Below are 115,343 nucleotides of genomic sequence, written 5' to 3' on the forward strand. Positions count from 1 at the left end.
GGTCCTGACGGGATTTGCTGTGTCTGATGTGCGGCTGGCGCCGCGGGCGCGGCCTGCGGGGGCAGCGAAAAGGCCCGCACCTAAGGTGCGGGCCTAGTGGCAGACGTACGGCGGTCCTGACGGGATTTGCTGTGTCTGATGTGCGGCTGGCGCCGCGGGCGCGGCCTGCGGGGGCAGCGAAAAGGCCCGCACCTAAGGTGCGGGCCTGGTGGCAGACGTACGGCGGTCCTGACGGGATTTGAACCCGCGGCCTCCACCTTGACAGGGTGGCGAGCACTCCAAACTGCTCCACAGGACCTGGTGTCACAGCCTGTTGGGCTCGGCTGCGAGACAGACTGTACAGCAGGTCAGGGGGTGGGGTCGAACTCGTTGCCGGGGGGCGGCCGGGCGGTGCGGGGCGGTCAGGCCCAGGCGTCGTCGAGGGCCTTGAAGACGCGTTTGTCGGAGACCGGGAACGCCGTGCCCAGCGCGTGCGCGAAGTAGCTGACGCGCAGCTCCTCGATCATCCAGCGGATGTCCCGCACCGCGGCCGGCACCGGCCGCCCGGCCGGCTGGGCGGCCAGCAGCTCGCCGTACTCGGCCTGGATCTCCCGGACCTTCTCCATCCGCGTGGTGTCCCGCTGGACCCCCGTCGGCATCTGCTGGAGGCGGCGGTCGACGCCGACCAGATACCGCATCAGGTCGGGCAGCCGCTTGAGCCCCGCCTCGGTCACGAAACCGGCGTGCACCAGGCCCGCGAGCTGCTCCCGTACGTCCTGGAGGTTGGCGACCAGCGCGAGGCTCGTGGTGTCCTTCAGGCGCCGCTCGCAGGACTGCCAGGCGGCCAGCACCTGCTGGACCCGCTGGACGCTGCGTGAGGTCAGCTCGACCAGATCGGCGCGGACCGCGTCGTACAGCTTGCGGAAGGACTCCTCGTCCCACGCGGGCCCGCCGTGGTCGGCGATCAGCCGGTCGGCGGCGGCGGTCGCGCAGTCCTCGAAGAGCGCCTGCACGCTGCCGTGCGGATTGCGCGAGAGCGCCAGCTTCTGCTGGTTGGACAGCTTGTCCGCGGCGAACTTCGCCGGATTCACCGGCACGTTGAGCAGGATCAGCCGCCGCGTGCCCCGCCACATCGCCGCGGCCTGCTCCGGCTCGGTGTCGAAGAGCCGTACGGCCACGGTGGCGCCCTCGTCGACGAGCGCGGGGAACGCCTTGACGGGCTGGCCCGCGCGCCGCGCCTCGAAGGTGCGCGGCAGCGCGCCGATCGTCCAGTCGGTGAGCCCGGTGCGCTGCTGGACCGAGGCCAGCGCGGGGTCCGAGGCCGACTCGAAGGCCCTGGTGATCGCCTCCCGCGTCTTCGGCTTCAGCCGCAGCCGCAGCGCGTCCAGGTCCTTGTCCTCGGCGAGCTTGCGGCGCCGCTCGTCCACCACCCGGAAGGTGATCTTCAGATGCTCGGGCACCTTGCCGAGGTCGAAGTCCTCCCCGGTGACCGGCACCCCGACCATCTTCTGCAACTCCCGCGCCAGCACGGACGGCAGGGGGTCGGGCCCGGCGACCGCGCGCTCCAGGAACTTCTTGGCGTAGTTCGGCGCGGGGACGTAATGGCGGCGGATCGCCTTGGGCAGCGAGCGGATCAGCTCGGTGACGACCTCCTCGCGCAGGCCCGGGATCTGCCAGTCGAAGCCGTCGGCCGAGACCTGGTTGAGGACCTGGAGCGGGATGTGGACGGTGACGCCGTCGGCGTCGGCGCCCGGTTCGAACTGGTACGTGACGCGGAATTTGAGTGCGCCCTGCCGCCAGGAGTCCGGGTAGTCGTCCTTGGTGACGGCCTCCGCGTTCTCGTTGATCAGCATGGAGTGCTCGAAGTTCAGCAACTCCGGCTCTTCGCGCCGCTTCTGCTTCCACCAGGAGTCGAAGTGGGCGCCGGAGACGACGTCCTCGGGCAGCCGCGCGTCGTAGAAGTCGAAGAGCGTCTCGTCGTCCACGAGGATGTCGCGGCGCCGGGCGCGGTGCTCCAACTCCTCGACCTCGCCGAGGAGTTTGCGGTTGTCGTGGAAGAACTGGTGGTGGGTGCGCCAGTCGCCCTCGACCAGCGCGTTGCGGATGAACAGCTCGCGGGAGACCTCGGGGTCGATCCGGCCGTAGGTGACCTTGCGCTGGGCGACCAGCGGGACGCCGTAGAGGGTGACGCGCTCGTACGCCATCACGGCCGCCTGGTCCTTCTCCCAGTGCGGCTCGCTGTAGGTGCGCTTGATCAGGTGCTGGGCCAGCGGCTCCACCCACTCCGGCTCGATCCGCGCGTTGACCCGTGCCCACAGCCGGGAGGTCTCCACCAACTCGGCCGACATGATCCAGCGCGGCGGCTTCTTGAACAGCGCCGAGCCGGGGAAGACGGCGAATTTCGCGCTGCGGGCGCCCAAGTACTCGTTCTTGTCGGTGTCTTTGAGCCCCAGGTGCGACAACAGGCCCGCCAGCAGCGACTGGTGGACCCGTACCGGATCGGCCGCGTCGTCCTCGGACTTGGGCTCGGTGACCGTGATGCCCAGGGACTTGGCGACCGTACGGAGCTGGCTGTAGATGTCCTGCCACTCGCGGATGCGCAGGTAGTTCAGGAACTCCGAGCGGCACATGCGGCGGAAGGCCGACGAGGACAGGTCCTTCTGCCGGTCGCGGACGTAGCCCCACAAGTTGAGGAAGGACAGGAAGTCGCTGGTCTCGTCGCGGAAGCGGGCGTGCTGCTGGTCGGCCTGCGTCTGCTTGTCCGCGGGGCGTTCGCGCGGGTCCTGGATGGACAGCGCCGCCGCGATCACCATGACCTCGCGCGCGCACCCGTTGCGGTCGGCCTCCAGCACCATACGGGCGAGCCGCGGGTCCACCGGGAGCTGCGAGAGCTTGCGGCCCAGCGGAGTCAGCCGCTTGCGCGGGTCCTTCTCCTTGGGGTCCAACGCGCCCAGCTCTTCGAGGAGTTGGACACCGTCCTTGATGTTCCGGCTGTCCGGCGGGTCGATGAAGGGGAAGCGCGCGATGTCGCCGAGCCCGGCCGCCGTCATCTGGAGGATGACCGAGGCCAGGTTGGTGCGCAGGATCTCGGCGTCGGTGAACTCCGGCCGGGACAGGAAGTCGTCCTCGTCGTACAGCCGGATGCAGACGCCGTCCGACGTACGGCCGCAGCGGCCCTTGCGCTGGTTGGCGCTGGCCTGGCTGATCCGCTCGATCGGCAGCCGCTGCACCTTGGTGCGGTGGCTGTAGCGGGAGATCCGGGCGGTGCCGGGGTCGATCACGTACCGGATGCCGGGGACGGTCAGCGACGTCTCGGCGACGTTCGTGGCCAGCACGACGCGGCGCCCGCTGTGCTGCTGGAACACGCGGTGCTGCTCGGCCGACGACAGCCGCGCGTACAGCGGCAGCACCTCGGTCGAGCGGAGGTTCTTCTTGGTCAGCGCGTCCGCGGTGTCGCGGATCTCGCGCTCGCCGGAGAGGAAGACCAGGATGTCGCCCGGACCCTCGGCCTGGAGTTCGTCGACCGCGTCGCAGATCGCGGTGATCTGGTCGCGGTCGTCGGCCCCCTCGTCACCGTCCGCGCCCTCGTCGGCCAGCGGCCGGTAGCGGACCTCCACCGGATACGTACGGCCGCTGACCTCGACCACCGGCGCGTCCCCGAAGTGCCGGGAGAAGCGCTGCGGGTCGATCGTCGCCGAGGTGATGATCACCTTCAGATCGGGGCGGCGCGGCAGGAGTTGGGCCAGGTAGCCGAGGATGAAGTCGATGTTGAGGCTGCGCTCGTGCGCCTCGTCGATGATGATCGTGTCGTACGCGCGCAGCTCGCGGTCGGTCTGGATCTCGGCGAGCATGATGCCGTCGGTCATCAGCTTGACCAGCGTGGAGTCGCCGACCTGGTCGGTGAAGCGGACCTTCCAGCCGACCGCCTCCCCGAGCGGTGTCGCCAGCTCCTCCGCCACGCGCTCGGCGACGGTACGGGCCGCGATCCGGCGCGGCTGGGTGTGGCCGATCAGACCGCGCACCCCGCGGCCCAGCTCCAGGCAGATCTTCGGGATCTGCGTCGTCTTGCCCGAGCCGGTCTCGCCCGCGACGATCACCACCTGGTGGTCGCGGATCGCCGCCAGGATGTCGTCCTTCTTCTGGCTGACCGGCAGCGCCTCGGGATAGCTGATCCTCGGCACGGCGGCGCGGCGGGCCGCCAGCCGCGCCTCGCCCTTGTCCATCTCGGCGGCGATCTCGGCCAGCACGGCGGCCCGCGCCTCCGGCTTGCGGATACGGCGGGCGCCGTCGAGTCGGCGGCCGAGCCGCTGCTCGTCGCGCAAAGTCAGCGACGGCAGCCGTTCGGCGAGATCAGCGGAGGTGGGTTGGGTAGACATACGCGGTCCAGGATCGCATCTGCGGCGGGCGCGCGGCGAACGCATTTCCCCGCGGCGGTACGCACGGTGACGGTGGGGCACATGGCGCACGGGAACGACGTAGGCCCCGTCCGGAGACGGGGCCTACGTCGTGCGGTGGCTGGGGCCGGGGTCGAACCGGCGACCTACCGCTTTTCAGGCGGTCGCTCGTACCAACTGAGCTACCCAGCCGCAGCGGTCCTGACGGGATTTGAACCCGCGGCCTCCACCTTGACAGGGTGGCGAGCACTCCAAACTGCTCCACAGGACCAAGCTTGTGCGGGATAATTCTCGCACAGGATCTCGGGTGCTCCGTACCGCTTGTCCGCCGCTGATTCAGGACCAGAAAGTGACCGCAGGATCACGCTGGGACAGGGGCACGTCGCTGGATCAGCGTAGCAGACCTCCGCGGTGGTCCCTTTCGGCCTGCGGGCGGAGCCGGGGCGCCGGGTGAAGGGGCGAGGGCGAGGCCGTCAGACCGTCTCGTCCCGGAACACCGCGCGCACGATCCGGCCGATGCCGTCACGGCCCGGCGCCACTTCCCACTCGTCGCACACCGCGTCCACCAGCAGCAGCCCGCGGCCGTTGACCTCATGGGTGCCGCTGTCGCGCATGACCGGTCCCTCGCCGACGTTTCCGTGGTCCTCGACCTCGATACGGACCCGTACGCCGTCCCGCCGGACGGAACAGATGACGGTCGGGCTCGTCGTATGGCGCACGGCATTGGTGACGAGTTCACTCACCAACAGAGCGGCCGTATCGCAGGCGTCCAGCCCGCATCCGCGCGCGGTCAGATATGCGCGCGCACGGCGCCGGGCCTCGGAAACCGACGCGCCGCATGCCAGCAGTTCGAAAGTGCAGCCGTCGGCACGGGGGCGGGGCGTACGGGAAGCGGAGCCAATGCCGGGAGTAGTCAGCCGGGAACTCACGGTATCGGTGGTAGGTGAACCCACAGCGGAGATTCCTCTCCATCGCGTGTGCGTGAACGTGGTCACCTGGCCACTATGCGCCCCGACGCGCTCAGCGGGCAAGGTTAATCTTGATAATTTCACCGAGAAGGCAATCGAGGTGTGGATATCACTGAGGGGGTGGCACACTTCTCCCATGGACTCGGTGAGAGGAGCCGGGGCGTGACCGCTGCGCAGTCGTCGGGCGGCTCGACCGTTCGGCTGATGGTGCTCGGCAGACGATTGCGCGACCTGCGGGTCGCCGCCGGGAAGTCGTTCGAGGACGCCGCCGTGGTCCTCGACGTGGCTCCTCTGACGATCCGACGCATGGAGCTGGCCAAGGGCAAGTGGAAGCTCCCCTACGTCAAGACGCTGTTGGAGGAGTACGGCGTCCCGGGCGACGAGGCCAGGACCTTCCTCGCCCTCGTCCGCGAGGCCAACCAGCCCGGCTGGTGGCACCGTTACCGGGACGCCCTGCCCACCTGGTTCAGCGGCTACGTCAGCCTGGAGGAAGAGGCCAGCCTCATCCGGGCCTACGAACCCCACTACGTCCCCGGCCTGCTCCAGACCGAGGAATACGCGCTGACCGTGCTGCGGGCCGGCCTCCACGACGCGGAGGAGAAGGCCGCCCAGGAGGTCGAGCGCCGGGTCGCCGTCCGCAAACAGCGGCAGCAACTGCTCACCTCCGCGAATCCGCCCGAATTGTGGGTGGTCATGGACGAGACCGTGTTCCGCCGTCCCATGGTGCCCGCCGAGATCATGCGGGCCCAGATCGACCGCCTCATCGAAGCGGCCGAACAGCCGAACATCAAGCTTCAGGTGATGCCTTTCGGCATCTGCGCGCACGAGGGCATGTACGGGTCGTTCCACATCTTCCGATTCCCGCACGAGGAGATCTCCGACATCGTCTATGTCGAGAATCTCGTCGGTGCCGTGTATCTCGACGAGTACGACGATGTCACGACGTTCCAGGAAGCCCTGGACCGTATGTGCGCCCACGCCCTGCCAGTACAACGCACCGGAGAATTCCTCGGTGCCATTCGCAAGGAGCTCTAGGCCAGTGAATCGCATACACAACGCTGTTCTCACGCTGGGAGCGGAAGGCTGGCACAAGCCGTGGAGCGGGAGCAACGGCGGCAGTTGCGTGGAGGTCCGCAGGCTTCCCGACGGCCGTTACGCGGTCCGCCAGTCCACTGATCCGGAAGGTCCCGCGCTGATCTTCACGCAGATCGAACTCGACGTCTTCTCCCAGGGCTGGGAGGCTGGACAGGCCAGCCTCCCGGTTTCCTGACGCTCATCACTTACTTAACGCAGGCGTACTCAGGAGGAACAGCGGATGCCCGACGACATGGCCTGGACGCGGCGGCCTGCGAACTACGAGCCGCCCGAGATCGACACGAGCGTCGCGCACTCGGCACGCGTGTACGACTACATTCTCGGCGGCAAGGACAACTACCCGCTGGACCGCGAGGCCGCCGAGCAGATGCTGAGCGGCTGGCCCAGTCTGCGGATATCGATGCGTGAGAACCGTAAATTCATGCACCGGGCCGTCCGCTTCATGGCGGAGCAGGGCATCGACCAGTTCCTGGACATCGGCACCGGCATTCCGACCTCGCCGAATCTCCACGAGGTCGCGCAGGGCGTCACCCCGAGCGCCCGCGTGGTCTACATGGACAACGACCCGATCGTGCTGGCCCACGCGGGCGCCCGGCTGACCAGCACGCCCGAGGGCCGTACCGCCTACATCCACGCGGACATGAAGGACCCGGCGGCGATCCTGGGCTCGGCCGAGCTGGCCGAGACCCTGGACCTGTCCCGGCCGGTCGCCCTGTCGATCATCGCCGTGCTCCAGTTCGTCACGGACGACCAGAAGGCGTACGACCTGGTCAAGCAGTACGTGGACATCCTGCCGTCCGGCAGCTACCTGGCGATCTCCACGGTCACCACCGACTCCAGCCCGAAGCCCATCGGGGGTGTCGTCGCCGAGTACACCAAGCGCGGCATGCCCGCCCGCAACCGGACCCACGCCGAGGTGCTGCCCTTCTTCGCGGGCCTCGATCTGGTCGAGCCCGGTGTCACCCTCGTCCACAACTGGCGCCCCGACCCGGCCGCCGAGGGCACGGTCGACGACTCGCAGGTCGCGATGTACGGGGGAGTGGCGTACAAGCCGTAACGGCTCGTACGTCCTTGGCTCGTACGTCCTCGGCCGGTGCAGGTTCCCGCGCCGATTCGTTCCCGCGCCGATACGTTCCGCGCAGATGTGTCCCGCCCGGCCGCTCAGGGAGCGGCCGGGGGGACGGTGACGCCGACGGCCACCGATGAGGTGCCGCGGCCCCGGCGGGGCAAGGTTTCCCGCCACCAAAGACGGCGCTCCCGACGATAACCACAGGTCGGCGAGGCGCGCGGGCGTGGCCGGAAAATGCGGTCCACCCTCTTGACGTGACGCGTGGCAAGGTCCACAGTGCTCGTTAATGCGCATTACTAATGCGCATTAACGAAGGAGGAGCACAGGTGGACGAACCCAGGAAGCGATCCCGGCCGGGCCGGGCGCCCTCGCCGACCGGGCGCACGTCACGGCCGCGCCAGGCGGAGGTCGCGCGGCTCGCGGGCGTCTCGCAGGCCACGGTCTCGCTGGTGCTCGGCGGCAAGCGGGAGGGTGTCGCGATCTCGGAGGAGACCCGGCGCAAGGTGCTCGACGCCGCGCGCAGCCTCGGATACGTCCCCGACCCGGCCGCCCGCAGGCTGGCCGCCGCCCGCAACGACCTGCTGGGCGTCTTCAGCTTCACCGCGACCTTCCCCACCGACGTGCAGCACTCGTACTACCCGTTCCTGGTGGGCGTCGAGCAGGAGGCCGCCGCGCGCGGCTACGACCTGGTGCTCTTCACCGGCTCCAGTTCCGGCGGCGCGGGGGCCGCCGGACCCGAGGCGCTGAGCCGGGTCCGGCTGGCGGACGGCTGTCTCTTCCTCGGCCGTCACGCGCCCGCGCAGGAGCTGAGCCGCCTGGTCGGCGACGGCTTCCCCGTGGTCCACATCGGCCGCAGGGACGAGTTGGAGGGCCTGCCCTGGGTCGGCGCCGACTACGTCAACGCCACCCGTGAGGTCGTGGCCCGGCTCGCGGCCCTCGGCCACCGCCGGATCGTGCTCGTACGCGAGGACGACGAGGCGCCCGCGTCGACCGACCGTGAACACGGCTTCCTCAAGGGCCTGGAGGCGGCCGGGCTGCCCGGCGGCCCCGCGGCCGTCTTCCGCTCGGCGGCGCCCGAGCGCGAGCTGACGCCCGAGCGGCTGCGCGGCTGGCTCGCCGAGGGCGTCACCGCGTTCGTCGCCGAGGAGACCGACACCGGCAGCGCGTGGCGGGCCCTGCGCGGCGCCGCCCGCGCCGCCGGGATCGAGGCCCCGCGCGACGCCTCGCTCGCCCTGCTCGGCAGCCCGCCGCCCGACCTCGCGGGCGAGCCGGTGCCCACCGGATTCGACATCCCCCGGCCGGAGTTGGGCGCCGCGGCCGTCCGCATGCTGGCCGCCCTCGTGGCGGGCGAGGACATCGCGGCGGCCACCGAGCCGCTGGTGGCCTGCCCCTTCCGGCCGGGCGCCAGCGCGGGACCGCCTCCGGCGCGGCCCCAGGACCCACGGCCATGACCCCCACCCGGCCGGCCCGCCCGCCGCGACCCCACGTGCCAGTGGCCCGGAGCCTTTGCGGCCCACGCGCCCAGCGGCCGGGCGTCCGTGGCCCGGTCGCCGTCAGCCCATGTGCCGGTGGCCCGGCGTCCAGGGGCCCGGTGCCCGGCGTCCGTGGCCCGGTCGCCGTCAGCCCATGTGCCGGTGGCCCGGCGTCCAGGGGCCCGGCGTCCAGGGGCCCGGCGCCCGGCGTCCGCGGCCCGGTTGTCATGGGCCCTGGTGTCGATGGCTCAGCCGCGGGCGTCACGCCCAAGGTTCGGAGCTTCGCGGCCCGTGGTCCGGTGCTCGGCGGCCCGCTCGCCGCGAGCCCACGCGCCGGGGGCCCGGGGCCTTTGCGGCCGGAGCCCTTAACGCTCAAGGGCCCCGCGGCCGGTCGGCGTCAGGCCACGTGGCCGTAGGGCGTCCTCGGCTAACCGGGCGCCGGAGGGTCCGGGCCATCGCCCGGCGGCGTCACCCGGGGCACCGGGCAGAACCGTCATCCGACGCACCGCGCAATCTTTCGACAGCACCGCCGCAGGCGGTACGCACCACCTCAAGGAGACTCGTGAAACCCGGACCGGACATTCTCATCGTCGGCGGCGGCCTCGGCGGCGTGGCGGCGGCACTCGCCGCGTGCCGCGCCGGGCGCGGCGTCGTACTGACCGAGGAGACCGACTGGATCGGCGGCCAGCTCACCTCGCAGGCCGTCCCGCCGGACGAGCACCCGTGGGTGGAACAGTTCGGCACCACCGCCTCGTACCGCCACCTGCGGGAATCCATCAGGTCGTACTACCGCCAGTGGTACCCGATGCGCTCGGAGGCGCTGGCCCTCACCGAGCTGAACCCCGGTGCCGGGCGGGTCAGCAAGCTCTGCCACGAGCCGCGCGTCGGCCTCGCCGTGCTGGAGTCGATGCTCGCGCCGCACCTCGCGTCCGGCCGCCTCACGCTGCTGACCGAGCACCGCCCGGTCGCGGCGGCGGCCGAGGACGACACCGTACGGTCCGTCACGGTGGAGAGCCTGCGCGACGGCAGCCGCCGCACCATCGCGGCGCGGTACGTGATCGACGCGACCGAGACCGGCGAACTGCTGGAGCTGGCCGGTGTCGAACACGCCGTCGGCGCCGAGTCGCGCGACGAATTCGGCGAGCCGCACGCCCCGGAGACCGCCGACCCGCTCAACCAGCAGGGCATCACGGTGTGCTTCGCGCTCTCGCACCACGAGGGCGAGGACCACACCATCGACAAGCCCGCCGACTACGAGTTCTGGCGGGACTACCGCCCCGACTTCTGGCCGGGCCCGCTGCTCGGCTTCCTCGCCCCCGACCCGCGCACGCTCGAAGCGGTGCCGCGCACCTTCGTCCCCAACCCCGACCTCGACCCGCTCGACGTCAACGCCGACCAGTCGGAGGACGCGGGCGACAAGGAGCTGTGGGGCTTCCGCCGCATTCTGGCCCGCCAGTTGCACCGGCCCGGCGCCTTCGACTCCGACATCACGCTCGTCAACTGGCCGCTCAACGACTACTGGCTCAAGCCGCTGATCGGCGCGGGCCCCGAGACCTCGGCCCAAGCCGTGGCCGAGGCGCGGCAGTTGTCGCTGTCCGTCCTGTACTGGCTCCAGACCGAGGCGCCGCGCGCCGACGGCGGCAAGGGCTTCCCCGGCCTCAGGCTCCGCCCCGACATCACCGGCACCGCGGACGGCCTGGCCAAGGCGCCGTACGTCCGCGAGTCCCGCCGGATCAAGGCCGTCACCACCATCACCGAGCAGGACCTCGCGATCGACCTCGTCGGCCCGCACGGCGGCACCAAATACCGCGACTCGGTCGGCGTCGGCGGCTACCGCATCGACCTGCACCCGTCCACCGGAGGTGACAACTACATAGACATCGGCTCCGTGCCGTTCGAGATCCCGCTCGGCGCGCTCATCCCGCGCAGGGTCCGCAATCTGCTGCCCGCGGGCAAGAACATCGGCACCACCCACATCACCAACGGCTGCTACCGGCTGCACCCGGTGGAGTGGAACATCGGCGAGGTCGCCGGTGCCCTCGCCGCCCACTGCCTCGCCGAAGGCGTGGAACCGCACCGGGTCCAGGCCGAGGAGAAACGGTTCGACGCGTTCGCCGCCGTGCTCGACCGCGCCGGTGTCCAGCGCCACTGGCCCGACGTGCGCGGCTACTGAGCAGGACCTGCCGCCCCAAGGGAGAACGGCCGGACGGAAGCAGCTCCACCTGCCCCGCCCGGCCCACCGCCCGCGTATTCGCCAACACTGCACAAGGAGGTGCCCAGACCATGACCACCCACCGTATCCGCGTCGGCATCGACGTGGGCGGGACCTTCACCGACGCCGTGGCCGTAGACGCCGCGACCCTCGAACTCCGGGGGCAGGTGAAAGTGCCCACCAGCCACCACCACGAGGACGGCGTAGCCCACGGCATCGTCGAAGCACTCGACCGCCTGCTGGAGCAGACCGGGAACGCCCCTGAGGACGTCGCCTTCCTGGCCCACGGTACGACCCAGGCTACCAACGCCCTCCTGGAGGGTGACGTCGCCACCGTCGGCCTGATCGGCATCGGTACGGGTCCGGGGGCCGCGCTCACCCGCCGGCTCGCGTCCTTCCGCAACCTCGAACTCACCCCGGGCAAGCGGCTCCCGCTGCACTACGCCCATGTCGCCGACCCCGAGGACACGGCCGAGGTGCGCAGGGCCGTCGACGAGGTCGTACGGGAAGGCGCCGAAGTCCTCGTCGCCAGCCAGCCGTTCAGCGTCGACCGCCCCGAGGGCGAGGAGGCCGTGCTCGAAGCGGCCCGCGGCAAGGGCCTGCCGATGACGGCGGCCCACGCGATCACCTCGCTGTACGGGCTCCAGAAGCGGACCCGTACCGCCGTGGTCAACGCCGCGATCCTGCCGCGCATGCTCGCCACCGCCGACCTGGTCGACGCGGCCATCACCAAGGCGGGCGTCACGTCCCCGCTCATGGTGATGCGCTGCGACGGCGGCGTGATGTCCCTGGACGAGATGCGGCGCAGGCCGCTGCTGACCGTCCTGTCGGGACCCGCGGCCGGCGTGGCGGGCGCGCTGATGCAGGAGCGGATCAGCGAGGGCCTGTTCCTGGAGACCGGCGGCACCTCGACCGACATCAGCGTCGTACGGCGCGGCAAGGTCGCCGTCCGGCACGCCACGATCCTCGGCAAGACGTCCTATCTGTCCGCGCTCGACGTGCGGACGGTCGGCGTCGGCGGCGGGTCCATGGTCAGGATCAGCGGCGGGACGGCCGGGACCGGCGGCACCGGGGGGAAGGTCACCGCGGTCGGACCGCGCAGCGCCCACATCGCGGGCCTGCCGTACGCCTGCTTCGCCGACCCCGACGACCTGCGCGACGCCACGCTCGCCACCGTCAGCCCGCTCGCCGACGACCCCGCCGACTACGCGGTCCTCGACGCCGCGGGCGGCCGGTTCGCGATCACCATGACCTGCGCGGCCAACGCGCTCGGCCGGGTCCCCGAGGGCGACTTCGCCCGCTCGGACCAGGAGACGGCCAAGGCCGCGCTGGCGCCGCTGGCCGCCGCGCTCGGCGTGGACGTCGCCACCGCCGCGACCCAGGTGCTCGACGCCGGTACGGTCCAGGTGAAGGCCGTGGTCGACACTCTGATCTCCGAGTACCGCCTGGACAAGGACAACGCCGTCCTGGTCGGCGGGGGCGGCGGCGCCGCGTCCGTGACACCGCACCTGGCCGTCCTCTGCGAGCGCGAGGGAAGGATCGCCGCCCACAGCGAGGTCATCAGCCCGATCGGGGTCGCCCTCGCGCTGGTCCGCGAGCAGATCGAGCGGATCATCCCGGGCGCCGGACAGGAACAGATCCTGGCCGTACGCGCCGAGGCGGAACGCGCGGTCGTCGCCCAGGGCGCGGCGGCCGACGGCGTCGAGGTCGAGGTCACCGTCGACCCGCAGACCAGCACCGTACGCGCGGTCGCCACCGGCGCCACCGAACTGCGTACCCAGGACCGGGCCCACCGCGCCGACGACGGGGAACGGCTGCGCGCCGCCGCCGCCAGCCTCAAGGCCGACCCCGCCGAGGTGCGGGTCCTCGCGGGCACGCCCTCGCACACCGTGTACGGCACGGAGTTGCGCCGCCGGTACCGCGCCACCCGCCACCCCGTGCGGGTCGTGGACGCCGACGGAGTCGTCCGGCTGCACTCGCCCGACGCCCGCGTCGAGACCACCACGGCGGGCGCCGCGCCCCAAGTCCTCGCCACGCTCGTGGACGAGGTCACCTCGTACGGCGACGGCGGGGTCCGCGCGCCCGCGCTGCGGCTGCTCATCGGGTCCCGGATCTCCGACCTGTCCGGCGTCGTGGAACCGCAGTCGCTGCTCGCGCTGGCCCGCAGCGAACTGAGCGGCCGCGCCGCCGACGAGCCGGTGGTGGCCGTTGTGGAGGCACGGACATGACGGCATCCGTCCTGACCCGTACGCCCGACCTGGCCGCGCTGCGCCGCCTCGCCGACCTGGACGACGTCGAGTTCGGCGTGCGGCTGCTCGCGGGCACCCCGACCCACGAGGGCCGCGACCCCGCGCTGCTGCGTCAATGGGCCCGCGCGGCGGCCGAGTTCGGTGCCGCGCTCGCACCCGTCGCCTGCGCGGCGGACGTCGTGGAGAGCGACGGCGGCCTGGAGATGGGGCTGTTGGCGCGCTACACCTCGCGGCCCGACGCCATCGAGCTGTTCACCGACACGATCGCGGCGGCCGACAGCCTCGCGGAGCGGCTCGGGTGGCGCGACTGGTACCCGGCCGGTTCCGTCCGCGCCGCGGCCGTCGCCCACGAGGCCGCGCACGCGCGGCTCCACCACGGCCCGGCCAAGGCCGAGTTGAGGCGCGCGCTCGGCCATGTCGTGCTGCGGCTCGGCAGCCGCCGCTGGTACGGGCACGTCGCCGGCGCCGACGAGATCGCGGCGCACGCGTACGCCCGTACGGTCTGCGGTCTCGGCCGCAGTCCGCTGCTGCTGACGGCGGCGCTCGCCGAGTGGGTGACCGCGTCGCCGGGCCCTTCATCGGGGTCGCGGACCCCGAGGACAGGCGCTCCAGTGGCGACGACCGCGCAGGCACATCCCCAGGAAGCACGTACCCCGCAAGCACATCCCCAGGAAGCACGTACCCCGCAAGCACGTACCCCGCGGAGACGCACACCGCACGGAAGAGAGAAGTGACGCCATGGGTGTCGTCATTCTGCTGATCATGGCGGCGGGTGTCGCCGCGATGCTCACCCGCAAGCTCCCCACGGCCTTCGCACTCGTCCTGCTGGCCGTCGCCATCGCCCTGGTCTCCGGGGCGCCGCTGACCGGCAAGAACAGCGTGCTGGACACGGTGCTCCAGGAGGGCGCCCCGGCGCTGGCCGCCACCATGATCGCGATCCTGCTCGGGTCGTGGCTCGGCAAGTTGCTGGACGAGACGGGCATCGCGGGCACCCTCGTCCGCAAGATCGTCGAATTCGGCGGCGACCGGCCCGTGGTGGTCGCGCTCGGCGTACTGGCCGTCTCCACGCTGGTCGGCACGGTCACCGGCTCGGCGCCCGCCGCGATGCTCGCGGGCATCATCGGCATCCCCGCGATGATCGCCGTCGGCATCCCCAAAGCCACCGCCGCGGGCACGATCCTGATGGGCATCGCCGCCGGCATGCCGTTCGAACTGCCCGTCTGGCAGTTCTTCTCCACGGCGCTCGAACTGCCCGTGCACACCGTGCGCGGCTTCATGATCAAGCTGTTCCCGTTCGCGCTGGTCGCCGCGGTCCTCTTCGTCCTGATCGAGAACCGCCGCAAGGGCGTCGAGCACTCCTGGTCCCTCAAGTCGGTGGCCGAGCGGCCCGGGCCGAACTCCGGCACGCGCCGCAAGCAGCTCGGCGACGCGCCCTGGTACGCGCTGTTCACCCCCGCCGTGCCGCTGATCCTCGCGCTCGGCTTCGACATCGCGATCATCCCGTCGCTGCTGGCGGGCGTGCTCTACGCCCTGGTCACCACCACCCGGCCGCGCGAGATGAACAAGCGGCTGCTGCGTACGCTCTACGCCGGATTCGAGGTCGCGGCACCGCCGATCACACTCTTCATATCCATCGGCATCCTGCTGGCCGCGGTGAAACTGCCCGGCGCGGTCGACGCGCTCGAACCGCTGGTGAAGGCCGTCAGCCCGCAGAACGCCGTGCTGTTCGTCCTGGTCTTCACCGTGCTCGTGCCGCTGTGCCTCTACCGCGGGCCGCTGAACGTGTTCGGTCTCGGCGCGGGCATCGCCGGGGTCCTGATCGCCGCGGGCGTGTACCCGGCGATCGCCGTCCTCGGCCTGACCACCTCGTACAACCAGGTCTTCGGCGTCGCCGACCCGACCAGTACGCAGACGGTCTGGGCCGCTCAGTACGCGGGCGTCACCCCGCAGACGGTGATGGTCCGCACGCTGCCGTACGTCTGGTGCGTCGCGCTCGGCGGCTTCTGCGTCACGGCCGTGCAGTACCTCTGAGCGGCTCGTCCGCGTCCCTTCGCACTTCCCGCACTTCTGCCCTTTCCGACATCCCTCCGGAACGGAGTTCCCCATGTCAGAGCAGCAGAACCCGCAGAGTCCGCAGAGCCCGAGCCGTCGCGTCATCCTGCGCGGGGCCGTCGCCACCTCCGCCGCCCTCGCCGTGGGCACGGCGGGCACGGCGACGGCCTCGGCCGCCACCCCCGGCGGATTCCCCGACTACCGTTACGTCAAGACCCTTCTGACGCCGTCTCAGCTCAAGTACAACCCGACCGGCGAGATCATCTTCCCGTGCATACGCGGCACGGTCGGTCGCCTCACCGCGCCGCTCGGCCGCTACTACCTCTACTACGCGCCGCACGACGCCCCCGGCGGCATCTGCCTCGCCTACGGCGACCACATCGAGGGGCCGTTCACGGAGTACGCGGGCAACCCGGTCGTCTCCCACACGTGGTCGCCCCACTACTCGGTCAGCCATGTCTCGTCGCCGCACGTCATATGGGTCGAGGGCGCCAAGGAGATGTGGCTCTACTTCCACGGCGAGAACACCACGACCCGGCTCGCCCGGTCCAAGGACGGCATCCACTTCACGTACGACAAGGTGGTCCTGTCGACCTCGATGCTGCCGTCCGGCACCACCGAGACCTCCTACGCCCGGGTCTTCGCCCACGAACTCCCCGCGAAGAACGCCCACTTCGTCATGTTGTTCATGCTGAACAACACCACCAACCACCGCGACATCGGCTGGGGCTGGTCGGCGGACGCCCGCAACTGGACCTTCTCCCAGACGCCCCTCATCCGCCACACCGACGTCGGCGCGGGCGACGTCGGCGGCCCCCACCTGCTCACCCGCGACGGCAGCGCGTACGTCACCTACAACAAGGACAAGGCGCACGGCGGCGACCTGATGATCACCGAGGTCGGCAACGACTTCAGCCTCCGCAAGCACCTCGGCGTCTTCTTCAACTCCTCCGACGGAGCCCCCGACAACGGCCGCAGCGCCGCCCCCAGCTTCGGCACCGAGAACGGCGTCCCCTACATGGTCTACGAGTCCGGCGAACGCCTGGCCGGCAAAATCGCCGTAGCCCGCGGCTGACCCCCGCCCCTCACCCGCCCCCTCCCCGAACGAAGTCCGGCCCCGACGCATTTCGCGCCGGGGCCGGACTCGCCCAGTCACCGCCCAGCATCGTGGCCGCGGCAGATGGCTGATTCGCGTGAGCATCGTGGACGCTCTGATATCGCGTCCGTACGCTGGGTGGTCAACTCGGGGAACGTGCAGGGGGCGAGGTATGGACAGTACGTGGGATGCGGATCCGCAGGCGCGGCTGGCCCGGCGGATCGGGAGGGCGCCGTCCGAGCTGGGCACCACGGGGGGCCGAGACGGATGTCCCGACATCTGGGAGCTCGACAACGGGGATTTCGCGGTGATCGGCCGCGATCTCACGTCGGTCTACGCCGAGGGGCTGCCCGAGGACGCGGTCATCGGTGGCGGTGAACGACTTGTCGTCATTCCCCGCGCCACGCTGCTGGCCGCCAAGACACACATCCCGGATGAGTGACCTGCTGGGTGCCTCGCACGGCGTGCGGCTGGGGCTGGAGGCCTACCGGGCGGACTTCCGGCGCAGGGATTTCGCTGTTGACGGCTGTGATTCCTGGAAGTTGGAGCGTCGCCAGGATTTCCGCGAGCCGGGTGATCCGAGCTGGAACGCCTTCACCGAGGGAGACTGGCAGGGGGCGCTGCGGCTGATCGAGGCCCAGCGTGAAGAACTGCTCGACCTGTCCCGCCTGGCCGCGCGCCATGGCTGCCGCCTGCTGCGTGTCCGTGCGGTGGAGTTCCCGCTCACCGCTTACCTGCGATGGGAGTTGAACCTCCTGCGTGTGCGGGCGGAGTGCGGTGAGCTGATCCGCGTCGTCATCGGACCCGAGCACCTCGCGGAGTATGAGCACGAGGGCCCGGTTCCCGAATTGGTCACGCTCAACGACGACACGGTGTACGAGATCCTTTACGACGCCGACGGCGTGCTGGAAGGGGCTGTGCGGTACCTCGATCGGGGAACGAGGGATCGTGTCGCGGCGCGGGTCGAAGGGCTGTACGCGTCGGGGGAGGACATCGGCACGTTCTTCGCCCGCGAGGTCGCCGATCGCACGCCACCGACGGGTGTCTGAGCCGCGAGAGGAGGTCAACTCCTCTCTGTCGGGCTCTGCCCGTGACGTGGTGCAGGGTCGTGACATCCACGGCGGGATACATTTCCACGCCCCGGCAACTGACCGCGTTTCGCTTCCGGTTCCGCAACAACTCCCGTTGGCCGGGGCGGGTTTCGTCGACCGGCACAGCGAGCGTCAAGCGCTCGACCGGCTGCTCGAGGACCGTCCTGCCGACGCGGGGGTGATCCTGGTGACCGGCACCGCGGGTGTCGGCAAGACATCGCTGGTGCTGCACTGGTCGCACGCGGTCCGCGACCGGTTTCCTGACGGTCAGTTGTACGCCGACCTGCATGGCTACGACCGGCGGGCCCCGGTCACGTACGAGCGGGTCCTTGAGGGTTTCCTGCGTACGCTCGGTGCCCCCGCGGATGTCCTTCACGCCGACGGCGAGCAGATGGCCGGGGCCTTCCGCTCGCGGCTGGCTGGCCGCAGGCTGCTGATCGTCCTCGACAACGCCGCCGGCGCGGCCCAGGTCAGGCCCTTGCTTCCGGCCACTCCCGGGTGTCTGGTCATCGTGACGAGCAGGCACCGTCTGCCCGGTCTGAGCATCCGGGAGGGAGCACGGCGCATCACCTTGGACGTGCTCGACCGGGACGGCTCCGTCGCCTTGCTGCGCAGCGTCACCTCGGGCTACCGGGACGGGGACGATCCCGCCCACATGGCGGAGCTCGCCTTCCTCTGCGCGCGCCTGCCGTTGGCGCTCAGGATCGCCGCCGAACGGGCGACGAGGCGGCCGTTGACACACCTGGGGGAGCTGATCCGTGAACTGCGTGACGAGTCCGGCCGGTGGGAAGTTCTGTCAGCAGACGATGACCAGGAGTCCGAGGCGGTGCGTTCGGTGTTCACGTGGTCCTATCGGGCGCTGCCATCGGATGCCGCCCGGCTGTTCAGGCTGCTCGGACTGGTTCCAGGACCGGACGTCAGCGATGCGGCCGCGGCGGCTCTGGCAGGGATCGATGTCCGCACCGCGAGGCGTCTCCTCGATGTCCTCGCCGCCGCGCACATGGCAGAGCAGACCGCGTCCGACCGCTTCCGCCTGCACGACCTGCTGCGTGCCTACGCCGCCGACCAGGCACGGCTGGAAGAGACCCCACAGGAGCGCGAGGACGCGCTGCGCAGAGTGCTGATCTGGTACTTGCACACCGCCGACGCGGTCCAGGCCCGTATCGCACCGCAGGAGCCTCGTGTGGAGTTGGTACCGGCCGACGGAGGCCCGCCCACGCCGGCGTTCACCGACGAAGCGCAGGCGATGCGCTGGTACGCGGCGGAGCGGGACAACCTGGTGGCCGCGGTGCGAGCCGCCGCGAGCGGCGGATCGGACCGGATCGCATGGCAGTTGGCGGTGGTTCTGCGCGCCGTATACATGACCACCAATCCGTTCCAGGATTGGCTGGCCACTTCCCGGACCGGTCTGGAGGCCGCGCGCCGGGACGGCGACCGCCGTGCCGAAGCCGAACTGGAGGAGAGCCTGGGCATGGCGTATGCCCAGTCCCAGAGCCTGGCCGCCGCGGCCGAGCACTACGGGGCGGCGCTGACCCTGCGCCGGGCCCTGAAGGACACCCTCGGTGAGGCACTGACACTCAACGGTCTCGGACTGCTCGAACTACGCCGCCGCAACCTGGCGCAGGCACGGGAGGCGTTCGAGAACAGCATGGGACTGTTCGCCGCGCGGAACGACGGATTCTGGGAGTCCCGCGTGGCGGTCAATCTCGCTCAGGTGGACATGGAACTCGGTCACCCCGACCGTGCTCTCGGGCCTCTACGTCGAGGAATCGAGGTGTTCCGGACGTACCGCGACCGCCGCGCCGAGGGAAACGGCCTCAGACTCCTCGCCGCTGCGGAATTGGAGAGCGGAGACGCGGATACGGCGTTGGCACACGCGCAGCAGGCAGTGGCCATCGCCGCCGAGATCCACAGCACGGCCGCGGAGGCGTACTGGCTTCTGGTTTTGGGCGACGCTCAACGTGCCACCGGTCGCCTCACCGGAGCGCTGGTCTCCTACCGTCGCGCCGCCGCGCTCCAGGAACCGTTGGGCGACCGCGCTCGTCAAGCCGCCGCATGGGACGGTCTCGGGCAGGCGCTGCTGCAACTCGGCCGTGCGCAGGAAGCCGTCGACTGCCACCGTCGGTCCGCGAGCGTCTATCGAGACCTTCGGCAGACATGGGAGACGGCGCAGACGCTGACACATCTGGCGGTAGCCCTGGACGATGCCGACTCCCGGCAGGAGGCCGCCGACGCCCGAGCCGAGGCACTCGATCTGCTCACGGCGTTCGCCGACCCGCGAGCGCTGCGGCTACGCGACGAAATCACCCAGCGGTGACTCGGCGGTGCAAGAGGCTAAAATGCGGCCTGACCTGCGGCAAAGATCAACTGTGGTGCCCCCAACGGGATTCGAACCCGTGCTACCGCCTTGAAAGGGCGGCGTCCTGGGCCACTAGACGATGAGGGCTGGATGGCCGACCGTGGGCGCCGAGGCGCACGTCGGGGACGGGTGCAGCATATGGGATGGGCCGGGGGTTCGCCAAAACGCTTTTCGCGGCGGGGTGGCGGACAATGGGCAGCGTGCTGGAGATGACGCGTGAGGAGTTCGAAGAGCTGGTCGGGGAGGCGCTCGACCGGATTCCCGGCGAGCTGACCCGGCTGATGGACAACGTGGCGGTCTTCGTGGAGGACGAGCCCGCGCCGGGGGAGCCGGACCTGCTCGGGCTGTACGAGGGGACGCCGCTGACCGAGCGCGGCGAGTGGTACGCCGGGGTGCTGCCGGACCGGATCACCGTCTACCGGGGCCCGACGCTGCGGATGTGCGCCACCCGCGAGGAGGTCGTCGCCGAGACGGAGGTGACCGTCGTGCACGAGATCGCCCACCACTTCGGCATCGACGACGAGCGGCTGCACGCCCTGGGGTACGGGTGACGGTTTCGGGGGCCCTTTCGCGCTGACGGCCGCGGGCGGCGGCCCGGCTGCACGCCACGGGTGACGCCAGGGACGCGGGGCGTGTCCTGGCGGGAGGCGCGGCGTTGGACACGGCGATCCGACCGCCGACCGGTGCGTACGGACGTGCGGCGGTACGACGACCGTACGAACGTACGCGTCCGCCTGTACCGAGCCCGAGGTGCGTACACGTGCTCCCTGCCCCAGACCGCCCCCGCGACCCCCGCCGCGACCGGGCCCGAGCCGTCCGTACGGGGCTGCGGTCCGCCGTCCTCGTCACGCTGGTGGCCGCCGGGGTCGCGGCGTGCGTGAGCGCGGGGAGCGAGTCCGACCCCAAGGCGCCGAAGCACGCGCCCGGCGTGAGCGCGGGGACCGTCGCGGACGGTTCGCGGGTCCCGCAGGGCGCGGGCGACCCGCACCGCGGCGGCGGCCCGATGTCCCCGTCCCCGTCCGTCACCGGTACGGCCTCGCCCGGCGACACACGGGCCCCCGCGGCGGCCCGGACGGGCGGCGCGGGCGGCGGCCCGGCAGGACCCGGCGGCGTACCGACCGCGTCCGGCGGCACCTCGGCGCCGCAGCCGACCGCCCAGCCCTCGCCGACGGCCTCCCAGCCGACCGGCCAGCCGACGACGGACGCGCCGACCGCGCAGCCGACCACCGACCCGCCGACCGCCAGCCCCAGCTCCGACCCCAGCGGGTCGCCCGACCCGAGCGCCGAACGGCGCGGGGATCGCCGCGACCGCTGACCGCATCGAGGCGGTATCGCCGCTGGTCAGCGCCCGGTCCGGAAGGCGATTGGCAAAGGCGCCGACAGATGCGTATGCTGGTAGATCGTTTGATCCCACTGCCTGGCGCCTGATCCGATGTGCGCCGCGTGGCGCGTTCCTTTTCTCCTGTGGCTGACCGCATCGAGGCGGTTGTAAGCAACCTACGGAGCTGGCACGTGCCGTAAGTCTCCGAGAGGTTTAGCTTCAGCATGTCCATTGACAGTGCCGACCGTTCCGTCATGCCCGAGAACGACGAGATCCTCGCCGTAGCGGACGTGGTGGACATCACCACCGCCGACACCGCAGAGAACACCGACATCACCGACATCACCGGCGCCGACGACGCGTCCGACGTCCTCGACGCCGACGTCACCGACATCACCGACGTCCTCGACGCGGACACCGAGGCCGACGCCGAGGACGACACCGACGCCGAGCCCACCGTGACCTTCGCCGACCTCGGCCTCGCCGACGGCATCGTCCGCAAGCTCGCGCAGAACGGCGTCACCACCCCCTTCCCGATCCAGGTCGCGACCATCCCGGACGCGCTGGCGGGCCGGGACATCCTGGGCCGCGGCCGTACCGGCTCCGGCAAGACGCTCTCCTTCGGCCTGCCGCTGCTGACCCTGCTGTCCGGTGGCCACACCGAGCGCAAGCGCCCCCGCGGCGTCATCCTCACCCCGACCCGCGAGCTGGCCATGCAGGTGGCCGACGCGCTCCAGCCGTACGGCGACGTCCTCGGCCTGAAGATGAAGGTCGTCTGCGGCGGCACGTCCATGCAGAACCAGATCTACGCGCTGGAGCGCGGCGTCGACGTCCTCGTCGCCACCCCCGGCCGGCTGCGCGACCTGATCAACCGCGGCTCCGCCGTGCTCGACCAGGTGCAGATCGCGGTCCTCGACGAGGCCGACCAGATGGCCGACATGGGCTTCCTGCCCGAGGTCACCGAGATCCTCGACCTCATCCCGGCGGGCGGCCAGCGCCTGCTGTTCTCCGCGACGCTGGAGAACGAGATCGACAGCCTCGTCCGGCGCTACCTGGTCGACCCGGTCACCCACGAGGTGGACGCCGCCCAGGGCGCCGTCACCACCATGAGCCACCACGTGCTCGTCGTGAAGCCGAAGGACAAGGCGCCGGTCACCGCCGCCATCGCCGCCCGCAAGGGCCGCACGATCATCTTCGTCCGCACCCAGATGGGCGCCGACCGCGTCGCCGAGCAGCTCATCGAGGCCGGTGTCCGGGCCGACGCGCTGCACGGCGGCATGACCCAGGGCGCCCGCACCCGCACCCTTGAGGACTTCAAGGCCGGTCAGGTCAACGTCCTGGTCGCCACCGACGTCGCCGCCCGCGGCATCCACGTCGACGGCATCGGCCTGGTGCTCAACGTCGACCCGGCCGCCGACCACAAGGACTACCTGCACCGCTCGGGCCGTACCGCCCGCGCGGGCGAGTCCGGCACGGTCGTCTCGCTCGCCCTGCCGCACCAGCGCAAGCAGATCTTCCGGCTGATGGAGGACGCGGGCGTCGACGCCTCGCGCCACATCATCGGCGGCGCGGGCGTCTTCGACGAGGACGTCGCCAAGATCACCGGTGCGCGCTCGCTGACCGACGTCCAGGCCGACGCCGTACAGAACGCCGCTCTCCAGGCGGAGCGCGAAGTCGCCGACGTCACGCGTCAGTTGGAGCGGCTCCAGCGGCGCGCGACCGAACTGCGCGAGGAGGCCGACCGCCTCACCGCCCGTTCGGCCCGCGAGCGCGGCGAGGACCCGGAGGAGGCGGTGGCCGCCAAGGCCGCCGAACTCGCCGCCGAGGCCGCCGCGTTGGCCGCCGCCGCCCCGGCCCCCGTGCCGGAGCAGCGCGAGGACCGCCGCGACGACCGCGGCAACTTCGACCGCCGCAACGACCGTTCGTCCTACGGCAACCGTGACGAGCGCCGTGACTCCCGTCCGTCGTACGGCAACCGTGACGACCGCCGTGACTCCCGTCCGTCGTACGGCAACCGTGACGACCGCCGTGACAGCCGCCCCTCGTACGGCAACCGTGACGACCGCCGTGACAGCCGCCCCTCGTACGGCAACCGTGACGACCGCCGTGACTCCCGTCCGTCCTACGGCAACCGTGACGACCGCCGCGGCGACGACCGTCGTGACTCGCGCCCCTCGTACGGCGAGCGCAGCGGCCGTCCGTCCACCCCGTACACCAGCCGCGACAGCCGCGACTCCCGTCCCGCGTACGGCAACCGCGACGACCGCCGTCCCGCGTACAACAGCCGCGACGACCGCGACCGCCCCTTCAACCGCGACCGCCGCGACAGCAGCCGTCCGTCCACGTCGTCCTCGTACGACCGCCGCGACAGCCGCCCCTCCTACGGCGACCGTGACTCCCGTCCCTCGTACGGCAACCGTGACGACCGCCGCGCCCCCGGTGCCGCCCCGGCCGCCGGCTCCTCCTACGACCGCAAGCCCCGCTGGAAGCGCAACGGCTGACCGCTGACCGCTCAGCCGCAGAACGGGCCCGCCCGGTGTGCCATGTGCACACCGGGCGGGCCCGTCCGCGTAGCCGCGGATCGGCTCGGGCTGGAACACGTACAACGTCCTCGTCGGCCCCGGTGACCTGAATCGGGACGGTCGCGCGGATCTGCTGGCGCGGGACGCGGCGGGCGTGCTGTGGCGGTACGCGGCGGCGGCGAACGGGCAGTTCGGCGCGCGGGTGCGGGTCGGGACGGGGTGGAACGGGTACGGGCGGCTCTTCTGAGGGCGTGTGCATGTCATGCCCTGGGCGCGGGAAGCCTGGGGCATGACACCTGAGGACGTCCCCCACACCGCCTCTTCCGTATCCCCCGATTCCGCTCCCGTTTCCTCCTCCGTGTCGGACGAGGAGCGGCTCGCGCAGCTCGGCTACACGCAGAATCTGGCGCGCCGGATGTCGGCGTTCTCGAACTACGCGGTCTCGTTCACGATCATCTCGGTGCTGTCCGGCTGTCTGACGCTGTACCTGTTCGGAATGAACACCGGCGGGCCGGCCCTGATCACCTGGGGCTGGGTCGGGGTCGGCCTGATGACGCTGGTCGTCGGGCTGGCGATGGCCGAGATCTGTTCGGCGTACCCGACGTCCGCGGGCCTGTACTTCTGGGCGCACCGGCTGGCCCCGGAGCGCAGCGCCGCCGCGTGGGCGTGGTTCACCGGCTGGTTCAACGTCCTCGGCCAGGTCGCCGTCACCGCGGGCATCGACTTCGGGGCGGCGTCGTTCCTGGGCGCGTATCTGAACCTCCAGTTCGACTTCCGCGTCAGCCCCGGCCGGACGATCCTGCTCTACGCCGCGATCCTGCTCCTGCACGGCCTGCTCAACACCTTCGGCGTACGGATCGTCGCCGTCCTGAACAACGTCAGTGTGTGGTGGCATGTGCTCGGCGTCGGCCTGATCGTCGGCGCGCTCGCCTTCGTGCCCGACCACCACCGGTCGGCGAGCTTCGTGTTCACGCACTACGTGAACAACACCGGCTTCGGCAGCGGCATTTACGTGGTGCTGATCGGCCTGCTGATGGCGCAGTACACCTTCACCGGGTACGACGCCTCCGCGCACATGACCGAGGAGACGCACGACGCCGCCACCGCCGGTCCGCGCGGCATCGTCCGTTCCATCTGGACGTCCTGGATCGCGGGCTTCGTGCTGCTGCTCGGCTTCACCTTCGCGATCCAGTCGTACGACGCCGAGTTGGGCTCGCCGACCGGTGCGCCGCCCGCGCAGATCCTGCTCGACGCGCTCGGCGCGACCAGCGGCAAACTCCTGCTGCTCGTCGTCATCGGCGCCCAGCTCTTCTGCGGCATGGCGTCCGTGACCGCCAACAGCCGTATGATCTACGCCTTTTCACGCGACGGCGCGCTGCCCTACTCGCGCGTCTGGCGCACCGTCAGCCCGCGCACCCGTACCCCTGTCGCCGCCGTCTGGCTCGCCGCGGCCGGCGCGCTCTGCCTCGGCCTGCCGTACCTCATCAACGCCACCGCCTACGCCGCCGTCACCTCGATCGCCGTGATCGGCCTCTACATCGCCTACGTCATCCCCACCCTGCTCCGCCTCCGCAAAGGCCCCGCCTTCGAGCCCGGCCCCTGGCACCTCGGCCGCTGGTCCCGCCCCATCGGCGTCGTCGCCGTCGCCTGGGTCGCCCTCATCACCGTCCTCTTCATGCTCCCCCAGCTCTCTCCCATCACCTGGAAGACCTTCAACTACGCCCCCATCGCCGTCCTCGTCGTCCTCGGCTTCGCCACCACCTGGTGGCTCGTCTCCGCCCGCCACTGGTTCCTCCGCCGCCCCACGGACACCCCTCAGCCCTAACCGGTTCGGCCTCCCCCGCAGGTCCCAGCTATGCTGCGGGGAGCGGGCCCTTAGCTCAATTGGCAGAGCAGTGGACTTTTAATCCATTGGTTGTGGGTTCAAGTCCCACAGGGCCTACGGGGTCCGGCTCCTTCGGGAGCCGCTGACCTGCGGGTTTGGTGCCCCGGTCGTCGGAAGACGGCCGGGGCGCAGCCGTGCCAGGGGGCGTGCGTGAGCGATGCGTGAGCGGGTGGGCGACACCCAGGGTTTGGACGAGCTGAAGGGCGCCGTGGGCCTTCCAACGACTCGACGCTGCTGCTGGGCAACGGTGCCGTCGACCTCCAGCCGGTCGGGGGACTGCATAGTTGCCGTATGGCTGTGGAGATAATGGTGTTGACCGAAGCCCACGAGGCGGGCCTGCGCGCGCTCGTCGTCGGTGAGAACTGGAGACAGTTCGAGGTGGACTTCTTCGAGGCCCGGCACCGCCCGTGGGAGAGGATCTACGTTGCCGTCCTCGATTCGGCGGTCGTGGGCTTCATCGAGGGCACTTTCAGCGACTCAGGCGAGTTTGACTCGGGCGAGCTCCCCCCTCCCCGCGCAAGGATCATGAATTTGCTGGTCGACTCGTTGAGCCGGCGTGAGGGGGTCGGTACGGCGTTGATGCACCAGATCACCAAAGACGCAGTCGCCTCTACCCTACAGGCGGTCGTTCTGTACGCCGACCCGCGGGATTCAGCCGGTCGGATGGCGTTCTTCGCTAGATGCGGATTTCGGAGGCTACGGGGCACAGAGATGCTTGGCGCCGAACTGGGAACCGTTGTTGAGCGCACGACTTAGAACGTGGCGCATGCGTTGAGTCGGTCATGGGTGGGGTGTTTAACTGGATAATCGGGCCAGGCTGTTGAAGAACGCAAGGGCATTGAATCTGAAGGAAACGGACCACAAGAAGCACTTAACAGACGCTGCTCGCGCCGAACATCTACGTGCCGCTAGGTGGGTGCGTACGCAGAGGATCTAGGCGTTCGAGCCGATCATTTCCTGGTCGACGGGATCATTCATGGAGGCTTGGCCCTAACCCACGAGCCACCGTTGCGTCCTCGGGCGCACCGTGGAGTTTGCGGTGGTACGCGAGTGCCTCCCGGTCAATCTGGTGTTCCGGTATCTCGCAGAGCGTTCCGAGTACTGTGCTGTCCTCCCTGCTGACGACCGTGAGGTCGTCGTTGATGACCAACATTCCTGCGTCCATAAGCACATGGCAGTTGGCGCACAAACACAGGAGATTCTCGATAGCGTCTGGGCCTCCGTGAGGTCCCCCTAGCGCGTTGATGTGCGCTGCCTCGGCGTAAGCGCGGCCACCCCGTAGTTGAAGACGGACTCCGCAGACCTGGCAGGTGAAGTCGTGGATTTGTTTGACGAAATCGGCAACGGCTGTGCTGCGGACGATACGCTGGATTGAAAGGGGTGATCGGGTACCGATGACCGACATAGCATCGTCGCGCGGTGGAAGGGCTGCACCCTGCTCGCCAGGCGTGCGCCGAACGAGGCGGAATTGCCACACACGTCGATCCGGCCCCTGTGCAGACCAATAGTCGTCAACTGTGTAGAGCCCGTCGTAGCGATAAGTTTGGGCACCGGAGGTGTCTGCGACGTGACGCACGACACGGACGGGAGCGCGAGTTGATGCACTCGTCGCCAAAGCGGCATTGCCGCGGGTTAGTTGCTGATCGCCCAGCGTCCCTTCGCCGGTGTAGATGATGACGTCACCGTGGTCCTCGTCATTGGCCGGCTCTCCACTGAGGAGGACCGACTCGGCGCCAAGCCTTGCACTACCGGCAATGGCGGCCATCAACTGCCGGTGGACGCCAGCCCGGACTAGGGCTCTGCGATCGTCGAACCGACGCCCCGGCAGGATCCCCGGCACTGCACCGAACCCAGCGAGCGAAGACTGTGCGTCTGCGGTTGGACTCGCCTGCCCCCCCGGCAAGGCTGTCGCCAACTCCCGAACTCTGGCGCGTTCCTGCTTGCGCGCCGTGCGCGCCCGGAAGAGGGCTTCGTGGAGTCTATCCGCGCGGGGAGCCTCGCGTACGGCCTGCCCCTTTGCCTCTTTACCGGCCACGGACATGGTGGCGAGTCCGATGAGGACCTGGTCGAGTCGTTCCGGAGTCGGGAAGGTCCGCCCGTCAAGGTAGGAGTCCAGGGTGCGGGCACTCACCTCACAGCAGCGGGCCACCGCTTCGGTGGCCATACCGCCGCACTCATCCCAGAACGCACGCAACTCCGCAGTGAAGTCGGCCTCTTCCGGTGTGTGGCGCGGGGTGGCAACGCCGGTCAGGCGCGTTTCCTCCGCGATGGCCTCTTCGGCCGCGCGTCGGCGCTCTCGCCACCAGCCACGTTCCGCAGCAGTGCCACCTGTCCATGTGTCGACGATAAGGTCCAGCGTCTGCACACTCGGCAGGCGGGTACCGTTTAGGGCCGCGTAGACCGCAGTCCTCGACGCACCACGCGTGACTGCCGCGTCGACTGTTCCGTCAGTCCTTTCCCGGAGCTCGCGAAGGGCTCGCGCAAAGGTAGGCAGGGCCCCGTCACCCCTTACAGGAAGAGTTCGGGCCACATTTTCACCGTGATGTACATCACACATCCCTCCTGTATGCGAGTGACCTGAATCACAATCACCCTGTCTGTAGTGCCTCTGAGCTGCTGTGGTTCGAATGTATCTCAGTCCCGCGATGTTTTCTGCGGATACGCGGGTCCTGGAAGGTCTGCAATCGTTGCGTCAACGGCTGAGCTGGCTGCTCCCAACGAGCGACGGCTCCCTGCGTCAACAGGAAGCCGTCTCTGCGCGTAGTCCCCATCTATAGGTACGGAGAACCACATGTCTGAGGGTACGGGGAATGCTCTGCATGGCGAAGCGGGCCAGGGCCGGGGCGGAGTCTCGGGTGCGGAGCATGTGCGGCGCTCGACCCGCTGGCTGGCTCCCGCCGGTTTGGCGATGACGAGCGCAGGCTCCCTTGCTGCCGGACTCCGGGGCAACATGACCATTGCCGTGATGTCGGTCGCCCCGAGCCTGATCTTGGGCTCGTTCTTCTTCTTCGGGGTGGTCTGCCCGGCGGTCTGGTCTCGGAAGCCTCAGCGCCAGAAGGCTGCCCACGACGTGATGATCTCCCTCCTTGATCTTGCTCCGCGACGGAGCGCGGGTCGACGCCGGGGTCGGGTCGGTTAATCCATAGGGTCTCGTCAGTGGGCATTGGGAGAGGTGAGATCAGAAGCATCTGTTCTTCTATATGCGACACGGGTATTTTGTGACGTTTGGTCCGAGTTGTATGTCGACCTTTACCGGGGCGGTGATGCGGTGTCAGTCGCTGCCTTGGCGCCTGACGTCACTGCACGCGGAACGAGATTCGCCGCCTTCTCGGCGACCTCTCGGTCCAGCTCGGGGAGGAGGCTGGTGTACGTGTCCGAGGTCAGGGCGATCGTGGAGTGGCGCAGCACCTCCTTCACCGTGTGGATGTCGCCGCCGCCCGCGTGGGTGAGGGTCGCGGCGACGTGGCGGAGGTCGCGGAAGGTGATTGGAGGGAGGCCGGTCGTTGCGTGGATGCGGCGGAAGGTCTCGGAGACCGTCTCGGGGTGGAGCCAGGAGCCGTCTTCGCGGGTGAAAACCTTGCCGGTGTCGTTCCAGGCCGTGCCCCACTTCTTGCGGTCCTTCTTCTGGCGCTTCCGGTGGGCGCGGAGGGCGGCGATCGTCAGACTGTCCAGGGCGATGGTGTTGGCGCTGCCGTCCGTCTTCGGCTCGGCCTCGTACGGATCCCACCCGTCGACCACGATCTCCTTGGCCGGGGTGATGAGGCCGGCCTTGAGGTCTACGTTGCTCCAGTCCTGGCCCACGGCCTCGCCGCGACGCAGACCGCGGAAGCCGACGAGGTGGAAGAGCGCGTACAGCCGGTCGTCCTGGGCGGCGTCGAGGAAGACGCCGAACTGCTGCGGTGTCCAGACCATGACCGGGCCGGGTACCTCGCCGGTCTGCCGCCACCGCCGGACGCGCTCGTCCGTCCAGAGCAGGGGTTTCGGCCTGCGGCCTGACGCGAGTTCGAGGTGGGAGGCCGGGTCGAAGGTGATGAGCTGCTGTGCGATGGCGGAGTTGAGCGCGGCGCGCAGGGTGCGGCGTATCGCCTGCTGCGTCGCGGGACCGGTCATCTTGCGGAAAGGCGGCATCTCGGCGAGCTTCGTCCGCTCCGCCGCCAGCCGTGCCCGTTCGGCGGCAACGGGCCGACCCGGCGCGCTCGGCTTGCAGCGCGCGATCTGTGCCCGGCGCGCCTCGTTCTCGGCCGCGATGACCTCGTTGGTGTCAGCGATGCCGTCGAACATCTCCACGAGGTGGCCGACGTTGAGCCGGTCGAGCCGTACGCGCCCGATGCGGGGCTTGAGGTGGACGTTGACGTGCGAGGCGTAGCCGTTGAGGGTCGTCCTCCGGCGCTTCTTGGACGCGAACCAGAGGTCCAGCCACTCCCCGACCGTCGTGCCGCCGCGGAGGTCGAGCCCGGAGCGGAGGCGTCGGCGGATCTCCTCGACGTTGGGCAGCGGCGCTTTCTCCTCGACCAGACGTTCCAGCAGGGCCGCGACGCGCTCGACGCTGTCCGGGTCGTCGGTGTCGGCGAGGCCGAGGAGAGTGCGGACGTGGTCCAGGTCAGCCTGGGCCGCCTTGAGGCTGTCGTACCCGGCGCGGCTGAAGGAGCGGCGGGTGCCGTCCTCGCGGGGTGGGAGTTCCTGGCGTACGGAGTAGGACCCGTGCTTGCGGCTCGCGAGCTTGGGGCAGTTGCTGCCGAGCGGCCGACCGGTGTCAGCGTCGCGGCAGTAGCAACGGCGGTGCGTCGAGCCCTTCATGGTGCTTCCCCCAGCAGGTTCAGAAACCGTCAGCCGGGGCGTCCTTCCAGACGATCTTGCCCTCGGCATCCATTGACCAGGTCCGTTGCGGTGCGGCTCTGCGCTCGCGCAGTTGGGGGCTGGGGCCGTCGTGGCCGTACGACTCGCCGGTGAACCACTGGAGCGCGTCGAAGGTGTCGGTCAGTTCCTCGTCGGGGAGCGCCTGTACGCGGTCCACGAGGCCGACGGGATAGATCAGGCAGATCGGCGCCACGTGCAGGGCCTTGGCGAGCACCATGACCTCGACCAGGGGGAGTTGGGCACGACGGCCGGATTCCATGTTGGCGATGACGTTGCGCGGGATGGCGTACCCGAGATCGGCGCAGGCGCGGGCCAGGTCTTCGCCGCTCATGCCCAGCTTTTTCCGAAGTCGGCGGACCTCGGCTGCCACCGTCGCCACGACCTGGTCGGCCCACTCGGGGGCGTTGTCTTCATTCTGCCCAGCATCAGCACTGCGTTGTGTCATGGCGACACAGTAGCTTGGTGCACCCTCCTGACCTGGGCTTGGAGCCGGATGCGAGACCGCGTTCGCCGAGAGCTGTATCTGGAGGAGGCGGCTATGCGTGAGAGCCATACGACCCGGCCGGTGGTCAGGGGCATGGCCAAGGACGAACTGCTGGCGCTGCCGGCGGCGGTGGACCTGGGGACGGCGAACCGGGCTCTCGGGCTGGGGCGGAGCAAGGGCTGTGAGTTGGCCAAGTGCGGCCAGTACCCGTGCCGCGTTCTGCGGTTGGGCAATTCGTACCGGGTGGTGACGGCCGAGCTGCAGGCCCTGCTCGGGCTCGCGGCGTGATGTGCATGGCCCCGGTACGTGCGCACGTTGGGCGCCGCCGAAGATCCCGTGGACTGCGGCAGACGTTCGTCGTACTGTCCGTGGTCGCTCGCGCGGCGCCAACCGCCGAGAACGAACGAGCCCCCGACGCGCCAACGCCGGAGGCTCACAACTCCCCTGTACGCCAGAAACGTTCAACCCAGGTGGGGCGGGCCGGCCAGCCTGCATCCACCGGTCGAGGAGCTACACATGCAGCCTATGACAGCTGCTGTCCGGGACGCACCCCCTGCGGCGGCCTGGCCGCCGGTCACCGTACCCGGTCAGCCGGACCGTACGACGCGGCAGCCGCTCGCTGGATTGACCGCCGAGCCGGAGCCGTCCGGCGACCGGTCGGCTGTGGTGACCGGGCCTCTTCCGGTCACCAACCGGCTGACTGGAACGCCCGGTCGCCTGACCGCGGTCACTGACCGGGAGCCGGTCACCCCGGTCGGTCAGCTGACGGGTCCGGTCGATCCACCGCCGAGGAGTGCGCTCTCGGAGGGCGCTGACCTGCTGACCGAGCTGCGGTCAGCCATTGCCCGGTACGTGGTCATGCCGAGCGGTGAGGCCCTGGACGCGGTCACCTTGTGGGTCGCGGCCACTCATCTGCAACCGGCGTGGCAGCACGCGCCGCGCCTGGCGGTGGTCGGCCCGGCGAAGCGGTGCGGGAAGTCGCGGCTGCTGGACGTGCTGCACGACACCGTCCATGACCCCTTCATCACGGTCAACTCGACCCCGGCGGCGATCTTCCGGTCGATCACCGAGCAGCCGCCGACACTGCTGGTGGACGAGGCGGACACCATCTTCGGCAGCGTCAAGGTCGCGGAGAAGAACGAGGAGATGCGCGGGCTCCTCAACTCCGGTCACCAGCGCAACCGTCCCACTACCCGGGTCGTCGGGCCGGAGCACAAGCCGACCAAATTCCGCACCTTCGCCATGGCGGCGCTGGCCGGGATCGGCGACCTGCCTGACACGATCATGGACCGCGCCGTGGTGATCCGGATGCGCAGGCGCGGGCCGGGGGAGAAGGTGCTGCCCTTCCGCTCCCGCCGTGACACCCCACAGCTGCACAATTTGCGGGACCGGTTGGCTGGGTGGCTCGTGCCGCTGACCGACGTGGCGGCGTCTATGGAGCCGGTGATGCCGGTCGAGGACCGGGCGGCGGACACCTGGGAGCCGCTGGTGGCGGTCGCCGACCTCGTCGGAGGCGGGTGGCCGCAGCGCGCCCGGCAGGCGTGCCGCGTGCTGACGGCGCAAGAGGAAGGCAACGATCAGGAGGCCGCGCTGGCGATCCGCATCCTGGCCGACATTCGCGCGGTGTTCGCCGCGTGCGGCGACCCGGCGCTGCTGTCGACCGAGCAGCTGCTTGCCGCCCTGCACGCCGACAGCGAGGCTCCCTGGCGCGAGCACGGCCCCCACGGCCTGACCGCACGTGGCCTGTAACTGCTGCTGAAGGACTTCGGCATCGGCGCAACCAACCGCCGCTTTCCCGACCGCAGCCAGCGCCGGGGCTTTGCCCGCCACCAGTTCGCCGACGCCTGGGCTCGCTACTGCCCTCGGCAGGAGGTGGCTCCAGGCGGCGAGCGCTGACCCGCATGCACCCGCCCCACCCGTCCCCGTGCAGGTCAGCACGGGGACGGGTCGTTTCCCCGCAACGGGTCGACCCGCATCAAGATTCCACCCGTACCTGCGCCGACCAGGAACGCAACGGGTGGGACGGGTCGCGCGGTCTCCGGTGCGGAAACGACCCGGGACGCGGCTATGTGAAGTGTGAACGGTCACGCATTCCCACGTCCGGTCGCGAAATTCCCCCGGTTCCCGAGACGGCGCTCCTTATCCTGCTCTCCTGATCCTGCCGCCCTGACCGCGCGTGCAGCCGAGGCTCGTCAGCATCAGAGAAGGGGAAGCGCTGTGTCGAGCCTCGGGGAAGTCCGTGCGGCACTCGGTGAGCTGGAGGGGCGTCCCTTCACTGCCATCGGCCGAGCTGCAACGCTCGTCTGGCTTACCTTCGGTGGCGAGGTGCCATGGGTCAATGGTCGGGGCGATGAGATGGTGCGCGAGCTAGCTGTTCACCTGCAATGCCGGTGGCGGCTCGTCCGCGGCGCCGCGGTGTTGGTCGAGGAGGGCGATCTCTATGTTCCGGGAGCGTGCGCCCCGGCTGAGTTCGCTGCCGGGAACGAGATTGGCACCGCGCGGTTCGACGACCGTGTCGAGGGCGTCACGCGGCTTCTCGCCGCAGAAGCGCCGGTGGTCGACGCCGTGAGTATCGGCGACGAGTTCGACCTTCGTCTGACGCTGTCGTCCGGCATGACCTTGGAGGTGTTCCCGGCAGGGCGTGAAGGACGGGAAGACTGGCGTTTCCTCGGCTCAGGGGGAGGCGGCCAGCACTACGTTGTGGAGAACGGCTCGGTGTTCACCGTCTGAGACTGCTCGGCTCAACCGGACACGCATCGCCTCCGCCGTCCGCATGGGGATAAGTGACCGTTGGGTGGGGAATCACGTGACGCTCAACTCGTCAAAGCTGGGGAGTTGCGTGGTCGTCGACAAGAAGAGCCGGGACGAGGCAGCGTCGGGGCAGGCCATCTGCGGCGCAGCAAGTTGTGGGGTAAGTACTCCTTGCGCCCCGGCGGAGCAAGTTGTCGCGCGCGACGGTCCTACGGCCCGACTTGCGCATGTGCCCCGCCGGGGGACGGGGACACGAGTACCGAGCGAGGGTGCCCGGGTCCTGGGGGAGACGATGCGGCCTCTGCCTGTCCGCGTGTTAGCCGCGGACCGCAGGCGCAAGGGATCCGTCCAGCGTGATGCCGATGCTCTCCCGGGACTTGACTCTCGTCAGCGTCGTCCGCGGTTACGGGCTCGTGTTGAGGGCGCGTGCCAGGGCCGTCGCCTGCTCTGCCATCGCCCGCTTCCACGGCGCTTCGTCCTGCTCGGCGATCTCCCTCCACAGGGATGCGGTCGCCGTACCGAAGGCCGCGAGTGCTTCGGGTGCTGCGTCGCGCCATGACGGGAAGTGGTTGGCGAATTCGATCGCGGCCTCGGCCAGGTGGCCGGCGTGCATGAGGCGCAGCGCGAGGGCGCCCGGGTCGATCCATGCCGCGCCGCGCGTCGGCCATGCCCAGTCGATGAGCCGCGCCCGCCCGCTGGCGATCAGGACGTTGTCCGGGGCGAAGTCCGTGTGCAGCAGCGCGTCACCGTCAAAGTGCTGCAACGTGCCAGGCGACGCGTACTGCGCCCACCGATCGACGGCCTGCTTGATGTCGATGTCAGCCGGTGCGGTGATCCGTTGCAGTTCGGCGAGTGCCGCTTCCACGAGGGGAAGGTCCGGGGAGCCGGGGGTGTAGTCGGCGTGGCGGCCGTTGACCACCTCGTAGCCGAGGAGGCTCCAGCCGCCTGCTTCCAGGTGCCAGTACAGGCGTGGGCAGGAGGCGGGCAGGTGCGCGGCCACCGCCGCCTCGCGGCGCTGAGCGCCCACCTGGGAGTGGTCGGTCGGGATGCCCTTCACGAAGACGGGGCCGCTGTCCGTGTCGAGGACGGAGGCGATTCCGGAGTTCATGCCGCCGAACGCGGTCACCACTTGGTGCACAGCGCCGGTCTTGTCGCCGACGGCCTGGCGGACGTCGGCGGGAAGCTGCTCGAAGGGGATACGGGACATGGACACGACGCGCGGTTCCTTGGCTGCTGGGGGATGGGGGTGCCGCCCCGGCCAGGGTACGGCCGGGGCGGCACTGGTCACGCCCGCTGAGGGTTAGTACGGCTGGTCGTCGCCTGCCGAGCAGGAGCACTCGGCTCCCTCGGCCGCCTCGTCCAGGTCGGCGATGACCTGGAACTCGTCGTCCCCGATCGGAACGACGGCCAGCGGTACCGGCAAGACGCCCCTCGGTTCGGCAGGCGGTCGCAGGCCGATGGCGACCATCACCGGTTCGCGCGGCGGGGCCGGTGCTGCGGTGGGTGGAGTCATGATCCGTAACCTCCGTGTTGGCAGTAGAGATCTCTGCGGTCCCCCGCCTCCTGGTAGAGCTTGGCCAGCGGGCGACACGTACGGCACGTGCCCGCGATCGTGCAGCCGGAGCAGCCACCGGTGCGGAGCTGGAGGGACTCGGCGATCGCGCCGAGCCGGGGGAGGGCTTCGACGCCCTCGGTGATGAGGTTCACGCTCGGGTCGCGGCCGACCTTGCAGATCGACGCGATGCCGTGCGGGTCGACGTGGAAGAACGTGTGGCCGGCGTTGCAGCCGGTGAAGACGCTCCGGGGCCGCAGGTGGTCGTACGCCTGGGTCGCCAGAGGATTCGCTTCCCCGTCGATCGTGGGCGACATGCTCGTGTAGACCTGGCGCGGGAAGCCGTATGCCTCGGCCAGCCCGACCATGGCGTCGACTTCGTGGGCGTTGTCGTCCGAGACGATCACGTTGAGCCGGATCGGTAGCTTGTCCTCGCGGGCGGCGTCCAGGCCCTCCACGAACCGGCCGAAGGCCCCGCGGTTCCGCGTGACCGCGTCGTACGTCTCGGCCGTCGCCCCGTACAGGCTCACGGTCAGGCGGTACGGGCGGAGGCGGGCGAACAGCTCCCGGATCGGCCGCTTACGCAGCGAGCTGCCGTTCGAGGAGACCTGGACCATCATGCCGAGTTGGTGGGCGTACTCGTACGCCGCGCCGAACTCGCGGTCGATCAGCGCCTCTCCGCCTGTGATCTGCAACCACAGGACCCCGGCGTCCCGCATCACACGGAGGAGTCGCTGCTTGCCGTCCCAGTCCAGGCCGGCGAAGCGCTTTTCCCCGAGGTAGCAGAACTCGCAGTCGTAGTCACAGCCGAGGTTGATCTCCCACGACGCTTTGGCGTAGCCGTATCGGGACCGCTCCCGGACAAGAAGAACGTCACGAAGTCCGGTCTGCGGAAGCTCCGTGCCCCACGCCCGCGCGGCCGCGTTGACCAGCCAGGCCGGGACCTTCTGATCGTTGGCGGTAGCGCCCCGCAGCTCTTCGTAACGGACTTCGGGGATGCGTACGCCTGCGGCTTGACCGGGCTGAACAAGCAGGTGCTGGCCTAGGAACGGACTGGCGACGAGGAGTGGCGCCGGACTGTACGACGTCTCTCTGTCTCTGGTGACGAGCGGGTGTGCGGTCACGACGACCTCCACGAGTAGGCGAGCGGTTAATCCGGCTGGTGGGTGGCCCAGTCCTCGAGGGCGGCGACGAGCGCGGGGCGGACCTTCGACTCGAGAAAGTCGGCGTGGGCGTGCAGCTTCGCGGCGACATCGGCGAGGCCGTGCGGGTCCAGGCCGAGGATCCAGCGCCCCACGCAGACCTGGAGGTTGACGACCGGCACACGGAGGCTGGGATCCGGGTCGTAGGGGTTGCAGTCGATGCTCCCCTCGAAGACCGCGTCCTCCTCCACCGCTCCCCAGACATCCGGGGCGGTGATGGGCATCATCGGGCCTTCGAAGAGGTTCCGGTGGTTGATGCCGGCCAGCCGTACCGGCAGCCGGTCCAGGGGCACATTGGCCTCGGTCGGGTCGTCCTCCGCCCAGGCGGGTAGGTATCCGGACGTCGCCGATCCGCTGTCGGTGGTGATCGTCCACCTCCCCGGGGTGCTCCAGGGAGGAGGCGTCCCGTCGGACGGCCCGAGTTCGAACCAGACGACCTTCCCCGCCGGATCGGGTGTGCTTCCCCAAGCGGTGGCCAGGGACTCGACCATGAGCAGGCCGCGTCCGCCCTCCGCCTCCGGCGAGCAGTGGCGTCGGTGCGGGCGGGTAGGGCTCACATCGGTGACCTCGACCCGGACCCGCAAGCCGGTCCAGCGCACGGCCACCGCGCAGGAGGAATCGGTGTACCGGACGGCATTCGTGATCAGCTCGGTGGACAGCAACTCCAGGTCGTCCAAGGTGTCGTCGGACACCGGAACATCCCAGTCCCGCACTAACGCGACGATCTTCCGCCGGGCTTCGGGCACCGCCTCGGACTCGGCTTCGACGCGGAATCCGAATGTAGGAGGGCAGGTATCCGAGATGGTGTCGGACATTGCTGGGGACCTTTCGAGACGCTGGATGCCGTGCCATGCCGCTGACTTGGGCGCAGTACGGGGCTTGTCGTTTCCTCCGGAGGCCAGCTCCTGGAGGGAATCTCAGACTGCTCCAGGGACCCGTTCTGGGATAAGGCCAGCGTGGACACCCATGGTGGGTAAACTCGCAGTAAGTGATCCCGTGTGACGATGAGCGATCACACTCCCGCACCAGGGGGCGCCGGGCATGATCGAACCCACAGCAGCGATCGGCCTGCCCGCTCGTCTGCTGGCAGATCCCGAGATGATCGCGGCCTGCGCCGCGCGGGACTTCACCAAGATCTTCGGCTTGGCGAAAGCAAGGGGCGGTATTCACGTCTCCCGCATCGCCCGCCAATGTGAGCTGACACCGAGCAGGGTCGGCGAGGTCATTTCCGGTCGCCGGACCATCACGAACATGAACGTGATCGAACGCATAGCGGACGGCCTACGCGTTCCCGGTCACATGCTCGGCCTCGCGCCGCGGGACTGGGAGGAACGAACTCCGGCCCCCGCTCCGCCCGTGCGCGGATTCGCCGAGGAGACCCCTGGAGTGAGCTTCCTCCCAGGACAGCCAGAGGATCTGGACGGCATTCTCGCCATCGCGGCGGCCACGAAAGTAACGCCGAGCACGCTTCGGTCCCTCCAGACCTCGATCGAGGACTATTGGCGGCGGGACGACGAGCACGGTGGCGAGGCCCTACGGCCGGCTGTGATTGCGCAACTCAGGTACGTCATGGGCTTACTGGCCGACAGTACGGATCCGAACTACCGGCGCAGTCTGCACGGCATCGCTGCGGAACTCGCCCGGCTGGCCGGTTGGACGCTTTTCGACGCACGGCAGTACAGCACAGCGAGGGCGTACTTCACCCAGTCCCTGCGCCTGGCCCGCGCGATCGACGACCGGGCCTTCGTCGCCAACGTCCTCGCCTGTCTGAGCCTCCAAGCCACTTATCAGGACCGGGCCGAGGAAGCTGTCACACTGGCACGGACTGCCCAGGACGTTGCTCGCCACGACGGCGGCACTCCGAGACTGATGGCGATGCTGTACGTCCGCGAAGCGTTCGGCCACGCCAGCGCACGTGACCGACCAGCGACCCATGCAGCCATCGTTGAGGCGCAGTTGCAGTTCGGGCGGGTCGGATTCGCAGACGACGACCCACCGTGGGTGAATTACTTCGACCGCACCAAACTCACCGTGGACATCGGCATCGCGCTCGGGCAGCTCGGGGATGCGGGTGCCGCCGAGCCGTTGATCGCGGAAGCGCTGCGCGATGAGCCGGAGACGAACCTGCGTGGCCGGGCCTTCCATTCCTTCTGGCTGGCGAGGACCCAGCTGCAACGCGGCCAGGTGGAGGAGGCATGCCGAGCGGCGAATGACGCCCTGAACCTGTCCACGACCGTCGACTCGCCCCGTGTGACCTCACACTTGCGGGACTTCCGTCACCTGCTCACACCATTCCGCACGTTCCAGCCAGTCGCGGAACTGGACGCCAGGCTGGCGGAGACAGCAGGCTGATCAGAGTCCGGCCTCGTCCAGCAGCAGGTAGAGAACTCCCACGAGCGTTCCGCTGCTGACGATTTCACGCCGGTCGATCATGCTGCGCAACTCGGACAGCGGGATCCATTCAAGCCGGTCGGACTCGTTGAGTTCGGTCGGCGGACCGGCGTACTCGACCGCGTCGGCGCGGAAGACGAAGTGTTCCGAGTCGGTGATCCCGTTGGCCGGCTGGGCGTAGATCAGCGGCGTCATCTCGCTGGTACGCCAACCGGTCTCCTCCATCACCTCGCGGGCGGCAGCCTCGGCCGGGGTCTCGCTGGCCTCGACCAGACCCATAGGCAGTTCCCACGCCCATGAGTCCGTGATGAAGCGGTGGCGCCACATCATCAGCACCTGCTTCTCACTGTTCACTACGGCTGCCACTGCCAGGTGTCGCAGCTTGAGCACGTGATGCTCCCACCGCCGCCCGTCCGGCTGTTCGACATCGACCAACCACACGTTCACCCAGGGGTTCTCGTAGATCGGACGTTCCCCGTGGATCTTCCACTGCATCGCCGCGGCCCCTCTCGATCTGCCTCAGCATCTCAGATCCGGGACTGCTGGGCCGCCGTTCAGGGCGACTTCACGTCATACTGACGACTAGCTGGCGAAGCCACGGGGCAGCGATGGAACGAGGCCAGCCGCACGGCCGAATGCGTGAGCGATGCGTGAGCGGATGTGCCAGCACCCGGCACCTCCTGCCGGACAAGTCGGCAACCTGCTGGCGTCTGACCTGCGGCTTTCGGACGGCCGCCCACCGCTCACCACCGTTCGGCACCCTCTGACCAGGACTTTTAATCCATTGGTTGTGGGTTCAAGTCCCACACGGCCTACGGGGTCAGGTCTCGTGACGAGGCGCTGACCTGCGAATTCACGGTGCTCCGGCTGCTTCGAGCGGCCGGGGCACTGTCGCGTGGGAGCCTGAGTGCCAGCGTCGTCGCATGCTCCGCCATCGTCCTATTCCACGGCGTGGCGTCCTGCTCGGCGATCTCCCGCCACAGGATCGCGGTCGCCGTCCCGCGCATTTGCGGGACTTCCGTGACCTGCTCATGCCGTTCCGCACGTTCCGGCCAGTCGCGGAACTGGACGCCCGGCTGGCGGAGACAGCAGGCTGATCAGAGTCCGGCCTCGTCCAGCAGCAGGTAGAGGACTCCCACGAGCGTTCCGCTGCTGACGATTTCGCGGCGGTCGATCATGCCGCGCAACTCGGACAGCGGGATCCATTCAAGCCGGTCGGACTCGTTGAGTTCGGTCGGCGGACCGGCGTACTCGACCGCGTCGGCGCGGAAGACGAAGTGCTCCGAGTCGGTGATTCCGTTGGCCGGCTGGGCATAGATGAGCGGTTTCATCTCGCTGGTGCGCCAACCGGTCTCCTCCATGACCTCGCGGGCGGCGGCCTCGGCGGGGGTCTCGTCGGCCTCGACCAGGCCCATAGGCAGTTCCCAGGCCCAGGAGTCCGTGATGAAGCGATGGCGCCACATCATCAGGACCCGCTTCTCGCTGTTCACCACGGCTGCCACTGCCAGGTGTCGCAGCTTGAGCACATGGTGCTCCCACCGCCGCCCGTCCGGCTGCTCGACATCGACCAACCACACGTTCACCCACGGGTTCTCGTAGATCGGACGTTCCCCGTGGATCTTCCACTGGCCAACCCCCGAGGCTCGTACGCTGGCCGCATGACGCGCTTGATCGTGGCAGCCGGCGGCGGGGGCGACGCGGTCGCCGCCGCGGTGGTGGACGCCGCCCTCTACGGAGGTGACGAGCCTGCCGTGATCCTCACGTACGCGTGGGACCGTCTGATCGTCGATCCCGTGCCGGGGCCCCGCAGGGCGGCGGATTTCAGGGGCCTTCGGCGGCTTACGCACAGCGTCCGGGCGGTTCCCGCCGACGCCAGGCCCGTCGCGCCCGCCGGTTCCACGCTGCCGCGGCTCGCGGCGGAGCTGACCTACACGTTCGCTCTCTTGGACCCCCATCACGGCGCCGAAGGCATGACACGTCAACTGGACGAGCTGATCGCGGAGTTCTCCCCTTCGACCGTCGATCTCCTGGATGTCGGGGGCGACATCCTCGCGCGCGGTGACGAGCCCGGGTTGAAGAGTCCGCTCGGGGACGCGCTCTCTCTCGCAGCCTGCGCTCGGGCCGACGTGCCGATCCGCCTGTTGGTGGCCGGACCCGGTCTCGACGGGGAGATCCCGGCCGATGTCCTGCGCGACCGCCTGGGCTCCCGCGTTCATACGCTTACGGCCGAGCAGGTCGAGCCCGTCAGCGCCGTGCTGGAGTGGCACCCCTCCGAGGCCACCGCGATGCTGGCCGCCACAGCCCGAGGCATTCGCGGCCTCTGCGAAATCCGGGACTCCGGACTCCCCGTCCCGCTCACCGACGAGGGACCGGCCGTCCACGAGGCCGACTTGGGGGAGGCGGCCGAGCGCAACGCACTGGCTCGCGCGGTCCGCACCACCACGAGCCTGGCTGAAGCCGAGCGGCACAGCCGCGAGGTCTGCGGCTTCTCGGAGATCGACTACGAGCGCGCCAAGGCCCAACGGCTCTCCGACCGGACGTCCGTGGCATTCGACGATGCCGCCGTCCTGGCCCGCGTCGCCCACATCGCGGCAGCGGCCCGGGCCCAGGGCATCACTCATACGACCTTCCGCCGCCTCACCGAAGCCCTCGGACTGCCCGGCACCCAACGCCGCGACCTGCGCGCGCTCCTGATCTCCACCCGCCCGGAGAACTACACGCCACCCCTGTGGCACTTCGGAGGGGAGGGGTAAGCAACAGTCGCCGACCTCACTCGCGCGCCCTGCGGAGGATCGCCCCCATGAAGCCGAGCCCCGCCGACCCCGAAGCCTGGAACGCCTATCTCGCCGAGGGCAACGCTACGCAGGCCCGTAAACGGGTCTCCGCCGACGTTCTCCTGCGCGATGAGGAAGGCCGGGTCCTGCTCGTGAAGCCCACCTACAAGCCGGGTTGGGACCTCCCGGGCGGGATGGCCGAGGCGAACGAAGCCCCGGATGATGCGGCACGCCGTGAGCTGAGGGAGGAACTGGGCCTCGACGTCACGCTCCACGGCCTTCTCGTCGTCGACTGGGTTCCCCCGCACGGCCCTTGGGACGATCACCTCGCCTTCATCTTCGACGGCGGCACGCTCGGTCGCGAGGAAGCGGCTTTCCTGCGGCCACATGACGACGAACTCGCCGAAGCTCGACTGGTCGCACCGGATCAGGCGGCAGGCATGCTCCGGCGCCGCCTGCGCAAGCGCTTCCTGGCGGCTCTCGCCCCCCGCGCCGACTCTGCGTCGTGCTTTCTGCGCGGAGACGCGGCCGCAGGTGAAGAAGACGAATGATCACGCTGACCTCAGCCTTCGCGGGCCGCTCCGGCGGGCCACACGACGCCGATCACTCGGCCGTCCTCGGTGAAGGGCGGGGCTCGGGGCCTCGGAGCCTTGAGGTCTCGCGCCTCGGGGGTTACGAGAAGAGGATGGGGCCGCGGTGGAGGATGTGGGGGACGTCGCCCCAGGGGCCGGGGGAGAGGGCGCCGCCGGTGACCTGGGAGACGGCGCGCAGGGTGGCGGTGGTCAGGGGGAGGTAGTCGTCCTCGTCGCCCGGGTCGGCGGTGGAGGCGCCCAGGGGTCGACCAGTTCACTCATGGGACGTCACGCGTGCGAGGTGAAAAATACGAGGTCACGCATGCGACTTCCCCCACGCGGCCCGCGCTCACCGCAGCGTGAAGACGGCCACGTCGTAGCGCTCGTCGACCGGGGCCGGCTTGTCGTACGGCTCGCGGTCCGCCGCCGCGGCCAGCCGGTCGAGGCCGGAGGAGAACTGAGTCGGCGTCAACAGGGCGAATTTCGACTGGGGTTGGGTCGTCATACGGGCGTGGTAGTCGCGCAGGCTGCGGGTCACGGGCTGGACGAAGGAGCGGATCTGGCGCAAGTCGAAGCCGGCGGCGGTGAATTCGGCCGTGACGTCGTCCTCGGCGGGAAAGCGGAGGGCGTCGGTGGCGCGCAGGGGAGGCCAGTAGTCGTAGACGACGGCGTCCAGGCGCTCCTTGAACGTGGTGCGGACGACGACCGAGCCGCCGGGGCGCAGGACGCGGGCGAGTTCGCGGGCGGCGGCGGTGCGGTCGGGGAAGTGGTGGATCACCCGGGAGAGCAGGGCGAGGTCGAAGGCGTCGTCGGCGGCGGGCAACGCTTCGGCGGTGCCGTGCGCGTACCGCACCGACGGGTGCGGGTGGTGCCGCCGGGCCTCGGCCAGCATGGCCTCGGAGGCGTCCACGCCCAGGACGCTCGCGCCGTCGATCCACCGGGCCATCGCCGCCGCGAACATCCCTGTCCCCGAACCGACTTCGAGCACGTCGGGCGCCGGGCGGTCGACGTAGGAGCCGATCAGGCCGACCCACGCGCGCAGGGCGTCATCGGGCATCTCGTTGCCCGACTCGTAGGAGCGGGCGAGCCGTTCGTCGTCGTAAGCACGCTTCATGCGGAACCGTCCTCAGGGTTGGCGGCCAGCGGCGTCGTACGTGGCCTGGCTCCGTTCGATCGCCGGATTGTTGTCGACCGCCCACTCGGCCAGGGCCACGGCGGGGGCGATGAGCGTGCGGCCCCGGGGGGTCAGCTCGTACTCGACGCGGGGCGGGACCTCGGCGTAGACGGTGCGGGAGACCAGCCCGTCGCGTTCGAGGTGGCGCAGGGTGCGGGTGAGCATGCGCTGGGAGATGCCGGGGACGCGCTGCTGGAGTTCGGTGAAGCGCAGGCGTTCGCCGTCGAGGGTGGCGACGACCAGCAGCGTCCACTTGTCGCCGACACGGTCGAGGATGCCCCGGATCGCACGGCCGCCGTCGCCGCGGATGAGGCAGGAGTGGCGGTACTTCGACATCGGCGCCCTCCGTCGAGTGATCACACAGCACACGCCCGGAGCACACAGCCCGTCGTACAACAGCCGGCACCGCGGCCGGTCCGTGTGCGTAAGGCACATCCATGTGCCTTTTGTAAGCGCCTCCATAGTCACCGATCGTGTGCTTACTTACAAGTCGTAACCATGACGGAGGACGCACCATGGAGACCGCCTACTGGATCCTGGCCGGACTGCTCGCGGTCTTCCACCTCTACGCGGGCGGCAAGAAGACCACGCAGAGCAAGGAGCGGCTCGCGCCCATGATGGGCTGGGTCGACACCGTCCCGATGCCCGCGGTCCGCGCTATCGGCGCCGTCGAGATCCTGGGCGCCGCAGGGCTCCTGCTCCCGCCGCTCACCGGCGTCGCCCCCGTCCTCGCGCTGGTCGCCGCGCTCGGCTTCCTCGTCCTCCAGGTGCTGGCCACCGCCCTCCACCTCTCCCGCGGCGAGGCCAAGGTCACCGGCCTCAACATCGCCCTCATCGCCCTCGCGGCCGTCACCGCCTGGCTCGCCACCACCTGGTGAGCGACGGCGCGCCGCCGTCCCGGCCGGTGATGTTGGCGAGTTGAAGCGGGTGGGAAATGTGGGCGTCACAGTCCGGGGTTAAGGTGCGCTCACACATGATCGGGGAAAGGCGCGCGGCCTTGGGGTTCCAGGGCCGTCGGCGGCTTGCGCCCGCATGGTCGGACGGCGGGCTCTGGGGGGTTCGCACGGAGGGCGAAGGAGTATCGCGATAGCACTTCGGATATGGCTCAGCAGCGCGGGGGTGGCCACGACCCAGGTGATGGGGATGCTGCGCGACAACCCGGACGCGGTGGACGTACGGATCTACGGGACCAATGTGCTGCGGGACGCGCCGGCGCTCGCGGCGTGCGATGTGGGGGAGTCGGAGCCGCGGTACGTCGGTGACGACGAATACGCCGCCTTCGCGGTCGAATTCTGCCGGCGGCACGCGATCGACGTGCTCATCCCGCCCAGACGGCTGGCGGCGCTCGCCGGGCGGGCGGAGGAATTCGCGGCGGTCGGCACGCGGCTGATGTGCTCACCGCCCGAGGCGGTCGACGTGCTGACGAGCAAGGGCCGTACGTACGAGGCCGCGCGGGCGGCCGGGGTGCCGGTGCCGCCGTGGCGCGTGGTGTCGGACGCCGAGGGGTTCAGGGCGGCGGTCGGGGAGTTGGGGGAGACCGGGGAGCGGATGTGCGTCAAACCCGCCGGTGAGTTCTCGGCGTTCGGCTTCCGCATCCTGGAGGACCGGCCGCTGCGGCTGAAGGACCTGCTGGCCGCGCCCGTACCCCTGGCGTCGGTGGCCTCGGTGGCGGGCGCGCTGAAGCGGGCGGCGGACGAGGGCGAGGCCGTACCCGAGTTCCTGGTGATGCCGTATCTGGACGGGCCCGAGGTCAGCGTGGACTGCCTGTCGGCTCCGGGCGGCGCCATGCTCACCGGCATCGCCCGCTCCAAGCAGGGGCGTTACCGGCTGCTGCTGGACGATCCCGCGCTCGTCGCCATCGCGCGGCGGCTGGTCGGGCACTTCCGGCTCGCGTATCTGTCCAACGTCCAACTCCGGTACCGCAGGGGCCGACCGGTGCTCCTTGAGGCCAACCCCCGTGCCTCCGCGGGCATTTTTCAGACCGCCTTCACCGGGGTGAACCTGCCGTGGTCGGCGGTACGGCTGCTGCTGCGCGGTGACGCGGGCGCGCTTCCGGCGCCACGGCTCGGCGGCCGGATCGCGATCACGGAGAGCGCGACGGAGATGGCGGCGGCCATCCAACTCCCGGAGCCCGCACCGCTTCTGGAGCCCGCGGCGCTTCTCGAACCCCCGGCGCCGCTCCCCGAGCCCGTACGCGTCCTCACCGGCATCGACGGCGCCCGCAGCGCCGCCCTGCGCACCGCCGCACGGGACGTCGTCCCGCCGGCACCGCTCCTCGGAGAGACGGCCACAGCGGCGAGCTGAGCCCCCTCCAGGGGCCGCGCGAGGCCCGGCGCCCAAGGCCCGGCGCCCAAGGCCCGGCGCCCAAGGCTCCGCGTAGAAGATCCCCCCAAGGCCCCGCGCAAAAGGTCCCGCCCAAGCTCCCGCCCAAGGCCCCCGGGCCCCGACCCCGCCTCAGTCGATCGCCCCGCCCGACCCGTCCGACCGCCACAGCACACCGGGTGCCGTCTCCTTCGGCTCCTCGTACCACCCTTCCGGCCGCTGCGGCCGGGGAATCTCGCCGCCCTGCCGCAGCATCCGCCCGTCGCGTACGTGCCGCCCGAGCAGGGCGCCGCCGAAGACGACGAAGCCGACGCCGACCAGCCAGGTGACGACGGTGAGCACGGTCCCGACGGGGCCGTACGTGACGGCGTTGGAGACGATCATCGGGGCGAAGAAGAGGTGCGAGAAGAGCCGGAGGCCCGCGAGGCCGAGCATGGTGAACACGGCGCCGGGCAGGGCGGTACGGACGTCCACGCCGCCGCCGAGCAGGAAGCGCTGGCCCCAGGCGAAGAAGACGACGCCGAGGACGAAGGTCAGGACGATGCGTACGCCGCCGCGCAGCAGCCCGCTGCCCATGAGCGCGGCGCTCTGCGACTCGCAGAACAGATAGGCGGTGAGCACCGCGAGCCACACCGCGCGCCGCACGTCGCGGTGCCAGGGCCCGGACGGCAGGTCCCAGATCTTGCGGTAGCCGGTCTCGACGCTCGCCACGAAGGTGAGGCCGAAGTAGGCGAGCGAGGCCAGGCTCCACGCGCTGGTGGCGCTCAGGATGTTGCGCGGCGCCGCGAACAGGCTGCGGACGCTGTGCGAACCGTCCGCGTTCAGGCCCATGCCGTCGACGACCCACTGGGCGAAGCCGGGCCGGTTCTCCCACGGCGTCGCGGCGGCGACCACGACCAGCAGCGGCATCAGCGTGACGAAGCCGAGCGCGGCGAAGCCCATCGAACGGTGCATCAACTCTATGTGGGTGGCCTGCTTCCACAGCCGTCCCGGCGCGGACCGCTTCCAGGCAGCCGTCAGTCCAGCCATGGCCATGGTGTCACCTTCCCCCGCAGCATCACCGCTTGTGGATACCTGGCGGAGGACCCCGCGCGCAACTCGGGCCCCACAAAGCGCCGTTACGGGACACCGAATCGGGACAAGTGGCAGGGCGGGCCGGGGGGGCGGGGCCGCCGGGTGCTACTCCGGGACCGCGTCCGCCGCCACCGCGTCGTCGATGGCCTGCTGCACCTTCGACACCAGGGTGTCCGTGTCCAGCGCCGGATTCGCGGTGGCCAGCGCCTGCGCGAGGGTGTTGACGGTGGCGGTGAGCGCGGTCAGGCGCGTGATCAGCGTCTTGACGTCGGCGTTGGTGCCGCGCAGATAGCTGTACGCGTCGTGCGGGTCGGCCTTGCCGTTGAGCTGGCCCTTGTAGGCCCACAGGTCCTTGGGATCGGGCATGTCGTCCTCCGGGGTGCCGCTCGCCCACGCGCGCAGGGCGGCGGGGGAGAGGTAGGCGAGATTGCGGTCGATGGGGGTGCTGGTGAACTGCCAGAACAGCGGGCGCAGTCCGGACGGCGACGGCTGCGCGCGCTTCTCCGCGTCGGCGTACGACATGGCGCCCGCCGGATACGCCGGGTACCAGAGGAAGGCCGAATTGGCGGGCAGGTGCTTGGCCGCGATGTCGTCGGCGGAGGTGTAGACGCCGACGCGCTGTCCGGGGAACGCCTTCTGCACGGCGGAGATCCACGCGGAGGCGTACGCGCGGATCTGGGCGGCGGTACGGCCCGAGTAGTTGGCGCCGTCCGAACGGCGCTCCAGGTCCAGGACGTGCAGGAAGCCTTTTCTTGCATGGGACTTCACGGCGGCGACGTAATTGGCCGCCTCCGTGGCCGCGTTCTGATTCGGCCAGCCGAAGTGGTAGGCGCCCGGCACGAGTCCGGCGCCGATGATGCCCGCGATGTGCGTGGCGAATGCGCTGTCCTTGGTGTGCTCGCCCTCGCTCGCTTTGGCGAAGGCGAAGGTGATGCCGCTCCTGGCCAGGGACTTCCAGTCCTGATTGCCCTGGTACGACGAGACGTCGAGACCGCGAGACGTCGGCATGAGCCCTCCGGGTGGTCGTGGCGGGGCAGGCGTACAGTCCACCGTCACTCGCGGTGTCCGCGCAAGCGGAACGGGAAATACCGCTCCACCAGAGGGCGTACGGCGCCAGGGCTCGCGCCGGGCGCACTCCGCCGGTGACATCGCTCACCGACCGTCACACCGGACGCCTCACGTCACGCCCTGCCTCATGCGTCACAGGTGCGCGCCCGTCAGCCGCCCGGCCGCTCCAACAGCCCGCGCGCCGTGGCCAGTCCGTACGCCGACAGCGTGTAACCGTCCGAGATCGCGCCGTCCACCAGCATGGCGTGGAACGCCTCGGGGGTCAGCGCCAGCCTCCGGGCGATGCCCTCCTCCAGTGCGCCCTCGTCCGGCTCCTCGCTGAAGTCCTCCGCGTCGACGCGCGCGAGGTACAACTGGTCGGCGATCGCGCTGAGTCCGGAGTCGGAGGCGAAGGCGCCGAGGTGCACGACCTCGCGCACCTCGCAGCCCAGCTCCTCGCGGGCCTCGCGCCGCGCGGTCGCCTCGCCGCCCTCGCCCGCGTCGCCGAAGCCGCGCGGGATCTCCCAGTGCCAGGCGCGGGTGGCGTGCCGGAAGTGGTGCAGCAGGACGATCCGCCCGTCGCTGAGCACCGGCAGCGCGGCGGCCCCGCCGATCGCGGTGTCGCCCACCGCGCGGATGTACGTACCGAGACGGCCGCTCCTGAACCGGACCGCGTCGCGCACCAGCCGCAGATACGGATCCCGGTAGACCACGCCGATGTCCCCGACGTCCTCCGACAGGCCGAAGGCGACCGCCAACTCGGCCGTCTGCCGGGTCACTTCGTCCTGGTCCGCGCTGTCGAGCAGGATCTCGACGGCCGCGCCGGGTGGATTCTCGAACAACTCGGGCCGCAGGGCGCGCAGTTCGTCGTACGCCGCCAGCCGGGCGCGGCGCCGCTCCCGGACCCGGTCGGCCTCCCGGGCGGCGTCGGCTTTGTCGTCGTCGGCGGCGGCGGACCCCTCCGCGCCGGTGGAACCGCTGCCCGGCGTCTCGTCCTCGGCGATGCCCATCCCCGTCTCCTGCCCCGTCGTCGGTGGTCGTCGGCCTGCCGGCCGTCGCCCGGCCCGATCATAGATTCACAAGTACAGCGCCAGCGGCAGGCGTTCGACGCGCGCGGCGAGCCCGTCGTACGTCTCGATGTCCTGCCGGTAGTGCCGGTGCAGGGCCTCGACCACGTCGAAGACGCCGGTGCCGGCCGGTCCGGGGCCCAGCACACGACGGCTCTCGCGGAGCAGGGCGCGCACGGTGGCGACCATCGTGGTGTCGAGCACCTTCCACAGCGGGACGCCGATCGCGCCCGCGCCGCTGACCATCAGCGACCGCATGAAGCCCAGCACGTCGCCGCCGTCCGAGCGCATGCCCTGGCCCGCGAGACACGCGCCGAGCACGGTCAGCTTGTTGCGCGGCAGGCTCAGGTGCAGGGCGAGGTCGAACTGCGTGAGGACGTCCTCCTGGCCGAGGTTGAGCAGCGGCCCCGCGCCCTCGGCGGTGTCCACGTACGTGCCGTGCCCGGCGTAGACGAAGAACTCGGGCTTGCACTCCACGAGCGCCGCCACCCCCGACCAGTCGGCCGGGTGCCGCTGCGCGGCGCCGGGGGCCGTCGTGGGGTCGGGGAAGCCGCCGAAGACGTCACCGGCCAGCACGATGTGGTCCGGCGGCCAGCCGGTGCCGACGACCTCGCGGCCCGTCGCGTGCGCGTCGGTCACCAGCAGCGCCGCCAGGTCGTCGTCCCGCTCCGCCAACTGCCGCTTGAGCAGGTGCCGTCCACGGGTCACGAAGGCCGCGACGCTCACCGAGTGCGACAGCGGTACGCGCGCCGCCAGCGGCCGGGCGTCGCCGCGCTCGGTCGCGACATGCAGCGGCATCGCGAAGAGGTCGTCGGTCGGGACGATCGTGAGGTGCGTCAACGGGCCGCCGCGCGTGGCGTGTTCCCAGACCGGCGCGATCAGCAGGTCCCAGATCCGGTGGCAGGTCTCGGCGCCGGGCGCGCCCGCCTCCAGGTCGGCGGTCACCTCCCGCGCCAGCGCGGTCACGTCGTCGTACGGGACGGCGGGCAGCAGCGTCAGCAGGCCGTCGCGGCACACCATGACCCCGAGCCGGTCCGCGACGGCGGCACCCGCCTCGCCGTCGCGGCGCACCCCGTCCGGCGCCACGTAGCTGAAGTACCGCACCACACAGGACCCTTGGTGGTTGAGGGTGTACTGCACGAGCTGGTGGGCGATGTCCTCGTCGTGCGTGACCGAAGTGAGCGGGTGCTGGAGAAACCACTCCTCGTACTCCTGCTCGCGCCGCACGATCAGCGTCCGCAGCCGCTCCGCCTCCTCGTCCGCCAGGGTGCCGGGAGCCGCGCGCCGCCCCGTGCCCGGCGACGGCTCCGCCCCGGACCCGCCTACCTCGGCGCCCGCCTGACGGGCCGTCGGCGGCGCGAGCAGCGGCGGCCGCGAGGAGCCGAGCAGGTCGAGCAGTTCGCGCCCCGAGGACTCCTCGACCAGCGACAGGATCTGCTCCAGATTCTCCCGCGACCCGTCGCCCGTCTCGACCCGCGCCGCGATGGCCTGGAGATACGCGGGCCGCATGTGCCGCGCGTAGGCCCGCTTGTAGACCGGCAGCGCGACCGCGCCGCGTACGGTCCTGGCCATCGTCAGACGGCGGTCAAGGACATCGGCGGGACGGCTGTCCTCCGGGAGCTGCCCCGCCACCCGCGCGTAGCCGCGCACCGTGTACGCGTAGAAGTCGACGTCCATCCCGGTCTGCCGGCCGATACCGCTGTCGTCCTGCTCCAACTCGTCCAGCAGCGCGGCCAGTTCGGCCAGCCCCTCGGGGCCGCCCCTTCTGATCGCGAGATTCTGCCGGGCGATCCGGGCGCCGCGCGCCCAGGGCTGGTCGAGCAGGTCCTCGTAGTACGCGACGGCGTTCGCGGGGTCGCACTGCGCGCTCAGATTCGCCGACTGGGCGACCCGGTAGGAGTCGCCGAGGGCCCGACTGACGACCAGCGACTCGCCGATGACCTCCAGCGCCCGGCCCGCGTCGCCGTCCTGCCGTACCGCCGTCGCCAGATTGTGCAGGGCGTTCGCGTAGCCGCGCAGGAACTCCCGGTGCCGGGGCGGCGCGTCGGGCGAGGTGGGCAGCGCGATCCCGAACTCCGCCAGACCGGCGCGGACATCGGCGCACAGCGCCTCCAGCTCCGGTACCAGACCGTGCGCGTCGGTGCCTCCCGGGCGGTCGCGCGCGGTCTGGCTGCGCTCCTCGAAGGCGGCGCGCGCCTGATTGCTCCGCAGGTCGGGCAGCACCCACCACAGCCCGGCCGCCGCAGCCGTGCGCACGGCCGTACCGAAGGCGATCCGGGCCGGGGTGAAGTCGCCCAGGCGGTATCGGATACGGCCGACGCCGTCGTACCAGCGGGCCACCGCGTAGGAGGCGAACTCGTCCGGCGCCTGCTCCAGGCGCGCCAGGAGCCCCTCCGCGTCGGCCCTGGACGCGTCGATGAGCTGGAGGCCGGTCAGCGGCTCGTACGCCATGTCCGCCCGGACGATCTCGCACCAGTACGCGCCGACGCGCCGCGCGGTCGTCCGGGTGCCGCCGCCGGGGGCCGGGCTGTGCGCGTCCGCGAGCCGCAGCATGCCGACGGCGTCGGACTGGCGCATGGGGATGTCGAAGTCGACGTCGAAGCGGGTGATCAGGTCCTCGACGTCCAGCGTCTCGACGAAGGCGCGGATGGCGGAGGAGGCGGATCGACCGCCGGGGGCGGGGGCGGGGCGGGACGCCGGGCCTAAGGCGCCTTCTGGGGAGGGTGACGCGGATGTCATGGGAAACCTCAGTGCCGTCGGGTGAGCCAGCGGGATGCGCCGTACGCGATCAGCCCCGACACCACGGCGCAGGGCAGTGTCACGGCGACGGGGAGCGGACCGAGGCCGAGGTGGCGGCGGACCAGGACGGTCACCAGCCAGCACAGGGACGCGCCGACCAGCCCGGCCGCCCAACTGACCAGCCACGCGTAGGAGGTGGTCGCCCTGACCCCCGCCCAGCGCAGCACGGTCAGCGGCAGCGCCAGGGCGAGCGCGGTGAGGACGGCGATGGTGGGGGACTGGAGGAAGCGGGAGAGCGGTACGTGGTACGAGAACGACTGGACGGCGGCGAGCGCGGTGGCCGCCGCGCCCAGCACCGAGCCCTGGATGAGCGTCAGCTTCCCGCGCCGGTCGTCGAAGGCGCGGTCCACGATGGTGGTCGCCAACGCCCGTGCCGCCTCGGCGCGTTCGCGCGTCGTCTCCAGATACACCTGGTCGCTCTCGGCCTGCGCGATCAGCGCCTCGGCCGCCGCGAGGTCGGCCTCGGGCCAGGACGCGCCGGGGCCCCGGCGGTGGACGACGGGCGCGTGGATACGCATGTTGGCGGCGGCGATGGCGACCGTACGGCTCAACTGCCGCAGCCCGGTGATCGTCCACGTCATGCCCTGTGCGCCGAGCTGCGTGCCGTCCAGCAGCGCCGCCGCCCGCAGCACCCGGCCGAGCGCGATCGGCTGCCCGGCGGCCGCGGGCTCCAACTCCCGCAGCAACTCGCGGGTATGACGTTCACTCACGTCCACCCGTACGTGCACCGGCTCGTCGGCCGCGTACTGCCGTGCCTCGTACCGCACTTTCGAGGCGTGCAGCAGATAGCGGGTCAGCGGCCGCAGGCCGCTCTCGCCGTCCACGGCCCACGCCCAGGCGTCCAACTCGGCCTCCAGCGCGGCCGGGGCGAGCACGTAGAGGTGGGAGACGGCGTCGTGCGCCGGGTCCTCGTCGGGCCGCCACACGTCGAAGCCGTGGTCGGTACGGTCGAAGCCGCGCCACCAGGCGCCGTCGCCGGAGCCCGCGGCCGTGCTGCCCGAACCCGTACCGCCGGAGCCCGTCCCGCTGACCGACCCCGTACCGCTGACGGAACCCGGTCCCGGCACCGGCGGACCGTATCGGCGTATCTCCTCGCACACCGTCTGGTCGTTCACGCCGACGGTGCGCCGGCGCAATGCCTCGAAGACGCGGAATTCGCCGAGGATTTCGTCCGGCGGGGGCCCGGCACCCGGCCGTCCGGTGCTCGCGACCGCCGTGTTCCATTCGGTCAGCAGGTCATTCCACTGTTCGAGGCCGGAATGGGTGTCATTCGGGGCGAGCAGCGCGATCAGGCCAACGGTGTCGTGTTCCGCGAAGACGAAGGCGGAGTGAACGGAGGTCGCGCTGCCGCGTTCGCCCGCCGCGAGGATTTCCAGGTCCTTCGTATGGCCGGGAATGGCCGGTAAGCGGGCCGCGTGAAACGGAAGTCCGGTAATCGGCGATGTCATGCCGAGCGCTTGGCACGCCTGCCAGAGATCGTTGAGATAGGCGTGTGCGGATTCGTCGTCGGCGGGGGCGGTGGGGGCGAAACAGGCGATGAGCAGAGCCGGTTTGACGATGCCGCGCATCAGGTGGCGGGTCCGGTCGCCGAGGGGCCGCCGCCCGTCGAAGGCCCGGCCGCCGGGCCCCGGTCCTCGCTGCTCAGGTCCAACGTGAGCCGCCGCACCAGGATGTTGCGCTGCTCGCGCTGCCGCTGCGGGATGAAGGACTTCACCGGGCCGGGACGCGCCAGCGCGCGCCGCGACTCCTCCAGCCTCTGGAGCGCGCCGAGCGCGTCGCGCACGCCCTCCTCGCTCCCGTCCGCCAGCGCCGTACTCAACGCGTCCAGCGCGGCCCCCACCGCACGCCATTCCTCCGAGGTCAGCAGCCAGTCCTCAATGGCCTCGACCCGCCCGAGAACGCTCCGCACACTGAGCCGGTCCGTCATGGCCCTCCCCCTGCCCCGAGAATGCGAAAGCCCCCCGGCACGCGCATCCGTTTCGGCGGAAGCGTATACCGGAGGGCCGACGGCGCACCCGGGAAATACCCGGAAGGATCTCTCCGCGGATCTCGGTACGGATCTCTGTACGCCGATCGCTACGGGATCAGTGCCGCGACGCCAACGCGCGATTGAGGTCGAGGACATTGACGTGCTTCTGGCCGAGAAAGCCCAGCTCGCGCCCCGACACATGGTGCGCGACCAGCTCGCGTACCGCGTCCGCGGAGAGCCCGCGGGCCTTGGCGACCCGGTTCACCTGCTCGTACGCGTACGCGGGCGAGATGTCCGGGTCCAGGCCGGAGCCGGAGGCGGTCACCGCGTCGACCGGGACCGAGGCCGGGTCGACACCGTCGAAGGCGGCGACGTCCTTGCGGCGCTGCTCGATCGTCTTGACCAGGTCCGGGTCGTTGGGGCCGAGGTTGGACGCGCCCGAGGCCAGCGGGTCGTAGCCGCCGGCCGACGGGCGCGGCTGGAACCACTTGGGGTCCGGGCGGGCCGCCTCGTCGGCGTCGTCGGGGTTCTTCTTCGGCAGGTCGAAGCTCTGCCCGATCTGCCGGGACCCGACGACATGGCCGTTCTGCGTGACCTCGGAGCCGTTCGCCTTGCCGCTGAAGGCGACTTGGGCGACGCCCGTGACGGCCAGCGGGTAGACGATCCCCGCGATCACGGTCATCAGCAGCAGGACGCGGAGCGCCGAGAGGTGCCTGCGGACCGCGCTGGAGTGGAACGTGAACATCGTGTCGCACCTTCCTTTCGTGAAGAGGTGTCGCTCGCCCGGAGGCGGCGGTCAGCGCAGTCCGGGGATGAACTGGACGATCAGGTCGATGAGTTTGATGCCGATGAACGGCAGGGCCAGGCCGCCGAGTCCGTAGACCCAGATGTTGCGGCTCAGCAGGGCGGCGGCGGACGACGGCCGGTAGCGGACACCGCGCAGCGCGAGCGGGATCAGCGCGACGATGATCAGCGCGTTGAAGATGATCGCGGAGGCGATGGCCGTCTGCGGGCTGTGCAGGCCCATGACGTTGAGCTTGTCCAGGCCCGGATAGGCGACGGTGAACATCGCGGGGATGATCGCGAAGTACTTCGCCACGTCGTTGGCGATCGAGAAGGTCGTCAACGCGCCACGGGTGATGAGCAGTTGCTTGCCGATCTCGACGATCTCGATCAGCTTGGTCGGGTTGGAGTCCAGGTCCACCATGTTCCCGGCCTCCTTGGCGGCCGAGGTGCCGGTGTTCATGGCCACGCCGACGTCGGCCTGCGCGAGCGCGGGCGCGTCGTTCGTACCGTCGCCGGTCATCGCGACGAGCTTGCCGCCCGCCTGCTCCCGCTTGATGAGCGCCATCTTGTCCTCGGGGGTGGCCTCGGCGAGGAAGTCGTCCACGCCCGCCTCCTCCGCGATGGCCTTGGCCGTCATCGGGTTGTCGCCGGTGATCATCACCGTCCGGATGCCCATCGTCCGCAGCTCCGCGAAGCGTTCGCGCATCCCGGCCTTGACGACGTCCTTGAGGTGGATCACGCCGAGCACGGTCGCGGTCGTCCCGCCGTCGCGGCGCACGATCTCGCCGACGACCAGCGGTGTGCCGCCGCTCGCCGAGATGCCGTCCACGATCTCGCCGACCTCGGGGCTCGGCTGTCCGCCCGCGTCGCGGATCCACCTGATGACGGCGGAGGCCGCGCCCTTGCGCAGCGACCGCTGGCCGCCGTCCTCGACGAGGTCGACGCCGCTCATCCGGGTCTGCGCCGTGAACGGCACGAACTCCGCGTGCGGCAGCTCCCCTTCGGCCCGCGCGCGCAGCGCGTACCGCTCCTTGGCGAGCACCACGACGGACCGTCCCTCGGGCGTCTCGTCCGACAGCGACGAGAGCTGCGCCGCGTCGGCCAGCCGGCCGATGTCGGCGCCGCCCAGCGGCAGGAACTCGGCGGCCTGCCGGTCGCCGAGGGTGATGGTGCCGGTCTTGTCGAGCAGCAGGGTGTTGACGTCGCCCGCGGCCTCGACGGCCCTGCCCGACATGGCCAGCACATTGCGCTGCACCAGCCGGTCCATGCCCGCGATGCCGATCGCGGACAGCAGCGCCCCGATGGTGGTCGGGATGAGCGCCACGACCAGCGCGACGAGGATCACGATGGACTGCTCGGCGCCCGCGTAGATCGCCATCGGCTGGAGCGTGACGACGGCCAGCAGGAACACGACGGTCAGCGAGGCCAGCAGGATGTTCAGCGCGATCTCGTTCGGTGTCTTCTGCCGTGACGCGCCCTCGACCAGGGCGATCATCCGGTCGATGAACGTCTCGCCCGGCTTGGAGGTGATCTTGACGACGATACGGTCGGACAGCACGCGGGTGCCGCCCGTCACGGCCGACCGGTCACCGCCCGACTCCCGGATGACGGGAGCCGATTCACCGGTGATCGCGGACTCGTCCACCGACGCGATGCCCTCGACGACGTCACCGTCGCCGGGGATGATCTGCCCGGCCTCGACCACCACGTGGTCGCCGAGCCGGAGTTCGGCGGCGGGCACGGGCTCCTCGGCGACCGCCCCCGCGGACCCCGGGGCGGAAGTGCCCTGCCCGTGACTCCAGTTGACCAGCCGACGCGCCACCGTCTCGGTCTTCGTACGCCGCAGCGTCTCCGCCTGCGCCTTGCCGCGGCCCTCGGCGACGGCCTCCGCCAGATTGGCGAAGACGGCGGTCAGCCAGAGCCACGCGGTGATCACCCAGGCGAAGATGCTCGGGTCCTTGATCGCGGAGAGCGTGGTCAGCACCGCGCCCGCCTCGACCACGAACATGACCGGGTTCCTGGCCATGACGCGCGGGTCGAGCTTGCGGCACGCGTCGGGCAGCGAGATCAGCAACTGCTTGGGATCGAGCAGCCCGCCGGAGATCCGGTGCGACGGCTGCGCCGCCGCGGCGCCGCGGCCCCCCGAGGGGGACGGCGGCCTGTCAGTGGTGACGGACATCAGTGCAGACCTTCCGCGAGCGGGCCCAGCGAGAGTGCGGGGAAGTAGGTGAGGCCGACGACCACGATGATCACGGCCGTGAGCAGGCCGACGAACTGCGGCCGATGGGTGGGCAGCGTGCCCGCGGTGACGGGCACCGGCTGCTGTCCGGCCAGCGAACCGGCCAGCGCCAGCACGAAGATCATCGGCAGGAAGCGGCCGAAGAGCATCGCCAGACCGAGGGCGGTGTTGTACCACTCGGTGTTGACGCTGAGGCCCGCGAACGCCGAGCCGTTGTTGTTGGCGGCCGAGGTGAAGGCGTACAGCACCTCGGAGAAGCCGTGCGGACCGGAGTTGAGCATCGCGGCGCGCTCGCCGGGCAGCGCCATCGCCGTACCGGTGCCGATCAGGACGACCGCGGGCGTGGCCAGGATGTACAGCGACGCGAATTTCATCTCGCGCGCGCCGAGCTTCTTGCCCAGGTACTCCGGGGTGCGGCCGACCATCAGCCCGGCCACGAACACCGCGATCACCGCGAGGATCAGGATGCCGTAGAGACCGGATCCGGTACCGCCGGGCGCGATCTCGCCGAGCATCATGTTGAAGATCGTCATGCCGCCGCCGCCCGGCGAGAACGAGTCGTGGAAGGAGTTGACGGCGCCGGTCGAGGTGAGCGTGGTCGAGGCCGCGAAGAGCGTCGACGCCCAGATCCCGAACCGCTGTTCCTTGCCCTCCATCATCCCGCCCGCCGCGTGACCGGCCGAACTGCTCACGCTGTGCAGCTCGTTGACGGTGATGAGCGCCACCGACGCGGCCCAGATCAGACCCATCACGGCGAGGATCGCGTACCCCTGGCGGTGGTCGCCGATCATCTTGCCGAAGGTGCGCGGCAGCGAGAAGGAGATCACCAACAGCAGGTAGATCTCCAGGATGTTGGAGATCCCGTTGGGGTTCTCGAAGGGGTGGGCGGAGTTGGCGTTGTAGAACCCGCCGCCGTTGGTGCCCAGTTCCTTGATGACCTCCTGCGAGGCCACAGGACCGCCGGTGATCGACTGCTTGTCGCCGATCAGCGTGGTGATCTCGTGGACGCCGTGCAGATTCTGCACCGCACCCGCCGCGACCAGCACGATCGCGAAGACGAACGCCATCGGCACCAGCAGCCGTACGACGATCCGCGTCAGATCCACCCAGAAGTTGCCGACCCGGTCCGTCCTGCGGCGCGTGAAGCCGCGGATGAGGGCGGCGACCACGGCGATGCCGACGGCGGCCGACACGAAGTTCTGCACCGCCAGACCCGTCATCTGGACCAGGTGACCCATCGTCACCTCACCCGAGTACGACTGCCAGTTGGTGTTGGTCACGAACGAGGCGGCCGTGTTGAACGCCTGGTCGGCCTTGACCGGCGCGAAGCCCAGCGACAGCAACAGGTGGTTCTGAAGCCGCTGGAAGGCGTAGAGGAAGAGCACGGACACCACGGAGAACGCCAGCACACCCCGCAGATACGCCGACCACTTCTGGTCCGCGTCGCCGTCGACGCCGCCGAGCCGGTAGATGCCGCGCTCGACGCGCAGGTGCTTGGTGGTGGTGAGGATGCGGGCGATGTAGTCGCCCAGCGGGCGGTAGGACAGCGCCAGTGCCGCGATCAGGACGGTGATCTGGAGCCAGCCCGCGAGAGTGTCGTTCACTAGAACTTCTCCGGGAAGATCAGGGCCAGCACGAGGTAGACGAGCAGGCAGGCAGCCACGACGAGGCCGACGACGTTCTCGGCGCTCACAGCTTCTCGACCCCCTTGACCACCAGGGCGAGCACGGCGAACACCGCGACCGTCACGAGGACGAAGACAACATCGGACATGGGCGAGAACCCCGGATCGTGTGGAGAGGTGAACGGAAGGACATCGCTCATGAGACGGCCTGACGGGGGCCCGTCCGGCGCTGTTAACGCTTCCCTGGCGCGGCGGACGGCCACGTTGACACCGTCTTGACGGCGCAGGCCGTGTCCTACCGGGGTGTACGGCCGCGCCGCAGGTCAGCGGGGCGGCGCGCGAACGAATACGGCAGCCGGGTGAGCGGCGGGGGCCAGCGTCCGGGGGCCCGGTGCCGGGGGCGCGGGGTCGCGGGGGCCCGGCGTCAGGGTTGCGGGGTCGCGGCAGCACGGCGTCAGGGTTGCGGGGTCGCGGCGGGTCGGCGTCAGGGCCGCGTCAAGACCGCGGGCGGGGGCGTCAGGGACACGTCAGCGGTCGGTACGGGGCCGCCGGGCGCCCGTAGCGTCGGAGACATGGGATACGGCGAGGCGGTCGAGACGGTGCGGTCGGGGGCTTCCCCGGTGTCGGCCGGGCACGCGCCCGCGACCGGGCACGGGTACGGGCCCGCGGCCGGGTACGGATCCGGGTACGGATCCGGGCACGGTTCGGCGTACGGACGCCCGCACCCGCGCGGCGCCGCGCACGTATCAGCGCACGTATCCGCGTACGGGCGGCTGCCCGGTCATGTGCGCGTCCATCGGCCCGCGACGGCGTACGACCACGGGTGGCGCGCCGGATTCCGGGTCGCCCTCGGGGTGGCGAGCGGCCTGCTCGCGGCGCTGACGGCGGCGGACTGGGCGCTGGGCACGCTCGACCCCGTGCGGGCCGCGTTCTGGACCGCGCTGGCCGCCGCCGTCTTCGGGGCCCTGTGTCCGCCCCTGGTCACCGCGGGTGACGGCTGGCTCCGGGTGCGGGGCGTGCTGCGCGGCCACCGCGTCCGTACCGACCGCCTGGTCCGTATCCACCTCTTCCCCGGCCGCACCCCCCGGCTCGTCCTCATCGACGCCGACGGCGGGCGCGCCGCCTTCGACCCGCGCGTGCTCGCGGCCAACCCCGGCCTGTGGCGCCTGCTGGAGGCGGGCGGGCGGCGGTCGTACGGCAGGGGGCTGCTGGTCGCGGGGCTGCCGGTGCTGGACGCACTGGCGGCCGAGGCCGCAGGGGGCGCGAGGCGGGAGCCGGGTCCCGAATCGGGTCCCGAATCGGGTCCGGAATCGGGTGTGGAATCGGGGCGGGAGCCGGGTCCGGGGTCGGGCGGCGGGCCCGGCCGGTCGGGTCGCGGCTGATCCGGGGTGCGGACCCGGGGCAGGCGGGGCAGGCTGGTGTCATGGACACTCCGCCGATCACCGTGCACCCGCCGGGCCCCGGCGGCGGGCGGCGGGTCACCATCCGCGGCACCGACGTGGGCCGCGCCCACCGCATAGCCGACCTCGTCGAATTCCTCCGCCGCGCCGGTCTGGACGACATAGAGGTCGAGGAGACCGACCTGATCCAGTGGGTCGGCGGCGACGCGGACACCTGGTCGTAGCCGATACGAGGCCGTCGGCCGTACGACCCACGGCGCACGTGTCGGTGCGGGTAGGTTCGGACCCGGCGTAACGCCCAACGGGGGCGTCGGCGACATCCTGGAGGACCGGGCCGGTGTCAGAGCGAGTCGAGCGCAATCAGTTAATCATTGACCAATTCCGCGCCAACGGAGGGCAGTTGGGCGGTGGAGGTCTCCCTCTGCTGCTCCTCACCACCACCGGCGCCCGTACCGGCCGCCGCCTCACCTCCCCGATGGCCTACGCCACGGACGGCCCGGACCTCGTCGTCTTCGCCGCCAACGGGGGCCGTCCCACTCACCCCAACTGGTTCTACAACCTCCGCGCCGACCCCGCCGCCCACGTCGAGGTCGGCACCGAGTCCTTCGACGTCACGGCCACCATCACCGAGGGCGCGGAACGCGACCGGCTCTGGGCGCAGCAGGTGCGCGCCGCGCCGTTCTTCGCGGACTTCCAGCAGCGTGCGGGGCGCACGATTCCGGTCATCACGCTGAGCCGCTGAGCCGCTGAGCCGCTGAGCCGCTGAGCCGCTGAGTCGCTAGGGCGCTGAGCCGCTGACCCGCTGGGGTTTGGGCCCGCGCCGCCGAGGCCCGACGTGCGTCCTTCGGGGTGTTCCGTGATCGCCGCCGCAGCGTGTCAGTTCCGGCGGTGGCTCGTTGACCAGGGCGTGGCCCCGCGAATATGCGGTGGGCATGGTCGGTGTCAGCGGCAGGACCCGGTCCGGACCAAGGAGGAACGGGATGGGCGCAGAGGTGCGGGACATGGTCGGCGGCGTGGGCGAGCTGGGCGCGCGGGCCGCCGTGCTGGGCGCGGTCGCGGGAGCGGCGCTGCTTCCGGCCGGTGTCGCGCACGCGAGCGTTCTCGGGGTCGGCGACGCGGTGTTCGGCAAGGCCTGCCTCCACCAGGACCACGGCGTGCGGACGGCGGGCGCGACGGTCGCGGGCAGCGGGTTGGGCCGCGGCAACCAGACCGGCCCGCCGCTCAGCCTGCCGCGCAACCACTGCGGCGGCAGCGGGATCGTCTGCACCGCCGTCTTCGTGTCGTCCGTCTGACCCGGGCGGGAGCGGCGGAGCGGCGAGCGGCGGCCGGTCGGATGACGGCAACGGCGGGTACAACGATGGTTACGGTGGCGGGCGTTGGTACGAGCGCTGCTCCGGGTGTCGGTACGGGTGTGGCCACGAGCGCCGCGCCGGCGGCCAGGCGCCGACCGCCACGTACTCCGGCGTGACCGCCACACCGCCGACCGCGTACCCCCGCGCCCTGCGTGGCCGTCCCGGATGCCCGGGCGGCCGAGCGCCCCTCGCACCGCATGTCCGCGCGCCCCGCGCGCGGCTCGCCACGTACGCCGGTGCGGTCCGCGTACCGGTGGGCCTCACACGTATGTCGCGTACCCGCGACCGGGCCCCGTGACCGTAAGCCCAGGGGCCCCGTACCCCCCAGGCCGCTCATCAACGGCCCCAAGACCGCCCGCCCCGACTTCCTCGGAGAGTTACATGTCCGCAGCCCACTTGATCGTCGTGTCTTTGCCGGGCAGTAGGACGCCGGTGGTGGCCGGGATCACCGGCGCGCTCGGGTATGCCTCGCTCGGCACGATGAGCGGAGATCAGTCGGCCGGGACGCGGCAGCCCGGTCCTGGTGAGGTGTATTCGCTGCTCACGGCCGCCTACGGTCCCGAGAGGGCCGCCCGCCTGCTGAAGCTGAGCCCGAACGGCGTCGACAGGGAAGACCTGGAGCCCGCCTTCCACGACGCGGTCAGCGCCCTGTGGCGGGTGTGGTGGACGCGCCTGGGCCAGCCGGTCACGCACGGCTCACCCGTGGACCCCGGGGCCGAAGCCCGGCTGGCCCGGCTGCCCGCCGCCGAACTGCTCGATCTGCTGCCGGACAGGGGCTGTTGGTACGTCACCGGTCTGGACCTGCGCCGGGCCGACGCCGACCTCCTGCGCGTCTGGCACTCCGGCGGACGGCCGCCGGTCGTCTTCCACCACCGGGACATCCGCGACCGGATCATCAGCCAGATCCGTGCCCTCACCCGGCCCGAGGGCCAGGTGGGCTCCCTGCCGGAACACCTCGTCTACCGCGACATCCTCACCGCCCTGCCGACCCTGGACGCCCGCATCACCCTCGCGCTGACCGACCCCGGCTTCCCCGGTATGCACGAGGCCCGCCGGAGCCAGTGGCTCCTCCGCCACCCGGCGGTCTGCGTGATCACCGACGAGGAACTCGCGGGCCCCGCGCGCGAAGAGGCACTCGCCCGCCTCCTGCGCGCGACGGGTCACACGTCCCTCCCGGCCGCCGCACTCCCGCCACTGGCCGCCCCCGGCGACGTACCGGCGGACACCGGCCGCGCGCTCTTCACCCCCGCCCACGACCGGCTCCTGCGCCTCCACCACGGCGACCTTCTGCCTCCCCTGGACGCGGCCACGTCCATGAGGTGAAGGCCGCCGTCCGCTCGGGCGGCGTCCCCCGAATCCGCGCCGAATCCGCGCCGAATCCGCGCCGATTCCGCGCCGATTCCGCGCCGACTCCGCGCCGGAGGCGTCAGGTGCCGTTGACCAGGCGGATGTAGCGGACCCAGTCCCAGTTGGGGCCGGGGTCGGTGTGGTCGGTGCCGGGGACTTGGACGTGGCCGATGATGTGGTTGCGGTCCTTGGGGATGCCGTACTTGTCGCAGATCTCGGCGGTGAGGGCGGCCGAGGAGTGGTACATGGCGGTGGTGAAGTAGGCGGGCTGGTCGACCCAGCCCTCGTGCTCGATGCCGATGCTGCGGGTGTTGTAGTCCCAGTTGCCCGCGTGCCAGGCGACATCGCGCTCGCGGACGCACTGGGCGATGGCGCCGTCGCCCGAGCGGACGACGTAGTGGGCCGCCGCCGCGTGGGAGGGGTCCTGGAAGAGGCTGATGGTGTCGGTGAAGGACTCCTGGGTGACGTGGATCACCACGAGGTTGATCGGGTAGGTCGAAGTACGGTTGGACGCCGTGTAGTTGCCGGAACTGGCCGGGGTCCAGGAGGCCGACGGGTAGTCCACGGTGGCGGCCGACGCGCGGCCGATCCCGGACGTCAGGTCCGCCGTGACGCCGACGGTGACGGCGGCCCCGAAGGCGAGGGTGCCGCGCAGCAGCGAGCGCCGGGTGGGCGGCTCCGCCGCGAGCGGGGCCCCGGCGGGGGCGTCGGGTATGCGCCCGGGTGAGCCGGTGGGTGCCACGCCGAGCGTGGCCCCGGACGGGACCGGGACCCCGGACATGACCCCGGACGCACCCGTGGACGTAACGCCGGGCGTGCCCGAGGCGTCGACTTCGCGCCCAACCTGGCCGGATCCACCGGCCGGACCCAACGGGCTTGACAGTTCGGGTACTTGGGGGTCGCTGGGGCGTGCCATGAAAAGCTCCCTTGGGCGTCATGGAGAGGACGAGTGCATGACAGAAGTACGGGGCCTGCTCATGGTGGGGTGCGGGTGCGTGACCTGCCAAGCGATTCGCGAATTGGCAGAGGTCCACACCGGTGGCGAGGGCGCTGCGGCCCCGTCGCCGTCCGTTGCCTGACGGCCGGACCCCGGCCGCCGGTCGACGCCGTACGCAGCCGTACGCACGGAATCGGCGCCGAGCCCTGACCGTACGTAATCGAACCGTCCCCCTGTGCATAACAACTGACACACACTCACATCACTACCCGGCCACATCCGGTGCCGGGTTTACCCGTATCACGCACTCCGTGACCGTTTGGTTCCCGACGTCAACTCTTTGATTCGGCTTGGAAAACGACCCCGGCTCTATTAACGTTCGATAACGCAGCGCGGTTGTCACCACCGCCACAGAGGCGGCACCGCGCGCTTGCCGAATCCCGTCCGCGGGAACCGGGGACCCGCCCTCCCGCTCGCCACACCCTGGCGTACGGGAGGGGTCCAATGGGGTGAATCGGGCAGCACCCAGGCCCGTAGGAGACCTTCCTGCTCCGAACCCGTCAGCTAACCCGGTAGGCGACAAGGAAGGAAAGGAGTGCGCCCGCGTGGCGTCCAACCAGCCTGCCTACGCTCCCGCCCCGGCGGCCCCAGCGGCCGATCCCCCCGGCGAGTGGGACGACTGGAATTCTCCGGGGGATTCCGCCGCCTCTGCCGAAGCCTCTGCTTCTGCCTCTGCCTCTGTCTCTGCCGAAGCCGCCGCGTACGCCGCGGCCCAGGGCGACCCCGGTGCCGCGGGCGCGCAGGGCGGATACGGCGCTTACGGCGTTCAGGGCGTGAACCGTCACCGGCTTCCGCGCCAGCGCTCCGTCGGCTCCGTGGCCCGTGGCTCGACCGTCCTCGGCGTCGCCGCGATGGCCGCCGTAGGGGCCGGGGGCGTGGCCGTCGCGGCCGACGCCGTACCCGCGCCCATAGCGGTCCCGGACCTGCCGGAACTCCCCGACTCCCTTGACCTGCCCCCGAGTTCGACCGGGGTCTCGCCCGCCGGTTCCCCCGGCGTCTCGGCGCTGCCCACGGCCGGGGACTTCTTCGGCGCGGCGGTACGGGACGTGTCGGCCCCCGACACCTCCGTGAGCACGGCCGCCGATACGGCCACGGCCCCGGACTTGGCTCCGACCCCGGACTTGGCGCCGGTTTCGACCACGGCTACGACCGCCGTCGTCGTCGCCGCCTCCTCCGTCGACCTCGCCCCGTCCGCCGCCCCCGCGCCCACCGACCCCGGTGAGGCCCTGCGCGCCCGCATCATCGACGAGGCCACGCGGCAGCGGGACGCCGCCGCGCAGGCCGAGCGCGAGGCGGCCGAGAAGGCGGCGGCCCAGCAGGCCGCCCGCGAGGCCGCCGCGCAGAAGGTACGCGAGCAGGCCGCCGCCGCGAAGGCCGCGGCGGAAGCCCAGGCCAAGGCCGATGCCGAGGCCGCCGCCAAGGCCGAGTCCGAGCGCCTGGCCCACCTCGCGGTCTCGTACCTCAAGCCGCTCGCCTCGTACACGCTCACCGACGGCTTCGGCGAGGCCAGTTCCCTGTGGGCCAACACCCACTCCGGTCAGGACTTCGCCGCTCCCACCGGCACCCCGGTGCACGCCATCCACACCGGTACGGTCACCTCGGCCGGGTGGGCGGGCTCGTACGGCTACCGCGTGATCCTCACCCTCGATGACGGCACCGAGCTGTGGTACTGCCACCTCTCCACCATGGTCGTCACCTCCGGCGAGGTCATCACCGGCGACACCATCGGGCGCGTCGGCGCCACCGGCAACGTCACCAGCCCCCACCTCCACCTGGAGGTCCGCCCCACCGCCGGGGCCGCCCCCATCGACCCGGCCGTCTGGCTCCGCGCCCACGACATCGCCGTCTGAACCATCTGGGACGGTCCCGCTCCACCCGGGACCGCTCCTCCGGTTAACCCCGACGGCCCTGGCGCTCCCCCCCCGACGCCAGGGCCGTTGGCATGCGGCCGGTTCGTTCAGCCCTTCCGGTCCGGCGTCGTCGACAGGACAGCGACACCCGTCTCGCCCTCGTCGAACTGGCGCAGGACATCCGCCAGCGTGGCGGCGGCATCGGTGTGCTCGATGACGAGCAACGGCTGCGCGCCGTCGTCCTGAACCGCCGGCACGAAGTCGGTGACGATCTCGCGCCGCAGCAGGACCAGACGGTCGGCGTCGAGCGGATCGCGGGCCAGCCCGGCGAGGTGCGTCCGCAGCTCGTCCGTCTCGCCCAGATCGGCGTCCAGCACCGCGTGGTGCGACAGCACGGTCACGGCCAACCGCTCGCCGATCCGCTCATAACGCGCCGAGAGGTCGTCCGGCAGCAGATAAAAGACGCCCTCCTCGCCCTCGTGCCCCCGGTTCAGCAGCAGACAGATCATCCGCTCCGCCGGGTCGGGCGAGTCCAGATCGAGGTCCAGAATCACTTCCACGCCGTCCGGATCCATCGACGGGATCGCGCCGATCCATATCCGCGCCGATCCGGAACCGGCGGCCCCGCCGCCGGTCGTGACATCGTCGTCCATGCGCGGCATTCAAACACGCGGCTCTCAGCCGCGTCGGCGTTCAAGCACGCGGCTCAGCGTCGGCCCGCGACCGGCTGCCACGTCGGCGTTCAAGCACGCGGCTTCGGCGTCGGGCCCGCGACTGGCCTGGACGCGGCGCCCGTGTCGGTGTTCAGGCGCGCGGCTTCAACGGCGTCGGCCCGTCACGGCCGGGGACGTGGTCTCAGTGGCGGCGGCCACGTCGGCGTCGGGCCCGCGACTGGCCTGGACGCGGCGCCCGTGTCGGTGTTCAGGCGCGCGGCCTCAGCCGCGTCGGCCTGTCACGGCCCAGGACGCGGCGGCCACGCCACCCGCGACGGTGAAGACGGCGGGCCAGGCGCCGAGCTTGCGGGCGAGGGGGTGCGAACCCGCGAAAGCCGCCACGTAGACGGTGGTCAGCGTCGTGGCGACCGCCGGTCCCGAGCGCGCGTGCCACTCGCGGGCCGCGAGCGTGCCCGCCGCCGCGAGGGCCACGCCCCCCAGGGCCCGCTTCCGCGTCCACCGGGCCACCCCGTAGCCGCCGATCAGCCCGCCCGCCGCCACCACACTCGCCGGAACCCCAGCCATCCCGTCCTCCTCCTCGCGCACCAACCCCGAAGCCTTGCCTCCGAGGCTAACCGCCCCTCGTCCGCCGCCTCCGCGAGGGGGTCCGCGACCAAAAGCGATGAGTCGGCCTGTCCGGTGTTTGAGGACGGGAGCCGAGGTTGGCGGGTGTGCCAGAGGCGATGAGTCGGCCTGTCCGGTGTTTGAGGACGGGAGCCGAGGGGGTCCGCGACCAGAGGCGATGAATCAGCCCGTCCGGCGATTGAGGACTAGCCCCAGCGGCAATGAGCGCCCACCCGTCGGCCACGCCCCGCCGTCCGGCACCCGAGGGCGGATGGGGACGGTTCCCCGGCGAGACCCCCGCCGCCCCTACGCTCGGGGAATGACCGACGCCGACCTCCGTACCGAGGACCGCCCGGAGGGCCGTACCGGCGGCCGTACGCCCCGCGACTGGGCCGTGGACGTGTCCGCGCTCTGCTTCGCCGTACTGGTCGGCATGGTGGTGTACGGCGTCGCGGCGCAGCACGAGGACCGGCCGGTGTGGATCCAGGCGGTCGACCTGCCGCTCGGCGCGCTCGCGTGCGTGTCGCTGTGGTGGCGCAGGCGGTACCCGATGGCCGTGGCGCTGCTGGCCGTACCCGCCTTGGCGCTGTCCAACAGCGTGTTCGGGGCCGGGATGGTGATCACGGCGAGCCTGGCGCTGTACGAGCCGCTGCGCCGTTCGCTGCCGGTGCTCGGCCTGTTCGTGGCCGCGTCGGTGCCGGACGCGCTGCTGCTGTCGGACCCGCACGGCACCGACTGGACGGCGGCGGCCTTCTCGGTGGCGTACTACCTCGTCTTCTTCGCCTCGGGCAGCGCCCTGCGCAGCCGACGCCAACTCCTCGTCCGGCTGCGGGAGGACGCGGTACGCGAGCGCGCCGACTACGCGCGGCGGCTCGCCGACACCCGCCGCGCCGAACGGACCGCCATCGCACGGGAGATGCACGATGTGCTGGCGCACCGCATCTCGCTGCTGTCCGTGCACGCGGGGGCGTTGGCGTACCGGACGAGGAGCGCCGGCGGCCCCGCCCTGGACGCCGCCGAGATCGAGGAGAGCGCGCGCGTTATCCGGGACAACGCCCATCAGGCGCTGGAGGAGTTGCGGGAAGTGCTCCTCGTGCTGCGGACGGAGGAGGAGGGTACGGCCGCGCCGCAGCCACGGCTCGCGGACGTGGCCGTACTGGTGGCCGAGGCGCGGGCGGCCGGCCAGGACGTGGAGTTCCACGACGACGTGGACGCCGCGCTCGCGTCCGACCTGCGCCCGCAGGCCCAGCGCACCGCCTACCGCGCGGTGCAGGAGGCGCTGACCAACGCCCGTAAGCACGCGGCCGGTTCACCCGTGACCGTACGGTTGAGCGGCGCGCCCGGCGCGGACCTCACCGTCGAGGTGACCAACCCGCATGCGTACGAGGCGACTTCGGGGCCGCCGCGCCCGATCCCCGGTTCCGGCACCGGTCTCGTGGGCCTCGGCGAACGCGTCGCCCTGGACGGCGGGACCCTCGAACACGGGCGCGCTGACGGCGTGTTCACCGTACGGGTACGGCTACCGTGGCCCGCGACATCAGTGCGTGATCCGCGGCCGCGGGGGAAGGGCGAGGCGTGAGGGGCGACGGCATGATCCGGGTACTTCTGGTCGACGACGACCCGCTGGTGCGCGCCGGGCTGAAGATGATGCTGCGCGGCGCCGACGGCATCGAGGTCGTCGGCGAGGTGGGGGACGGCGCGGCCGTACCCGCGGCCGTACGGCAGCACGGTCCCGACGTCGTCCTCATGGACATCCGCATGCCGGTCATGGACGGCATCACGGCCACCCGCGCCCTCACCGGGCGCGACCCCGCGCCCCAGGTCATCGTGCTGACCACCTTCGGCGCCGAGGACACAGTCCTGGAGGCGGTACGCGCGGGCGCGGCGGGCTATCTGCTCAAGCACACCGAGCCGGAGGAGATCGTCGAGGCCGTACGCCGGGCGGCTCGCGGCGAACCCGTCCTGTCGCCGTCCGCCGCCCGTGCCCTCATCGCCCACGCGGCTTCCGGGTCCTCTTCCCGCGCCGACGCCGCCCGGCAGCGGCTCGCCGTCCTCTCCGAGCGCGAGCGCGCCGTCGCCCGGGCCGTCGCCGAAGGGCTCTCCAACACCGAGATCGGTGCGCGGCTGCATCTGTCGGTCGGGACGGTCAAGGCGCATCTGTCCAGCGCGCTGGGGAAGGCCGGGGTCGAGAACCGGATTCAGCTCGCGTTGCTGGCGCATGACGCGGGGGAGGAATGAGGGGCCGTGCCTTCGGCGGTGCCGTTTCCGTAGCGCCTCCGGCGGGGATCCGGGCCGGTGGGTGCAGGGGGCCGGTCGGTCGGGGTACGACTCCGGCCGGTCGGCCGGCGGGGGCGCCCGGTTGGTGTACGGGTCTGGCCGGTCGGCCGGCGGGGCCGCCCGGTTGGTGTACGGGTCTGGCCGGTCGGCCGGCGGGGCCGCCCGGTTGGTGTACGGGTCTGGCCGGTCGGCCGGCGGGTCTGGCCGGTCGGCCGAGGCCGTGAACGGGGCGGGTGCCTAGCGTCGGAGCTATGCCTTCCGATGACGCAGTACGGACGTCTTTGCCGCGGGGCGCCGCTTCCGCCCCGGACCCGGGGGCCGACGCCGGCCGGGGGACCGTATCCGACCGTGGAGCCGACTCCCGGCCGGGGACCGTATCCGACCCCCGGACCGTATCCGCGTACCGGCCGTCGGCCGACCCGCGCTCGTACGACCGGCGCCCGTATCGCCGTCTCCGGCTCGCGGTGGCCCTCTTCTTCCTGTCCCCCCTGATCGGGGAGTTCCTGCTCGGCAATCAGCCGGTCACCGCGCTGCCGTCGGTCCTGATCCTCGCGCCGATGTACGGCGGCGGCGCCGTACTGATCCGCGAGTGCGCGCGGCGCCTCGGCCGGGGCTGGCCGACGATGATCGTGCTCGCGGCGGCGTACGCCCTGGTCGAGGAGGGGCCGATCGACCAGATGCTGTGGAATCCGCACTACGGCGGGTTCGACATGGCGGGCGCGTACGCGGGGACGTACGTGCCGTTCCTCGGGACGAGCGTCGGGATGATCGAGGACGTGTTGTCGATCCACACGGTCTGGAGCGTGTGCGTGCCGATCGCGATCGTGGAGACCTTCGCGTGGGGTGGCGGGCGCGCGGGGCGGGAGTGCCGGCCGTGGCTGGGGAACGTCGGTCTGCCGCTGGTCGCCGCGGCCTTCGTCGCCGACTCGCTCTTCCTCGCCGTCGCGCAGCAGCACAGCGAGCACTTCATGGCCTCGCCCGCGCGGCTCATCGGCTGCGGCGCCGTCATTCTCGTACTGGTCGCGCTGGCCTTCACGCTCCCCGCCCGTCCGGCGACCCGCCCGACGGCCCGGACGCCCCGCCCCTGGCTCGTCGGCGCCACGGCCTTCGCCGCCACTTCCGTCTACTGGGCGCGCGGCGGCCTGGTCCCCTCCGGCGTCCCCGACTGGATCGACCCCGCGCTGTGGCTCCTGGCCGTCGCCGCCTTCGTGTGCCTCGCGCTCCGCTGGTCCCGCAGCCCGGCGTGGTCCGCCGCCCACCGCTTCGCGCTCGCCGCGGGCGCCGTCCTCACCTACGCCTGGGTCGGCTTCACGCAGTCCCCGACCCTCGACGTCTCCCTGTCACTCGCTCTGACGGGCAGCGCCGTCTTCGCCCTCGCCGCCCTCGTTCTCCTGGCCGCCGCCGCCCGCGCCCTCACGCGTCGCGCAACTCCCGGTCGCCCCGCCCCCAGAAACGCCGGTACACCCGCCGGGCCAGCAGCGGACCGAGAATCCACAGCACCCACGCGTAAGTCGTCGCGAAGAACACCGGAATGGACAGACCGAACCCGACGATGACCCCGTACGCCCCCTCGTTCCCGTCCACCCCGGCGCCCGTCCCCGTGGGGTTCAGCGTCTTCAGGTAATACGTCAGGGCGAGCAGCGTGACATTCGCCAGCACCTGCAACAGCGCGTAGAAGCCCCACCGCAGCGCATGCGTGGCGACGGTGTCGTGACCCTCCTCGATCAGCATCTTCGTGGCGAACGGATTCAGGATGATCATCATCAGCCACACCATGTTGATCTTCCGCAGCCGCGTATCGACCCGCAGCGCCGTCCTGAACACCCTGTGGTGCTCGCCCCACGCCATTGCGATCACCAGGAAACTGATCAAGAACGCCAGGTAATGCCCATCATTCGCCCGCACCGAGTGCCAGAACTCCGACACATCGTGCCCCTCCGGCACAGGCAACTCCAACGCGAGCAACGTGATGGCGATCGCCACCACCGCGTCCGAAAACAAAATCAGCCGCTCCGCCGCCCGCGTCTCATGCCCCTGCTCGTCCTCCGAAATATCCGTCTCCCCACACACCGCGACGCCCCAAAGACCCCGCACTCACCACTAAACCCCCCAGTAGACCACCCCACCTCCCAGCTCAGCGCCACCTCCACGCCCGCTTGTGCTCCCGCCGTGCCTCTCAGCCGCCCTTAGCGGTCGGTGATTCAACTGACAGCGATGGCTGAGTATGTCCACACATCGGCGGGCATAGTGTGAGTCAGCTTCCACACGACCCCGATGGGCCTGCTGCCCTTCGACTCGACGTACTCAGCGGGGCCGAGGAACATCCAAGGCTGTGGTCCGCCGATGTCGGTCTTCTTGTACCGGCGGACGAAGAGGAGGACATGGGTGCCCTGGTCGACGTGGGTCCGGTAGCGGATTCCCGTACGAGATGTATCAGACGTCTGTACCTGCGATTCCCAGTGAAACAGCGACTCGTTCATCGCGTAGTCCCGGTACCGGGTCTGAGGTGAGAAGTCCTTCTCGTCTTTCTCCAGGGTGATGAACAATGCATCGGTTTTGATGTTCTCGCACCACTTAACGCCTTCACGGAAGTGACCGGGCATGAAACCCCCGATCACGGACTGTCCGAGAGCCGCCAGGATCTCTTCGCGGCTGTAGGAGGCGTGGATGGCCAAAGGAAGACCGGGGTGCGTGCCGAGGAGGGGAATTGGGACGTGTTCGGCGTGGTCGAGACCCCATTTGAGGATCTGTCGCAACTCGTGTCGGAAGGCGACCTGTGGATCAAGGGTGCGGAAGGCTGCTTCGTAGCTGGGGAAACCACCCAGCGGCCACAGCGTGAAGTAGAGCATGCGTGCGTACGCCTGCTCTTGGGAGCTCAGAGTTTCGTAGGCAGGTGCGTCGTCTGCGAGCAGTCGTGTGTATGTCTTGACCCGCACTGGGTCGTCGGCATGGAGGAAGGCAGACGCTCGCCGGAGGAGTTCGGCTTCCCCGGCCGGTGCAGAATCTGTGATCAGGTTGGCCCGCCGAAGCAGTCCGGTCCATGAATGGCCTGCGCCTCGGTAGAGCTCCTTGATCTCCCGGCCGCTCTCGTCGAGATAGTCGGCCAAGAGTGGTCGGGCGTAGGACGCGACCTCGTTGGCGAGCTGCGTGACGTTGACGCTAATCTGACTCTTGATGTTCTTGAGGATGACTTCTTTAGCCTTGGGCTCCAGGATGATCTGGCAACCTGAAGGCAGTTGCGGGAAGTCGTCTCTCATGCTGGTCAGGAGGCGGTTGCGCGTGAGGTTTGTCAGAGCGCGGAACTGTTCCTCGAATCGGAACTCAGCGCGATGCTGGCCGATGAAATCCAGGACAGTGAGGACTGCCTTCCCCTCGCTGCGCCTCAGGCCACGCCCCAACTGCTGAAGGAAGACGGTTGCGCTTGAGGTCGGGCGCAAGAGGAGCAGAGTGTCCACATTCGGGATATCGAGGCCCTCATTGAAGAGGTCTACGGAAAAGATGATTTGAAGGGTGCCGTTTTTGAGGTTGGCCAGCGCTGCTTTTCGCAGGGCGCTTGGCGTCTCACCGGACAGGGCTACCGCGTTGAGCCCGGCTCTCTGGAAGAACTCCGCCATGTAGTGGGCGTGCTTGACTGACACACAGAACCCGAGCGCGCGCATAGCGCCGGGGTCACTCACTTTGTCCTCTACCGCGCGCACAATGAGTCGAGCCCGGGCGTCGTTTCCTGTGAAGAGGTTACTCAGTTCGCCATCATCGTAGGTACCACGCGTCCACGTGACCGCCGACATGTCTGTGTTGTCGGTGATCCCGAAGTAGTGGAACGGGGTGAGGAGGTCGTTCTCCAGCGCCTCCCAAAGACGCATCTCAGCGGCGATTCTGCCGTTGAAGAACTCGTCCTGGACGTTGTGGCCATCCCTCCGCTCGGGCGTTGCTGTGAGCCCGAGCAGCTCCAAAGGTTGGAAGTGGTCGATGATCCTGCGATAGGTCCGTGACGTGCTGTGATGAAACTCGTCAATAACGACGATATCGAAGTGGTCGGGGGCGAGTCGATTCAACGCTTTCTCGTTCAGAGACTGCACGCTCGCGAATACGTGAGACCAGTTGCTCGGGATGTCGCCCGAATGAAAGTGTTCCCCGAAGTTCGCATCATCCAGGACGCCTTGGTACGTGCGGAGTGACTGGTCGAGGATCTCCCGACGGTGAGCAACGAACAACAGACGTAGGTCGCGGCCGAGCTTCCGAAGCAAGTTTCGATAGTCCAGTGCCGCCATCACGGTCTTGCCGGTACCGGTCGCGGCGACCAGGAGATTGCGATGTCTGTCATGGACCGTACGTTCGACGTCCAGTCGCTCCAACATGTCACGCTGGTAGGGGTATGGGCGCACCTCTAGGCCAGACAGGCTGATCGACGGTCGACCGCCCCCTTTGTTGCCACCGCCTGCTTCTATAAGCGCCTCTTGAAGGCGATCACCGTCGCGGTCCGGGTCGTACGCTTCGAAGGTTGCTTCGCTCCAGTACGCATCGAAGGTTGCGGAGAACTTGCGCATTACGGCAGCCGTGGCAACTGACGAGAGCCGTACGTTCCACTCCAAACCGTCGAGTAGAGCAGTCTTGGAGAGGTTTGAGCTGCCGACGTATGCCGTGTCGTATCCGCTGTTTCGTCGGAACAGCCACGCCTTCGCATGGAGACGGGTTGATCGCGTCTCGTAGTTAACTTTCACCTCGGCACCGAAATCCCGCACAAGGCGGTCCAGGGCTCGTCGCTCGGTGGCACCAATGTAGGTCGTGGTGATCACTCTGATCGGCACACCGCGATCTCGAGCGGACTTCAGTGACTGCTCTAGAACGCGGAGACCGTGCCATTTCACGAAGGCGCAGAGAAGGTCGATGCGGTCCGCGGTAGCCAACTCGGCGCGCAACTCGAACCCGAGGCTCGGGTCCTCCGGTGAGTTGGTGATGAGAGCTGTCTCAGAAAGCGGCGTCGCCGGGCGGATCGCATAGACCCCTGGCGCCTCCTGCTCTGCGATGGCCATGAGCTGACGCGGCCCGTCGGAGACGAGATCGATCCACTCCTTGGCGCCGTCGATGGTGCTTACCGAATCCAGAATCTGGTTCGCAGCGAGGACCCGCTCGGCAGGAGTGAGGTGCTGAAGGACGCGATGTACCGTCGCGGAGACGTGCCGAGCTAGCACATGGGGCACAGACTCGTCCCCCACGATCTCGTCGATCGCGTGGAGACCGACAGCGTCCAACCCTTTGATCTGCTCTGCGAGTCGAGCGGTGATGAGCTGCTCGTAGAGCCCGGCCACCGGCTCTTCGTTGTGTGTCACGCCAGTCACTGAATTTCTCCCCCTCACACCGCGGAACAGGCTCATGTGTAACAGGAGCTTCCGACATTCGCAGCGATTTGCGTTCCACGGGGTGGACTGACGTCACGTCGTCGTTGGGCTGATGGTGTCGCCGAAGGGAGTAGTCGGGGTGGGCGTACTGGTGGGGCGCGCTGACCCCCCGCCCCACCGGCGAGGTCGGGGTCAGTGGGGGATCACTTTTTGGTGGGTGGTGGAGCGGAGGGTGGTGGTGGGGCGGGGGCCAGGGGGGCCGGGTGGGTGGTGGAGAGGCTGGCGAGGCAGACGGCGGTTTCGGCCGCGGTCGGGACGACGGAGCCGGCGGCGAGTTCGGCGGCGAGGCAGTCGCCCGCGCCAGTGGTGCCCTGGACGGACACCGGCGACGGGGTGATGTGGGTGACGCGGTCGCGGGCCCGTTCGTAGACATAGGCGCCGGCGCCGCCGAAGGTGGCGACGACGTCCAGCGGCCTGGGACCTCGCGTACCGCGGCGGCGGGCTCGTCGGGACTGATCAGGGCCGAGCGGCGGAGCAGGCTGCGCAGTTCGAACTCGTTGGGTACGAGGTCGGCGACGTGGTCGCGCAGGTCGGCGACGCCGTCGGCCATCGGCGCGGGGTTGAGCGCCACGAGCCCGGCGGCCTGTTCCGCGACCGCGCGGACGGTCGTCAGCGGGACCTCCAGTTGGAGGAGGACGACACGGGCGGTCGCCAGCGCCCCGCGCGGCAAGTCGGCGGCGGGCAGCAGCAGGTTGGCGCCCTGGTCGACCACGATGGAGTTGTCGCCCGTACCCCGCTCGACGATCACGACGGCCGTCCCCGACGGCGCGGGCTGACCACGAGGTGGGCGGTGTCGACGCCCGCGGCGGCCAGGTCGGCGCGCAGGAACTCCCCGGCGCTCGTCGTCCCGCGTGCCGCACAGCAGGACCGCGTAGCCCGACCGTTCGGCCAGGACCTGGATCTTCTTGACGAGGCTGGAGAAGAACGGGTTCGAGATGTCGGGCAGCGGGACGGCCACGGTGTTCGACGCCTTGGGGGCCGGATCGCCGGCCAGGCTGTTGCGCAGGGGGCCCAGCCGGTCCGCCGCCGCCATGACGCGCGCCTTGGTCGCCGCGGAGACGCCGTTCGCACCGGCCAGCACCCGGCTCACGGTCGAGGCGGGAACGCCGACCTCTTCGGCGACCTCGTAGATTTTCGCTCGCGGGCCCGCTGACAACTCGCCACGACCGAGGGCAATTCGGGTGCGGTGCGAGCCGTGGCGGAGGCTAGTGCGACACGACGGGCGCGAGGGCGCGGAAATTACCGGTGCTTGCCGGGTCCCCGGTCGCCCCAGCCGCCGGGGCCGGGGGCGCCCCACGCGCCGGGCGCCTGCGCGTTCCATCCGCCGGGCGCACCCCACTGGCCGGGCGCCTGGCCGCCCCACGGCCGGGGACCCCACATCGGGGCCTGGCGCGGATGCGGGAAGGGCGCCGCCCAGGCGGCGGGCGGGAGGTGCGGCGCCGCGGCCTGGGCGAGTGGGAGTTGCACCAGGGACTTGCGCTGCCAGAGGTGATGGAGGAGTTCGGCTTCGCGCGCGGTGAAGTCCGGCGCGGGCATGCCGCGGGTGGCCGCCGCGCGCAGGAAGGCGAGGTGCGTGGCGAAGGCGATGTAGTCGCGTACCGCGCGCGCCCCGCTCTCGCCGTAGTAGCGGCGCGCGGTGTCGCGGGCCTGGCTGCGGGCCTTCATCGAGGCCAGGGCCGTCGGCTCGGGGAGCGTCAGCCACCCGGCGGCGGCGTAGACGGGGAGGTTGGTGCGGATGGTGCGCAACTCGCGGGCGCGGGCCCAGAAGGCGAGCCAGACGACGAGGCCGAAGACCGGGATCATGACGGCCACGTAGACGGTCAGGAAGCCGACAGGCGAGAGCATCGAGGAGCTGTTCCACAGGCCGTGCAGCACCATCGCGATCAGCCAGCCGCCGAGCGGCGCGAGCCAGCGCCACACACTGCGCGGGCGGCTGGTGGCGGCGATGGCGAAACCGATGCCGGTCATCGCCGTGAAGAGCGGGTGCGCGAAGGGCGTCATCAGGACGCGGACGAAGAAGGTCGCGGCGGTCGCCGAGTCGAGCACGGAGGAGCCGAGCGCCTTGTCCTCGCCGAAAGCCGAGCCGATGTACAGGATGTTCTCGGTGAAGGCGAAGCCGGTCGCGGCCAGCCCCGCCAGCACGATGCCGTCCACGACGGACTCGATGTGACGGCGCCGGAAGAGGAAGAGCAGCAGGAGTGCGGCGCCCTTCGCCGTCTCCTCCACCAGCGGCGCGACGAAGGTCGCACCCCAGTGGTCGGTCTGCGTCGGAGTCGCGGAGAAGGTCGTGGCGATCAGCTTGGCGCCGTACTCGTTGGCGAACAGCGCGACGAGGGTCGCCGCGCACGCGCCCCAGGAGAAGGCGAAGACCACGTTCTGCCAGGGGCTCGGCGCCACGTGGTCGAGCCACAGGAACGCCCAGACCAGCAGCGGCACCGGCAGGATGGCCAGCACCAGGCCGACCAGGAAGCTCTCGGTGCCTATGTGCTGGCGCACGACCGCGAGGATGATCACACCGCATACGGCCAGCGCCGTGAACAGCGCACCCGTACGTACCGCCCGGCTCTCCCAGAACGGACGGCGGGGCGCGTACTGCCAGGTCTCGGGGGCGGGCGCGGGCGCGAAACCGGGCGGCGGCCCGGCGGTGGCGGCCTCCGACGCGGCGGGACCGGATATGTCGGAACGCGGCACGGCGGAACTCGATCCGGCGGAGCCTGATCCGTCGAAGCCCGATCCGGCGGTCCCGGACTGCGGTCCCGGCGCGGCGGTCCCGGGCGGCGGCCCCGACACGGGCAGGGCAGCGGCCTCCTGAGGACCCGTGGCCCCGGCAGCCGGGTGCGAAAACGTGGACACCCGTCGACAGTACGGGGGCCGGGCGGCCGTACGCGAGGGTGCGTCGGCATCGGTTCGCGCAGGTGACCGCCGCTGCCCGGCCTGACCGGGCGTGTCAGGGGCGGGTCAGGGGCGGTTCCGGCGGCGGCCCAGGGACGGGCCGAGAGACGGTTCCCGGAGCGCGCGCCGGTCGCGTACGCCGGACGGTCCCCGGGCCCGTACGCCGGTCGCGCCCCACGCGCCTGCGCCGGACGTCCCCGCCGCCTCCCTCAGGTACGGGTGAACAGCAGGTCGCGTACGACGTGCCCCTTCGCCAGCCCCTGCCGCTCGAACTTCGTCATCGGCCGGAAGTCCGGCCGGGGGGCGAAACCTTCCGCCGGGTACCGGTTCGCCAGCCCCGGCTCCGCCGCCAGCACCTCCAGCATCTGCTCGGCGTAGGGCTCCCAGTCCGTCGCGCAGTGCACGACCGCGCCGGGCCGCAGCAGCGGCAGCACCATGGCCAGGAAGTCCGGCTGGATCAGCCGCCGCTTGTGGTGCTTGGCCTTCGGCCAGGGGTCGGGGAAGTACACGCGCAGGCCCGCGAGCGACGCGGGCGGCAGCATGTCCCGCAGCAGGACGACGGCGTCGCCGTTGGCCACGCGGACGTTCGTCAGGCCGAGGCGGTCGGCGAGCGCCAGCAGATTCCCCTGGCCGGGGGTGTGCACGTCGACGGCCAGGATGCCGGTCGCCGGGTCCGCCGCCGCCATCGCGGCGGTCGCGTCCCCCATCCCGAAGCCGATCTCCAGCACCACGGGCAGCTCGGGGTCGCCGAAGAGCGCGCCCGGCTCCAGCGGCGCGCCGTCCAGCTCCACCCCCCACGCCTCCCAGTGCCGCTCGATCGCCGCGGCCTGCGCCTGCGTGATCCGCCCCCGCCGGGCATGGAACGACCTGATCCGGTGCTCCTCCCGCGACCCCGCCGGATCGGGCGCGGGCCCGCTGGGAAAGCGCTGCTGCTTGCCGGCGCCGGAGGCGGCCTTTCCGGCAACGGCTTCGGCGACGGCTTCCGTGACGGATTCGGCGTCGGCTTCCGTGAAGGTTTCCGCTACGGCTACGGCTACGGCTACGGCATCGGTCTCGCGTACGGCGGGCGCGCTCGTACGCGTGGCGGGGGGAGTGGGTGACGTGGACACAATGCCGTCGATTCTACGGGGCGCCCGCGGCCCCCGGATCGGCTGCCAGCGGCGTACGGGCTCACGTACCGGTGCGCGAACGCGCCGCGTAAGGCCAGGCCCGGGGGTCGGACGGGGGCCGGGGGGTAGGCGCGAAACCGTCAACGCCGTCCGCGGGGCTACGCGGCGCGCAGGGCCTCCAGGGCCCGGCGGGCGACCTCGCGGCCGATCGGGAGCGAGGCGGTGGCGGCGGGGGAGGGGGCGTTGAGGACGTGGACGAAGGGGGCGGCGCCGGCGAAGAGGAAGTCGTCGACGAGGGTCCCGTCGGGGAGTACGGCCTGGGCGCGGACTCCGGCGGGGGCCGGGACGAGGTCGCCGGGGCGCAGCGCGGGCAGCAGGCGGCGGGCGTCGGCGGTGAAGGCGCGTTTGGACAGCGAGCGGTGGATCTCGCCCGCCTCCTGGCGCCAGTGGCGGCGGGCGATCCGCCAGGTGCCGGGGAAGCGGGCGGTCGCGGCGAGGTCGCGCAGTCCCACGGTGCCGCGCCGGTAGCCCTCGCGGGCGAGCGCGGGCACCGCGTTCGGACCGAGGTGGACGCCGCCGTGCACATCGCGGGTCAGGTGGACGCCGAGGAAGGGGAAGTCCGGGTCGGGCACCGGGTAGACAAGACCGCGCACCAGCCCGCGGCGGACCGGGATCAGCTCGTAGAACTCGCCGCGGAAGGGCACGATCCGCATGCCCGGGTCGTCCCCGGCCAGCTCAGCGATCCGGTCGCTGTGCAGCCCCGCGCAGTTGACCAGCACTTTCGTACGGATCTCGGGGCGCGGGTGGCCCTCGGCGTCGCTGCTGCGGACGGCGACCAGGCCGTCGGCGCGGCGCTCGATCGTACGGACCCGCTCGCCGTAGCGGACCCGGCAGCCCGCGTCCCCGGCCAGCCGGGCCAGGGTGGCGGCGACCTCGCGGAAGTCGCAGATGCCGGTGGTGGCGACGTGGATGGCGGCCAGCCCCGCGACCTTCGGCTCGTACTCGGCGATCTGGGCCGGGCCCAACTCCCTTACCGGGATGCCGTGTTCGCGGCCCCGCTGGACCAGGGCGTGCAGTCGCGGGAGTTCGGCCTGGGCGGTGGCGACGATGAGCTTGCCGGTGGTCTCGTGCGGGATGCCGTGCTCGGCGCAGAATTTGCCGATCTCGGCCGAACCCGCCAGCGCGTACTGCGCTTTGAGGGAGCCGGGGCGGTAGTAGATGCCGCTGTGGATCACCCCGCTGTTGCGGCCGGTCTGGTGGCGCGCGGGGCCCGGTTCCTTCTCCAGGACGGTGACGCGGATGCCGGGGGAGGCGCGGGTGAGCGCGTAGGCGGTGGAGAGGCCGATGATGCCCGCGCCCACGACAAGGACATCCTCCGGGCGGGAGGCGGGTGCGGTGCTGCGGGTCATGACGCCTCCTGCCTGTGGGGCCCTCATAGCCCGGCGGCCCGCTCCTCAAACGCCGTACCGGCCGGAAACCGCCGGACGGCCCGGAATTTGCTCCTGGCACACCCGTGCTTCTGGGCACACCTGTCCTGCCGGCGCATCCGTGCTGCCGGTACGCCCGTGCTGCTGGCGCATCCGTGCCGCCGTCCCGCCCGTCCGTGCTGCTGGCGCATCCGTGCCGCCGTCCCGCCCGTCCGTGCTGCTGGCGCATCCGTGCCGCCGTCCCGCCCGTCCGTGCTGCCGGCGCATCCGTGCTGGCGGCCTTCCCGTGCTGCCGGCGCATCCCTGCTGCCGACCCCCCGCCCGCGCTGCCGGGCCGCCCGGCTGAATCGTTTACGCCGGGGCCGCGAGCAAGGGCCTGGCCCGCTCCCTCAGCTCCAGCACCCGCGGCTCGTCGTTGTACGGCTCCAGGCGGTGCAGCAGGTCACGGACGTACTCCGTGGTGCGGGCCGAGGAGATCCGCCCCGCGACCTCGACGGCCTTGGTGCCCGCGGCGCACGCGGCGTCCAGGTTTCCGGACTCCAGTTCGGCGACGGCGGAGACGACCAGGCGCAGGCCGTGGGAGCGGACGAACTCCTCGGTGGGCCGGGCGAGGGCCTGCTCGGTGAAGCGCTGCACCTGGCGCGGGACGCGCAGGTCGCGGTAGCACTCGGCGGCGTCGGCGGCGAGCCGGTCGTAGGAGTAGAAGCCGAGCCACTGGGGGTCGGCGTCGCCCTCGCGGGAGCGCTCGAGTAACGCCTCCGCGGCGGCCAGCGAGGCCCCGCAGGCGGCGGCCTCGCCCGCCTTGGCGTGCGCGCGGGCCTCCACGAGGTGGAAGAAGCTCATCGTGCGGGCGGTCGCCAGACCGCGGTTGCGCTCCAGAGCGGCCTGGGCGAGGTCGACGCCTTCGTCGGAGAAGTTGCGGTACGTGGCCTGGAGCGACATCGAGGCGAGCACGTAACCGCCGAGCGGTACGTCGGCGGCGGCGCGGGCCATCCGCAGCGCCTGGATGTAATACCGCTGGGCGGCCTCCTGTTGGCCGGTGTCGAAGGCCATCCACCCGGCGAGACGGGTGAGTTCGGCAGTCGCGCCGAACAGCGCGCGGCCCACGTCGTCGCTGTAGGAACCGAGCAGCAGGGGCGCCGCCTCGACCCGCAGGCACTCCGGGACCATGCCCGAACGCCAGTCGCCGCCACCGTACTTGGAGTCCCAGCGGCGGGCGTCCTCGGCGGCTTCGCGGAGCTTGGTCACGTCATTGTGACCGACGTGGTTCATGCCCGGCGCGGGCGCGTCGCGGGCCACGGTGGCGTCCGCGGGGGTGATCAACCAGCGCGACGCGGGGGTCACGTAAGCGCTCACTGCGAAAGATCCGGCCAAGCTCTGCCAGATGCCCGTGCCGCCGGGTCCGCGCCGTCCGGCAAGATCCAACCGCCACAGATCGGTGGCCGATTTCACCGCCTCGCCGACATCGCGCGGGAAGGCGAGACCGACCTCGGGAGCCGGGTCCGCGTCGGCCAGACCGATCTCGTGCAGCGGCACGGGACGGCCGAGCTTGGCGCCTATCGCCGCCGCGATCAGATGCGGCGCGGCGCCCTGCGGGACCATGCCCTTGGCCACCCACCGGGCGACCGACGTCTTGTCATAACGCAGGGTCAGGCCGCGTTGGGCACCCAAGTCGTTGACCCTGCGGGCCAGTCCGGCGTTGCTGATGCCCGCCAGAGCGAGAAGGGTGCCGAGCTTCTCGTTCGGCCCGCGGTGTTCTCTGTTCACTGCGGTTCACCTCGTGATGCCGCTGGGGGGCAGGCCGGCCGGCCTGGTCTTGTCGTGGGGTACGGGGGTCACCCTCCCCCGGAGCCCGATTCAGCCACCGCGGTGACCGCTCGGCGGCCGGTGCGGCGCATGCGCCGGACACCCGAGCCGCGCGTACGTGTGCGAACCGGGTACACCCAGCGTAGTTCGCCGCATCCCGACCGTTAAGAGTCTCGTCCCGGATGGCGAGATTCCTGCCCCTTACTCGCCACCTCATTGGACCGTGCTCCCGGTATATGTGGCCGTGCGCCCGGCCGTGCGCTCTGTGCCGTCCGGGACGGCGGCGCTTGCATAGGGTCCGTGGGTCGGCCCGCGGCCCCGGCAGGCGGCTATGGCGGTGGTACGGCGGGCCAGGGGGTTCCGCTGCCACAATCCCCGCGGGCGGCGGACCGGCCCGGGAGGTGCGTCAGCGCCCTCCCGGGCCGTGGACCTCCCCTTGCGCCGAAGCCTCCCCGCGACGGCGCGCCCGCCCCCGGCTCCGCCCTCGCCGCCCGACGTCCGCGGGAGGTGCTCCACCAGCGGTCCACACCTGCTCCACACCTTCTCCACGGCCCTCACCACTGTCTCCTGCACCACATCCGCCGCCCCCGCCCGCGCCGGAGGGTGCCCTTAATGTCCCGCATGCCGACCTCGAACGGTCCTCAACCGGTCCCTGGTCGCGTACTTGGCTTTCCGGCATATCAACTGCGGCATGTGCCGCAGACTTTGGCGCGAATCAGACGTTTCGGCTGATGCGTGTTTCACACTCGCCTCGCGGCTGCCCTCAGCGCGCGACCCGGCGCTCCTTGGTGCACCCATGCGCCGCTTTGCGCGCCTTCACGTGGCAGCATGGTCTTTCGGACGTCAGACGTGGCAGCGAAGCGGTAGAGCAGTGGGGCGGCGGCAGAGCGGCCCCCCGCGTACCGGCTGTCCACAGCCTGTGGAGGCGGCGATGCGGTGGTTGGTGGGGTGGAGCAGTGCCACCGCGGGTCCCGTTCCCGGCAGCAGGACCCGTACGCTCCTGCCCGTCGGTGCCCAACTCCTGTGGTCGGAACCGGATCCGCTGTGGGCCGTCGGTGACTGGCGGCCGGACGAGGTCCGTGTCGTCCAGGCCGATCCGGGCGGCGGCGCCGCGTACGCCTTCGGCGGCGGCAACGGTGCGGCGTACGGCTCCGCGGGCGCGGCCTACGGGGACGGTTACGGCGACACGTACGGCGGGGTGGGTGCCGCGTACGGCGACGGCGGCGCGTACCGCAACGGCGGCCGGGGCGGCGGCGGTTCGAACGGCTCCCACGGCAACGGCTCCCATGGCAACGGGCACGGCGGGGGCGCCCCGCACACCGTCGCCCGGCTCGCCGTACTCGGCCGATGCGGCGCCAGCGACGCCGAGTTGCGGCTGGGCCTGGTCGCCGCCCGCGGCGGCGCGCTGCGGCATCTGACGGCCTGGTCGGGCAGTTACACCGCTGTACTCCAACTCGGCCGCCGCATCACCGTGTTGGGCGACCTCGCCGGGGCCAGGCCGGTCTTCCACACCCGTTGGGCGGGCGGTACGGCGTACGCGACCGCCGCCCTCCCGCTCGCCGACCTCATCGAGGCCGGGCTCGACGTCACCCACCTCGCCGCGCTCCTCGCCTGCCCCGACTCGCCCGAAGCGCTCGGCGACGGCACCCCGTACCTCGGCGTCCGCCGCGTCCCGCCCGGCCACGCGCTCATCCTGCGCGACGGCGCCCCGGAGATCAGCGGCTACGAACAGACCACCTCGCTGGCCGTCGGCCACCAGCCCACCAACAACGCCGACGCCACCGCGGCCGTCGAGGGCATACGGGACGCGCTCGTCGACGCCGTACGCGCCCGGCTCTCCCAGGCCCGCTTCGTACCCGACCCCGGGGACGGCCCCGCGCCCGGCATCGGCGCCGACCTCTCCGGCGGCAGCGCCTCCGCCACGCTCGCGCTGCTCGCCGCGGGGCTGCCCGGCAACCCCGGCATGCTGCCCGGCGCGCCCGGCTCCCTCGCGGGGGAGCGGCTGCTCGCCGTCACCTTCAACGACCTCGCGGGTGGCGGACCTCCGGGGTCCTCCGGCGGGGAGCCCTCGGGCGGCGGACTCCACTCCAGGGAAGCGCAGTTGGAGCGGGCGCGGATCATGGGCGCCGACCCGCGGCTGCGGCACGTCGTCGTCCCCGGCGGCCCCGAGGCGCTGCCGTACGCCGACCTCGGCGGCGGCGCGCTCACCGACGAGCCCGCCCCCTCCCTCGTCGACGCCGAACGCAACCGGCGGCGGCTCGCCGCGGGCGGCGCCGACCACCTCATCGGATACGGCGCCCGGCAGGTCCTCGACGCGCATCCCGCGCGGCTCGCCGACCTCCTGATGGACCGGCGCCGCCGCCACCTCGTACGGCCGGTGGCCGCGCTCACCCGCGCGGACGGGGCCCTCGGGCACCCGGCGCTCGTGCCCTTCACCGTGCCGATCACCGTCTACCGCGCCGCCCGGCGGCTCGCCCGCACCCCTTATCAACAGGGTGTGGAGGACGCGGCGGCGCGGCTCCAGCGACACGAGTTCGGCTCCGCCGGCAGTGGGCCGCTGGCCGCGTCCCTCGCCGCGATGACCTGGGTACGGCCGGGGCCCGCCGCCCGCTGGCTCACCGGGGAGGCGCTGGCCGAAGTGTCGGTACGCCTCCAGGACGCCGCGCGGCGGCCGTGGCCGATGGACCGGCCGGGGGAGCGGCGTGCCCGCGCCGTCCTGGCGCGTACCGCCGCGGATTTCCGCGCCTTCGAGCAGGCCGCGGCGGTGCCCAGCCAGCGGCTGCACGCGCCCTTCCTCGACAACCAGGTCGTCCGGGCCTGCCGGGCGCTGCCCGGCGCCCTGCGCGTACGGCCCGGCGCCCGGGCCGACGTCCTGCGCGACGTCCTCGAAGGCGCCGGGGTCCGTGACCTGCCGCCGGGGTGGGGCGCCAACTCCCACTCCACCGCTGCGGCGGCGGCCCGCACGGGGTTGCGCTTGGCGCTGGACGACCTTCTGGACCTTTTTGACGCGCCGCTGCTTGCCGATGCCGGGCTCATCGACGCTCGGGTGGTGCGCTCCGCGCTGGTCGCTGTCGCGGACGGGAGTGGGGTGCCGGCGGACCTCGACGGGTTGGGCGACCTGGTCGCCACCGAGGTCTGGCTGCGGCGGCTGCTTGCGCGGCGGGGGTCGTGCTGGACCGATCCCGCCACTCCCACTGATCCCCGCGCCCTTTCCTCCGGCGTCCAGCGCCTCTCCCTCTGACCTCTGCCGTTTGTCTTTTCCCGCCCGCCCACCCGTGCGGGTGGTTGTTCGTCTGCGGGTGCCGCTTGTGCCTGGTCGGTGCCGGTCCGGGGTACCTCCTCGAAATGCGGCTACCTGGCCCTGTGTATCCGGCGCCCTTCTTGTCACCGCATTTCTGCGGGGGCACCCCGGCCCGTCCCCTCCCGGTACGTCGGCGTCCGCCTGCCGGTGGGGGTTTCCGGGGGTGGGGGTTCCTTCGGCGGGCCGCCCTGCGCCGGTGGCCCCTCCCGGTGGGCTGCGGAGCTCGGGCCCTTCCCCAAGCGCCCCACGAAGCCCCCGGCGGTTACCCCACCCCGGCTCCCACCCAGCCCCGTTCGCCCACCCACCCCCTCCGCCACCCCGCCGGATGTCGGCCGCGCAGGTCCCGCACCTCACGCACCCGTTCCGCCCACCCCGCCGGAGGGTTGGTCGCGCAGGGGGCCGGCCCCCTCACCCACTTCCTTTCTCCCACCCGGCTGGACGGTTGGTCGCGCAGGGGGCCGGCCCCCACCCACCCCCCTCCGCCACCCCGGCCGGACGGTCGGTCGCGCAGGGGCCCGGCTCCCGCCCACCCCCTCCCCTCCCTCAGCCACAGCGGACCGTCGGGTGCCGGCGGACCGGAGGGGACGGTGCGGGGTGCCCCCGCAGGGGGACGAACGGGCAGGGGCAGAAGCGAGTGGAAGTGGCCGCAGGTTCGTCGCCCGAGGAGGTGCCCCGGGCCGGGACCGACCAGGCACGGGCGGCACCCGCAGACGAGGAAAGCACCCGCACGGGTGGGCGGGTGGGAAGGCCCAGGCACCGCGAAGGCGACCACCCCTGTCAGTGGGGTGACGCAGAATGGTCCTCGGGGAAACGACGGGGACAAGGCGAAGGGAGGTCGACATGACGGTGTGGGACGACGTCGTCGGCCAGCAGCGCGTAGTCGCGGAGCTGACAGCGGCGGCGGCAGACGCAAACGCCTTGGTGACGGCCCACGAAGAAGGCCGTCCACAACCCGAGGCGTCGAGAATGACGCACGCCTGGCTGTTCACCGGCCCCCCCGGCTCTGGCCGATCCACCGCCGCCAGAGCCTTCGCCGCCGCGCTCCAATGCGTCAGCCCCGACCGAGCCCTCGGCGCCGCCCCCGGCTGCGGCTTCTGCGACGGCTGCCACACCACAGCCGTCGGCACCCACGCCGACGTGGAATTCGTCCGCACGGACCTCCTCTCCATCGGCGTCAAAGAGACCCGTGACCTGGTGCGGCGCGCCGCGCTGTCCCCGGCCGGAGGCCGCTGGCAGGTCATCGTCATGGAGGACGCGGACCGCCTGACGGAAGGCGCGGGCAACGTACTGCTGAAGGCCGTCGAGGAGCCCGCCCCCCGCACGGTGTGGCTGCTGTGCGCGCCGTCGGTGGAGGACGCGCTGCCGACGATCCGTTCGCGGTGCAGGCTGCTGAGCCTGCGTACGCCCTCGGCCGAGGCGGTCGCGGACGTACTGATGCGGCGCGACGGCATCGACCCGGCGCTGGCGGAGCGGGTCGCGCGGGCGACCCAGGGCCACATCGGGCGTGCGAGGCGGCTGGCGACGGACGAGTCGGCACGGTCCCGCCGCGCCGCGGTGCTGCGCGTACCGCTGCGGGTCGCGGACATCGGCGGGTGCCTGCGCGCGGCGCAGGAGTTGGTGGACGCGGCGCAGGAGGACGCGAAGGCGGTCGCGGAGGAGGTCGACGGCAAGGAGACCGAGGAGATGCGGGCGGCCCTCGGCGCGGCGGCGGGCGCGGGCAGCCGGATGCCGCGCGGCACGGCGGGCGCGATGAAGGAGTTGGCGGACCGGCAGAAGCGGCGTTCGACGCGTACGCAGCGCGACACGCTCGACCTCGCGCTCACCGACCTCGCCGGTTTCTACCGCGACGTGCTGTCGTTGCAGCTCGGCTCGGCGGTCGGCATCGCGAACACCGAGGTCCGCGAGGGCATCGAGCAGATCGCGTCGTCGTCCCGGCCGGAGAACAGCCTGCGCAGGATCGAGGCCGTGCTCGCCTGCCGCGACGCCCTGGACCGTAACGTCGCCCCGCTGCTCGCGGTGGAGGCCATGACCCTGGCGCTACGAGCGGGCTGAGGGCCGAGCCGCGGCCGGGGGTTCGTCCTCCGGAAGGGCACCCCGGCGGCCGGGGGTTCGTCCTCCGGAAGGGCACCCCGGCGGCCGGGGGTTCGTCCTCCGGAAGGGCGCCCCGGCGGCCGGGGGTTCGTCCTCCGGAAGGGCGCCCCGGCGGCCGGGGGTTCGTCCTCCGGAAGGGCACCCCCTTGGTCCGTCCGGGTGATCCCGCCCCCGCCCCCGTAACGTCTCCCACCCCACGGCCCGCAGCCGTTGCAAGGTGCAGACAGCGTTCCCGCGCTTCCGCCGCCGTACGGAATCACCAACTGCCCCAGGGGTCATCCCGCCCCGAGGACCGACCCGAGGACCCGACCCGGCCCAAGGGCCCGACCCAAGGCCCCGGCCCAAGGGCCACCCCCGTACCCGGCCGCACCGTCCCAGCGGGAGCGCACCCGCACCCGAGGGGTTCCGCCGTGGCCGACGTCGTCCTGTCCGTCCTGCTGCTCGCGGCGACCGCCGCCGCCGTACTGCTGGCCCACCGCGCCCTGCGGCACTGGTGGTCAGAGCGCGCCGGGCGGCCGTACGAACTCCCCGCCGACCGCCTCGGCACCGCCCTGCGCGCGGGGGCGGCCGGGGTCGCGGCGCTCACCGCCCTGTCGCTCGCCGTGCCGCTGCTCAGCGACTCCCGCGACACCGGCCGCGCCGACCGGGCCCCCGCCGGGGAGTCGGCCGAGGCCACGGCCACCGTGCCGCCCGCCCCCAGCCGTACCCCCGCCCCCGCCCCGCCGGCGCCCGAGATGCGTACGGTCGGCCACCCGGCGGGCGGCACCCTGATGGAACTGCGCGACGGCATCCGCGTCTGGCTGCCGCCGCGTTACGAGTCGACGGGCGCGGCGAGCCTCGCGTACCCCGTCGTCCTCGCGCACCTGCCCGCCACCGGCGCGCCCGACCTCTTCGAGGGCTTCGCCGTACAGGCCAAGCGCGGCCTGGCCAATCCGTTCCTGCTGGTCATGCCGCGCGACTGCGGCCAGGACCCGGTCGCCGTCCTGGCTGAGGCCGCCCGCCACTTCCGCGCGCTGCCCGCGAGCGGCGCGCACGCCGTGATCGGCCTCGGCGCGCAGGCGCCCTGCGCGGTGCACGAGGCGCTGACCCACCCGGGCCGGTACCGCGCCGCCGCCGGGATCTCCGGTACGTATCCGCCGCTCGCCCCGGCCGCGGGCCCGCACCCGGCCCTGCTGCTGGCCGCCACCACCGGCGAACTGGCCCCACGCGCCTCGGCGTTGCGCCTGCGCGCCGCCCTGCGCCCGCGCGGCGACCAGGTGCGGATCATCGACGGCGTACGGATGCGGCGCGAGATGTACGCGCTGGTCGCGGGGTATCTGACGGAGAAGCTGGAGGGGCCGAGCCGTAAAGCCGCCTCGGCGGTACCGGAGGCGCGCGGCACCTCGGCCGTATCGAAGGCCGGTGCCGCGACAGCCGTACCGGAAGCCCACGCCGCGACCGGGGCGGCGCCCACCCCCACCCCCTCAGACGCTCATAATCGTGCGTATCACCCGTAAGGGGACAGCTTGAGCGTCTGTCCCCGCCCCCCGGCCGATACGCTCGCAAGCACCCGACGGGAGGATCCGAGCCGCCGATGCACTCCAAGCGCCTGCTCCGCATCCCGGCCACCGTGATCGCGGTGACCGGACTGCTGCTGTCCGCATGCACCTCAGAGGGGGGCGGGCACAAGGCCGCGGCGTCGTCGCCGGTCCCCGCCACCACCTCGCTCAAACCGCTGCCGTCCGAGAGCCCCGCGGACCTGGCGCCGTACTACGGACAGAAGCTGTCGTGGCACGACTGCGGCGTCCCCGGCTTCCAGTGCTCGACCATGAAGGTCCCGCTGGACTACGCGCACCCCGTCACCGCCGACGACCTCAAGCTCGCCGTCGCCCGCAAGAAGGCGACAGGCCCCGGCAAACGGCTCGGCTCGCTGCTGGTCAACCCCGGCGGCCCCGGCGGCTCGGCGATCGACTACCTCCAGTACGCGGCCCTCGGCTACCCGACCGCGGTCACCTCGCGGTACGACATGGCCGCCGTCGACCCGCGCGGCGTCGCCCGCAGCGAGCCCGTCGAATGCCTCAGCGACCCGCAGATGGACGCGTTCACGGCCGTCGACACCACGCCCGACGACAACGCCGAGGTCAACAAACTCGTCACCGCCGACCGCGGCTTCGCCAACGGCTGCGAGAAGCGTTCCGCCAAGATCCTCGGCCACGTCTCGACCGTCGAGTCCGCCCGCGACATGGACATCCTGCGCGCGCTGCTCGGCGACCAGAAACTGACGTACGTCGGAAAGTCGTACGGCACCTTCCTCGGCGCCACCTACGCCGGGCTCTTCCCGCAGCGCGTCGGCCGTCTCGTGCTCGACGGCGCCATGGACCCCTCCGTCGGCGCGCTGGAGAGCAGCCGCGCCCAGGCCGGCGGCTTCGAGGTCGCCTTCAAGGCGTTCGCGGCGGACTGCGTCAAGCGCTCCGACTGCCCGCTCGGCACGACGTCCACCGACGACGCGGGCAAGCACCTCGACGCGTTCTTCGCCTCCCTGGACAGCCACCCGCTCTCCACCGGCACCAGCCGCCCGCTCACCGAGGCCCTCGGCACCACCGGCGTCATCGCCGCGATGTACGACGAGGGCGCCTGGCCGACCCTGCGCGGCGCCCTGGCCAGCGCCCTCAAGGACGACGGCGGCCCGCTGCTCAAGCTCTCCGACAGCTACTACGAGCGCGACGACAAGGGCAAGTACAGCAATCTGATGTACGCCAACGCCGCCGTCAACTGCCTCGACCTGCCCCCGGCCCTGTCCTCCCCGGCCGACGTCGAACGCGCCCTTCCCTCCTTCCGCGCCGCCTCCCCGCACTTCGGTACGACCCTGGCCTGGTCCTCCCTCATCTGCGGCTACTGGCCCCTGCCGTCCACCGGCCACGCCCAGCGCATCGAGGCCAAGGGCGCCGCCCCGATCCTCGTCGTCGGCACCATCCGCGACCCCGCCACCCCGTACGCCTGGGCCGTCTCCCTCGCCTCCCAGCTCTCCTCCGGCCACCTCCTCACCTACGACGGCGACGGCCACACCGCCTACGCCCGCGGCTCCGACTGCATCGACACCGCCGTCAACGCCTACCTCCTCGACGACACCGTCCCCCCCAAAGACCAGAAGTGCACCTAACCCCTGACCTGCACCCCCCTTGATCCCCCAACGGTCCGAACCACCCCCCGGAACCCTGTAGACTTGGCGCCGCTGCGCCTGCCACCCTTGGCATCAAGGCGCAGCGCGCCGCCTTAGCTCAGTTGGCCAGAGCAACGCACTCGTAATGCGTAGGTCTCGGGTTCGAATCCCGAAGGCGGCTCCGCGAAAGCCCCAGGACTCACTCGCCGTGACCTGGGGCTTTTGCCTTTTCTCCCCCACACCGTGCCCGGCCGCTCGGACGGCGGTGGACGGCTTGCGTGAGCGATGCGTGAGCGGAGGGGTTTTGGATCTAGGTTTTGGGCTTCTTCCGCTTGGCCTTCTTCTTGGCCCTGGCCTGGGACTCCTTCGTCTTCTTCGCGGCCTTCCGCGCCTGCTCCGTCTCGGCCTTGCGCTGGAGGGGGACGAGCTTGGCGGTGGCTTCGGCGGCGCTTCTGCCGACCTGGGGGAGGACGCTCTGGTAGATGTCCCGCGTGATCCGGGTGTCGCTGTGCCCGAGGGTGTCGGAGACGACCTTCACGTCGACGCCGGCGGCGAGCATGAGGGTGGCGGCGCCGTGGCGGAGGTCGTGCAGCCGGATCGGCGGCAGGCCGGAGGCGACGACGAGCCGCTCGAACAGGTCGGTCACCTTGCCGGGGTGCAGCCAGGAGCCGTCTTCCTGGGTGAAGACGAGCCCGGTCTCCGCCCAGGCTGAAGCCCACTGCTCCCGGTCGGCCTCCTGCCGTTCGCGATGCCGCTTCAACACCTCCACGGTGTCGTTGTCGAGCGCGATGACGCGGAACCCGCTGTCGGTCTTGGGCTCCGAGGTCTCGACCTGCCAGCCGTCCTGGACGAGCTGGGCGGAGACGGTGAGGGAGTTGGCGTCGAGGTTGGTCTCCGACCAGGGCTGACCGCACGCCTCGCCTCGCCGCAGGCCGCGAAAGGCGATCAGGTGCCACATCGCGTACAGCTGGTCCTCGGCGACGAAGTCGAGGAACGTGCCGGTCTGCTGGGGTGTCCAGACCATGACGGGGGAGGGCTTCTCGCCCACCTGCCGCCACTTGGTGACCCGCTCGTCCGTCCACACCAGGGCCTTCGGCTTGCGTACTGGGTCGATCTCGACGTGGGCGGCCGGGTTGAACGTGATGATCTGCTGCCCAATCGCGTCGTTGAGCGCGGCCCGCAGGGTGGCCTTGATGTGCAGTCGGGTCGCCGGGCCGGTCACGCGCCGGATCGGCGGCATGGCGTCGATGGCCGCCTTGAGGGTCCTGCGGCGCGCACGGTGCTCAATGCCCTTCCAAGGGACGGTGGCCAGCTCCGCGACCGCTGCCTTCCGCTGGGCGTTCTGCTCCAGGATCTCGGCGTTGGCGTCCACGATCGCAGTGAACATGTCGCCGAGGTGGCTGACGCGGAGCCGGTCGAGCCGGTGGTGCCCGATACGGGGCTTGAGGTGCACGCGGACATCGGTCTCGTACCGGCTGATGCCCGACTTCCGTATCCGCTTGGCGGCGAGCCACTGGTCCAGCCATTCGCCGACGGTGATCCGGCCGATGAGGTCCTGCCCGGACTTCAGCCGCCGCCTCGTCTCCTCGATGTCGGGGAGCGGGGCCTTCTCTTCGCTGACCTCCGTCAGCATGGCCGAGATCAGCCCGATGCCTTCGGGGTCGTCCGACTCCGCCAGGCCGAGGAGGGCGCGGACGTGGTCGAGATCTGCCTGGGCTGCCTTGAGGGTGTCGTAGCCGGCGCGGCTGAAGGAGCGGCGGGTGCCGTCTTCGCGCGGCGGGAGTTCCTGGCGTATGGAGTAGGAGCCGTGCTTCCAGGTCGTGAGCTTGGGGCAGTTCTTGCCCAGGGGCTTGCCCGTTTTGGCGTCGCGGCAGTAGCAGCGGCGGTGGGTGGAGCCCTTCAAATGCTGTCCTTTCCGTCGGGGATATCGGCGGTGAGCGCTTCGACATCGGGTGGCAGGCTCACTGTTGGGCCGAGGATGCGCTGGATCTGCGAGCGTGCGGTTCGCACGTGGGCTGCTGCTGTTTTGAGGCGCTTGATGGCTTGGTCCGCGTTCCGCTCGGCTTCCTCGCGTCTTGCCGGGTCTGTTGCTCTCCTCGCGTCGTCGTGATGGGACCGCATGTCGTTCCAGGCGTTGAAGGCGATGATTTCCTGGCGGCCCTTCGCGCGGAACGCTTTGACGAGGGCAGCGTCCAGGCCCGAGTCGGACTCCCCGGCGAACCAGCTCATGGCGTCCCAGGTGGGAGTTGGGTGTTGTAGGGGCAGTCGCTGAACTTGCCTGACATGCCCCAAGGGGTAGATCAGGAGCGCGGGGTGCGTGCCGAGTGCCTCGGCGAGCACGATGACATCGACGAGCGGGAGGATCGAGCGGCGCCTGGATTCCATGTTGGCGATGACGTTGCGGGGGATCGGGTGGCCGATCTCGGCACAGGCGTCCGCCAGTTCCTGCGCGCTCATGCCTCGCTCTTTTCTCCGCCGTCGGACCTCGGTCGCGACGGTCGCCATGACTTGGTCGGTCCATTCCGGTACGTCGTAGTCCTCCTCGTCTTCGTAGCTGTCGTGTGCTGTTCCATCGTCGGGATCAAGTTGTGTCACAGAGACACAATAGCTTCGTCAGGATTGTTTCTGAAGCCGGGAGATCGAGCACCACGCGGTGTTCGCCGAAAGCTTCAGCAACGAACGGAGTTGTGCATGGGTGTGGCCGAGACGGCCCGTCCGATGACGCGGGGAATGAGCCGGGCCGAGCTGCTGGCGCTGCCGGCGGCGGTCGACCTGGAGACGGCGAACCGAGCGCTGGGTCTGGGTCGCAGCAAGGGATACGAGCTGGCTAAGCGGGGCGAGTACCCGTGCCGGGTGCTGCGGCTGGGCAACTCCTACCGAGTAGTGACCGCCGAACTGCAGGCGCTGCTTGGCCTGGCGGCGTGAGCGCTGTTCCTTCACCCCCTGCGATGCCCCCAACGACCAACCCCGGTGGGAAGGGCGTTCCAGCCTGGATCCACCCTTCGAGGAGTGATGCATGCCCCGTATGACCCCAGGCGCCGAAGGCGCATCCCCACACCAGTCCCGGCCGCCCGTCGCAGTACCGGGTGAGCCAGGCCGGGTCACCAGCGGACCACTGGCTGAGGCGAACAGTCCGGTCCCCGATCGGTCCGCGGAGCAGCGGACCACTGAGGTGCTGGGCCGCAGTTCCGGCGATGGCTGGTCCGCTCACAGGGCGGTTGGTCCGGCGGGGGACCGGACGGTAGGTCCGCAGGCCGGGGACCGGACCGGCAGCGAACGGCCGGTGGCCGGACCAACGACGAGCGGGGACCGCGAGGGGGATCAACCATGGTCCTCGCAGGTCACGGCCTCAGACGCAGCGGACCACGGTGGTCTGGCATCCGTACCGTTGACCGGAAGTTCGGGTCAACGGACCAGGGGCGACGACATCGGCGGACCAGCCGGTTCGGACATTGCGGCTGCTGCGGACCAGCCCGGCGAAACTACGGGACCACACCGCGGACCAGCGGACCAGATGCGGGGACCGGACCGCCCTACCGCGGACCACGCTGTTGGCGAGGGAGCGGGGTTGCTGGACGAACTCCGTTTCGCCGTAGCCCGATACGTGGTCCCGCCGAGTCCGGAGGCGTTGGACGCGATCACGTTGTGGATCGCGGCGACGCATCTGCAGTCGGCGTGGCAGCACGCGCCGCGTCTGGCGATCGTGGCGCCGACGAAGGCGTGCGGGAAGTCGCGTCTGCTGGACGTACTCCTGGAGACGGTCCATAACCCGTTCATCACGGTGAACTCGAGTCCGTCGGCGATCTTCCGGTCGATCACCGAGAAGCCGCCGACCCTGTTGGTGGACGAGGCCGACACCATCTTCGGCAGCGCCAAGGTGGCGGAGAAGAACGAGGAGATGCGCGGTCTGCTCAACGCCGGCCACCAGCGTAACCGCCCGACCACGCGAGTGGCGGGGGCTGAGCACAAGCCGGTGAAGTTCCCGACGTTCGCGATGGCGGCGATCGCGGGGATCGGTGACCTGCCGGACACGATCATGGACCGGGCGGTCATCATCCGGATGCGCAAGCGCCTGGAGAGCGAGCACGTCGATGATTTCCGTACCCGTACCGACATCCCGTTCCTCCAGGAGGTGCGGGACCGGCTGGCGGAATGGCTGGTGACCCGACTCGAGGAGGCGGCGGACCTGGTCCCGGCGATGCCGGTGCGGGACCGGGCGGCGGATACCTGGGAGCCGCTGGTTGCGGTCGCCGACCTGGCAGGAGGTGCGTGGCCGCAGCGGGCGCGCACGGCGTGCCGGGTGATGACCGAGCGGGAGAAGGGCAACGAGCAGGACCGGGGCGCCAAGGTCCGCATCCTGGCCGACATCCGGGCCGCGTTCGCCTCCCACGGCGACCCGCCGATGCTGGCCACCGGGGAACTCCTGGACACCCTGAACGCCGACCCCGAAGCACCCTGGCACGAACACGGCCCGGCCGGACTGACTGCCCGCAAGCTCCAGATGCTGCTGGCGGACTACGAGATCCACCCCGCCAACCGCCGCTTCTCCGACGGCCAGCGCCGCGGCTACGCGCGGGCGGACTTCACTGACGCCTGGAACCGCTACTGCCCTGCGCCTGATCCCGTTGCCCCGGAGGCTCCAGACCCCCATGCGGATGCACCGCCGGCAGCGGCCGAACGCAGCGAGCCGGAGGTTCGGCCCCGGCCGTCTCCGTCACAGGTGACCCAGCGCGGGATGCCGGGTTTGGGACTGCCGCCCGCCTCCCCAGTGCCTGGTACGGGTCCGCGCCGCTGACCGACGCGGACCCTCATCAACCCGCATCACCCGTCCCGTCGCAGGTCAGCGCGGGACGGGTTGCGGGACCGTGACGGGTCGACCCGTACCAGGACGGCAACCCGTACCTGCTGTGACCTGCCCTGCAACGAGTGGGACGGGTTGATGACGGTCTTCCGCAGCCTGCTACTCCGACAGCGGCCCCTCCACCGTTCAGTTTCTGAACCTGGACGCCGTGGCTAGTCCGACGGAAGCGCCCATGCACCGCGGATTGGGCGCGGCCCCTGCGTTCCGCCACGGAACATGCCCCCTGGCCTGTGACGGAACAGGGGTCTTGTTCCGCCGCAGAACGCCGTCCCAGCTGCCCCGGCGGGCTAGCAGGTAGTCCTCCAACCACGAGAATCCGAACCGAGGACCTTTTGCCCAACGATCACGACCTATCCATCGAAGCGTTGCCCACAGCCCAGTCGCTGCCCAGCGAGCCCCATGCTGGTGCCCCCCACTCCTCCAGCAGCCCGGACTCCGGCACAAGCCCATCCCGAGTGGGAGCAAGCTGGAGCGGTCGAAACTCCTTTCGGGTTTCGTCCGCGCTTGCCTCCGCCCCAGCGGGGGCGGAGAAGGCCCGGCGCCAGGGGGCGCCGGACCGGGTGGGTGAGGCCGAGCGCGGCCTCACCCAGGACGACCCGCAACCGTCGGCCGGCAGCGTCTGCCCGTCCTGCGGCCAACCAACGCCCTCTTCTTCGCGGGGCGAGGAGCCGTCCTGGCGTGATCCGGACGATCCCCCGCTGATCACGCCGCTCTATCGCAAGCGCACCAAGGAGACGCGTAGCCAGACCCGCAGTATCCGCTTCACCCCGACCGCCGAACGTGTCATTGAGGCCGCCGCCCGGGCCCGTGGTCAGTTCTTCGCGGGCTACGTCGGCGATACCGCCTACGCCCACGCCCTCGGCAAGACCACCGCGGGCAGCCCGGAGGACGATCCGGCCCGCCCGCTGGTGGAGACGGTGGAACGGCTGATCGCACAGCTGAGGCGGACCGGCAACAACCTCAACCAGATCACCCACGCGATCAACTCCGGCACCATCCCCGAGCACGCCGAGCAGGTCCTGGGACGCGTGGAAGAAACCGTCGAGGACGCCTTCACCCTCCTCGACGGCTTCGTCGGCAAGGAAGCGGCCTGATGGTCCCCGACGTCTCCACCGGCTCCCACACCGCCGGACTGCTGTACTACCTGTTCGGCCCCGGCCGCCGCGACGAACACACCGACCCGCACATCGTCGCCGCCTGGGACATGACCGGCGCACCCGACCCGGGTCGCGATCCCAACGCCACCATCACCCGCCTCGCCGACCGCCTCGACCTCCACGCACGCCTGCGCGCGAACGAGACCGGGAAGATGCCGGCCAAGCACGTGTGGCACTGCCCGGTACGCACCGCGCCCGGCGACCGCTACCTCACCGACACCGAATGGGCGCAGGTCGCCCGCCGGATCGTCGCGGCCACCGGCATCGCACCCGACGGCGACGACATGGCCTGCCGGTGGATCGCCGTCCGCCACGCCGACGATCACATCCACATCGCTGCGGTCTCGGTACGCGCCGACGGCCGCCGCGCCCGCACCAACCGCGACGGCTGGCGCGCACAGAAGGAATGCCGGGAGATCGAGAAGGAGTACGGGCTCCGGCAGCTCAAGTCCGGCGACCTGACCGCGCCCAAGACCCCCACCAGCGCCGAGCAGGCCAAGGCCGAACGCATGGGCAAGACCGTCACCAGCCGCGAGTGGCTGCGCGACCAGGCATACGGCGTTCTCGCCGCGGTCCGGACCGAGGAGGAGTACTTCGACGTCCTGGGCACGCTCGGGATCCAGGTCAAGAAGCGCCTGGGGACGCAGACCGGTGAGGTCACCGGCTACAGCCTCGCCGCCCCCGGCGACACCAACACCGCTGGTGAACCGATCTACTTCAGCGGCTCCAAGCTCGCCCCCGACCTGTCCATCGTCCGAATCCGCGAGACTCTGACCCACCCCGTCCCCGGCCCGGCGAAACGGCCGCCGTCCCAGGACCTCTGGCGGCAAGCGGACAACGCCCTGCGCGAGACGACCACCGTCCTGGATGGCACCGACGACGACGCCGCAGCCCAGGCCCAGCTCGCGGCCCTCAGCACCCTTCTGCACACCGCCGCCCTGACCGCACCACCGGCGAGCCGGGCCGAACTGAAGGCCGCCGCAACCGCCTTCAACCGGGCCCGACGCTCCGCGATCCGCGCCGACCATCAGAAGGCCACCGCCCTGCGCGACGCCGCCAAGGACCTCATCTACGCCTCATCGGACGCCGGCGGCTTCGCCGTAGCGGTCCTGTTCGCCCTCATCCACACCGCCGCAGCCGCCGCACGCTGGTACGAACAACGCGGCTACGAACAACAAGCCGCCGCAGCCCAGCAGACCGTCCTCCACCTCCGCGCCGGCTACCAGCAGGCCGCAGCCCCCGTCCTGGCCGACCTCACCCGCCGCGCCCCGCGCCCCCAGACCGCCCAGCGCTTCAAAACCACCGTCCGCCAGGCCATCCCCGACCACGCCGACCGCATCCTGACCGACCCCGCCTGGCCTGCCCTGGCCACCACCCTCGCCCAAGCCGAAACAGCCGGCCACCACCTCCCGACCCTCCTTCGGGAGGCAGCCGCCGAACGAGAACTCGACACCGCCCACTCACCCGCCGAAGTCCTCACCTGGCGCATCACCACCACTCCCAACCGCCGCGCCCAAGCCGCCCAAGCCCGCAGTGCCACGGCTGGAGCCAGCCCAGGCTCACCTGGCGCATCACCACCACTCCCAACCGCCGCGCCCAAGCCGCCCAAGCCCGCAGTGCCACGGCTGGAGCCAGCCCAGGCTCACCGGGACATGTACCGGCGTCGCGCCCGGCCGCCGCGTCTGACCGAAGGGGCCTCCGGAGGCCGTAGGCGGTGAGTCCACAACGTGTCATCGGCCAATCACTTGTGGAGCAGCTCGGAGGGGTCCACCGCGTTGGTGGACCCCTCCGCAAGAAGGACTGCTCTGCTCGGCGAACCTGACCCTAAGCTGTTTCATCCGAGGCCGGGCGAACAGCTGCTGGGGTCAAGCCCGGCAACGTCGGTGCCTCGCGCGACCGACCTTTGTTGGCGACTGTCCCGGCTCCGGCAGTGGGACTGATTCGGACAGTGCTGGACCATCGGCGAGAAGGATCGCTTGCCAGACTCGTTCCTGGAGTTCGTTGATGCAAGGCCCGCATGCGTACATCGGTGCCTGGGCTCCGGCGACGTTGGCCGGACCGATCCACAGGACACGGGTCCACTGCTGGCCACAGAACAGCCAGCAGTAGCCGTCGGTCCAGTTGTTCCCGTCGTCCGTCGTCGCTGGCTCCGGGAGGCCGCCGCGGGCGAAGGCGGCGATCCCGGGGATGACGCGATGCTGGAGGGAGAGTTCCGTCAGCATGGCTGCGCTCCGGGCATCACGGACGTTGCGAGGCCGTCGCGGGCTCCGCGCTCTTGCAGGCGTCGGAGAAGAGGAGGGTTGGTTCGGCGAGGATGTCGCGGCCGGCCTCGCTCTTGTAGATGGCGTCGACGCTGCCGAACCGGGCCTCCGAATAGTCGAGGCCGAGGCGGGCTGCGGCGTCGCGGACGGAGGGTTCGTCGGGTCCTTCGACCTCCAGGAAGGTGGGGAGGTCGGGCCAGGTGTCGAAGTCGTAGGCGACGTCGCCGAGCTGCCATTCCTCGCGGAAGTTCTCTTGGTAACGGACCTCGTGCAGGCCGAGGTTGGTGAGGATCTCGGCCATGGCGTGGAGGTCGCTGACCTCGGTCTCGATCTCGGTCGTCCCGTGGATGGACGTGGCGTCGGTGACCTGCTTGAGAGTGAGGGTGGTGCGGGTGCCCTCGTTGCGGAGGCGGACCCACTGGGAGCCGTCAAGGACGTCACTCTCGAAGATCTTCCGGGTGAGCAGGGTGCGGGGGAACGCCTGTACCGCGCCAAGGGCCGCGAGCTTGGCTTGGAGCCCGGCGACGTCGACGGCGAGGAACTTCGCTTCGTACTCGTTCTTCATGATCGCTTCATGCCCTTTCGGAGGTCACGGGGGAGGTGCGGGTGGCCAGGAGCAGGCCCATGCGGTGGGTGTGCGGGTGGGGCTGGCCAATGTGCGGCCCTTCGACGTACTGGCCGGACCGCAGGGTCAGTTGAATGTTCCATCCGTCGGAGAAGAGCGGGCTGAGCTTCTCGGGGGACGTGTAGTGCTCGCTCAGGTGCTGCCGGGCCGAGACGGGCATCATGAACTCGGCTCCGAACAGGCCGTGGACGCGCACGAGGTCTTGCATGCGGGTGACGAAGTCGGCCAGGGGCCGGTGGTGGTTGGCACTGTAATGCCAGGAACAGCTCGTCCAGACGGCGTCGTACTGCGCGTCGGCGGGCAGGCCGGCGTCGAGGAAGTCCCCTTCCACGATGTCCACGCGGTCGGCCAGTCCTTCCTGCTGAAGCCGCTCGATCAGCCCGGCCGCGTGGGCATCGGTGCCGTCGGGCAGGCGGACGAGTCCACCCTGAAGGGCTACCGGGTCTCGTTCGATCGCCGTGACACGGTGGCCGGCTGCCGCCAGCGGCAGGACCAGCCTGCCGTCGCTCGCACCGATGACCAGCACGGTGGCGTCAGGGCCACCATGTTCCGACAGGGCTGCGCGGAACTGGGGGAAGAAGGTGAGGGCGTGCTCCCACCGGCTCAGGGTCTGCACCGCTGGCTCCTTGGGAAGTGACGTCGAGGATGGCGCGGACGACCTGTTCGGGCGTGCGGCCCGTGGTGTTTACGCGATGCATCGGAAAGGGGGCGTAGGCGTGGGTGATCTGCTCGGCGACCTCTTCGGCGAGCCCGTCCCAGCGTGAGGACGGTTTGTGGCGGGCGGCGAGCCTGCGTCGGCGCTCGTTCTCGTCGCACACGAGGCCGTACGTGATCGGCTCCGGCAGGTCCGGCGGCAGGGTGATGTCGAGGCGGGAGCCGAAGGCGCGGTGGTTGGACAGGCAGCGGGCGAAGTAGCTGTCCACGACGACCGGGGTGCCGGCGGACAGGTGCGCGCGGATGTCGTCGGTGGCGGTGAACAGCGCGGAGAGGTAGAACGCCATCCGGGCCTCAACGTTGTCCCGAGCGTCGATCTCCCGGCGCAGCGAATTGTAGAGCGCGGGCACGGTGGGGACCAGGACGGCACCGCGGGCCGCAGCGAACAAAGGCGCGACGGTGGACTTCCCGGTGCCGCGTAACCCTTCGAGGCTCTCGAAGAGCGGCCGGTCAGGCACGGGCGTAGACCACGCCGGGCACGGCGAGGGCGATCTCGTCGGTGGCGGAGGGCCGGTGGACGACGTGCCCGGCCTCCTTGTCGTACCAGAAGGCGTGCGCGTCCTTACCGACTGCCTTGCACGACATCGTGAGTGCTCCGCGCGGGTCGGCCTCGATCCGGGGAATCGCAAGGGCTCCCGTCACGGGGTCGCAGATGCCAGGGGCTCCCTCCTCCGACAGGTCCTCGTCCACGATGACCTCGATCATGAGGTCGTCGGCGGTACGGAGCTGATCGCGCAGGCGGCCGTACGCGGCGGTGCCGGTGATGAGGAGTTCGGGGTGGTGGGCGGCGTTGCCGACCGGCCGCAGGTGGTGGAGCTTCAACTGCCGGGCGCCGTAGTCCTGGAGGGTGCGGGCGAGCGGGAGGACTTCGTCGATGTTGCGGGCGTTGACGGTCATGGTGGCGCCGGTGGGGATGCCGAGGTCGCGGGCGTGGGCCAGCGCGGACAGGGCTCCCTGGTAGCTGCCGAACTTGCGGATGGCGTCGTTGGTGGCGCCGTTGCCTTCCAGCGAGATCCGCAGCAGGTCCAGGTAGGGGGCGATCTCGGTGAGGCGGCGTTCGATGCGGTAGCCGTTGGTGCAGATCTCCACGTGCAGGCCCAGTTCCTGCTTGGCGTAACGGACGACCTCGGGCAGGTCCTTGTAGACGAAGGGCTCGCCGCCGAGGAGGTTGACGGCCTCGGTGCCGTACTCCTTGTGCATCAGCCGCATCAGCGTGATGGCTTCTTCGAGCGTGAACGCGTCGGCGTGCTGGAGGCGTTCGCCGTGGAAGCAGTGCTGGCAGGCGAAGTTGCAGCGGTAGAGCAGTTGCAGGTAGAGCATCCGGATCGTCTTGATGCCGGTGATCTCCGTGATCATGGTGACCTCCCTGGGCGTGGTGCCTGGGTTGAGGCCCTGATCGTGGCCGGGCTGCACGGGACCGCGTCACCGCGTAAAGGGACGCGCCGAGGACGTCCTGGGACGTTTTCAGGTCCGCGCGATGTCCTCCAGGAGGTGAAGGACGCGGTCGGTGTCCGACAGGTTGGGCAGGACGACGGGGGCGCCGGCGGTTTCGAGTGCGACGGGGCTATCGACGCCGGTGGCCACGGCGATGATGTGCGCACCCGAGGTCAGGGCGGCCTCGACGTCCCGGGGCGTGTCGCCGACCAGGACGACGGGACTCCCGGCGGACAGGCCGCGGTCGCGCTGCATGCGGCGGCGGGCGACGTCCACCAAGTGCGGCCGTTCCTCGGCATCGGCGCCGTACGCCCCAACAGGCAGATCCAGGAGCACATCCAGGCCGAAGGCCGAGAGCTTCACGCGGGCGTTAGCGGCGATGTTGCCGGTCAGCACGGAGGAGACCCAATCAGGTTGTGCGGCAGCGGCCTTGAGTACGTCCTGCACTCCTGGCAGCGCCGTCCCGCGAGCTTGCAGCGCCCCAAGCCGTTCCGCTCCCGCCTGGACGAGCGCGGCTTCGACATCCGTCCACGCAGGCTCGGCGACACCGTTCCGGGCGAACATGTCCCGCATGATCAGGCGGTCCGTACGCCCCTCGGTGACGGCCGCCGCGACCGGACGGCTTCCCGTCACCGCCTCGTACGCGGCGGCGTAAATCTCCTTGCTCACACCGGCGTTGTCGATCAGCGTGTGGTCGATGTCCCACAGGACGATGAGCGCCATACGGCCAGCGTAGGCGCCACGCGGGAACGGCCGATTCTGCCGACGTCCAACCAATCGGGCTTGCTCACCTGCCGCACCCTGCACTTGTATGGCTTCTGTGAACGAGCGACTTCACTCCGTACTCGCCCAGCGCGGCGTCACGCCCGAGTTGCTCGCCGAAGCGTGCGAAGTGGACCCCAAGACCGTCGGCCGATGGCTCGGCGGACGCATCCCCCACCCCCGGCACCGCTACCGCGTCGCCAAACACCTCCGCGTGGAGGAGACTTTCCTGTGGCCCGCCCCGCAGGCACTGAGCAGGCCGACGGCCGGTGTCCAGGGCACGGAGCTGCTCGGTACGTACCCGAACCGGGCCAGCGTCCCGCGGGATACGTGGCTCGGTCTGCTCCAACAGGCCCAGGAACAGATCGACGTGCTCGTCTTCTCCGGCACCTTCTTCGCCCAGAGCAATCCGCACGTCGCCCGCATGCTCGCCGCCCGCGCCGCCGACGGCGTCCGCGTACGATTGTGCTTCGGCGACCCGAGAGGCGAGGCCGTCGCCATCCGGGGCAGCGAAGAAGGCATCGGCGACACCTTGGCCGCCAAGATCCGCGCCTCCCTCACCTACTACCGCTCGCTGTTAACGGTGACCGGCTGCGAGGTGCGGCTGCACGACACCACGCTCTACACCTCGCTCTTCCGCTACGACGACACCTTGCTGGCCAACCCGCACATCTACGGCCAGCCCGCCAGCGCCAACCCCGTCCTCCACCTCAAGTGGGCAGAGACCAACGGCTGGTTCGATACGTACGCTCACAGCTTCGACGCCGTCTGGGCCGACGCACGCCCCTGGACGCCCGACCAGGAAGAGGCCACCGCACGTGGGCAGGACTGAGTACTACAACGACCCGAACGCTCCCAAGGCCAACACCCTCATCCCCGCCAGCAACCTCCTGGTCGTCGACGACTCCGGTGCGATCCTCCTCCAGCGCCGCCGCGACACCGGCCAATGGGCCCTGCCCGGCGGAGCCCAGGACATCGGCGAGACGGCCGCCCAGTGCGCGGTGCGCGAATGCCTCGAAGAGACCGGCATCATCGCGGAGATCACCGGCTTCCTCGGCGTCTACACCAACCCCAGGCACATCGTCGCCTACACCGACGGCGAGATCCGTCAGCAGTACGAGAACACCTACATCGGCCGCCCCGTCGGCGGCGAGCCGACCATCAACGACGAGGCCGACGGCGTCCGTTGGGTCCAGCCCGACGACCTGGACGCGTACGACATCCACCCCAGCATGCGTCAGCAGATCGGCGACTACCTCGCCGGCACATACCCCTACCTCGGCTGAGCGTTCCTCATCGCCGCCTCCACCCGCGTCACGGCCGCGTGGATCTCCGGCTCCGCCCGCCGAATAAACCGCCCCACAATGCTCTCGGCGCCGTACCGCCCGACGATCTCCGCCACCCGCTCCCGCGCGCTCGTCGGCTCCCCGTCAGGCGTCGTCGTCATGTCGCAGTACACGAGCGCATCCACCAGCAACTGGTCCTCCAGCAGCGGAAACTCCGCCTCCAGTACCTCCCGCAGCCCCCGCTCCTCCGCCTCCAACAACGCGAACGAATGATTCGCGACCAGTCGCGTCACCCGCTCATCAACCCGATGCTCATCCCGCAGAAACCGCGCCCCGTCCAAAGGATGAAACCCCGTGACGGCCAACCGAGGCGCGTATCCGACGTCATGCAGAATCGCCGCCGACCTGATGAGCGCCGCGCGCTCACCGACGATCTCGGCTAGCGTCTCGGCGCGGGCTGCAACACCCTCAGAGTGCACCCAGCGGCGCGGTAGTGATCTGGCCAGCTCGTACTCCGCTATTGACCGTCCCCAGCTCATGCGTACCACCGATCATCCGACTGGCGCTTGGGCGCTTGGGTCTGGTGCAGGTTTGGGTGACAGGTGTGGTCACGCGGCCTGGAGGGCCTGTGTGGTCATGACGGTCTCGTATTCGACGGGGGTCAGCCGGCCGAGCGAGGTTTGTCGGCGGCGGCGGTGGTAGGTCCTCTCGATCCAGGTCACGATCGCGATCCGCAGTTCCTCGCGGGTGGTCCACTGCCGTCGGTCGAGGACGTTCTTCCGCAGCAGGCCGAAGAAGGACTCCATGGCCGCGTTGTCGCCTGCGGCACCGACTCTCCCTATCGAGCCGGCGATCCGGTGGCGGTCGAGCGCCCGGACGAATTTCCTGGACCGGAACTGCGATCCGCGGTCGCTGTGCAGGACACACCCGGCGACACTGTCACGCCGGGCAACAGCGTTGTCCATGGCGGCGACGGCCAGACGGGACTTCATCCGCGCGTCGATGGAGTAGCCCACGATCCGCTTGCTGAAGACGTCCTTGACCGCGCAGAGATACAGCTTCCCTTCCGCTGTGGGGTGTTCGGGATCATGGCGCGCGTTCTAGAGACGATCGAAGGCCATGTTGTCTCGCTGTTCGAGGAGCTGTGTGACCGCATCGAGTATCGCCGCCCGAGTCTCGTCTGCCCGCTCCAGCTGCAGGTTCAGACTGGTGACCCTCTGCGAGTCGAGTGGCTGGGTTCCGGCAGGGCTCTGGGTAGCAATGTCGGCTCGCAGGCTCGATTCAAGCTCCCGCATCGCCGACAGGAACCCTTGGTAGGGGCTGCTGCTCGGCTGCCTGGACTGGAGGTAGACACGTTGGCTGATGATCCCGGATGTTGCGGTTCGGGTCAGTAGGTTGTGTGCTGCCGCCTTCTCCGTAAACTTCTCAAGATCAATGAAATGGCCAACTTCGAGATCCTGGACGGTCGTCCGTAGTGTCTCTAGCCACATTGCCGTCGTGACCCGAATCTCCGCGAGTTTACTGATGGCCTCCGCTGCGAAGGTCGCGCTTGCCTGTGTTTGCTCAGTGCGCTCCTTGCGACGCTGTAGATGGAGCGGGCCGAAGTAAGCGGCCAGGCTCCCCAGCAGGGTGCCAGTGACTCCAGTGGTGATCGCGAGCAGCGCCGAGTTCATGGCGGCATCATGCCTGGCCATGCAGGTTCCTGCACCTGCTTTCTACGGACTCGAACGAGCTCGTGCAGGGCGCTGCGTCGGCCGCAGGTCAGCGGTCAAGTCGGTCAAGCGGTCAGCCTCATTGAACGCGTCCGACCACCCTGCCCTGGCTCTCTCACCGTCTCCGCTGTTGGGTGCAGCAAAGGGGCGGATGTCAACGGCCTGTCAGCACATCCGGTTGGTGGCCCTGGTGCCGCATGTCCCATGGCTCAACTCTCACCAGCGGGGAGTTCACCTCGGTCCTCAACCTCACGTGCAGTCGCCCCTTGCCGGGGCAGCTTGGCGCAGGGGACTGGACCCGGTCTCTCCAGGCGGTCGTAAGCTATACCTGTGGGGGGAAACGAGAGAAGCGTGATGCCGCAGGATCGATACCGCATCGCAGACAGCACCTTGGGCGAGGGGGCGTATGCCGAGGTCTACCGCGCGGTGCACCGCGAAACCGGTGCAGAGGTCGCCCTGAAGCTGGCGCGCAAAGGACCAGAAGCACAGGCGCGCATTCGGATGGAGATCGAGGCCCAGAAGATTCTCGCCCACCCCAATATCATGCCGATTCGTGATCATGATCCGGGATTTCTCTGGTATACGATGCCGGTTGCAGACGGAACGATGAAGGTGCTGAGGCCCGGGCTGGATGAGGAGTCTTTGATCTCCATCCTGTTGAATCTTGCCGACGCACTCAAGGTCGCCCACCGACAGAACCTGATTCATCGGGATATCTCTCCCCTCAACATCCTGGCGCTGCCAGGTGAGAGCACGGGCGGACTGCGATGGGTGGTGGCGGATTGGGGGATGGTCCGACGTCCGCTGCCAGTAGGAAAGTCCCCCCTCACAAAGACCGGCCAGCAGATGGGGACACCGGGATTTGATGCCCCTGAGCTCAACGACGATCCACGTAAGGCCACAGCCGCAGTCGACGTCTACAGCCTCGGACGGGTGGCTGCTTGGTTCCTCACGGGCAAAATGCCGCAGACGGGCCGCCCGCTGTTGCCCGACGGAGACATGTTGCACTGGCGCCAGTTTGTGCTGGAGTGCACTCAAGAGGAAGTTATCGCACGACTGTCCAGCATGGATGACCTGCGGCGTCAGCTGAACGCCATCCTGACTGAGCGCGATGAACCACCTGCTCAGCGCGCCCGGCGTCTGGTAAATGGACTCCTGCGCGGAACCGTGGGCAGCCTGGAAGACCTCGTGGCTCTAGCCGAGGCCTACGGCCACGACGCTTCACTCTTCTTCGATCAGCTTGCGCGTGTGCCCTCCCTCACCCTGCGCAGATGGGTTGCCGAATCACCACAGCGCGCTGCCACCCTTGGATCGCGTATGGCTCAGCACCTGGTTGATAGTCCATGGGAAGACCGTGATCAGCAGTATGTGGGGACTCCTCTAGGCTTCGTCCACACCGTAATTCGTGCGCTCGTGGAGACGGAGCAGCTAGGTCTTGCTCAGGACATGGCTGGCGATTTCTTCGCAGCTGACGCCTATTGGCGATACTCCGAGCAGCGGACCCGGACCCAGGAATGGCTGGATGAATTGGACGCCCCGAGCGTCAAAGCCATGATCCGCGCCCTAGGGCGCTGTGGTGACGTGGTTCGTACCTACTACAGGGAGGGTGGTTGGCGACCGGAGAGTCCCGTGCTGCACGCCTTCTTCGGCTAGGGACCAAGCTTTCTGCCGACCACCGTGGCGGTGGACCCCAACACCGTGGTGCAATGGGTAGGTGCTGATCCAAGACTCTCTCGTGCCCGACGGTCCGCTGCACGCTGGCGGCCTCCTGCCAACAGAACCTGGTTCCGGCCGTGGACGCAGCCATGGCACCAGCAACAGCAAGGCCTTTGACCGGTGGTTCCGCTACCCGGCCGGCTTCGCTTCCGACTACGTATCCACCCTGCTGGAGACCCTGAGCCTGTCTTCAGGCAGTCTCATCGTGGACCCCTTCGCGGGATCAGCGGTGACAGGAACAGCCGCACGCCGCGCTGGGCACTCCTTTTCCGGGATCGAGACTCATCCGCTCATCGCGGAGTTGGCAAACCTGAAGCTGCAGGTTCCCCCGAGCAGTCCAGAATCGTTTGCAGTGATGATAGGAGAGCTGGCTAAGACAGCCGAGCAGTTGGCTCCCTCGGCCGCGGCTGGGCTTGAGACCGAAGCAGACCTGACACAGCGTTGCTTTCAACCTGACGTCCTCGCGCGCCTCGTCTCGCTGCGGGATCTCATCCGTGCCGGCCAAGCCGACGAATGGGGAGTGTATGCCAAATGGGCGCTGCTGGGGACTCTGAGAGATGTGGCTTCTGCCCGTGTCGGATGGCCCTACCAAAGGCCAGGGACTCAGCGGCAGCCGAGGTTTACTGACCCCCTCGGTCGGTTCGTCCAACGAGCGACGTGGATGGCAGAAGATCTTCAAAATGTCAGGGCGAATGGACCGGGTCTATACGCGTCTGTGACTCGTGGCGATTCTCGTGACCCAGAGGCGTGGGGAAACGTAGAGGGAGCACATGGTTGCGTGGCGTCGCCTCCATATCTGAATAACTTCGACTACGCCGACGCGACACGACTGGAACTCTACTTCTGGGGCGAAGTCACCAGTTGGGCCCAGATGTGTTCGGCGGTGCGCTCGGGGATGATTACTGCCACGACGCAACAGAGTAGCGTGGCTGCTGCACGTGAAGCGTCCTCAAAACTGGCGCGTTTCGGGAATGCAGGAACCGCTGTCGAGGAATTGACCGCGCAGTTGGCGGCGCAGCGCAATGAACGGAACCGGGGCAAAGAGTACGACCGTGTCATCCCAGACTACTTTGCCGCCATGGCCCAGATTCTGGAGAATCTGGCGAAGTCCATGCTTCCCGGAGCATCTGCAGTGTGGCTCGTCGGAGACAGCGCTCCATACGGTGTCTACGTAGATACGCCAGGCCTCATTGGTCAGATTGCCGAGTACGTCGGATTCTCCATGGAGAAGGATGTTGTGCTTCGTCGGCGTGGACAGCGCTGGGCCAGCAATCAAACACGACATGACGTAGAGCTCTCGGAGCGTCTAATTCTGCTGCGGCGCCAGTAGGCTGTGTCCGAGAGCGAGGGCCGAGGCGGAAGCTCGCTCGCTCTCGGACTTGCACTACACGCCGTGTCGAGCACGCACAAATTCGAGAAGTAGGCTCTCCTTCACGGCTCGGGTGTCAGCCGAGCGCTCAAACACCATCGACTCGTGGGCGAGTCTTCCGGCCACTGCCCGAAATTCCTCCACGAGCTGGTCGAAAGCCATCGACAGCAGCGCTTCCGTAAGTCCGGGGCGTCGCGCGAGATCCTTTCCAAGAAACGCAACGACCTCGGTCTTGTATTTTGCAGGGATGTAGAGAAGCTCCCCACCATCGGGCTGATCAGGAATGACCACAACGCGATGGGCCAGTCTGCGACGGGCCTCGCTCAGCGCGTATCCGCCCTTCAGTCTTTGCTCCCCCACCGACCTTTTGCTGCGGTGCTTGGTGATGGCTCCGGCGAATTGCTCAGCTCCTGCATGGATTGCAGTATCAACACGCTGCCCCTCCAGCGTGCCCCTGTCCCAACGCACGACAGCGCGTTCGGGCTCATCGGATCGGTTGATAAGCAGTGCCGTGATCAAGCCAACGGAGATTGCCTGCATAACTTCGCGACCTTGGCCACTCCGAAGGGCGATAACCTGGTCCAGGCGCGCGCGACTCCATCGCTGGTAGACCGCCAAGGCCTGGCTTTCTGCAGCTGCGACATCGCGAGGGGGCAGGACCAAGTAATTCTCTTCGAGATCGAGACCATCAAGCAGCGCAAGCAGAATGCGCGCTTCGACGCCCACGATCAGAGTGTTCTCACCGGTGTCGACTACCAGGGGGTCTCGCCGCTTTGGGCGAAGCAGTTCTGCAGGTGTGACCGGCAGTTGCGACAGGCGTTCACGCAGACTGTGGCCCCTGGCTAGGGGATCGAAGAAGCGACGACAGAGCTCGATATCGCCCTCCACGTCGCCGATTTCTTGATTGTAAGTCAAGGACCATAGTTGGGTGAGATCGCGAATCAAGGCAGTACACTCGGAGGCTGTCATGACGGCAGGAACCCCGAAAATTTCGCGGTTCTGACCGGTTGCGGCCTGTTGTTTCACGGTCGCAGAGCCTCCGCAAAATAACCGCGCCGCTCCAAGTCTTCGATCCTAGCAATACTCGCTTGGTCGCTATGGGCGGACTGATGCGGCATGTGGGGGAGGATGACGACGACCTGATCCCTACTCGACTCATTCGGCCGATCGGTGAGGTACTGGGCGAGTCCTGACATGCGCGTACTGTCTAGAAAGGCGCCAAATTCATCGAGGGCGATCAGTCTATTCGCGGCTGGCGACTCCTCACGGTCCAGCTGGGCAACCTGCGCCTGGGTGAATGCAAAGGCTTGCTGTCCGCTGGAGAACGCTGATAGCGAGCGTTGGCGCGTCTCACCTTCAACCGTCCAGAACACGTTCATGTTGTTCGCGTCGAGGCGGATGTCATCACCCCCGTCGAATAGAGCTATGCGCACGAGGTCATCGGCGAACCATCGTCGTACTTCTTCTGCCAGCCACCAGCGCGTCGCTGCGTCGAATGGGTTGCGTTGGTGGTCAACTGAAATATGGCGGTCGAGATCCAGTTCGGTAGCAAGGGAACCCAAGGCCGATCCAACGCCACGCACAGTGGTGAATGTGCGCTCCAAAAGATCTCGGCCCTTCTCCAGCTGCACGGAAATCCCGTCGAGAGTCTCGGCTTGCGTATCAATTGACGCTTCACGCAGAGATTCAATCAAGGGCAATGCCCGGCGCAACCAGGAAAATTCATCCCTTGTTACCAGTTCCTGTACGATACGGGAAATGTGAGTGGATCGCTTATCAGCTTGCTGCTGTGAGAACTCAGCCTGTTGAGCAGCTTGCGCCTCCTTTCGCTGGATGTCATCGCGCTCAACACGTTCGCGATCTCGGCGGCCGCGTACGCGTGCGGCGTCTACGTCCGCGTCGGTGCACAATCTGTCGAGTTCTGCTGCAAGCATCTCTTCGCTGAGTCCCCCGCCCAGCAAGGCGTATACCTGGGTGAGGCGGATGTGCTCGGCCTGCACGTCCCGACCCTGCTGATCCAATGAATCGCGGGCCTCAATCAGCTCTTCGAGTGTGCGCGCAGTCTGCTCAGGCAGGGCTCCTGCCGCCGCGCGCAGCCGCTCCTGCGCCCCAGTGTGTTTGAGGCGAGCTTGATCTACTTGATCGAGTGCATCCGACATTTGGGACAGGGCGTCCAGACGATTGCGAGTGTGCTCGATCTCTCGGCCCAGTTCTTCGGCGTCTGCAGACGGAGCCCGCTCACGCAAGGCCGCCGCCCGCTGCAGGCAGGTTTCCTTCCAGTCAGTAATGGTCCATCCGAGTCTTCCGTCAACGGAGTCGAACAGAACCTCGGCACCCAGATCATTGCCTTCGGCTTGCTCCAAGATGGAGGCGAGATTATTTAGCACGTCTATGACAAGAGGTGCCGAGTGAACCCGCGGTCGGAGTTCTGTCAGCTCGGTCAGCTTTGCCCCGACCTTGTTCTGCAAAATGTCTAGTGCATCACGATGCGGTGCAACGTCTGCGAAGGCCGCCAACTTCTCGAGTGTGGAGTCCGCATCGCGAAGTGCCCTGTCGCATCGTCCAAGATGCTTCTGAGCGTTATCGAACTCGCGCTCTGCTTGCCTGTCTTTATGCTCTCGAGCACTGGCCTCGGAGATTTGTTTGTTGAGCTGCTCTTTCTTTCGGTCTAGCTCGTCTAGTCTTTCTTGCAATTGGACAAGTTTTTCCTGCATCTCAGGCCCGCGTCCTTGGACCTGTGCCAGATGCTCTGCTGTATCCACAGCCTGGTCAAGGAGTGCAACTCGTTGCTGCAATCTCTGGGCCTGCAAAGCAAGCTCATCTGCGCGAGCCTTGGCCTCTCTTGCGGTTGCGAACTCGGCGGCCAGTTTTGCGGGCGCGCAGTCTCCGATAAGTGTTTTCAGGTCGCCCAGAATATCGTCGAGTTGAGCCTGCCGGCTTCGCCCGCTCGCAGAATCCCAATCCTGAATGTGGTCGCGGGCATTCTGAATCTGAGCTGAGAGTACGCTGACCGGAGTCTTGGCTGCGAGTACGTGATAGACCTGAAAGAGAGATTGGATATCGCGGGGGCGCGCTGTATGGCCGGAAATTCTGATGGCTCCCAACAACTCTCCCGGCGGCTCCGCTTTGGATGGCCAACGATGCGGCTCAACCAGCCATTCGATCTCGCTTGCTTCATTAAGTTCTGTGACCGTTATTCGCGCTCGGGTCAGCTGCTCCCGAAACGTTCGCCATGAAGCGTCCTGTCCTGCGAATGGCTGTTCCCCGGCGCAGAGTCGAAGAAGCTTGATGGCGTTGGTCTTGCCAATTCCGTTGTAGCCCTCGATTCTGCAAAGCGGAAGGTCGGGGATTTCCTCGATGATTCGCAGGCCACGGCGGCACTCCGCTTCAATCTTGATTTTCATTGCGCACCAGCCTCTCGAGCACGGCCTCCATGTCGAACGGCTCCTTTGCCAGGGCTTCCAGGATCCGAAGATCGATCGGGAGGGAGGCTGCGCGATTCGCAGGGGGAGATGTCGGATCCACATGCGAGGCCGCCTCCACCTCGCGCATCACGTTCAGCATTTGCACTCCAGAGTCCGGCACCAGCACGCGCCCCCCAGCTTGATCATCTTGCCGTGTGTGATCACGCATTGTATCGAGTTTATGCATGGTTGGCATGGAGGCATGGACAGTAGTGAGGCTGCGCCAACTGCCTGGTAGCCCGGGCGTCTTCGAGGTGTCTTGCAGTCCCGCCAGTGTGGTGCCGGTATCCGAGCTCGTGCTGCCTGGCTGCGGTCCCTGCCGACTGCGCGTGAGCGGTGCGTGAGCGGACGGGGTGGCACAGGGTGCATTGGGTGGCATGCGTGCTTCGGGCCGCACTTTGCTGACCTTGGAGAAGAGGATTCAGCGACACCGCCCAGCGCCACCCGTCACGATCATGCAGGCCCTCGTAATGCGTAGGTCTCGGGTTCGAATCCCGAAGGCGGCTCCCAGGTGAACCCCGGGTCAGACCTCTGACCTGGGGTTTCTTGTTTTCCTCAACCTTGGAATCCGGGCCAATCGGACACGTACGGTCTACGCATCGCAATGCGTGGGTCGCAGGTTTGGTTTCCGTGACCATATAGACAACCCAGGCTTCTGACCAGGCTTTTTGTGTGTTCGGGCGAGTTGGGTCGGGCATGCGCGATGGGTCTCGGTGGACAACCGGTGGACAGTCGTGCATGACGCCCCGTCAGAGCTGGGGATTTGACTCCGGCGGATTGCCTGGTCCTGATGGTTCTGAGCTTTGCCTCTGCTGTAGGGGATCTTGGAGATTCCCTACAGGCAGCATGATCGCCTTGCCGGGGGAAGGGTGCGCAAGGCGAGTAGCGCCCTGGAGGTCCGCGGTAAGCGGAAGGCCGGTCGGCGAGCGGGTGTTGCTCGCCGACCGGTCGAAGGAGGAGCGGGATCAGTCGCCGTGGTGCGCGCCTGCGCGCGGATGCTCCGTCGGATCAGCGGTCGGCGGAAGTGGTGAGTCCGCTTTTTCGGTGAAGTTTTTGCGTCGGCCAGGTGTTGACGTGGGCATGTATCCGCTGATGGGATGCAGCTCCCCCCATGTGCTGAAAGTTTCTGATGTTGTCAGTGGTGGGGGGAAGTATGTCCGTGCGCCTTGGTGCTGTCCGGGGTGTGGTCGTTGCCGTGGCAGCAGGTGCGCTGCTGGTGGGCGGGGTTACGGTACTTCCGCAGGTGGCATCTGCGGCGGATGACACGGCGTTGAACGAGGGGCAGCGGGCCCTGGCGGAGGCCAAGGCATCTGGCCAGCAAGTGGAGTTGCCGGCTCAGCGCAGTGAGTACGACACCGTTTACGCGCAACCGGACGGCTTCACTTTCACGTTGGAGGAGTCGGCGGCCCCGGTGCGGGTCAGGGCGACTGGTGGATCCTGGGTGAAGCCGGACACCACGTTGGCAGTACGCCCGGACGGGTCGGTGGGCCCGAAGGCTGCCGCGGTCGAGGTCGCGTTTTCCAACGGTGGCAGCACCGCGCCTCTGGTCATGATGGGGCGCGCGGGGAAGTCGTTCAGCTTGGGCTGGTCCGAATCGGTGCTGCCGAAGCCGACGCTGGAAGGTGACACGGCGGTCTTTCACGACGTGTTGCCGGATGTGGACTTGCGGATGACCGCGACGGTGGAGGGGTACCGGCAGCTGCTTGTGGTCAACACTCCTGCTGCGGCCGCGAATCCGGCGCTGAAGCAGGTGGAATTCTCTCTCAAGTCCACTGGATTGAACCTGGCTGAGACCCAGGCTGGGGGAATGGTGGCCCGGGACGGAGACGGCAAGGAAGTCTTCTCCGCGCCGCCGGCCACGATGTGGAATTCCCGGTCCATCGCGCTGGCCACGGCGCAGAAGCGAGCTGTGGGGTTCCAGACGGTCAAGAGCGCGGACGCGGATGCGGTGGCTGCCGATATGGGCAACGACGGCCCGGCGCCGGGTGATGACAGTGCACCACTGGGGGTGGATGTCGGCAAGGACTCGGTGACGCTGACGCCGGACGCGGATCTGCTGACGAAGACCGATGCGTCGGCGTTCCCGTTGTACATCGATCCGAACACGACGTGGGGGGAGTCGACCCGCACGCTGCTACGTGACGACGGCTACGAGGACTACGCCTGGGGCAACGGCGACGACGATCGCGGCAAGGGCGACGGCATGTGCGGCTCGTGGAATGGCTACTACTGTGGTCCGGGGTACAAGCAGCGGCTGTTCTTCCAGTTCTCGCCGGCCGCGCTGAAGGGGAAGCAGGTGTTGTCGGCGGCGTTCTGGGTGACGGAGCCGTGGGCGTTCCAGTGCGATCCCCGCGCGGTCGATCTGATCCGTACCGGGAACATCTCCTCCTCCACGACTTGGTCGAACCAGCCGTCCACCAAGACGTGGGACACCATGGTCGACCGGTCGGTCTCGGCGGGCCGGGGCTCGGCGTGCGAGAACTCCGAGCCGGAGGCGGCGATCGACTTCCACGACAATCCGGCGGAGTCGAACGAGAATCTCACACCGACGGTGAAGTCGTTCGCGGCGGGCAACTTCTCCACATTGACCCTGATGCTCAAGGCGCACGACGAGAGTGACACGTCGGCTTGGAAGCGGTTCAAGAACGACGCAGTGCTGAAGGTCAACTTCGTCGGCATCCCGGCCATCCCCACCGCGGTCGGGGTGTCCAGCAGTTCCGGCAACGTGTGCCGGACAAGTGAGTCGAGTGCACAGGTCATCGGCGACAGGACCCCCCATCTGGTGGCCACGGCCCAGGCCGCATCCGGTGGGGAGTCCGGGGCCCAGCTTCGGGTCGGCTTCGATGTGGACATGAAGAACAGCAGCGGCGCCTGGGTAGATGCCCCGGAGCCGTCCAGCATCGTGCGACCGACCAGCGGTTTCATAGGAGACGGGACGGCCACGTCTATCGACTGGGCGACCCTGGCGGACAACGCCACGTACCGTTACCGGGCCTGGACGTATTCGTACTACGACAACGACACCACGTATCTGTCGGGGCCGACGTCCGCCAATTCGCCCGGCTGGTGCTACTTCCGCGTTGATTCGACCGCTCCGAAGGAGCCGAAAATCGTCGGCGGCGCACCGTACACGGAGTGTCTTACGAATAACTGTGTCGCGGCCGGCGGACCCGGGCAGGCGGCCAGCTTCGAACTGCAGCCCGCGGACGGCGACACCACGAACATCTCCTACCGATACCGCACGACCCAGGGCGGCTCGGCGGTGACCGCTCGGCACACCAGTGGGAAGTGGTACGCGGACGTCACCCCTGCCCGCTCCGGAACCATCACGCTGTACGCGGAAGCGGAAGACACCCTGAACGGCTGGGGTGAGACCAGGGTGTACAGCTTCCTGGTCAAGGACACCACAAAGGACAGCCTGGTGGGCCAGTGGAACTTTGACGAGAATTCGGGTGCCGCCAAGGACACGTCCGGCGCGACCGGCACGCATGACGCCTTGCTCTCGGCATCGGGTGCCGCGAGAGATGGGCGCGGCCGACGCGGTCTGGTTTACCACGACGGTGCCGGCAATCTACTGGTGGACGCGTCCGGTGTGCCAGCTCCGATGGTCGACCTGGGGTTGTCGCTGGACGGTGCGAACTCCGGTTATGCGGCGACCTCGGGGCCGGTGGTGGAGACCCGGTCGTCCTACACGCTCTCTGCGTGGGTGCGGATCACTGGTGACGGTTCGAGGAACGAGACCTTCCTCAGCGAGGACGGTGCTCACCGTAGCCCGTTCTATCTGGGTTACGAGGCGTCGTCGAAGAAGTGGTCCTTCCGTGTGGTGGACTCCGACGCACCGGCGAACGGCACCTGGAACTACACCACGGT

The 115,343-nt window shown here is 69.9% G+C and carries 91 protein-coding genes, 6 tRNA genes, 6 pseudogenes and 1 riboswitch (1 of these 104 running past the window's edge); of the genes and pseudogenes, 51 read left to right on the plus strand and 52 right to left on the minus strand.

From position 1 onward, the window contains the following. Positions 1-223: 223 nt before the first annotated feature. The 5 genes from ACFZBB_RS11310 to ACFZBB_RS11330 form a co-directional block, all read right to left on the minus strand. Positions 224-298: transfer RNA gene (locus tag ACFZBB_RS11310), tRNA-Asp, on the minus strand. Positions 299-401: 103 nt separating this feature from the next. Further along, positions 402-4,355, minus strand: coding sequence for an ATP-dependent RNA helicase HrpA (hrpA, locus tag ACFZBB_RS11315; RefSeq protein ID WP_391120168.1), 3,954 nt, complete (start codon positions 4,353-4,355; stop codon positions 402-404). A gap of 136 nt (positions 4,356-4,491) precedes the next feature. After that, a tRNA-Phe gene (locus ACFZBB_RS11320) sits at positions 4,492-4,565 on the minus strand. Between the two features lie 4 nt (positions 4,566-4,569). Continuing rightward, a tRNA-Asp gene (locus ACFZBB_RS11325) sits at positions 4,570-4,644 on the minus strand. Positions 4,645-4,846: 202 nt separating this feature from the next. Then, positions 4,847-5,479, minus strand: coding sequence for an ATP-binding protein (locus ACFZBB_RS11330; RefSeq protein WP_391120170.1), 633 nt, complete (start codon positions 5,477-5,479; stop codon positions 4,847-4,849). Positions 5,480-5,503: 24 nt separating this feature from the next. Here ACFZBB_RS11330 and ACFZBB_RS11335 point away from each other — a divergent pair, with 24 nt between their 5' ends. From ACFZBB_RS11335 to ACFZBB_RS11390, 12 genes and pseudogenes are all read left to right on the plus strand, one after another. After that, positions 5,504-6,376, plus strand: coding sequence for a Scr1 family TA system antitoxin-like transcriptional regulator (locus tag ACFZBB_RS11335; RefSeq protein WP_391120172.1), 873 nt, complete (start codon positions 5,504-5,506; stop codon positions 6,374-6,376). 4 nt (positions 6,377-6,380) lie between these two features. Next, the gene (locus ACFZBB_RS11340; RefSeq protein ID WP_355336175.1) at positions 6,381-6,611 is read left to right on the plus strand and encodes a DUF397 domain-containing protein; all 231 of its coding nucleotides are present in this window, start codon (positions 6,381-6,383) and stop codon (positions 6,609-6,611) included. A 45-nt stretch (positions 6,612-6,656) separates the two neighbouring features. Then, positions 6,657-7,493 (plus strand): SAM-dependent methyltransferase, encoded by an 837-nt coding sequence (locus tag ACFZBB_RS11345; RefSeq protein ID WP_355336177.1) that lies wholly within the window; start codon positions 6,657-6,659, stop codon positions 7,491-7,493. A gap of 338 nt (positions 7,494-7,831) precedes the next feature. Further along, positions 7,832-8,956, plus strand: a complete 1,125-nt coding sequence (locus tag ACFZBB_RS11350) for a substrate-binding domain-containing protein (protein ID WP_391120174.1) — start codon at positions 7,832-7,834, stop codon at positions 8,954-8,956. A gap of 583 nt (positions 8,957-9,539) precedes the next feature. Then, positions 9,540-11,150 carry an FAD-dependent oxidoreductase gene (locus ACFZBB_RS11355; protein ID WP_391120176.1) on the plus strand — a complete coding sequence of 537 codons (1,611 nt, stop codon included), beginning with the start codon at positions 9,540-9,542 and terminating at the stop codon, positions 11,148-11,150. A 110-nt stretch (positions 11,151-11,260) separates the two neighbouring features. Next, positions 11,261-13,417: a hydantoinase/oxoprolinase family protein gene (locus tag ACFZBB_RS11360; RefSeq protein WP_391120178.1), complete on the plus strand. Its 2,157-nt coding sequence runs from the start codon at positions 11,261-11,263 to the stop codon at positions 13,415-13,417. Continuing rightward, a pseudogene (locus ACFZBB_RS11365) lies at positions 13,414-14,025 on the plus strand (hypothetical protein); the annotation flags it as partial. The gene ACFZBB_RS11360 and the pseudogene ACFZBB_RS11365, both read left to right, overlap by 4 nt. 151 nt (positions 14,026-14,176) lie before the next feature. Further along, entirely contained in the window at positions 14,177-15,469 is a 1,293-nt protein-coding gene (locus tag ACFZBB_RS11370) for a transporter (protein WP_391120180.1), read from the plus strand. Between the two features lie 73 nt (positions 15,470-15,542). Continuing rightward, on the plus strand, positions 15,543-16,565 hold the full coding sequence (locus tag ACFZBB_RS11375; RefSeq protein WP_391120182.1) for a hypothetical protein: 1,023 nt from the start codon (positions 15,543-15,545) through the stop codon (positions 16,563-16,565). Positions 16,566-16,758: 193 nt separating this feature from the next. Beyond that, positions 16,759-17,028 carry a hypothetical protein gene (locus ACFZBB_RS11380; protein WP_355336190.1) on the plus strand — a complete coding sequence of 90 codons (270 nt, stop codon included), beginning with the start codon at positions 16,759-16,761 and terminating at the stop codon, positions 17,026-17,028. Further along, positions 17,021-17,635 (plus strand): DUF6879 family protein, encoded by a 615-nt coding sequence (locus ACFZBB_RS11385; protein ID WP_391120185.1) that lies wholly within the window; start codon positions 17,021-17,023, stop codon positions 17,633-17,635. Before ACFZBB_RS11380 ends, ACFZBB_RS11385 begins: the two co-directional genes overlap by 8 nt. A 49-nt stretch (positions 17,636-17,684) precedes the next feature. Continuing rightward, on the plus strand, positions 17,685-19,994 hold the full coding sequence (locus ACFZBB_RS11390; protein ID WP_391120187.1) for an AAA family ATPase: 2,310 nt from the start codon (positions 17,685-17,687) through the stop codon (positions 19,992-19,994). A gap of 53 nt (positions 19,995-20,047) precedes the next feature. Here the strand turns inward: ACFZBB_RS11390 and ACFZBB_RS11395 are convergent. Next, a tRNA-Glu gene (locus ACFZBB_RS11395) sits at positions 20,048-20,123 on the minus strand. A 113-nt stretch (positions 20,124-20,236) separates the two neighbouring features. On the opposite strand from ACFZBB_RS11395, the gene ACFZBB_RS11400 reads away from it, so the two are divergent. The 6 genes from ACFZBB_RS11400 to ACFZBB_RS11425 all read left to right on the plus strand — a co-directional run bounded on the left by ACFZBB_RS11400 (position 20,237) and on the right by ACFZBB_RS11425 (position 26,520). Then, positions 20,237-20,587 (plus strand): metallopeptidase family protein, encoded by a 351-nt coding sequence (locus ACFZBB_RS11400; RefSeq protein WP_355336196.1) that lies wholly within the window; start codon positions 20,237-20,239, stop codon positions 20,585-20,587. Positions 20,588-20,796: 209 nt separating this feature from the next. Next, positions 20,797-21,351: a hypothetical protein gene (locus tag ACFZBB_RS11405; protein ID WP_391120189.1), complete on the plus strand. Its 555-nt coding sequence runs from the start codon at positions 20,797-20,799 to the stop codon at positions 21,349-21,351. 230 nt (positions 21,352-21,581) lie between these two features. Then, on the plus strand, positions 21,582-23,858 hold the full coding sequence (locus ACFZBB_RS11410) for a DEAD/DEAH box helicase (protein WP_391120191.1): 2,277 nt from the start codon (positions 21,582-21,584) through the stop codon (positions 23,856-23,858). Between the two features lie 310 nt (positions 23,859-24,168). Continuing rightward, on the plus strand, positions 24,169-25,704 hold the full coding sequence (locus tag ACFZBB_RS11415; RefSeq protein WP_391120193.1) for an amino acid permease: 1,536 nt from the start codon (positions 24,169-24,171) through the stop codon (positions 25,702-25,704). Between the two features lie 44 nt (positions 25,705-25,748). Next, positions 25,749-25,821 (plus strand) — tRNA-Lys (locus tag ACFZBB_RS11420). A 234-nt stretch (positions 25,822-26,055) separates the two neighbouring features. Then, a complete protein-coding gene (locus tag ACFZBB_RS11425) occupies positions 26,056-26,520 on the plus strand; it encodes a GNAT family N-acetyltransferase (RefSeq protein ID WP_391120195.1) in 465 nt (154 codons plus the stop codon). 214 nt (positions 26,521-26,734) lie between these two features. On the opposite strand, the gene ACFZBB_RS11430 is transcribed toward ACFZBB_RS11425, so the two are convergent. The 3 genes and pseudogenes from ACFZBB_RS11430 to ACFZBB_RS11440 form a co-directional block, all read right to left on the minus strand. Beyond that, positions 26,735-28,129: a YDG/SRA domain-containing protein gene (locus ACFZBB_RS11430; protein ID WP_391120198.1), complete on the minus strand. Its 1,395-nt coding sequence runs from the start codon at positions 28,127-28,129 to the stop codon at positions 26,735-26,737. 884 nt (positions 28,130-29,013) lie between these two features. Further along, positions 29,014-30,561, minus strand: coding sequence for a tyrosine-type recombinase/integrase (xerC, locus tag ACFZBB_RS11435; protein ID WP_391120200.1), 1,548 nt, complete (start codon positions 30,559-30,561; stop codon positions 29,014-29,016). A gap of 127 nt (positions 30,562-30,688) precedes the next feature. Then, positions 30,689-31,066: pseudogene (locus ACFZBB_RS11440) on the minus strand (helix-turn-helix domain-containing protein); the annotation flags it as partial. 93 nt (positions 31,067-31,159) lie between these two features. Between ACFZBB_RS11440 and ACFZBB_RS11445 the strand changes: the two are divergent. The 3 genes and pseudogenes from ACFZBB_RS11445 (at position 31,160) to ACFZBB_RS11455 (ending at position 33,835) form a co-directional block, all read left to right on the plus strand. After that, a complete protein-coding gene (locus ACFZBB_RS11445; protein ID WP_391120202.1) occupies positions 31,160-31,393 on the plus strand; it encodes a hypothetical protein in 234 nt (77 codons plus the stop codon). A 228-nt stretch (positions 31,394-31,621) separates the two neighbouring features. Further along, positions 31,622-33,001: pseudogene (locus ACFZBB_RS11450) on the plus strand (DUF3631 domain-containing protein). 321 nt (positions 33,002-33,322) lie between these two features. Then, complete coding sequence (locus ACFZBB_RS11455) at positions 33,323-33,835, plus strand: hypothetical protein (protein WP_391120204.1); 513 nt, start codon at positions 33,323-33,325, stop codon at positions 33,833-33,835. A 424-nt stretch (positions 33,836-34,259) separates the two neighbouring features. On the opposite strand, the gene ACFZBB_RS11460 is transcribed toward ACFZBB_RS11455, so the two are convergent. The 4 genes from ACFZBB_RS11460 to ACFZBB_RS11475 all read right to left on the minus strand — a co-directional run bounded on the left by ACFZBB_RS11460 (position 34,260) and on the right by ACFZBB_RS11475 (position 37,425). After that, positions 34,260-35,063 carry an aminoglycoside phosphotransferase gene (locus tag ACFZBB_RS11460; protein WP_391121053.1) on the minus strand — a complete coding sequence of 268 codons (804 nt, stop codon included), beginning with the start codon at positions 35,061-35,063 and terminating at the stop codon, positions 34,260-34,262. A gap of 93 nt (positions 35,064-35,156) precedes the next feature. Next, positions 35,157-35,369, minus strand: coding sequence for a hypothetical protein (locus ACFZBB_RS11465; RefSeq protein WP_391120206.1), 213 nt, complete (start codon positions 35,367-35,369; stop codon positions 35,157-35,159). Then, the gene (locus ACFZBB_RS11470; RefSeq protein ID WP_391121056.1) at positions 35,366-36,442 is read right to left on the minus strand and encodes a radical SAM protein; all 1,077 of its coding nucleotides are present in this window, start codon (positions 36,440-36,442) and stop codon (positions 35,366-35,368) included. The genes ACFZBB_RS11465 and ACFZBB_RS11470 overlap by 4 nt, the downstream gene beginning before the upstream one ends. Before the next feature lie 116 nt (positions 36,443-36,558). Beyond that, entirely contained in the window at positions 36,559-37,425 is an 867-nt protein-coding gene (locus ACFZBB_RS11475; RefSeq protein WP_391120208.1) for a DUF6907 domain-containing protein, read from the minus strand. 226 nt (positions 37,426-37,651) lie between these two features. Between ACFZBB_RS11475 and ACFZBB_RS11480 the strand changes: the two genes are divergently transcribed. After that, on the plus strand, positions 37,652-38,962 hold the full coding sequence (locus tag ACFZBB_RS11480; protein ID WP_391120210.1) for a hypothetical protein: 1,311 nt from the start codon (positions 37,652-37,654) through the stop codon (positions 38,960-38,962). Here ACFZBB_RS11480 and ACFZBB_RS11485 read toward each other — a convergent pair whose 3' ends face one another. Further along, positions 38,963-39,496: an NUDIX domain-containing protein gene (locus ACFZBB_RS11485; RefSeq protein WP_391120212.1), complete on the minus strand. Its 534-nt coding sequence runs from the start codon at positions 39,494-39,496 to the stop codon at positions 38,963-38,965. 602 nt (positions 39,497-40,098) lie between these two features. Continuing rightward, a complete protein-coding gene (locus ACFZBB_RS11490; RefSeq protein WP_391120214.1) occupies positions 40,099-40,584 on the minus strand; it encodes an NUDIX domain-containing protein in 486 nt (161 codons plus the stop codon). Between the two features lie 75 nt (positions 40,585-40,659). Here ACFZBB_RS11490 and ACFZBB_RS11495 point away from each other — a divergent pair, with 75 nt between their 5' ends. Both ACFZBB_RS11495 and ACFZBB_RS11500 read left to right on the plus strand, forming a co-directional pair. Next, positions 40,660-41,754 carry a DUF1152 domain-containing protein gene (locus ACFZBB_RS11495; RefSeq protein WP_391120216.1) on the plus strand — a complete coding sequence of 365 codons (1,095 nt, stop codon included), beginning with the start codon at positions 40,660-40,662 and terminating at the stop codon, positions 41,752-41,754. A 47-nt stretch (positions 41,755-41,801) separates the two neighbouring features. Continuing rightward, the gene (locus ACFZBB_RS11500; protein WP_391120218.1) at positions 41,802-42,326 is read left to right on the plus strand and encodes an NUDIX domain-containing protein; all 525 of its coding nucleotides are present in this window, start codon (positions 41,802-41,804) and stop codon (positions 42,324-42,326) included. Positions 42,327-42,696: 370 nt separating this feature from the next. Here the strand turns inward: ACFZBB_RS11500 and ACFZBB_RS11505 are convergent, their stop codons facing one another. Then, a complete protein-coding gene (locus tag ACFZBB_RS11505) occupies positions 42,697-43,461 on the minus strand; it encodes a methyltransferase domain-containing protein (protein ID WP_391120220.1) in 765 nt (254 codons plus the stop codon). Between the two features lie 12 nt (positions 43,462-43,473). Further along, positions 43,474-43,857, minus strand: a complete 384-nt coding sequence (locus ACFZBB_RS11510) for a winged helix-turn-helix transcriptional regulator (protein ID WP_391120222.1) — start codon at positions 43,855-43,857, stop codon at positions 43,474-43,476. A 179-nt stretch (positions 43,858-44,036) separates the two neighbouring features. Here ACFZBB_RS11510 and ACFZBB_RS11515 point away from each other — a divergent pair, with 179 nt between their 5' ends. Both ACFZBB_RS11515 and ACFZBB_RS11520 read left to right on the plus strand, forming a co-directional pair. Beyond that, positions 44,037-44,399, plus strand: coding sequence for a DoxX family protein (locus ACFZBB_RS11515; RefSeq protein WP_391120224.1), 363 nt, complete (start codon positions 44,037-44,039; stop codon positions 44,397-44,399). Between the two features lie 241 nt (positions 44,400-44,640). Next, positions 44,641-45,825, plus strand: a complete 1,185-nt coding sequence (locus tag ACFZBB_RS11520; protein ID WP_391120226.1) for an ATP-grasp domain-containing protein — start codon at positions 44,641-44,643, stop codon at positions 45,823-45,825. A 150-nt stretch (positions 45,826-45,975) separates the two neighbouring features. Here the strand turns inward: ACFZBB_RS11520 and ACFZBB_RS11525 are convergent, their stop codons facing one another. The 11 genes from ACFZBB_RS11525 to ACFZBB_RS11575 all read right to left on the minus strand — a co-directional run bounded on the left by ACFZBB_RS11525 (position 45,976) and on the right by ACFZBB_RS11575 (position 58,648). After that, complete coding sequence (locus ACFZBB_RS11525) at positions 45,976-46,878, minus strand: YhjD/YihY/BrkB family envelope integrity protein (RefSeq protein ID WP_391120228.1); 903 nt, start codon at positions 46,876-46,878, stop codon at positions 45,976-45,978. Positions 46,879-47,022: 144 nt separating this feature from the next. Beyond that, on the minus strand, positions 47,023-47,925 hold the full coding sequence (locus tag ACFZBB_RS11530) for a GH25 family lysozyme (protein ID WP_391120230.1): 903 nt from the start codon (positions 47,923-47,925) through the stop codon (positions 47,023-47,025). Between the two features lie 209 nt (positions 47,926-48,134). Further along, positions 48,135-48,974, minus strand: a complete 840-nt coding sequence (locus ACFZBB_RS11535) for an NUDIX domain-containing protein (protein WP_391120232.1) — start codon at positions 48,972-48,974, stop codon at positions 48,135-48,137. 66 nt (positions 48,975-49,040) lie between these two features. After that, positions 49,041-51,770, minus strand: coding sequence for a CHAT domain-containing protein (locus tag ACFZBB_RS11540; protein WP_391120234.1), 2,730 nt, complete (start codon positions 51,768-51,770; stop codon positions 49,041-49,043). A gap of 8 nt (positions 51,771-51,778) precedes the next feature. Beyond that, the gene (locus ACFZBB_RS11545) at positions 51,779-53,398 is read right to left on the minus strand and encodes a CATRA conflict system CASPASE/TPR repeat-associated protein (RefSeq protein WP_391120236.1); all 1,620 of its coding nucleotides are present in this window, start codon (positions 53,396-53,398) and stop codon (positions 51,779-51,781) included. Next, a complete protein-coding gene (locus ACFZBB_RS11550; protein WP_391120238.1) occupies positions 53,398-53,757 on the minus strand; it encodes a CATRA system-associated protein in 360 nt (119 codons plus the stop codon). Before ACFZBB_RS11550 ends, ACFZBB_RS11545 begins: the two co-directional genes overlap by 1 nt. 157 nt (positions 53,758-53,914) lie before the next feature. Further along, complete coding sequence (kdpC, locus tag ACFZBB_RS11555; protein ID WP_391120240.1) at positions 53,915-54,544, minus strand: potassium-transporting ATPase subunit KdpC; 630 nt, start codon at positions 54,542-54,544, stop codon at positions 53,915-53,917. A 51-nt stretch (positions 54,545-54,595) separates the two neighbouring features. Then, the gene (gene kdpB / locus ACFZBB_RS11560; RefSeq protein ID WP_391120242.1) at positions 54,596-56,764 is read right to left on the minus strand and encodes a potassium-transporting ATPase subunit KdpB; all 2,169 of its coding nucleotides are present in this window, start codon (positions 56,762-56,764) and stop codon (positions 54,596-54,598) included. Beyond that, on the minus strand, positions 56,764-58,428 hold the full coding sequence (kdpA, locus tag ACFZBB_RS11565; protein ID WP_391120245.1) for a potassium-transporting ATPase subunit KdpA: 1,665 nt from the start codon (positions 58,426-58,428) through the stop codon (positions 56,764-56,766). Before kdpA ends, kdpB begins: the two co-directional genes overlap by 1 nt. Further along, complete coding sequence (kdpF, locus tag ACFZBB_RS11570) at positions 58,428-58,517, minus strand: K(+)-transporting ATPase subunit F (protein ID WP_188283652.1); 90 nt, start codon at positions 58,515-58,517, stop codon at positions 58,428-58,430. The genes kdpA and kdpF overlap by 1 nt, the downstream gene beginning before the upstream one ends. Beyond that, on the minus strand, positions 58,514-58,648 hold the full coding sequence (locus tag ACFZBB_RS11575; protein ID WP_355336243.1) for a hypothetical protein: 135 nt from the start codon (positions 58,646-58,648) through the stop codon (positions 58,514-58,516). Before ACFZBB_RS11575 ends, kdpF begins: the two co-directional genes overlap by 4 nt. A gap of 372 nt (positions 58,649-59,020) precedes the next feature. Between ACFZBB_RS11575 and ACFZBB_RS11580 the strand changes: the two genes are divergently transcribed. From ACFZBB_RS11580 to ACFZBB_RS11600, 5 genes are all read left to right on the plus strand, one after another. Continuing rightward, the gene (locus ACFZBB_RS11580; protein ID WP_391120247.1) at positions 59,021-59,830 is read left to right on the plus strand and encodes a hypothetical protein; all 810 of its coding nucleotides are present in this window, start codon (positions 59,021-59,023) and stop codon (positions 59,828-59,830) included. A 41-nt stretch (positions 59,831-59,871) separates the two neighbouring features. Continuing rightward, on the plus strand, positions 59,872-60,072 hold the full coding sequence (locus tag ACFZBB_RS11585; RefSeq protein WP_355336247.1) for a hypothetical protein: 201 nt from the start codon (positions 59,872-59,874) through the stop codon (positions 60,070-60,072). A 113-nt stretch (positions 60,073-60,185) separates the two neighbouring features. After that, the gene (locus ACFZBB_RS11590) at positions 60,186-60,590 is read left to right on the plus strand and encodes a nitroreductase/quinone reductase family protein (RefSeq protein WP_391120249.1); all 405 of its coding nucleotides are present in this window, start codon (positions 60,186-60,188) and stop codon (positions 60,588-60,590) included. 238 nt (positions 60,591-60,828) lie between these two features. Beyond that, entirely contained in the window at positions 60,829-61,140 is a 312-nt protein-coding gene (locus tag ACFZBB_RS11595; protein WP_391120251.1) for a hypothetical protein, read from the plus strand. 441 nt (positions 61,141-61,581) lie between these two features. Next, entirely contained in the window at positions 61,582-62,523 is a 942-nt protein-coding gene (locus tag ACFZBB_RS11600) for a hypothetical protein (protein ID WP_391120253.1), read from the plus strand. Positions 62,524-62,626: 103 nt separating this feature from the next. Here ACFZBB_RS11600 and ACFZBB_RS11605 read toward each other — a convergent pair whose 3' ends face one another. After that, positions 62,627-63,328 carry an N-acetylmuramoyl-L-alanine amidase gene (locus tag ACFZBB_RS11605; RefSeq protein ID WP_391120255.1) on the minus strand — a complete coding sequence of 234 codons (702 nt, stop codon included), beginning with the start codon at positions 63,326-63,328 and terminating at the stop codon, positions 62,627-62,629. 577 nt (positions 63,329-63,905) lie between these two features. Beyond that, positions 63,906-64,078, plus strand: a riboswitch (cyclic di-AMP (ydaO/yuaA leader). Between the two features lie 281 nt (positions 64,079-64,359). Here ACFZBB_RS11605 and ACFZBB_RS11610 point away from each other — a divergent pair. After that, positions 64,360-65,394, plus strand: coding sequence for a peptidoglycan DD-metalloendopeptidase family protein (locus ACFZBB_RS11610; RefSeq protein WP_391120257.1), 1,035 nt, complete (start codon positions 64,360-64,362; stop codon positions 65,392-65,394). Positions 65,395-65,501: 107 nt separating this feature from the next. Here ACFZBB_RS11610 and ACFZBB_RS11615 read toward each other — a convergent pair whose 3' ends face one another. Continuing rightward, positions 65,502-66,047 carry a hypothetical protein gene (locus ACFZBB_RS11615; protein WP_391120259.1) on the minus strand — a complete coding sequence of 182 codons (546 nt, stop codon included), beginning with the start codon at positions 66,045-66,047 and terminating at the stop codon, positions 65,502-65,504. Between the two features lie 282 nt (positions 66,048-66,329). Next, the gene (locus ACFZBB_RS11620; protein WP_355336261.1) at positions 66,330-66,632 is read right to left on the minus strand and encodes a hypothetical protein; all 303 of its coding nucleotides are present in this window, start codon (positions 66,630-66,632) and stop codon (positions 66,330-66,332) included. A gap of 358 nt (positions 66,633-66,990) precedes the next feature. Here ACFZBB_RS11620 and ACFZBB_RS11625 point away from each other — a divergent pair, with 358 nt between their 5' ends. The 3 genes from ACFZBB_RS11625 to ACFZBB_RS11635 all read left to right on the plus strand — a co-directional run bounded on the left by ACFZBB_RS11625 (position 66,991) and on the right by ACFZBB_RS11635 (position 70,504). Further along, positions 66,991-68,250 (plus strand): histidine kinase, encoded by a 1,260-nt coding sequence (locus ACFZBB_RS11625; RefSeq protein WP_391120262.1) that lies wholly within the window; start codon positions 66,991-66,993, stop codon positions 68,248-68,250. A gap of 11 nt (positions 68,251-68,261) precedes the next feature. After that, on the plus strand, positions 68,262-68,909 hold the full coding sequence (locus ACFZBB_RS11630; RefSeq protein WP_391120264.1) for a response regulator: 648 nt from the start codon (positions 68,262-68,264) through the stop codon (positions 68,907-68,909). 503 nt (positions 68,910-69,412) lie between these two features. Then, a complete protein-coding gene (locus tag ACFZBB_RS11635; protein WP_391120266.1) occupies positions 69,413-70,504 on the plus strand; it encodes a hypothetical protein in 1,092 nt (363 codons plus the stop codon). 199 nt (positions 70,505-70,703) lie between these two features. Here the strand turns inward: ACFZBB_RS11635 and ACFZBB_RS11640 are convergent. The 3 genes and pseudogenes from ACFZBB_RS11640 to ACFZBB_RS11650 form a co-directional block, all read right to left on the minus strand. Next, a pseudogene (locus ACFZBB_RS11640) lies at positions 70,704-71,042 on the minus strand (TMEM175 family protein); the annotation flags it as partial. Positions 71,043-71,149: 107 nt separating this feature from the next. Then, positions 71,150-74,323, minus strand: a complete 3,174-nt coding sequence (locus ACFZBB_RS11645) for a DUF3427 domain-containing protein (protein ID WP_391120268.1) — start codon at positions 74,321-74,323, stop codon at positions 71,150-71,152. A 167-nt stretch (positions 74,324-74,490) separates the two neighbouring features. Beyond that, complete coding sequence (locus ACFZBB_RS11650; protein WP_391120270.1) at positions 74,491-74,670, minus strand: hypothetical protein; 180 nt, start codon at positions 74,668-74,670, stop codon at positions 74,491-74,493. Between the two features lie 15 nt (positions 74,671-74,685). On the opposite strand from ACFZBB_RS11650, the gene ACFZBB_RS11655 reads away from it, so the two are divergent. Both ACFZBB_RS11655 and ACFZBB_RS11660 read left to right on the plus strand, forming a co-directional pair. Further along, positions 74,686-75,123: a hypothetical protein gene (locus ACFZBB_RS11655; protein ID WP_391120272.1), complete on the plus strand. Its 438-nt coding sequence runs from the start codon at positions 74,686-74,688 to the stop codon at positions 75,121-75,123. A gap of 129 nt (positions 75,124-75,252) precedes the next feature. Further along, positions 75,253-75,477 carry a hypothetical protein gene (locus ACFZBB_RS11660; RefSeq protein ID WP_391120274.1) on the plus strand — a complete coding sequence of 75 codons (225 nt, stop codon included), beginning with the start codon at positions 75,253-75,255 and terminating at the stop codon, positions 75,475-75,477. On the opposite strand, the pseudogene ACFZBB_RS11665 reads toward ACFZBB_RS11660, so the two are convergent. The 5 genes and pseudogenes from ACFZBB_RS11665 to ACFZBB_RS11685 all read right to left on the minus strand — a co-directional run. Then, a pseudogene (locus ACFZBB_RS11665) lies at positions 75,417-75,668 on the minus strand (hypothetical protein); the annotation flags it as partial. The gene ACFZBB_RS11660 and the pseudogene ACFZBB_RS11665 overlap by 61 nt on opposite strands. Further along, on the minus strand, positions 75,587-77,038 hold the full coding sequence (locus ACFZBB_RS11670; protein ID WP_391120276.1) for a PrsW family glutamic-type intramembrane protease: 1,452 nt from the start codon (positions 77,036-77,038) through the stop codon (positions 75,587-75,589). The gene ACFZBB_RS11670 and the pseudogene ACFZBB_RS11665, both read right to left, overlap by 82 nt. A 410-nt stretch (positions 77,039-77,448) precedes the next feature. After that, entirely contained in the window at positions 77,449-78,348 is a 900-nt protein-coding gene (gene trmB / locus ACFZBB_RS11675; protein ID WP_391120279.1) for a tRNA (guanosine(46)-N7)-methyltransferase TrmB, read from the minus strand. A 158-nt stretch (positions 78,349-78,506) separates the two neighbouring features. Continuing rightward, positions 78,507-79,757, minus strand: coding sequence for an L-2-hydroxyglutarate oxidase (gene lhgO / locus ACFZBB_RS11680; protein WP_391120281.1), 1,251 nt, complete (start codon positions 79,755-79,757; stop codon positions 78,507-78,509). Positions 79,758-80,126: 369 nt separating this feature from the next. Then, positions 80,127-81,542, minus strand: coding sequence for an MFS transporter (locus tag ACFZBB_RS11685; RefSeq protein WP_188283634.1), 1,416 nt, complete (start codon positions 81,540-81,542; stop codon positions 80,127-80,129). Positions 81,543-82,512: 970 nt separating this feature from the next. Between ACFZBB_RS11685 and ACFZBB_RS11690 the strand changes: the two genes are divergently transcribed. The 5 genes from ACFZBB_RS11690 (at position 82,513) to ACFZBB_RS11710 (ending at position 90,293) form a co-directional block, all read left to right on the plus strand. Further along, positions 82,513-84,822: an asparagine synthase-related protein gene (locus ACFZBB_RS11690; RefSeq protein WP_391120283.1), complete on the plus strand. Its 2,310-nt coding sequence runs from the start codon at positions 82,513-82,515 to the stop codon at positions 84,820-84,822. Positions 84,823-85,722: 900 nt separating this feature from the next. Beyond that, a complete protein-coding gene (locus ACFZBB_RS11695) occupies positions 85,723-86,934 on the plus strand; it encodes a DNA polymerase III subunit delta' (protein ID WP_391120286.1) in 1,212 nt (403 codons plus the stop codon). Positions 86,935-87,383: 449 nt separating this feature from the next. Beyond that, positions 87,384-88,469 (plus strand): hypothetical protein, encoded by a 1,086-nt coding sequence (locus tag ACFZBB_RS11700; RefSeq protein WP_391120288.1) that lies wholly within the window; start codon positions 87,384-87,386, stop codon positions 88,467-88,469. Between the two features lie 77 nt (positions 88,470-88,546). Next, positions 88,547-90,112: an alpha/beta fold hydrolase gene (locus ACFZBB_RS11705; protein ID WP_391120290.1), complete on the plus strand. Its 1,566-nt coding sequence runs from the start codon at positions 88,547-88,549 to the stop codon at positions 90,110-90,112. Between the two features lie 107 nt (positions 90,113-90,219). Then, positions 90,220-90,293, plus strand: a tRNA-Thr gene (locus ACFZBB_RS11710). A 129-nt stretch (positions 90,294-90,422) separates the two neighbouring features. On the opposite strand, the gene ACFZBB_RS11715 is transcribed toward ACFZBB_RS11710, so the two are convergent. Both ACFZBB_RS11715 and ACFZBB_RS11720 read right to left on the minus strand, forming a co-directional pair. Beyond that, positions 90,423-92,015 carry a tyrosine-type recombinase/integrase gene (locus ACFZBB_RS11715; RefSeq protein WP_391120292.1) on the minus strand — a complete coding sequence of 531 codons (1,593 nt, stop codon included), beginning with the start codon at positions 92,013-92,015 and terminating at the stop codon, positions 90,423-90,425. After that, a complete protein-coding gene (locus ACFZBB_RS11720) occupies positions 92,012-92,617 on the minus strand; it encodes a helix-turn-helix domain-containing protein (RefSeq protein WP_391121059.1) in 606 nt (201 codons plus the stop codon). Before ACFZBB_RS11720 ends, ACFZBB_RS11715 begins: the two co-directional genes overlap by 4 nt. Before the next feature lie 186 nt (positions 92,618-92,803). Here ACFZBB_RS11720 and ACFZBB_RS11725 point away from each other — a divergent pair, with 186 nt between their 5' ends. The 4 genes from ACFZBB_RS11725 (at position 92,804) to ACFZBB_RS11740 (ending at position 97,848) form a co-directional block, all read left to right on the plus strand. Continuing rightward, positions 92,804-93,037 (plus strand): hypothetical protein, encoded by a 234-nt coding sequence (locus tag ACFZBB_RS11725; RefSeq protein WP_391120294.1) that lies wholly within the window; start codon positions 92,804-92,806, stop codon positions 93,035-93,037. A 589-nt stretch (positions 93,038-93,626) separates the two neighbouring features. After that, complete coding sequence (locus tag ACFZBB_RS11730) at positions 93,627-94,907, plus strand: DUF3631 domain-containing protein (protein ID WP_391120296.1); 1,281 nt, start codon at positions 93,627-93,629, stop codon at positions 94,905-94,907. 626 nt (positions 94,908-95,533) lie between these two features. Further along, complete coding sequence (locus ACFZBB_RS11735; protein ID WP_391120298.1) at positions 95,534-96,067, plus strand: plasmid mobilization relaxosome protein MobC; 534 nt, start codon at positions 95,534-95,536, stop codon at positions 96,065-96,067. Next, positions 96,067-97,848: a relaxase/mobilization nuclease domain-containing protein gene (locus tag ACFZBB_RS11740; protein WP_391120301.1), complete on the plus strand. Its 1,782-nt coding sequence runs from the start codon at positions 96,067-96,069 to the stop codon at positions 97,846-97,848. Before ACFZBB_RS11735 ends, ACFZBB_RS11740 begins: the two co-directional genes overlap by 1 nt. A 520-nt stretch (positions 97,849-98,368) precedes the next feature. Here the strand turns inward: ACFZBB_RS11740 and ACFZBB_RS11745 are convergent. The 5 genes from ACFZBB_RS11745 to ACFZBB_RS11765 form a co-directional block, all read right to left on the minus strand. After that, positions 98,369-98,956: a CYTH domain-containing protein gene (locus tag ACFZBB_RS11745; RefSeq protein ID WP_391120303.1), complete on the minus strand. Its 588-nt coding sequence runs from the start codon at positions 98,954-98,956 to the stop codon at positions 98,369-98,371. A gap of 7 nt (positions 98,957-98,963) precedes the next feature. Continuing rightward, entirely contained in the window at positions 98,964-99,632 is a 669-nt protein-coding gene (locus ACFZBB_RS11750) for an SAM-dependent methyltransferase (protein ID WP_391120305.1), read from the minus strand. Next, entirely contained in the window at positions 99,550-100,188 is a 639-nt protein-coding gene (locus ACFZBB_RS11755) for a hypothetical protein (protein ID WP_391120307.1), read from the minus strand. The genes ACFZBB_RS11750 and ACFZBB_RS11755 overlap by 83 nt, the downstream gene beginning before the upstream one ends. Then, the gene (locus ACFZBB_RS11760; protein ID WP_391120309.1) at positions 100,181-101,086 is read right to left on the minus strand and encodes a radical SAM protein; all 906 of its coding nucleotides are present in this window, start codon (positions 101,084-101,086) and stop codon (positions 100,181-100,183) included. The genes ACFZBB_RS11755 and ACFZBB_RS11760 overlap by 8 nt, the downstream gene beginning before the upstream one ends. Positions 101,087-101,194: 108 nt before the next feature. Then, positions 101,195-101,887, minus strand: a complete 693-nt coding sequence (locus ACFZBB_RS11765) for a haloacid dehalogenase-like hydrolase (protein ID WP_391120311.1) — start codon at positions 101,885-101,887, stop codon at positions 101,195-101,197. A 97-nt stretch (positions 101,888-101,984) separates the two neighbouring features. On the opposite strand from ACFZBB_RS11765, the gene ACFZBB_RS11770 reads away from it, so the two are divergent. Continuing rightward, positions 101,985-102,758 (plus strand): helix-turn-helix domain-containing protein, encoded by a 774-nt coding sequence (locus tag ACFZBB_RS11770; RefSeq protein WP_391120313.1) that lies wholly within the window; start codon positions 101,985-101,987, stop codon positions 102,756-102,758. Then, positions 102,745-103,212 (plus strand): NUDIX domain-containing protein, encoded by a 468-nt coding sequence (locus ACFZBB_RS11775; RefSeq protein ID WP_391120315.1) that lies wholly within the window; start codon positions 102,745-102,747, stop codon positions 103,210-103,212. Before ACFZBB_RS11770 ends, ACFZBB_RS11775 begins: the two co-directional genes overlap by 14 nt. On the opposite strand, the gene ACFZBB_RS11780 is transcribed toward ACFZBB_RS11775, so the two are convergent. The 3 genes and pseudogenes from ACFZBB_RS11780 to ACFZBB_RS11790 form a co-directional block, all read right to left on the minus strand. Then, on the minus strand, positions 103,200-103,751 hold the full coding sequence (locus ACFZBB_RS11780; RefSeq protein WP_391120317.1) for an HD domain-containing protein: 552 nt from the start codon (positions 103,749-103,751) through the stop codon (positions 103,200-103,202). The two genes, ACFZBB_RS11775 and ACFZBB_RS11780, sit on opposite strands and share 13 nt — an antisense overlap. Positions 103,752-103,820: 69 nt before the next feature. Beyond that, positions 103,821-104,294 (minus strand): annotated as a pseudogene (locus ACFZBB_RS11785) (IS3 family transposase); the annotation flags it as partial. Positions 104,295-104,312: 18 nt separating this feature from the next. Then, positions 104,313-104,885, minus strand: a complete 573-nt coding sequence (locus ACFZBB_RS11790; RefSeq protein WP_391120319.1) for a hypothetical protein — start codon at positions 104,883-104,885, stop codon at positions 104,313-104,315. A gap of 369 nt (positions 104,886-105,254) precedes the next feature. On the opposite strand from ACFZBB_RS11790, the gene ACFZBB_RS11795 reads away from it, so the two are divergent. Beyond that, positions 105,255-106,577, plus strand: a complete 1,323-nt coding sequence (locus ACFZBB_RS11795) for a protein kinase (protein WP_391120321.1) — start codon at positions 105,255-105,257, stop codon at positions 106,575-106,577. Between the two features lie 61 nt (positions 106,578-106,638). Further along, positions 106,639-107,970, plus strand: a complete 1,332-nt coding sequence (locus ACFZBB_RS11800) for a DNA methyltransferase (protein WP_391120323.1) — start codon at positions 106,639-106,641, stop codon at positions 107,968-107,970. Positions 107,971-108,024: 54 nt separating this feature from the next. Here ACFZBB_RS11800 and ACFZBB_RS11805 read toward each other — a convergent pair whose 3' ends face one another. From ACFZBB_RS11805 to ACFZBB_RS11815, 3 genes are read right to left on the minus strand one after another with little or no spacing between them, the layout of a single operon-like run. Next, a complete protein-coding gene (locus ACFZBB_RS11805) occupies positions 108,025-109,035 on the minus strand; it encodes a hypothetical protein (RefSeq protein WP_391120325.1) in 1,011 nt (336 codons plus the stop codon). Further along, positions 109,032-111,413: a hypothetical protein gene (locus ACFZBB_RS11810; RefSeq protein ID WP_391120327.1), complete on the minus strand. Its 2,382-nt coding sequence runs from the start codon at positions 111,411-111,413 to the stop codon at positions 109,032-109,034. The genes ACFZBB_RS11805 and ACFZBB_RS11810 overlap by 4 nt, the downstream gene beginning before the upstream one ends. After that, the gene (locus ACFZBB_RS11815) at positions 111,397-111,642 is read right to left on the minus strand and encodes a hypothetical protein (protein WP_391120329.1); all 246 of its coding nucleotides are present in this window, start codon (positions 111,640-111,642) and stop codon (positions 111,397-111,399) included. Before ACFZBB_RS11815 ends, ACFZBB_RS11810 begins: the two co-directional genes overlap by 17 nt. 1,014 nt (positions 111,643-112,656) lie before the next feature. On the opposite strand from ACFZBB_RS11815, the gene ACFZBB_RS11820 reads away from it, so the two are divergent. After that, positions 112,657-115,343: the 5' portion of a LamG-like jellyroll fold domain-containing protein gene (locus tag ACFZBB_RS11820; protein ID WP_391120331.1), read on the plus strand. It continues 982 nt past the right edge of the window; only the first 2,687 of its 3,669 coding nucleotides appear in the window; it begins with the start codon at positions 112,657-112,659; its stop codon lies beyond the right edge, outside the window.

This window comes from Streptomyces sp. NPDC008139 (assembly GCF_042957025.1).
Lineage (GTDB): Bacteria > Actinomycetota > Actinomycetes > Streptomycetales > Streptomycetaceae > Actinacidiphila.

What these genes read in the sequence shown, in the direction of transcription:
- hrpA (WP_391120168.1), bottom strand. Translation starts at nt 4,355, where the DNA reads ATGTCTACCCAACCCACCTCCGCTGATCTCGCCGAACGGCTGCCGTCG.
- ACFZBB_RS11330 (WP_391120170.1), bottom strand. Translation starts at nt 5,479, where the DNA reads ATGGGAGAAGTGTGCCACCCCCTCAGTGATATCCACACCTCGATTGCC.
- ACFZBB_RS11345 (WP_355336177.1), top strand. Translation starts at nt 6,657, where the DNA reads ATGCCCGACGACATGGCCTGGACGCGGCGGCCTGCGAACTACGAGCCG.
- ACFZBB_RS11360 (WP_391120178.1), top strand. Translation starts at nt 11,261, where the DNA reads ATGACCACCCACCGTATCCGCGTCGGCATCGACGTGGGCGGGACCTTC.
- ACFZBB_RS11370 (WP_391120180.1), top strand. Translation starts at nt 14,177, where the DNA reads ATGGGTGTCGTCATTCTGCTGATCATGGCGGCGGGTGTCGCCGCGATG.
- ACFZBB_RS11375 (WP_391120182.1), top strand. Translation starts at nt 15,543, where the DNA reads ATGTCAGAGCAGCAGAACCCGCAGAGTCCGCAGAGCCCGAGCCGTCGC.
- ACFZBB_RS11380 (WP_355336190.1), top strand. Translation starts at nt 16,759, where the DNA reads ATGGACAGTACGTGGGATGCGGATCCGCAGGCGCGGCTGGCCCGGCGG.
- ACFZBB_RS11385 (WP_391120185.1), top strand. Translation starts at nt 17,021, where the DNA reads ATGAGTGACCTGCTGGGTGCCTCGCACGGCGTGCGGCTGGGGCTGGAG.
- ACFZBB_RS11410 (WP_391120191.1), top strand. Translation starts at nt 21,582, where the DNA reads ATGTCCATTGACAGTGCCGACCGTTCCGTCATGCCCGAGAACGACGAG.
- ACFZBB_RS11415 (WP_391120193.1), top strand. Translation starts at nt 24,169, where the DNA reads ATGACACCTGAGGACGTCCCCCACACCGCCTCTTCCGTATCCCCCGAT.
- ACFZBB_RS11425 (WP_391120195.1), top strand. Translation starts at nt 26,056, where the DNA reads ATGGCTGTGGAGATAATGGTGTTGACCGAAGCCCACGAGGCGGGCCTG.
- xerC (WP_391120200.1), bottom strand. Translation starts at nt 30,561, where the DNA reads ATGAAGGGCTCGACGCACCGCCGTTGCTACTGCCGCGACGCTGACACC.
- ACFZBB_RS11445 (WP_391120202.1), top strand. Translation starts at nt 31,160, where the DNA reads ATGCGTGAGAGCCATACGACCCGGCCGGTGGTCAGGGGCATGGCCAAG.
- ACFZBB_RS11460 (WP_391121053.1), bottom strand. Translation starts at nt 35,063, where the DNA reads ATGTCCCGTATCCCCTTCGAGCAGCTTCCCGCCGACGTCCGCCAGGCC.
- ACFZBB_RS11465 (WP_391120206.1), bottom strand. Translation starts at nt 35,369, where the DNA reads ATGACTCCACCCACCGCAGCACCGGCCCCGCCGCGCGAACCGGTGATG.
- ACFZBB_RS11475 (WP_391120208.1), bottom strand. Translation starts at nt 37,425, where the DNA reads ATGTCCGACACCATCTCGGATACCTGCCCTCCTACATTCGGATTCCGC.
- ACFZBB_RS11480 (WP_391120210.1), top strand. Translation starts at nt 37,652, where the DNA reads ATGATCGAACCCACAGCAGCGATCGGCCTGCCCGCTCGTCTGCTGGCA.
- ACFZBB_RS11485 (WP_391120212.1), bottom strand. Translation starts at nt 39,496, where the DNA reads ATGCAGTGGAAGATCCACGGGGAACGTCCGATCTACGAGAACCCCTGG.
- ACFZBB_RS11495 (WP_391120216.1), top strand. Translation starts at nt 40,660, where the DNA reads ATGACGCGCTTGATCGTGGCAGCCGGCGGCGGGGGCGACGCGGTCGCC.
- ACFZBB_RS11500 (WP_391120218.1), top strand. Translation starts at nt 41,802, where the DNA reads ATGAAGCCGAGCCCCGCCGACCCCGAAGCCTGGAACGCCTATCTCGCC.
- ACFZBB_RS11505 (WP_391120220.1), bottom strand. Translation starts at nt 43,461, where the DNA reads ATGAAGCGTGCTTACGACGACGAACGGCTCGCCCGCTCCTACGAGTCG.
- ACFZBB_RS11510 (WP_391120222.1), bottom strand. Translation starts at nt 43,857, where the DNA reads ATGTCGAAGTACCGCCACTCCTGCCTCATCCGCGGCGACGGCGGCCGT.
- ACFZBB_RS11515 (WP_391120224.1), top strand. Translation starts at nt 44,037, where the DNA reads ATGGAGACCGCCTACTGGATCCTGGCCGGACTGCTCGCGGTCTTCCAC.
- ACFZBB_RS11525 (WP_391120228.1), bottom strand. Translation starts at nt 46,878, where the DNA reads ATGGCCATGGCTGGACTGACGGCTGCCTGGAAGCGGTCCGCGCCGGGA.
- ACFZBB_RS11530 (WP_391120230.1), bottom strand. Translation starts at nt 47,925, where the DNA reads ATGCCGACGTCTCGCGGTCTCGACGTCTCGTCGTACCAGGGCAATCAG.
- ACFZBB_RS11535 (WP_391120232.1), bottom strand. Translation starts at nt 48,974, where the DNA reads ATGGGCATCGCCGAGGACGAGACGCCGGGCAGCGGTTCCACCGGCGCG.
- ACFZBB_RS11540 (WP_391120234.1), bottom strand. Translation starts at nt 51,770, where the DNA reads ATGACATCCGCGTCACCCTCCCCAGAAGGCGCCTTAGGCCCGGCGTCC.
- ACFZBB_RS11545 (WP_391120236.1), bottom strand. Translation starts at nt 53,398, where the DNA reads ATGCGCGGCATCGTCAAACCGGCTCTGCTCATCGCCTGTTTCGCCCCC.
- ACFZBB_RS11550 (WP_391120238.1), bottom strand. Translation starts at nt 53,757, where the DNA reads ATGACGGACCGGCTCAGTGTGCGGAGCGTTCTCGGGCGGGTCGAGGCC.
- kdpC (WP_391120240.1), bottom strand. Translation starts at nt 54,544, where the DNA reads ATGTTCACGTTCCACTCCAGCGCGGTCCGCAGGCACCTCTCGGCGCTC.
- kdpB (WP_391120242.1), bottom strand. Translation starts at nt 56,764, where the DNA reads ATGTCCGTCACCACTGACAGGCCGCCGTCCCCCTCGGGGGGCCGCGGC.
- ACFZBB_RS11575 (WP_355336243.1), bottom strand. Translation starts at nt 58,648, where the DNA reads ATGAGCGATGTCCTTCCGTTCACCTCTCCACACGATCCGGGGTTCTCG.
- ACFZBB_RS11580 (WP_391120247.1), top strand. Translation starts at nt 59,021, where the DNA reads ATGGGATACGGCGAGGCGGTCGAGACGGTGCGGTCGGGGGCTTCCCCG.
- ACFZBB_RS11585 (WP_355336247.1), top strand. Translation starts at nt 59,872, where the DNA reads ATGGACACTCCGCCGATCACCGTGCACCCGCCGGGCCCCGGCGGCGGG.
- ACFZBB_RS11595 (WP_391120251.1), top strand. Translation starts at nt 60,829, where the DNA reads ATGGGCGCAGAGGTGCGGGACATGGTCGGCGGCGTGGGCGAGCTGGGC.
- ACFZBB_RS11600 (WP_391120253.1), top strand. Translation starts at nt 61,582, where the DNA reads ATGTCCGCAGCCCACTTGATCGTCGTGTCTTTGCCGGGCAGTAGGACG.
- ACFZBB_RS11605 (WP_391120255.1), bottom strand. Translation starts at nt 63,328, where the DNA reads ATGTCCGGGGTCCCGGTCCCGTCCGGGGCCACGCTCGGCGTGGCACCC.
- ACFZBB_RS11615 (WP_391120259.1), bottom strand. Translation starts at nt 66,047, where the DNA reads ATGGACGACGATGTCACGACCGGCGGCGGGGCCGCCGGTTCCGGATCG.
- ACFZBB_RS11620 (WP_355336261.1), bottom strand. Translation starts at nt 66,632, where the DNA reads ATGGCTGGGGTTCCGGCGAGTGTGGTGGCGGCGGGCGGGCTGATCGGC.
- ACFZBB_RS11625 (WP_391120262.1), top strand. Translation starts at nt 66,991, where the DNA reads ATGACCGACGCCGACCTCCGTACCGAGGACCGCCCGGAGGGCCGTACC.
- ACFZBB_RS11630 (WP_391120264.1), top strand. Translation starts at nt 68,262, where the DNA reads ATGATCCGGGTACTTCTGGTCGACGACGACCCGCTGGTGCGCGCCGGG.
- ACFZBB_RS11645 (WP_391120268.1), bottom strand. Translation starts at nt 74,323, where the DNA reads ATGAGCCTGTTCCGCGGTGTGAGGGGGAGAAATTCAGTGACTGGCGTG.
- lhgO (WP_391120281.1), bottom strand. Translation starts at nt 79,757, where the DNA reads ATGACCCGCAGCACCGCACCCGCCTCCCGCCCGGAGGATGTCCTTGTC.
- ACFZBB_RS11690 (WP_391120283.1), top strand. Translation starts at nt 82,513, where the DNA reads ATGCGGTGGTTGGTGGGGTGGAGCAGTGCCACCGCGGGTCCCGTTCCC.
- ACFZBB_RS11695 (WP_391120286.1), top strand. Translation starts at nt 85,723, where the DNA reads ATGACGGTGTGGGACGACGTCGTCGGCCAGCAGCGCGTAGTCGCGGAG.
- ACFZBB_RS11705 (WP_391120290.1), top strand. Translation starts at nt 88,547, where the DNA reads ATGCACTCCAAGCGCCTGCTCCGCATCCCGGCCACCGTGATCGCGGTG.
- ACFZBB_RS11720 (WP_391121059.1), bottom strand. Translation starts at nt 92,617, where the DNA reads ATGGCGACCGTCGCGACCGAGGTCCGACGGCGGAGAAAAGAGCGAGGC.
- ACFZBB_RS11725 (WP_391120294.1), top strand. Translation starts at nt 92,804, where the DNA reads ATGGGTGTGGCCGAGACGGCCCGTCCGATGACGCGGGGAATGAGCCGG.
- ACFZBB_RS11730 (WP_391120296.1), top strand. Translation starts at nt 93,627, where the DNA reads ATGCGGGGACCGGACCGCCCTACCGCGGACCACGCTGTTGGCGAGGGA.
- ACFZBB_RS11740 (WP_391120301.1), top strand. Translation starts at nt 96,067, where the DNA reads ATGGTCCCCGACGTCTCCACCGGCTCCCACACCGCCGGACTGCTGTAC.
- ACFZBB_RS11745 (WP_391120303.1), bottom strand. Translation starts at nt 98,956, where the DNA reads ATGAAGAACGAGTACGAAGCGAAGTTCCTCGCCGTCGACGTCGCCGGG.
- ACFZBB_RS11760 (WP_391120309.1), bottom strand. Translation starts at nt 101,086, where the DNA reads ATGATCACGGAGATCACCGGCATCAAGACGATCCGGATGCTCTACCTG.
- ACFZBB_RS11765 (WP_391120311.1), bottom strand. Translation starts at nt 101,887, where the DNA reads ATGGCGCTCATCGTCCTGTGGGACATCGACCACACGCTGATCGACAAC.
- ACFZBB_RS11780 (WP_391120317.1), bottom strand. Translation starts at nt 103,751, where the DNA reads ATGAGCTGGGGACGGTCAATAGCGGAGTACGAGCTGGCCAGATCACTA.
- ACFZBB_RS11790 (WP_391120319.1), bottom strand. Translation starts at nt 104,885, where the DNA reads ATGAACTCGGCGCTGCTCGCGATCACCACTGGAGTCACTGGCACCCTG.
- ACFZBB_RS11810 (WP_391120327.1), bottom strand. Translation starts at nt 111,413, where the DNA reads ATGAAAATCAAGATTGAAGCGGAGTGCCGCCGTGGCCTGCGAATCATC.
- ACFZBB_RS11815 (WP_391120329.1), bottom strand. Translation starts at nt 111,642, where the DNA reads ATGCGTGATCACACACGGCAAGATGATCAAGCTGGGGGGCGCGTGCTG.